General features: G+C 63.4%; 97 protein-coding genes, 2 tRNA genes and 1 pseudogene (1 of these 100 cut by a window edge). 44 read left to right on the top strand and 56 right to left on the bottom strand.

Annotation, left to right across the window (positions count from 1 at the left end; all coding sequences use genetic code 11):
• Window positions 1-52: 52 nt before the first annotated feature.
• Genes ACIGJE_RS15385 through ACIGJE_RS15375 form a run of 3 tightly spaced genes read right to left on the bottom strand, consistent with a single transcriptional unit; the run spans window position 53 to window position 2,512 of the window.
• Window positions 53-562: a SixA phosphatase family protein gene (locus ACIGJE_RS15385; protein WP_415085235.1), complete on the bottom strand. Its 510-nt coding sequence runs from the start codon at window positions 560-562 to the stop codon at window positions 53-55.
• A 7-nt stretch (window positions 563-569) separates the two neighbouring features.
• A complete protein-coding gene (locus ACIGJE_RS15380; protein WP_415085233.1) occupies window positions 570-1,358 on the bottom strand; it encodes a M15 family metallopeptidase in 789 nt (262 codons plus the stop codon).
• On the bottom strand, window positions 1,355-2,512 hold the full coding sequence (locus ACIGJE_RS15375) for a caspase family protein (protein ID WP_367622548.1): 1,158 nt from the start codon (window positions 2,510-2,512) through the stop codon (window positions 1,355-1,357). The genes ACIGJE_RS15380 and ACIGJE_RS15375 overlap by 4 nt, the downstream gene beginning before the upstream one ends.
• Before the next feature lie 296 nt (window positions 2,513-2,808).
• On the opposite strand from ACIGJE_RS15375, the gene ACIGJE_RS15370 reads away from it, so the two are divergent.
• Window positions 2,809-4,065 carry a hypothetical protein gene (locus ACIGJE_RS15370; RefSeq protein ID WP_394309313.1) on the top strand — a complete coding sequence of 419 codons (1,257 nt, stop codon included), beginning with the start codon at window positions 2,809-2,811 and terminating at the stop codon, window positions 4,063-4,065.
• Between the two features lie 100 nt (window positions 4,066-4,165).
• Here the strand turns inward: ACIGJE_RS15370 and ACIGJE_RS15365 are convergent, their stop codons facing one another.
• Complete coding sequence (locus ACIGJE_RS15365) at window positions 4,166-4,690, bottom strand: universal stress protein (RefSeq protein WP_311940318.1); 525 nt, start codon at window positions 4,688-4,690, stop codon at window positions 4,166-4,168.
• Window positions 4,691-4,849: 159 nt separating this feature from the next.
• On the bottom strand, window positions 4,850-5,881 hold the full coding sequence (locus tag ACIGJE_RS15360) for an NAD(P)/FAD-dependent oxidoreductase (RefSeq protein ID WP_311940320.1): 1,032 nt from the start codon (window positions 5,879-5,881) through the stop codon (window positions 4,850-4,852).
• A gap of 236 nt (window positions 5,882-6,117) precedes the next feature.
• Here ACIGJE_RS15360 and ACIGJE_RS15355 point away from each other — a divergent pair, with 236 nt between their 5' ends.
• Window positions 6,118-6,999, top strand: a complete 882-nt coding sequence (locus ACIGJE_RS15355; protein WP_415086594.1) for an AraC family transcriptional regulator — start codon at window positions 6,118-6,120, stop codon at window positions 6,997-6,999.
• 12 nt (window positions 7,000-7,011) lie between these two features.
• Here ACIGJE_RS15355 and ACIGJE_RS15350 read toward each other — a convergent pair whose 3' ends face one another.
• The 3 genes from ACIGJE_RS15350 to dgcN all read right to left on the bottom strand — a co-directional run bounded on the left by ACIGJE_RS15350 (window position 7,012) and on the right by dgcN (window position 9,859).
• Window positions 7,012-7,959 carry a L,D-transpeptidase family protein gene (locus ACIGJE_RS15350; RefSeq protein ID WP_415086596.1) on the bottom strand — a complete coding sequence of 316 codons (948 nt, stop codon included), beginning with the start codon at window positions 7,957-7,959 and terminating at the stop codon, window positions 7,012-7,014.
• A gap of 148 nt (window positions 7,960-8,107) precedes the next feature.
• Entirely contained in the window at window positions 8,108-8,794 is a 687-nt protein-coding gene (locus ACIGJE_RS15345) for a fumarylacetoacetate hydrolase family protein (protein ID WP_415086598.1), read from the bottom strand.
• Window positions 8,795-8,851: 57 nt separating this feature from the next.
• Window positions 8,852-9,859: an N-acetyltransferase DgcN gene (dgcN, locus tag ACIGJE_RS15340; protein ID WP_415086630.1), complete on the bottom strand. Its 1,008-nt coding sequence runs from the start codon at window positions 9,857-9,859 to the stop codon at window positions 8,852-8,854.
• Window positions 9,860-10,154: 295 nt separating this feature from the next.
• Between dgcN and ACIGJE_RS15335 the strand changes: the two genes are divergently transcribed.
• Genes ACIGJE_RS15335 through ACIGJE_RS15320 form a run of 4 tightly spaced genes read left to right on the top strand, consistent with a single transcriptional unit; the run spans window position 10,155 to window position 14,263 of the window.
• Complete coding sequence (locus tag ACIGJE_RS15335) at window positions 10,155-11,177, top strand: MlaE family ABC transporter permease (RefSeq protein WP_311940329.1); 1,023 nt, start codon at window positions 10,155-10,157, stop codon at window positions 11,175-11,177.
• Window positions 11,178-11,179: 2 nt separating this feature from the next.
• Window positions 11,180-11,986 (top strand): ABC transporter ATP-binding protein, encoded by an 807-nt coding sequence (locus ACIGJE_RS15330; protein WP_311940331.1) that lies wholly within the window; start codon window positions 11,180-11,182, stop codon window positions 11,984-11,986.
• Between the two features lie 56 nt (window positions 11,987-12,042).
• Complete coding sequence (locus tag ACIGJE_RS15325) at window positions 12,043-13,620, top strand: MlaD family protein (protein WP_367622541.1); 1,578 nt, start codon at window positions 12,043-12,045, stop codon at window positions 13,618-13,620.
• A gap of 16 nt (window positions 13,621-13,636) precedes the next feature.
• Window positions 13,637-14,263 carry an ABC-type transport auxiliary lipoprotein family protein gene (locus ACIGJE_RS15320; RefSeq protein ID WP_415086601.1) on the top strand — a complete coding sequence of 209 codons (627 nt, stop codon included), beginning with the start codon at window positions 13,637-13,639 and terminating at the stop codon, window positions 14,261-14,263.
• A 103-nt stretch (window positions 14,264-14,366) separates the two neighbouring features.
• Here ACIGJE_RS15320 and ACIGJE_RS15315 read toward each other — a convergent pair whose 3' ends face one another.
• On the bottom strand, window positions 14,367-15,812 hold the full coding sequence (locus ACIGJE_RS15315; RefSeq protein WP_367622540.1) for a hypothetical protein: 1,446 nt from the start codon (window positions 15,810-15,812) through the stop codon (window positions 14,367-14,369).
• Here ACIGJE_RS15315 and ACIGJE_RS15310 point away from each other — a divergent pair.
• Complete coding sequence (locus tag ACIGJE_RS15310; RefSeq protein WP_415086602.1) at window positions 15,793-16,995, top strand: MFS transporter; 1,203 nt, start codon at window positions 15,793-15,795, stop codon at window positions 16,993-16,995. The genes ACIGJE_RS15315 and ACIGJE_RS15310 overlap by 20 nt on opposite strands.
• On the opposite strand, the gene dgcA is transcribed toward ACIGJE_RS15310, so the two are convergent.
• Both dgcA and ACIGJE_RS15300 read right to left on the bottom strand, forming a co-directional pair.
• The gene (dgcA, locus tag ACIGJE_RS15305) at window positions 16,965-17,948 is read right to left on the bottom strand and encodes an N-acetyl-D-Glu racemase DgcA (RefSeq protein ID WP_415086603.1); all 984 of its coding nucleotides are present in this window, start codon (window positions 17,946-17,948) and stop codon (window positions 16,965-16,967) included. The genes ACIGJE_RS15310 and dgcA overlap by 31 nt on opposite strands.
• Window positions 17,949-17,956: 8 nt before the next feature.
• Window positions 17,957-18,277, bottom strand: a complete 321-nt coding sequence (locus ACIGJE_RS15300) for a 2Fe-2S iron-sulfur cluster-binding protein (protein WP_068298777.1) — start codon at window positions 18,275-18,277, stop codon at window positions 17,957-17,959.
• A gap of 399 nt (window positions 18,278-18,676) precedes the next feature.
• Here ACIGJE_RS15300 and ACIGJE_RS15295 point away from each other — a divergent pair, with 399 nt between their 5' ends.
• Window positions 18,677-25,831, top strand: a complete 7,155-nt coding sequence (locus ACIGJE_RS15295; protein WP_415086605.1) for an apolipoprotein A-IV repeat region-like domain-containing protein — start codon at window positions 18,677-18,679, stop codon at window positions 25,829-25,831.
• Window positions 25,832-26,025: 194 nt separating this feature from the next.
• Window positions 26,026-26,667 carry a LysE family translocator gene (locus ACIGJE_RS15290; protein ID WP_394309330.1) on the top strand — a complete coding sequence of 214 codons (642 nt, stop codon included), beginning with the start codon at window positions 26,026-26,028 and terminating at the stop codon, window positions 26,665-26,667.
• A 51-nt stretch (window positions 26,668-26,718) separates the two neighbouring features.
• Here the strand turns inward: ACIGJE_RS15290 and ACIGJE_RS15285 are convergent, their stop codons facing one another.
• From ACIGJE_RS15285 to ACIGJE_RS15275, 3 genes are all read right to left on the bottom strand, one after another.
• Window positions 26,719-27,783 (bottom strand): glycosyltransferase family 4 protein, encoded by a 1,065-nt coding sequence (locus ACIGJE_RS15285; RefSeq protein ID WP_415086609.1) that lies wholly within the window; start codon window positions 27,781-27,783, stop codon window positions 26,719-26,721.
• Between the two features lie 9 nt (window positions 27,784-27,792).
• Window positions 27,793-28,608, bottom strand: coding sequence for a UDP-2,3-diacylglucosamine diphosphatase (locus ACIGJE_RS15280; protein WP_367622534.1), 816 nt, complete (start codon window positions 28,606-28,608; stop codon window positions 27,793-27,795).
• Window positions 28,609-28,907: 299 nt separating this feature from the next.
• Window positions 28,908-29,768, bottom strand: a complete 861-nt coding sequence (locus tag ACIGJE_RS15275) for an undecaprenyl-diphosphate phosphatase (protein WP_415086611.1) — start codon at window positions 29,766-29,768, stop codon at window positions 28,908-28,910.
• Window positions 29,769-30,004: 236 nt separating this feature from the next.
• Here ACIGJE_RS15275 and ACIGJE_RS15270 point away from each other — a divergent pair, with 236 nt between their 5' ends.
• Window positions 30,005-30,430 carry a DUF2852 domain-containing protein gene (locus ACIGJE_RS15270; RefSeq protein ID WP_367622532.1) on the top strand — a complete coding sequence of 142 codons (426 nt, stop codon included), beginning with the start codon at window positions 30,005-30,007 and terminating at the stop codon, window positions 30,428-30,430.
• 445 nt (window positions 30,431-30,875) lie between these two features.
• Window positions 30,876-31,724, top strand: a complete 849-nt coding sequence (locus ACIGJE_RS15265) for a fumarylacetoacetate hydrolase family protein (RefSeq protein ID WP_367622531.1) — start codon at window positions 30,876-30,878, stop codon at window positions 31,722-31,724.
• A gap of 153 nt (window positions 31,725-31,877) precedes the next feature.
• Here ACIGJE_RS15265 and ACIGJE_RS15260 read toward each other — a convergent pair.
• A pseudogene (locus ACIGJE_RS15260) lies at window positions 31,878-33,178 on the bottom strand (OmpP1/FadL family transporter).
• A 482-nt stretch (window positions 33,179-33,660) separates the two neighbouring features.
• Between ACIGJE_RS15260 and ACIGJE_RS15255 the strand changes: the two are divergent.
• Window positions 33,661-34,719 (top strand): Ntn hydrolase family protein, encoded by a 1,059-nt coding sequence (locus ACIGJE_RS15255; RefSeq protein ID WP_311940355.1) that lies wholly within the window; start codon window positions 33,661-33,663, stop codon window positions 34,717-34,719.
• 96 nt (window positions 34,720-34,815) lie between these two features.
• Here the strand turns inward: ACIGJE_RS15255 and ACIGJE_RS15250 are convergent, their stop codons facing one another.
• Window positions 34,816-36,138: a dicarboxylate/amino acid:cation symporter gene (locus ACIGJE_RS15250; RefSeq protein WP_311940357.1), complete on the bottom strand. Its 1,323-nt coding sequence runs from the start codon at window positions 36,136-36,138 to the stop codon at window positions 34,816-34,818.
• Between the two features lie 243 nt (window positions 36,139-36,381).
• Between ACIGJE_RS15250 and ACIGJE_RS15245 the strand changes: the two genes are divergently transcribed.
• Together ACIGJE_RS15245 and ACIGJE_RS15240 are read left to right on the top strand one after the other, a co-directional pair.
• Entirely contained in the window at window positions 36,382-38,214 is a 1,833-nt protein-coding gene (locus ACIGJE_RS15245; RefSeq protein WP_415086615.1) for a sensor histidine kinase, read from the top strand.
• Window positions 38,215-38,299: 85 nt separating this feature from the next.
• Complete coding sequence (locus ACIGJE_RS15240) at window positions 38,300-39,673, top strand: sigma-54-dependent transcriptional regulator (RefSeq protein ID WP_483677860.1); 1,374 nt, start codon at window positions 38,300-38,302, stop codon at window positions 39,671-39,673.
• A 151-nt stretch (window positions 39,674-39,824) separates the two neighbouring features.
• Here ACIGJE_RS15240 and aceA read toward each other — a convergent pair whose 3' ends face one another.
• Together aceA and ACIGJE_RS15230 are read right to left on the bottom strand one after the other, a co-directional pair.
• Complete coding sequence (gene aceA, locus ACIGJE_RS15235) at window positions 39,825-41,123, bottom strand: isocitrate lyase (RefSeq protein WP_367622527.1); 1,299 nt, start codon at window positions 41,121-41,123, stop codon at window positions 39,825-39,827.
• A gap of 150 nt (window positions 41,124-41,273) precedes the next feature.
• A complete protein-coding gene (locus tag ACIGJE_RS15230) occupies window positions 41,274-41,507 on the bottom strand; it encodes a hypothetical protein (RefSeq protein ID WP_068298726.1) in 234 nt (77 codons plus the stop codon).
• Window positions 41,508-41,679: 172 nt separating this feature from the next.
• On the opposite strand from ACIGJE_RS15230, the gene ACIGJE_RS15225 reads away from it, so the two are divergent.
• Entirely contained in the window at window positions 41,680-43,089 is a 1,410-nt protein-coding gene (locus tag ACIGJE_RS15225; protein ID WP_311940364.1) for a helix-turn-helix domain-containing protein, read from the top strand.
• Between the two features lie 22 nt (window positions 43,090-43,111).
• Here the strand turns inward: ACIGJE_RS15225 and ACIGJE_RS15220 are convergent, their stop codons facing one another.
• Complete coding sequence (locus ACIGJE_RS15220) at window positions 43,112-44,668, bottom strand: FAD-dependent monooxygenase (protein WP_483677858.1); 1,557 nt, start codon at window positions 44,666-44,668, stop codon at window positions 43,112-43,114.
• A gap of 167 nt (window positions 44,669-44,835) precedes the next feature.
• Between ACIGJE_RS15220 and ACIGJE_RS15215 the strand changes: the two genes are divergently transcribed.
• From ACIGJE_RS15215 to ACIGJE_RS15200, 4 genes are all read left to right on the top strand, one after another.
• The gene (locus ACIGJE_RS15215) at window positions 44,836-45,432 is read left to right on the top strand and encodes a TetR/AcrR family transcriptional regulator (protein WP_483677856.1); all 597 of its coding nucleotides are present in this window, start codon (window positions 44,836-44,838) and stop codon (window positions 45,430-45,432) included.
• 149 nt (window positions 45,433-45,581) lie between these two features.
• Window positions 45,582-46,667 carry a DNA polymerase IV gene (dinB, locus tag ACIGJE_RS15210; RefSeq protein ID WP_311940370.1) on the top strand — a complete coding sequence of 362 codons (1,086 nt, stop codon included), beginning with the start codon at window positions 45,582-45,584 and terminating at the stop codon, window positions 46,665-46,667.
• Between the two features lie 103 nt (window positions 46,668-46,770).
• Entirely contained in the window at window positions 46,771-47,490 is a 720-nt protein-coding gene (locus tag ACIGJE_RS15205; RefSeq protein WP_311940372.1) for an SDR family NAD(P)-dependent oxidoreductase, read from the top strand.
• Window positions 47,487-48,593, top strand: a complete 1,107-nt coding sequence (locus ACIGJE_RS15200; RefSeq protein WP_311940374.1) for an S-adenosylmethionine:tRNA ribosyltransferase-isomerase — start codon at window positions 47,487-47,489, stop codon at window positions 48,591-48,593. Before ACIGJE_RS15205 ends, ACIGJE_RS15200 begins: the two co-directional genes overlap by 4 nt.
• Here the strand turns inward: ACIGJE_RS15200 and ACIGJE_RS15195 are convergent.
• Window positions 48,583-49,194, bottom strand: coding sequence for a helix-turn-helix domain-containing protein (locus tag ACIGJE_RS15195; protein WP_311940376.1), 612 nt, complete (start codon window positions 49,192-49,194; stop codon window positions 48,583-48,585). The two genes, ACIGJE_RS15200 and ACIGJE_RS15195, sit on opposite strands and share 11 nt — an antisense overlap.
• Window positions 49,195-49,456: 262 nt before the next feature.
• Between ACIGJE_RS15195 and ACIGJE_RS15190 the strand changes: the two genes are divergently transcribed.
• Together ACIGJE_RS15190 and ACIGJE_RS15185 are read left to right on the top strand one after the other, a co-directional pair.
• Window positions 49,457-50,269, top strand: a complete 813-nt coding sequence (locus ACIGJE_RS15190) for a helix-turn-helix domain-containing protein (RefSeq protein ID WP_311940378.1) — start codon at window positions 49,457-49,459, stop codon at window positions 50,267-50,269.
• A gap of 69 nt (window positions 50,270-50,338) precedes the next feature.
• Entirely contained in the window at window positions 50,339-50,767 is a 429-nt protein-coding gene (locus ACIGJE_RS15185; RefSeq protein WP_483677854.1) for a VOC family protein, read from the top strand.
• A 132-nt stretch (window positions 50,768-50,899) separates the two neighbouring features.
• Here ACIGJE_RS15185 and ACIGJE_RS15180 read toward each other — a convergent pair whose 3' ends face one another.
• The gene (locus ACIGJE_RS15180) at window positions 50,900-53,215 is read right to left on the bottom strand and encodes a xanthine dehydrogenase family protein molybdopterin-binding subunit (protein WP_483677852.1); all 2,316 of its coding nucleotides are present in this window, start codon (window positions 53,213-53,215) and stop codon (window positions 50,900-50,902) included.
• A gap of 178 nt (window positions 53,216-53,393) precedes the next feature.
• On the opposite strand from ACIGJE_RS15180, the gene ACIGJE_RS15175 reads away from it, so the two are divergent.
• Both ACIGJE_RS15175 and ACIGJE_RS15170 read left to right on the top strand, forming a co-directional pair.
• Window positions 53,394-53,469 (top strand) — tRNA-Lys (locus ACIGJE_RS15175).
• Window positions 53,470-54,242: 773 nt separating this feature from the next.
• Complete coding sequence (locus ACIGJE_RS15170; RefSeq protein WP_311940384.1) at window positions 54,243-55,097, top strand: cupin-like domain-containing protein; 855 nt, start codon at window positions 54,243-54,245, stop codon at window positions 55,095-55,097.
• A gap of 442 nt (window positions 55,098-55,539) precedes the next feature.
• On the opposite strand, the gene ACIGJE_RS15165 is transcribed toward ACIGJE_RS15170, so the two are convergent.
• Together ACIGJE_RS15165 and ACIGJE_RS15160 are read right to left on the bottom strand one after the other, a co-directional pair.
• Window positions 55,540-55,788, bottom strand: a complete 249-nt coding sequence (locus tag ACIGJE_RS15165) for a hypothetical protein (RefSeq protein WP_068298675.1) — start codon at window positions 55,786-55,788, stop codon at window positions 55,540-55,542.
• A 181-nt stretch (window positions 55,789-55,969) separates the two neighbouring features.
• On the bottom strand, window positions 55,970-56,473 hold the full coding sequence (locus tag ACIGJE_RS15160) for an ABZJ_00895 family protein (protein WP_367622517.1): 504 nt from the start codon (window positions 56,471-56,473) through the stop codon (window positions 55,970-55,972).
• Between the two features lie 805 nt (window positions 56,474-57,278).
• Between ACIGJE_RS15160 and ACIGJE_RS15155 the strand changes: the two genes are divergently transcribed.
• On the top strand, window positions 57,279-57,602 hold the full coding sequence (locus ACIGJE_RS15155) for a hypothetical protein (RefSeq protein ID WP_394309359.1): 324 nt from the start codon (window positions 57,279-57,281) through the stop codon (window positions 57,600-57,602).
• Between the two features lie 126 nt (window positions 57,603-57,728).
• On the opposite strand, the gene ACIGJE_RS15150 is transcribed toward ACIGJE_RS15155, so the two are convergent.
• The gene (locus ACIGJE_RS15150) at window positions 57,729-59,009 is read right to left on the bottom strand and encodes a DUF3422 family protein (RefSeq protein WP_415087172.1); all 1,281 of its coding nucleotides are present in this window, start codon (window positions 59,007-59,009) and stop codon (window positions 57,729-57,731) included.
• 237 nt (window positions 59,010-59,246) lie between these two features.
• On the opposite strand from ACIGJE_RS15150, the gene galE reads away from it, so the two are divergent.
• A complete protein-coding gene (gene galE, locus ACIGJE_RS15145; RefSeq protein WP_483677850.1) occupies window positions 59,247-60,224 on the top strand; it encodes a UDP-glucose 4-epimerase GalE in 978 nt (325 codons plus the stop codon).
• Window positions 60,225-60,411: 187 nt separating this feature from the next.
• Here the strand turns inward: galE and pip are convergent, their stop codons facing one another.
• The 7 genes from pip to ACIGJE_RS15110 all read right to left on the bottom strand — a co-directional run bounded on the left by pip (window position 60,412) and on the right by ACIGJE_RS15110 (window position 68,170).
• Window positions 60,412-61,413, bottom strand: a complete 1,002-nt coding sequence (gene pip, locus ACIGJE_RS15140) for a prolyl aminopeptidase (protein WP_483677849.1) — start codon at window positions 61,411-61,413, stop codon at window positions 60,412-60,414.
• Window positions 61,414-61,546: 133 nt separating this feature from the next.
• Window positions 61,547-62,317, bottom strand: a complete 771-nt coding sequence (locus ACIGJE_RS15135; protein WP_068295475.1) for an amino acid ABC transporter ATP-binding protein — start codon at window positions 62,315-62,317, stop codon at window positions 61,547-61,549.
• An 8-nt stretch (window positions 62,318-62,325) separates the two neighbouring features.
• Window positions 62,326-63,483 (bottom strand): amino acid ABC transporter permease, encoded by a 1,158-nt coding sequence (locus ACIGJE_RS15130; protein ID WP_415087175.1) that lies wholly within the window; start codon window positions 63,481-63,483, stop codon window positions 62,326-62,328.
• Between the two features lie 4 nt (window positions 63,484-63,487).
• On the bottom strand, window positions 63,488-64,678 hold the full coding sequence (locus ACIGJE_RS15125; protein ID WP_394309367.1) for an amino acid ABC transporter permease: 1,191 nt from the start codon (window positions 64,676-64,678) through the stop codon (window positions 63,488-63,490).
• Window positions 64,679-64,905: 227 nt separating this feature from the next.
• The gene (locus ACIGJE_RS15120; protein ID WP_415087177.1) at window positions 64,906-65,919 is read right to left on the bottom strand and encodes an amino acid ABC transporter substrate-binding protein; all 1,014 of its coding nucleotides are present in this window, start codon (window positions 65,917-65,919) and stop codon (window positions 64,906-64,908) included.
• Window positions 65,920-66,032: 113 nt separating this feature from the next.
• Entirely contained in the window at window positions 66,033-67,046 is a 1,014-nt protein-coding gene (locus tag ACIGJE_RS15115) for an amino acid ABC transporter substrate-binding protein (protein WP_311940404.1), read from the bottom strand.
• Window positions 67,047-67,156: 110 nt separating this feature from the next.
• Window positions 67,157-68,170 (bottom strand): amino acid ABC transporter substrate-binding protein, encoded by a 1,014-nt coding sequence (locus tag ACIGJE_RS15110; RefSeq protein WP_311940406.1) that lies wholly within the window; start codon window positions 68,168-68,170, stop codon window positions 67,157-67,159.
• 727 nt (window positions 68,171-68,897) lie between these two features.
• On the opposite strand from ACIGJE_RS15110, the gene metC reads away from it, so the two are divergent.
• Window positions 68,898-70,088 carry a cystathionine beta-lyase gene (metC, locus tag ACIGJE_RS15105; RefSeq protein ID WP_311940408.1) on the top strand — a complete coding sequence of 397 codons (1,191 nt, stop codon included), beginning with the start codon at window positions 68,898-68,900 and terminating at the stop codon, window positions 70,086-70,088.
• Between the two features lie 26 nt (window positions 70,089-70,114).
• Here metC and ACIGJE_RS15100 read toward each other — a convergent pair whose 3' ends face one another.
• The 5 genes from ACIGJE_RS15100 to ACIGJE_RS15080 form a co-directional block, all read right to left on the bottom strand.
• On the bottom strand, window positions 70,115-70,894 hold the full coding sequence (locus ACIGJE_RS15100) for an SIMPL domain-containing protein (protein ID WP_415087180.1): 780 nt from the start codon (window positions 70,892-70,894) through the stop codon (window positions 70,115-70,117).
• A gap of 145 nt (window positions 70,895-71,039) precedes the next feature.
• A complete protein-coding gene (locus ACIGJE_RS15095; RefSeq protein WP_149254899.1) occupies window positions 71,040-71,393 on the bottom strand; it encodes a lipid-A-disaccharide synthase N-terminal domain-containing protein in 354 nt (117 codons plus the stop codon).
• Complete coding sequence (locus ACIGJE_RS15090) at window positions 71,383-72,132, bottom strand: glycosyltransferase family 2 protein (protein ID WP_415087182.1); 750 nt, start codon at window positions 72,130-72,132, stop codon at window positions 71,383-71,385. The genes ACIGJE_RS15095 and ACIGJE_RS15090 overlap by 11 nt, the downstream gene beginning before the upstream one ends.
• Window positions 72,133-72,145: 13 nt before the next feature.
• Window positions 72,146-72,958 carry a phosphatase PAP2 family protein gene (locus ACIGJE_RS15085; RefSeq protein ID WP_415087184.1) on the bottom strand — a complete coding sequence of 271 codons (813 nt, stop codon included), beginning with the start codon at window positions 72,956-72,958 and terminating at the stop codon, window positions 72,146-72,148.
• A gap of 94 nt (window positions 72,959-73,052) precedes the next feature.
• Window positions 73,053-73,955, bottom strand: a complete 903-nt coding sequence (locus tag ACIGJE_RS15080; RefSeq protein WP_311940416.1) for a cell envelope integrity EipB family protein — start codon at window positions 73,953-73,955, stop codon at window positions 73,053-73,055.
• A gap of 343 nt (window positions 73,956-74,298) precedes the next feature.
• On the opposite strand from ACIGJE_RS15080, the gene parE reads away from it, so the two are divergent.
• Window positions 74,299-76,398 carry a DNA topoisomerase IV subunit B gene (parE, locus tag ACIGJE_RS15075; RefSeq protein WP_367622506.1) on the top strand — a complete coding sequence of 700 codons (2,100 nt, stop codon included), beginning with the start codon at window positions 74,299-74,301 and terminating at the stop codon, window positions 76,396-76,398.
• 139 nt (window positions 76,399-76,537) lie between these two features.
• On the opposite strand, the gene ACIGJE_RS15070 is transcribed toward parE, so the two are convergent.
• A complete protein-coding gene (locus ACIGJE_RS15070) occupies window positions 76,538-77,392 on the bottom strand; it encodes a MurR/RpiR family transcriptional regulator (protein WP_415087186.1) in 855 nt (284 codons plus the stop codon).
• A gap of 28 nt (window positions 77,393-77,420) precedes the next feature.
• Window positions 77,421-78,497 (bottom strand): polyamine ABC transporter substrate-binding protein, encoded by a 1,077-nt coding sequence (locus ACIGJE_RS15065; protein WP_415087188.1) that lies wholly within the window; start codon window positions 78,495-78,497, stop codon window positions 77,421-77,423.
• A gap of 168 nt (window positions 78,498-78,665) precedes the next feature.
• Between ACIGJE_RS15065 and ACIGJE_RS15060 the strand changes: the two genes are divergently transcribed.
• Genes ACIGJE_RS15060 through ACIGJE_RS15045 form a run of 4 tightly spaced genes read left to right on the top strand, consistent with a single transcriptional unit; the run spans window position 78,666 to window position 82,627 of the window.
• Entirely contained in the window at window positions 78,666-79,757 is a 1,092-nt protein-coding gene (locus ACIGJE_RS15060) for an ABC transporter ATP-binding protein (RefSeq protein ID WP_415087190.1), read from the top strand.
• A 1-nt stretch (window position 79,758) separates the two neighbouring features.
• Window positions 79,759-80,664, top strand: coding sequence for an ABC transporter permease (locus tag ACIGJE_RS15055; protein WP_415087192.1), 906 nt, complete (start codon window positions 79,759-79,761; stop codon window positions 80,662-80,664).
• Complete coding sequence (locus ACIGJE_RS15050; RefSeq protein ID WP_367622501.1) at window positions 80,661-81,491, top strand: ABC transporter permease; 831 nt, start codon at window positions 80,661-80,663, stop codon at window positions 81,489-81,491. Before ACIGJE_RS15055 ends, ACIGJE_RS15050 begins: the two co-directional genes overlap by 4 nt.
• A 5-nt stretch (window positions 81,492-81,496) precedes the next feature.
• A complete protein-coding gene (locus ACIGJE_RS15045; RefSeq protein ID WP_311938945.1) occupies window positions 81,497-82,627 on the top strand; it encodes a DmpA family aminopeptidase in 1,131 nt (376 codons plus the stop codon).
• A gap of 12 nt (window positions 82,628-82,639) precedes the next feature.
• Here the strand turns inward: ACIGJE_RS15045 and ACIGJE_RS15040 are convergent, their stop codons facing one another.
• From ACIGJE_RS15040 to ACIGJE_RS15015, 6 genes are all read right to left on the bottom strand, one after another.
• Window positions 82,640-83,821, bottom strand: coding sequence for a mandelate racemase/muconate lactonizing enzyme family protein (locus tag ACIGJE_RS15040; protein WP_415087104.1), 1,182 nt, complete (start codon window positions 83,819-83,821; stop codon window positions 82,640-82,642).
• A gap of 152 nt (window positions 83,822-83,973) precedes the next feature.
• Window positions 83,974-85,086 carry an ABC transporter permease gene (locus ACIGJE_RS15035; protein ID WP_367622498.1) on the bottom strand — a complete coding sequence of 371 codons (1,113 nt, stop codon included), beginning with the start codon at window positions 85,084-85,086 and terminating at the stop codon, window positions 83,974-83,976.
• Between the two features lies 1 nt (window position 85,087).
• The gene (locus ACIGJE_RS15030) at window positions 85,088-86,275 is read right to left on the bottom strand and encodes an ABC transporter permease (protein WP_311938939.1); all 1,188 of its coding nucleotides are present in this window, start codon (window positions 86,273-86,275) and stop codon (window positions 85,088-85,090) included.
• A complete protein-coding gene (locus ACIGJE_RS15025; protein WP_415087101.1) occupies window positions 86,272-87,999 on the bottom strand; it encodes an ATP-binding cassette domain-containing protein in 1,728 nt (575 codons plus the stop codon). The genes ACIGJE_RS15030 and ACIGJE_RS15025 overlap by 4 nt, the downstream gene beginning before the upstream one ends.
• Window positions 88,000-88,011: 12 nt before the next feature.
• Window positions 88,012-89,037 carry a secretion protein HlyD gene (hlyD, locus tag ACIGJE_RS15020; RefSeq protein ID WP_415087099.1) on the bottom strand — a complete coding sequence of 342 codons (1,026 nt, stop codon included), beginning with the start codon at window positions 89,035-89,037 and terminating at the stop codon, window positions 88,012-88,014.
• Complete coding sequence (locus tag ACIGJE_RS15015) at window positions 89,034-89,732, bottom strand: CerR family C-terminal domain-containing protein (RefSeq protein ID WP_415087097.1); 699 nt, start codon at window positions 89,730-89,732, stop codon at window positions 89,034-89,036. Before ACIGJE_RS15015 ends, hlyD begins: the two co-directional genes overlap by 4 nt.
• A 205-nt stretch (window positions 89,733-89,937) precedes the next feature.
• On the opposite strand from ACIGJE_RS15015, the gene ACIGJE_RS15010 reads away from it, so the two are divergent.
• Window positions 89,938-90,762: a DeoR/GlpR family DNA-binding transcription regulator gene (locus ACIGJE_RS15010; RefSeq protein WP_415087095.1), complete on the top strand. Its 825-nt coding sequence runs from the start codon at window positions 89,938-89,940 to the stop codon at window positions 90,760-90,762.
• 174 nt (window positions 90,763-90,936) lie between these two features.
• Here ACIGJE_RS15010 and ACIGJE_RS15005 read toward each other — a convergent pair whose 3' ends face one another.
• Both ACIGJE_RS15005 and ACIGJE_RS15000 read right to left on the bottom strand, forming a co-directional pair.
• Window positions 90,937-91,569 carry a response regulator gene (locus ACIGJE_RS15005; protein ID WP_415087093.1) on the bottom strand — a complete coding sequence of 211 codons (633 nt, stop codon included), beginning with the start codon at window positions 91,567-91,569 and terminating at the stop codon, window positions 90,937-90,939.
• Window positions 91,566-92,975: a histidine kinase gene (locus ACIGJE_RS15000; protein ID WP_415087091.1), complete on the bottom strand. Its 1,410-nt coding sequence runs from the start codon at window positions 92,973-92,975 to the stop codon at window positions 91,566-91,568. The genes ACIGJE_RS15005 and ACIGJE_RS15000 overlap by 4 nt, the downstream gene beginning before the upstream one ends.
• 238 nt (window positions 92,976-93,213) lie before the next feature.
• Between ACIGJE_RS15000 and ACIGJE_RS14995 the strand changes: the two genes are divergently transcribed.
• The 4 genes from ACIGJE_RS14995 to ACIGJE_RS14980 all read left to right on the top strand — a co-directional run bounded on the left by ACIGJE_RS14995 (window position 93,214) and on the right by ACIGJE_RS14980 (window position 95,749).
• Complete coding sequence (locus ACIGJE_RS14995) at window positions 93,214-93,963, top strand: MotA/TolQ/ExbB proton channel family protein (protein ID WP_415087089.1); 750 nt, start codon at window positions 93,214-93,216, stop codon at window positions 93,961-93,963.
• Window positions 93,960-94,592 (top strand): hypothetical protein, encoded by a 633-nt coding sequence (locus ACIGJE_RS14990; RefSeq protein WP_311938924.1) that lies wholly within the window; start codon window positions 93,960-93,962, stop codon window positions 94,590-94,592. The genes ACIGJE_RS14995 and ACIGJE_RS14990 overlap by 4 nt, the downstream gene beginning before the upstream one ends.
• A gap of 27 nt (window positions 94,593-94,619) precedes the next feature.
• A complete protein-coding gene (locus ACIGJE_RS14985; protein ID WP_415087087.1) occupies window positions 94,620-95,213 on the top strand; it encodes a hypothetical protein in 594 nt (197 codons plus the stop codon).
• 83 nt (window positions 95,214-95,296) lie between these two features.
• Window positions 95,297-95,749, top strand: coding sequence for a hypothetical protein (locus ACIGJE_RS14980; protein WP_415087085.1), 453 nt, complete (start codon window positions 95,297-95,299; stop codon window positions 95,747-95,749).
• 90 nt (window positions 95,750-95,839) lie between these two features.
• Here ACIGJE_RS14980 and clpA read toward each other — a convergent pair whose 3' ends face one another.
• Entirely contained in the window at window positions 95,840-98,260 is a 2,421-nt protein-coding gene (gene clpA, locus ACIGJE_RS14975; RefSeq protein ID WP_311938918.1) for an ATP-dependent Clp protease ATP-binding subunit ClpA, read from the bottom strand.
• A 10-nt stretch (window positions 98,261-98,270) separates the two neighbouring features.
• Window positions 98,271-98,603: an ATP-dependent Clp protease adapter ClpS gene (clpS, locus tag ACIGJE_RS14970; protein ID WP_082980075.1), complete on the bottom strand. Its 333-nt coding sequence runs from the start codon at window positions 98,601-98,603 to the stop codon at window positions 98,271-98,273.
• Window positions 98,604-99,068: 465 nt separating this feature from the next.
• On the opposite strand from clpS, the gene ACIGJE_RS14965 reads away from it, so the two are divergent.
• Window positions 99,069-100,700: an SPOR domain-containing protein gene (locus ACIGJE_RS14965; RefSeq protein WP_483677841.1), complete on the top strand. Its 1,632-nt coding sequence runs from the start codon at window positions 99,069-99,071 to the stop codon at window positions 100,698-100,700.
• A gap of 344 nt (window positions 100,701-101,044) precedes the next feature.
• Here ACIGJE_RS14965 and ACIGJE_RS14960 read toward each other — a convergent pair whose 3' ends face one another.
• Window positions 101,045-101,743, bottom strand: coding sequence for a DnaJ domain-containing protein (locus ACIGJE_RS14960; protein WP_483677840.1), 699 nt, complete (start codon window positions 101,741-101,743; stop codon window positions 101,045-101,047).
• Between the two features lie 216 nt (window positions 101,744-101,959).
• Here ACIGJE_RS14960 and panC point away from each other — a divergent pair, with 216 nt between their 5' ends.
• Both panC and ACIGJE_RS14950 read left to right on the top strand, forming a co-directional pair.
• Window positions 101,960-102,826, top strand: a complete 867-nt coding sequence (gene panC / locus ACIGJE_RS14955) for a pantoate--beta-alanine ligase (RefSeq protein ID WP_483677838.1) — start codon at window positions 101,960-101,962, stop codon at window positions 102,824-102,826.
• A gap of 321 nt (window positions 102,827-103,147) precedes the next feature.
• Entirely contained in the window at window positions 103,148-103,771 is a 624-nt protein-coding gene (locus ACIGJE_RS14950; protein WP_376717704.1) for a transglutaminase-like cysteine peptidase, read from the top strand.
• Window positions 103,772-103,879: 108 nt separating this feature from the next.
• Here ACIGJE_RS14950 and ACIGJE_RS14945 read toward each other — a convergent pair whose 3' ends face one another.
• The 3 genes from ACIGJE_RS14945 to cls form a co-directional block, all read right to left on the bottom strand.
• On the bottom strand, window positions 103,880-104,410 hold the full coding sequence (locus ACIGJE_RS14945; protein ID WP_483677836.1) for a gamma carbonic anhydrase family protein: 531 nt from the start codon (window positions 104,408-104,410) through the stop codon (window positions 103,880-103,882).
• A 220-nt stretch (window positions 104,411-104,630) separates the two neighbouring features.
• Entirely contained in the window at window positions 104,631-104,828 is a 198-nt protein-coding gene (locus tag ACIGJE_RS14940; protein ID WP_245196728.1) for a DUF3126 family protein, read from the bottom strand.
• Window positions 104,829-105,168: 340 nt separating this feature from the next.
• Window positions 105,169-106,608, bottom strand: a complete 1,440-nt coding sequence (gene cls / locus ACIGJE_RS14935) for a cardiolipin synthase (RefSeq protein WP_483677834.1) — start codon at window positions 106,606-106,608, stop codon at window positions 105,169-105,171.
• A gap of 84 nt (window positions 106,609-106,692) precedes the next feature.
• Between cls and ACIGJE_RS14930 the strand changes: the two genes are divergently transcribed.
• Complete coding sequence (locus ACIGJE_RS14930; RefSeq protein ID WP_483677832.1) at window positions 106,693-107,340, top strand: MarC family protein; 648 nt, start codon at window positions 106,693-106,695, stop codon at window positions 107,338-107,340.
• A gap of 329 nt (window positions 107,341-107,669) precedes the next feature.
• A protein-coding gene (locus ACIGJE_RS14925) for an IS5 family transposase (protein WP_440727486.1) occupies window positions 107,670-108,433 on the top strand; the annotation gives its coding sequence in 2 pieces (ribosomal slippage) (window positions 107,670-108,005 and window positions 108,008-108,433; 762 coding nt in all).
• A 13-nt stretch (window positions 108,434-108,446) separates the two neighbouring features.
• Here the strand turns inward: ACIGJE_RS14925 and cysE are convergent.
• Window positions 108,447-109,301: a serine O-acetyltransferase gene (gene cysE, locus ACIGJE_RS14920; protein ID WP_311938904.1), complete on the bottom strand. Its 855-nt coding sequence runs from the start codon at window positions 109,299-109,301 to the stop codon at window positions 108,447-108,449.
• A 71-nt stretch (window positions 109,302-109,372) separates the two neighbouring features.
• Entirely contained in the window at window positions 109,373-110,128 is a 756-nt protein-coding gene (locus ACIGJE_RS14915; protein ID WP_367622485.1) for an alpha/beta fold hydrolase, read from the bottom strand.
• A gap of 132 nt (window positions 110,129-110,260) precedes the next feature.
• Between ACIGJE_RS14915 and ACIGJE_RS14910 the strand changes: the two genes are divergently transcribed.
• The 3 genes from ACIGJE_RS14910 (at window position 110,261) to ACIGJE_RS14900 (ending at window position 111,808) form a co-directional block, all read left to right on the top strand.
• On the top strand, window positions 110,261-110,506 hold the full coding sequence (locus tag ACIGJE_RS14910) for a zinc-finger domain-containing protein (protein WP_311938901.1): 246 nt from the start codon (window positions 110,261-110,263) through the stop codon (window positions 110,504-110,506).
• A gap of 7 nt (window positions 110,507-110,513) precedes the next feature.
• Window positions 110,514-111,686 (top strand): FAD-dependent monooxygenase, encoded by a 1,173-nt coding sequence (locus ACIGJE_RS14905; RefSeq protein WP_483677828.1) that lies wholly within the window; start codon window positions 110,514-110,516, stop codon window positions 111,684-111,686.
• 36 nt (window positions 111,687-111,722) lie between these two features.
• Window positions 111,723-111,808 (top strand) — tRNA-Leu (locus ACIGJE_RS14900).
• Window positions 111,809-113,080: 1,272 nt separating this feature from the next.
• Here the strand turns inward: ACIGJE_RS14900 and ACIGJE_RS14895 are convergent.
• Complete coding sequence (locus ACIGJE_RS14895) at window positions 113,081-113,572, bottom strand: hypothetical protein (protein WP_483677826.1); 492 nt, start codon at window positions 113,570-113,572, stop codon at window positions 113,081-113,083.
• A gap of 92 nt (window positions 113,573-113,664) precedes the next feature.
• Window positions 113,665-113,848, bottom strand: partial view of a hypothetical protein gene (locus ACIGJE_RS14890; protein WP_483677825.1) — the 3' end only. 593 nt of this gene lie beyond the right edge of the window; 184 of the gene's 777 nt are visible here — the last part of the coding sequence; the start codon falls outside the window, past its right edge — the gene reads right to left on this strand; its stop codon occupies window positions 113,665-113,667.

Genomic DNA, 113,848 nt, shown 5'->3' with positions numbered 1-113,848 from the left:
GCGGCTCCTTCCAATCATCTGCATGAGCACGGCAATCAGCCCAAAACGGGTGCTAGCGGTCCAGCATCTTCGGCGAGAGGAACAAGGCCAGCGTCGCCTGATGGCCGGCGATGCCGGCCCAATCATCGAGTTCGAAGTCGAGAACGGCAAGGGCAGCGGTCGGAAATTTGCCGCTGAGCGGATCGGCTGCCGTCCCCGCCCCCCGTGTCAGGAAGGCCGCGACCTGTTCCAGGCCGGGATTGTGGCCGACGATCAGCAGGGTCTGCACCTCGGGTGCCACCGCCCGGATGACGCGCAGTATCGTTTCCGGCGGTGCCTCGTAGATCGCCCGCTCGAAATGCAGCGTGTGCGGCCCCAGGCTGCCCTCGATCAGGGCCAGCGTCTCGCGCGTGCGGCGTGCGGTCGAGGCGATCACATGGTCGGGCTGCAGACCGCGGCGGGCGATCTCCCTTCCCATGCGCGGGGCGTCCCGCTGCCCCCGCGGCGCAAGGGGACGCTCGTGATCGGAAACGCCAGCGGGATAGTCGGATTTCGCGTGCCGCAGCAATATCAGGCGCTTCATCAATCGATCACTTAGAGTTCTTCGACAAAGCAATGATTTCAGGTCGATATTCGAAATGCATGGTGTCGTAATGGTACCATTTTCCACCCCAGATGAAACCGTGCTTTTCGAAAACCTCGACAATCTCCATCGGGATACGGTTTTTGTAGGAAACCTTGTCCGTCTCCTTCTTGGCCCCGCCCCAGCGCCAATAATCGGTGAATTTCACATTGATGTCGATCGCCGCGGCATAGGCGTGCATGCTCATGCGCGACGTGCCGGCGATCACGCGGCAATTGAAGGTCCCGGCCGAAGGCTTGAGATAGACGTAGAATTTAGCCGGGAGGGCTTCGAGATCGCGCGAGACGGCCTCCAGCCGATCGGCAACGCCATTGGCGGTGGCCACGCGCAGCGTGCCGCCTCCCAAACCAGGGAGCCACTGAATGGTCTTGAGCTTGACCTGCCCCTTCGTGCAATCGCCATACATGGCATCGAACAGCGCCTGGTTGCGAGCGCGGCCAGGATCGTCCGCCGGCGTGGCCGGCTGCTTGTAATGGGCCCCGAGCGTATAGGGCATCACGAACATGTCGCGGATATCGGCCTTCTCGATACGCTGCTGCGGCGTCTTGTTGGCAGCGCCGTCGGAAAGCGCGATATGCTGGCCATTCTTCAGAATGAGATCCTTGGCGTCGTAGCCCGCGATGAAATCAGGATAGGCCGCCACCAGAGCATCCAGGGTGGGATCGGCCATCGCCGCCGATGCAAAAGCCATCGACAGAGCGAGGGCCAGCGTTCCGGTCCGAACGACATTCCTCATTGACCGGCCTCGGCGCGCTGGATCAGGGCGACATTGGCTTTTTCGACGGCGCTGAGTTCGACATTCCAGGTCCAGGGACGATACCAGGAGAATTGGGAGAAATAGGCGCGCAATTGCGTGTCCTTCATATAGCGGCCGCGGCGCGCATAGATCTCGTTGCGGGCCAGCCGCAACTGCTGCCCCGACAGGCCCGAAATATCGTTCCAGTTCAATCGCCTGCTCCCCGAATCCGGCAAGATGAATTCGACCTGGTTGTTGCGGGGTGCGGGCGTGGGTTCCGCCGGCTCGATCGCCGCCTGCTGTTGGAATTCAGGCTGCGGCTGGGGCTCCACGACGGGCTGGGGCGTCGGTTGAGGCGTGACCTGAGGTTCCACCGTTATCGCCTTGACCGGTTGCGGTGTCTCGACCTTTCCGGCCATGGCGAAGGAACCGATGATGGCCTCGTTCACCCAGGGGGTCTGGCCACCCTGGGTCGACTGGTCGACATCGGCCCTGACCTGGCCGAACATCTGGCGGATGTCGAGGCCGGGCGTCTCCATATGGGCGAGCAGCGCCGTGGTGAAGGGCGAGTTGCGCCCGCTGCCATCCTGCGCCACCGAACCCGGCGCCGTGGAGAAGGCGATCAGCGTGCCCTTGGCCGAGGAGGCGTCGAGATCGATGCGGGCCAGCCCGCGCGTCCCCGCCCCCCGCGTCAGCTGGCGCGTCAGGGGATTGTCCCGGCACGAATCCAGGATCACGATCTTCACCTTCGGCGCCGCGCTGTCGACCAGTTCCAGCAGCTTGTCCAACGACAGGGTCTGGGTGTCCAGATCGAGCTCGTCCGAGATCTTGGCCGAGACAGGCACCAGGTAGTTGCGCCCCTTCACCTGCACGCCATGGCCCGAATAGAACACCACCACGCTGTCGGCATGGTCGGCATCGCGCAGGAACGCCCTCAGCCCGTCATTCATCGCCGCCAGGTCGCCGTCCTTGACCAGGGTCACCGCATAGCCGATCCGCCCCAGCGCCGCCGCCATGTCGTTGGCGTCATTGGCCGGGTTCACCAAAGGCGTCACCGAGCGATAGGCGCTGTTGCCGATCACCAGAGCCGCCTTCTGGGCCGCCAGAGCCTCGCCCCCGACAAGCAGGCCGGCGAGCAGAAAAAGACCCCACATATAACGTCGCATCATCATGGCCCGACCGGTCTTATGCACCTTCGCAGAGTATCACCTTTTGTTAACACATCGAACGCGCGAAAAAGCACATCGAGCCCCCAGCACAATTTTGAGGAGCGATGGCTGTGGCAGGATTGTCACGCCGACCAACCGTCTCATGATTCAAGGCAATTTCGCCGATTTCACCCTTGCAACGAAGCAGCGCTTACGGCCATGAAGGCTGCCACCCAAGTGTTGTGTACGGGATCGGAGAGGCCGTGGATTTGCGCCAGGCAACCGCCATTGCGAAACAATTCATGCCACGGCCGGGCAAACCGGCCAGCCTCGCGGTTCTCGCCCTGCTCGCAGCAACCGGCACGGTCCAGGCAGGCGACGATTCGCAGCCCATGCAATTCAGCATCATTGCCTCCGGCAAATCCTGTCCGGGATGCGTGGTGATCAATGCCTCGGGCCAGATCGTCGACGAAACCTCGCGAAATTTTGCCGTCTTCCTCTCGCAGAACCGCCTGAGCGGTGTGCTGCCGGCGGAACCTGCGGACGGGCAATTCCCACCAAGCGATGCGACGAAGGTCATCATCGCTTTCGAGTCGATCGGCGGCAAGGTGCAACCTGCCCTGATCATGGGGCGCCGCATCCGCAAGGCCGGATGGACGACCGTGATCGGCCAGGCCCGCCTTCAGCGCGGCCAGCCGGTCTTCAATCAGGCCGGCTGCTTCTCGGCCTGCACCATGGTGATGCTGGGCGGTACAGCGCGTTTCGTCGTGCCGGGCTCGAAGGTCGGCGTGCACCAGTTCTCGCCGCAATTCACCGATGGCGAAAGCTTCGATGCCCGCGAAATGGGCCAGATCGTGCGTGACTATGGTCGCGAGGTCGTCAGTGTCTATGATTTCGTCAAGACTCTGGGGGTGAACGAAGCGTTCTTCACCACCACCCTGCGCACCCCCTTCAACAGCCTCGACGTACTGCCTGAAAGCCAGTGGATCCCGGTCGGGGTCGCCACGACCCTGCTGCCGGCCTCCGATGAACCCGTTACGACCTCGAGCCTGCTCACCGGCAGGGGGAACGAGCAGCCGATGGCCGCTGTCGCCAAGCCGAGCGTGGGGCTCAAGGCCTCGCCGGGCATCCCGCCGGCCGGCCACGGCCGCTGGACCCTCATCCAGGCCGCGGGCCTGCCGGCAACCGCGGAATTCGCCAGCGAGCAGTTCCGTGTCGCCCTCGCCTGCCGCGACAGCAAGACGGCGCGCCTCGAACTATCCTTCAAGGCCCTGGCGCCGCTCGATCTCGAACGTATGCGGGCTGCTGCCGTCTCGGCGCGATCGCTTAGAATTGCCGGGCGCCAGATTGCGATAGACAGCGTAGAGGCGGCCGGAAATGGCGAACAGAGTGTTGCCGCCCTGCTCGCCGCCAAGGATGTCAGGGATTTGCGCAGGAGCGGCAATCTCACCGTCGCCGTGCTCGACAAGGCCGGTGAGCCGGTCGGTCGATCGGAAGCGATCCCGACCGAAGACGCCTCGAAAACGCTCGACGACGCCATGGCGTCCTGCGGCGCCTGAGAGCCCGACGCCCCGGGACAGGCTGTGGCCTTCGCGGCCTCGCTGCGCCTTTTTTATGAGGCAGAGGCCTAATCCATCAGGAACGGCGCCGTCTCGCGCTTCAATGCAGCTTGTCGGCTTCCCAGGCTGCCCGCATGGCATCGTCGACCGAGGCGAAATGCGGCGACACATCGTCGGTGGTTTCCTCGGCGTGTGGCTTCTCCTCACGGATGACCAGCACAGAGCAGCCGGAATGGCGTACGATGGCGCTCGCATTGCAGCCAAGCAGATAGGTGGCGACACTCGGTTGGTGTGAACCGACCACCACGAGATCGGCCTGCTGTTCCTCGGCGATGGCCAGAACTTCGTGGTAGATGCCGCCGATCCGCACCACGCTCTGCACCTGGCCGCCCGGCAGCAGCACCGTGCGGGCGAGATCGGCGAGCGAGCCCTTGGCCTTTTCGGCGACTTCGCCTTCAAAGCTTACGGGCACCGTATCCAGCATCATCAGGGGCATGATCGGCACGACATGGACCAGGGTCAGCGTCGCGCCGGCGGTATCGGCAAGTTTCACTGCGCTGTCGATGGCGAGTCTGGCCAGTTTCAGATCTGCAATATCGACAGGAACGACGATCGACTTGAACATCTTGTCTACTCCCGTTGGCCGAGCTGACGCACAGAACAGAATAGACGTTATGGCGTCACGCCTCAGTTGAAAGAGCACGCCCCAGCCATCCTTGGACGGCTGTACCTAATCGATATAGGGCCCCCTGACGAATTGCAAACGCTTGGGATGCCAAAAAGTTCAGAGCACACCGAGTTTTTTTTGCAGGGAAGACGATGAGGTTGTGTACTGAAACGTCAAGCGTTTCTCTGGGTAGATATAGCGGAAAGCCTTCTGCGCCATCAGTGCGCCTTCATGGAAGCCCGACAGGATCAGCTTGAGCTTGCCGGGATACCAGTTGATGTCGCCAATGGCGAAAATGCCCGGCTGCGATGTCTCGAAGGTCTCGGTGGACACCAGCACCAATTCGTCATTGTGCAAATCGAGCCCCCAGCTCGACACCGGTCCAAGCTTCATGGTCAGGCCGAAGAAGGGCAGCATGTGCTCGACCGGCAAGGTGTAGACCGTGCCGGAATCCTCGCGGATCACCGCACCCGAGAGCTGGCCATCCGCTCCCTCCAGGCCGACGACCTGCCCGAATTTCAGGTCCATCGCCCCCTCTGCAGCCAAGGCCCGCATCTTCTCCACCGAATGGGGAGCAGCCCGGAACGCATCGCGGCGGTGCATCAGGGTCACGCGCTTGGCGATGGGCTGCAGGTTCAGCGTCCAGTCGAGGGCGGAATCGCCGCCGCCGACGATCAGCACGGAGCGGTCGCGGAAAGCCTCCATCTGCCTGACGGCATAGGAAACCGACTTGCCCTCATAGGCTTCGATGCCCTCGATCGGTGGCTTCTTGGGCTGGAAGGAGCCACCGCCGGCGGCGATCACCACGGTCTTGGTCTCGAACACGTCGCCGGCATCCGTGGTGACGCGGAACAGGGGATCACCGATGCGCTCGATCGTGGAGATCATGCGCGACAGATGGAAGACGGGCGAGAACGGTTCGATCTGCTTGAGCAGATTGTCGACGAGTTCCTGCCCCGTCACGATCGGGAAGCCGGGAATGTCGTAGATCGGCTTTTCGGGATAGAGCTCGGCGCACTGGCCGCCGATCTTGTCGAGAATGTCGACCACATGCACCCTGATATCGAGCAGACCGAGTTCGAATACGGAGAACAGGCCGACAGGCCCGGCGCCGACGATGAGCACGTCGGTCTTGATAATCTCAGTCATGATCTGTCCGATAGGTGGTTCACAGCAGCTTCTAAAGCGTTTTGCGATTTGGCGGAATCGCCAAGAATCGCAAAGACGCGTCCGATCAAAGAGTGAGAGCAATGCAGCGTTTCCGTCTAAACGCGCTTTGCTCTAGGGCAGCAAGGCTGACCAAAGTCAACGAAGCGCATGCCCTCGTCAACTCCGCAATCATGATCAAATCAGCGCAGCTAGGGTGAGGCCACCGGAGACAGATCATGACCCGACACGAAACCAGCCTTGCCTATGCAGCTCGCATCGAACGGGTGATGAGCCATATCGCCGATCATCTCGACGACAGGCTCGAACTCGACGATCTGAGCGACATTGCCTGCTTCTCGCCCTACCACTTCCACCGCGTTTTCGTCGCGGTCACGGGAGAAACCGTGGCAGAGGCTGTGCGGCGGCTGCGCCTCCATCGTGCCGCCGTCGAGCTCAATCGCTCGCAGCACGCGCTGGTACGCATCGCCACCCGGGCAGGCTACGGATCGGTGGCGGCCTTCACCCGCGCTTTTGCGGCCTCCTATGGCTCGCCGCCGGCCGCCTATCGGCGTGCGGGCCAGGATCTGCGCCCGGTCCTTCAGCCATCAGGATCTCAAGCCATGACCCGTGCCACTGCTTTGCGCTCAACCCTGCACTATGACGTCACCATCGAGACTGTGCCCAAACTCCGCCTGGTCACCCTGCCCCATCGCGGCGACTACCAGAAGATCGGCGCCAGTTTCGAGCGCCTGTTCGCCTGGGCTGGCGGCCACGGCCTGCTGCGCCCAGGCGTCCGCATGATCGGCATCTATTATGACGATCCCGACAGCAAGCCTCTCGCGGAACTGCGCTCCGAGGCAGGCCTCGCCGTGCCGGAAGATAGCCCGCTCGCCCCGGATATGGCCTGGCGCGAGGTTGGCGGCGGCCCCGTGGCCCGGCTTGTGCACAAGGGCACCTATGCCGATCTCGATATCGCCTATGCCTATCTCTACCACAGCTGGCTGCCGCATTCCGGGCGTCAGCCGGGCGAGGCGCCCTGCTTCGAGGAATATCTCAACGACCCGCGTAGCGCGCCGCCGTCCGAATGGCTGACGGCCGTGAACCTGCCGTTGAAGTGACATCCATCCGGATCAGAGGCTGGCACCCAATCGAGTCAGCCAGCGGCGCCAGCTTGGTGCGACGTCAACCGCCACCTTGGTAAAATCGGCTTCGTCTCCGGCACGGTACTTTGCAACGGCAGCGAGAGTATCCGGGGAGACAACCAGCGAAGGACACGGCTTTGCCGGCTCCAGCGGGACCGAGCTGCGGGCGTTGAAGACGTAGCGCCCGCCGCAGCTTGCCACGGTTGGTTCCCGCCGCGTGGCTTCGAAATGATCATACCCTTCCTTCAGATTCAGCCAGAAGGCCAGGTCGGGGCCACTCGCGTTGACGGCCATGTTCCGGGCATGCATGCGGAAAGGAAAAGCCTGCACCTGAATGGTTTGCTGCCCGGCGTCCAGGGCGTCGCGCACCAGCGGATAGATTTCGTTGATGCCACCATCCGTCATGGCGAAACAGCCGACAGAGCGGCACGCGCCATGCACCATCAGGGCAGACCCGGTATAGCCAAGGGAACGTTCAAGCGAGTTGGGAAAGCCGAGGTTGAAGGAAAGGTAATAGGCCGAGCGCGGATTGAGCGAGGTTTTGGTCAGGGTATAGAACCCTTCCGGCGATTGACGGTCGCCTTCGCGCCTTTTGCGCCCGAGTTCACCCGACCAGCTACAGATGGGCCATGTCTTCAGAAGAGAAAAGCGCCCGTCTGCGCCTTTCTTCCAGATTTCAAGCTCGTTTTCGGCCTTGAATATGCGGATCAACACCGGATCGGCGCTCTTCATGCCTGCTTTTGCCATCACCGTTCGAACCGACATCGGTATGGGTTGAAGGTGACGCTGTTCGAGCGGAATACCAGGCGGAAGGGCGGCAAAAACAGGCGGTTTTTCATCCTTGAACGGCAGATGGAGCCCCGAGCGATCAAGCATCGCGGGCAAAGCCGTGAACGCTCCTGTCAGCGCAAGTATCGAAACGCCAATACCGATCATGCGCCTCGTCATTCCAACTCTATCATCTACATGAATCGACCCAGCAATCGCAGGCTTTTCCGGCGGATTTGTGATTGCTGCGGCCTTGGTGGTTACGGTCCCGCCCGGATTTTCATGGGAAATGTGCGGCGAACAAGTCGTCGCCCCGTCACTCCTCGTAGCTCACGACGATCTCCCCGATCCCCTCGCAGCTGCCGCGCAGGGTGTCGCCCGGCTTCACCGAGCTGACCCCGGCCGGCGTTCCAGTCATCAGGAGATCGCCGGGCGCCAGCGCCACATAACGCGACAGATAGGCGATCGCCTCCGGTACCGACCAGATCATCTGCGACAGATCGCCGGACTGCTGCACCTTGCCGTTGACCGTCGCCTCGATCCTGCCCTTGTCGGGGTGGCCGATGCGCGCCGCCGGCACGATGGCGCCGATCGGGCAGGACTGGTCGAAGCCTTTGGCAAGCTCCCACGGCCTGGAAAGCTTCTTGGCCTCGGCCTGGATGTCCCGGCGTGTCATGTCGAGGCCGACGGCATAGCCATAGACATGGTCGAGCGCCCGTTCGACCGAAATGTCCCGTCCGCCCCGTCCGATGGCGACCACAAGCTCGATTTCGTGATGCAGATCCGAGGTCTGGCTCGGAAACGGCAACAGGCCGCCGGGATTGACGGCATCGGCAGGCTTGGCAAAGAAGAAGGGCGGCTCGCGCGTAGGATCGGCTCCCATCTCGCGGGCATGGTCGGCGTAGTTGCGGCCGACGCACCAGATGCGCCGTACCGGAAAGACGGCGGCTTCACCGGCGACCGCTACGAAGGCCTGTGGCGGCGGTTCAATGACATAGTCCATCGCAAGATCTTCCTGGTTGATTGGAACGCTCCGGCTCATCGCGCCGACAAGCGCAAGTCAGTCGAACACTTCCCTCAAGCGCCTGACGATATCGGCCACACCGAACCTCACGGGATCCGTCGTAGGCAGGCCCTCGGTCTCGCCGATCTCGGCCAGGCAGGCCCTGGCAGCCGTCTCGTCCAGGGCCTGGGTGTTGACGGCGATACCGACACATTGAATGCCCGGATTGGTCAGGCGGCCATTGGCGATGGTGGCGTCGATGACGGCTCGAATGCTCGGCAAGGCGGCCGGCACACCACGCATGGTCGTGCGGGTCGGCTCATGGCAGACGACGAAAGCATCGGGCTGGGCGCCATGCAGCAGCCCGAGGGTCACGCCGGCGAAGGAGGGATGAAACAGGCTGCCCTGCCCCTCGATCACGTCCCAATGACGGGGGTCGGCATCGGGGCTGATCCATTCGGCGGCGCCGGAAATGAAATCGGCCACCACCGCATCCACAGCCACGCCCCGCCCCGAAATCAGGATACCGGTTTGCCCAGTGGCCCGGAAATCGGCGTCGAGCCCCTGGACCCGCATCTCCCGTTCCAGGGCAAGGGCAGTATATTTCTTGCCGACCGAACAATCGGTGCCGACAGTGAGCAGACGCAGGCCGCTGCGCTTGGTGCCCTTGCCGGTGGCAAAACTCTGGCCCGGGATACGCACATTGTGGAGCTGCCGGCCATGGCGCCGGGCGGCTTCGGCAATTTGCGGAAATTCCTCCAGCCGGCGATGCAGGCCCGAGGCGACGTCGAGCCCGGCTTCCAGCGCTTCGACGATCACGCTGATCCAATGCTCCGGCAGGACGCCGCCGGCGTTGACCACCCCGATCACCAGCGTCCGCGCGCCACGTCGAACACCCTCGCCAATGCCGATGTCCTCCAGCCCCAGATCCGCCCTGCACCCCGGCAGCCGCAACTGACCGAGGCACCAGTCCCTGCGCCAGTCGACGATACCGGCCGCGGTCTTGGCGGCAAGCTGGTCGGCCACGTCGCCAACGAACATCAGATAGGGCTTTTCGATCTGCATGGGGGCGGCGACCTTCCTGAAGATATGCGCGCAGTGGTTGCCGGGTCGCGCCGTCACACGCTATCCTATTGACTGCACAGAAATATTGGCAAAATGGCACGGGGCTTTTTGCGCATCATGCCCGAAAGATTAGTATGACCTCCAGTGATTCCCCCGCAAGAGCCCGTTTCGCAACTTGAAGCCCGAGCAGGACATAGACAACAGCGATCTGACCCAGACGGGTCCCGCTCGGCTGGCGCCAACAGGCGCCTGGGTCGCACGCAATTCGCGGCATCTGGAAAAACTCTCCGCGATCATGATCAAGGCCGCCCCGGCCAATACGGTGGTGGAGTTCGACCTGTCCGGCGTCTCGCAGCTCGACACGCTCGGTGGGGTCGTCATCGAGAATATCCGGGCGGCCTTCGGCGCGCGCAACTCCACGCTCGAGATCACCAATGCTACCGAAGCGCAGGCGATCCTGCTGGCGGAGATCGCGGCGCAGAACATTACGTCGCCCCCACAGCCGCCGGAAGCGCATCATCTCATCGAACTCCTGGCCGATCTCGGCCAGTCCATGCGCCGGATCGTGCATGATGCCGTGAACATGAATGTGTTCCTCGGCGAAACCATGCGCGCGATCGGACGCCTGCTTACGGCGCGTACACGCTTTCGCTGGGCCGCAGTGGTGAACCAGATCGAATTGATCGGCCTGCGCGGCGTGCCGATCATCGCGCTGATCTCCTTCCTCGTCGGCGCCATTCTGGCCCAGCAGATGATCCTGCAGCTGAGTTATTACGGTGCCACGCTGCTGGTGGTGTACACCCTGGCCGTGCTGATGTTCCGGGAAGTCGGCCTGCTGCTTGCGGCCATCATGGTGGCCGGCCGCTCGGGTTCGGCGATCACGGCCGAACTCGGCTCGATGAAGATGCGCGAGGAGATCGATGCCATGCATGTCATGGGCATCGATCCCATGGAAGTCCTGGTCATCCCGCGCATCCTCGCCTTGATCATCGCCCTGCCGATGCTGACCTTCCTGGCCGCGATGGCGGGTATGTTCGGCGGCGCTCTGGTGGCCTGGGGCTATGGCGGCATCACGCCCACCACCTTCCTGCAGAACCTGCGCGATTCGATGACCATGCACACTTTCCTGGTCGGCCTGATCAAGGCGCCGGTCATGGCGCTGATGATCGGCATTACCGCCTGCATCGAAGGTTTCAAGGTCCAGGGATCGGCTGAATCGCTCGGGCGTCAGACCACGGCCTCGGTGGTCAAATCCATGTTCATCGTCATCGTGGTCGATGGCCTCTTCGCCATCTTCTTCGCATCCATCAGTTTCTGACCATGGCGCCCCCAGACCAATCCCGCGAAACCATCATCTCCGCCCGCGACGTCCGCGTGAACTTCGGACCCCGATTCATCCTCGACGGTCTCAGCCTGGACGTCTACCGCGGCGAGATCCTCGGGGTTGTCGGCGCTTCGGGCACCGGCAAATCGGTACTGATGCGCACCATCATCGGCCTGGCGCCGCTTCACTCCGGACAGATCGAGGTCTTCGGCCTGGACTATCTCAATTTGCGCCCGCGCGAACAGCAGCGCATCGCCCGGCGCTGGGGGGTGCTGTTCCAGCAAGGCGCCCTGTTCTCCTCCCTGACGGTGAAGCAGAACATCCAGGTTCCGATGCGCGAATATCTCAAGCTCTCGCCCAAGCTGCTGGACGAGCTCGCCATGCTGAAGATCGCGCTGGTCGGCCTCAAGCCCGATGCTGCCGACAAGCGTCCCTCGGAACTCTCCGGCGGCATGATCAAGCGCGCGGCACTGGCGCGGGCGCTGGCCCTCGATCCGGACCTGGTTTTCCTGGACGAACCGACCTCCGGCCTCGATCCGATCGGCGCCGGTGAATTCGACGAATTGATCGCCACGCTCAGGCAGACACTCGGCCTGACCGTCTATATGGTGACGCACGACCTCGACAGTCTCCACGCGATCTGCGATCGCATCGTGGCGATCGGCGAGGGACGCGTGTTGGCCCAAGGCCCGATGGAGACCATGCTCGCTTCCGAACACCCCTGGCTGCGCGCCTATTTCCATGGCCCCCGTGCCCGCGCCGCCTTGGCGACCGCCAGTAACGGCGCCAGGAAACCGGGTTGAGCATGGAGACCGAGTTGAGCATGGACATCGAGCTGAACATGGATAGTGCCTGACCCATGGAAACACGCGCTCACAATGCCCTGATCGGCCTGTTCACGCTTGCAGTCGTCGCCGCAGCGCTCGGCTTTGTGGTCTGGTTCGCCCGCATCAGCGAGAGCCAGACGGTCCGGCGTTTCCAGGTGGATTTCGCCGGTTCCGTCACGGGCCTTACCGTCGGGTCGAGTGTCACTTTCAACGGTATCCGGGTTGGCCAGGTCGAAACGCTGGAGATCAATCCCAACAATCCCTCGGGCGTGATCGCCATCATCAGCGTCCGCGACAAGACCCCGGTGAAGGTCGACACTTCGGCGAGACTGGAATTCACCGGTATCACCGGCGGCGCCAACATCCAGCTCTATGGCGGCAAGCCGAACACCGAGGACCTCAAGCCCAAGGACGACCAGCAATATGCCGTGATCCAGGCCCAGCGCTCGGAGCTGCAGAACCTGGTCGATGGCGCGCGCGACACCATCACCCAGGCGGCCTCCACCATGAACCGCCTGGATGGCTGGATCGCCCAGAACGAGGGCAATGCCACGGCGACCATCCAGAACGTCCAAGCCTTCACCAAGGCGCTCGCCGACAATTCCGCCAATGTCTCCGACTTCCTGCACAGCACCGGCGAGGCTGCCCAGAGCATCAAGCGCGTGGCCGACAACCTCAACGGCATGACATCCGACCTGCAGGCCTTGCTCAAGGCGGTTTCACCCGAGAAGATCGATCATATCGTCAGCAACGTTTCCCTGGCTTCCGACAATCTGACGTCGTTCACCAAGGCCTTCGACGCCGCCAAGGCGCAGGCTGCCGTGGACAATATCACGGCCTTCAGCAAGACCCTGGCCGACAGCCGCGAGCCGCTGCAGGCGTTCGCCACCAATGCCTCCTCGCTGACGGCGCAGCTCAATGCGATGGCGCCGAAGCTCGATGCGGGCCTCGAAAACATCAACCGCATCACAGCTGCCGTCGATAGCGGGAAGGTCAACCAGGTGGTCGACAACGTCGCCGCCTTCACCGGAGCCCTCGGCCAGAACGCCGAAGAAATCACGGCTTTCGTCAAGGATGCCCGCAGGATTTCGGGCGACCTGTCGGCAATGACGCCCAAGCTTGCCGCTGCCTTCGACAGTTTCAACAGGGTCGCGACCGCGCTCGATCCGGCCAAGATCGACGGCGTCGTCACCAATGTGAACAAGTTTGCGACCACCCTCGGCGACTCCAGCGCCCAGGTCCGCCAAGTGGTCGCCGATGCCGGCGATATCTCCAAGAAGCTCAACCGCGCAGCCGACCAGCTCGACGGCATCATGAAGAACATCACCGCCATGACCTCGGGCCAGGGCGGCCAGGGCATGTTCGCCGAGATCACCGAAGCGGCCAAAGCCATCCGCCAATTCGCCACCAATCTCGACGCCCGTACTGCGGCATTGGCCAAGAATCTCGACCAGTTCACCGGTGCCGGTCTGCGGGATTATCGGCAATTGGCCGTTGACGGACAGAAAACCCTGCAGAATCTGCAGCGGACCCTCAACGGACTTCAGCGCAATCCACAACAGCTGATCTTCGGGCCGAAATCGAATATCCCTGATTACAAGGGTAAATGATATGCGTGGTGTCGGTATGCGTTCCCTCCTCCGCCCCCTGCCCGCCCGTCCGGCAAAGGCCCTGGCGCTCGCGGCAACCCTGCTGGCCGGCGGGTGCTCCACGCTGGCCGGTTCGCCACCGCCGGCCACCTATGACCTCAGCGCCCCCCGGGACGTCGAGGCACGCGGCAACAGCCGCGCCCAGATCATGGTGGCAGAGCCGACCGCGCTGCAGGCCATCAATAGCGACCGCATCCTGGTGCATAGCGCCAACAGCCAGATTTCCTATCTGCCTGCGGCCCAATGGGCCGACCGCCTGCCCGTGCTGGTGCAGGCCCGCCTGATTCAGACCTTCGAGAATGCCCACCGCATCGGCATGGTTGGACGACCCGACGACAAGTTCACGCCCGATGCCCTGCTGGTGACGGAACTGCGTGATTTCCAGATCGATGCCGGCACTTCGCCCGTCGCCGTGGTCACGGTTGCCGCCCGGGTGGTCAGCCAGAAATCGGGGCGCATCGTCGCCGCCAATCTGTTTTCCGCCCGTGTCCCCGCCGCCGGCTTGACCGATCAGCAGGCCTCCGCCACCCTCGATCAAGCCCTGCGTAAAGTGCTGATCGAGATCGTGGCCTGGACGACGGGCAAGGCATCCCTGGCATCATGATTTCGATTAGGATTTAATCATAATAGATTGAAACAAAAGGGATATCCTTTGATTCCCTTCAACCCGCCCCGGCGATCATGCCTCCGCCGCCTGCCGGTTCGATTCAGCTGAACAGCGCAGCCTTCTTGGTGAACGGCATGATCTCGATTTCGCCGAGAGTCAGGTGAGGCGCGAGTTCGCGTGCCTTCGGCGGGGCGGGCCGGTGTGCGACGGCGACCTCAACGTCCTTGTCCACCACCGCCTCAGGCTCGAGCCTGAGGGGAGCGGTAAAGATCGAGTGCTCCTCCTCCATCGGTTCCTCATCGATGAAGGTCACCAGCCCGGGAGGAGGTGCAGGCTCGAGTGCTTCCTCCACCACCGCCACCATGTCGAGCACCTTGTCTCGCTCGCTCTCCGGTATTGAAAGACCGGCAGCGCCATCGCCCTTGCCCGAAATTGCCGCCCATTTGTCGAGGCGATGCTGAGCCGTCTCCTCGCCGGCCGCCAGTTCCCTGTGCCAGCGCTGAGTAGCGAGGTGATTGGGCGGCAGGATCAGTTCCTGGCGCGGCACGTCCAGCGTCAGCAACGCCTCGGTCGCCTCCTCATCGAGTTCCAGGATCGGAAAGAGCTCTCCGGGTTCCGCCGTGCCGCCGCCGGTCGCGGAAACAGCCTCGTCTTGCTCGATGGCAGTGGCGCCGATCTCGCCTCCAGCCTGCTCGTCGGCCAGCTGGGTGAACGGGGCATCGGGGCTGTCAGGGCTCGCCAGGTCGGGCGGCAGACCCAAGGACGCGATCTCGGTTGCCGCAAGTTCGAGCCCTGCCCATCCCCGATCGGTGCCAGTGACTTCAGCCCCGTGCCCGGCAACCGGTTCAGCCTGCTCCGGTTCGGCGGTCGACGACGCCATCATCGTGGAAGCTTCCGCCTCGATCGGCTCTGCAACTTCGTCCTTGGGCGTATCTTCCGCCAGTTCAGGAGTCATGGCGGAACCAGCATCCACGCCATCCGATCCGGCTTCGGAAACGGATCCGGTGCTGTCTGTCTGGGTTGCCGCATCGCTCCTTCCGAAAACCGACGTCTGCTCTTCCACGCGGCGCTCGACAAGGGAGGGCGGAGCATTCCCCGGCGACGAAGCCACGCTGGCAGCAACCTCCACGGTTACCGGAGCCGATTGGGCAGCGGCGATCGCCTGCGCGATATCGGCCATACCGCGCGTGACCTCGTCACGGGCATCCAGCGCCCCGGCACTATGGACGAGACGCTCGAGACGGCGGATCGCCGCCAAGACCACTTCGGTGTCGGCATTGCGGTTTCGGCGGGCATATTCGGCCAGGAACCAGCGCCCCCGCGCCGTCTCCATCACGGCCGCTTCGATGGCGCCGTAATCCTCTTCGCTGAGCAGCGTTTCGGGCGAAAGCGATTGCATGAAATGGCCCTCGTCAACTGGCACAGGCGGGCGTAAGAGAATCAACGAATCGTCGTTGTCCTGATTCTCACCCCATATAATCCAAAGCGCCCGCCCGGAGCCAATCCTGTGCGGTTGTTTTCCCCCGATGTCGCTGATTTCCTTCAAGGATTGGAGCGTCTCACGCAAATCTGCGATCGCAGCCAGCGTGACCTACGCCCTGTTGCTCTCCGGCCCCGGCGTCTACACGCCCTTCTTTCCCCTTTGGCTGGTCGAGCGGGGCTTCGATGCCAGCGATATGGGCCTGCTGCTCGCCATCCCCATGCTGATGCGCGTGACTTCGGCCCCCTTCGCCTGGGTCGGCGACGGTCCGCTCGGCCCACGCCGCACCTTTCTGTTCATGGTGTGCTGCGCGGCCTTCGGTTATGCCGGCCTCACTTTTGCCGAGAGTTTCACCGCGGTCGCCATCAATCTGGCCATCGCCTTTGCCTTCGTGGCCGCAACCACGCCCTTGCTCGACACCATCGTTCTGGGCGGTGTCAGCCTGCATGGCCATAAATACGGCCAGATCCGGCAATGGGGCTCGCTCGCCTGGCTCGTTTCAGGACTCACCGCCGGTCTGGTGCTGAAGCATCTGCCGATCACGACGGTGCCGCCGATTCTGGCGATCCTGGCGGCACTCACGGTTTTCGCCGGCCTGTCCCTGCCGGACGATCGCAGCCGCGGCCGGCGGCTGGTCATGCGGCCGGCATCGGAAGGCACCTCGCCCCCGCTCAAGCTGATGATCGTCTTCGTTGCCGGCATTGCCTGCCTGCAGGGGGCCCACGCCTTCCTCTATAGTTTCGGCACGCTGATCTGGCAGGATCAGGGCTTTTCTTCCCTGCAGATCGGCGTGCTCTGGGCCATCGGCGTGGTGCTGGAAACCAGCGTCTTCCTGTTCGGCAGCAATATTGCCGGGCGGCTCGGTCCCTACCGCCTGATCCTGTTCGGCGGAGCTGTCGGCATCACACGCTGGATCCTGCTGGGCCTTGCTCCCGCCAATGGCTTCGCCGTGGCCGGGCTCCAGGCCCTGCACGGCTTTTCCTTTGCCTGCGTGCATCTGGCCACCATGGGATGGGTCGCCCGCTTCACGCGCAATCCCTCGGCGCGCCAGGGCGTGGTCGCCTCGGTCATCGGCATCGGCCTCACCCTCGGCACCGTGATGTCCGGCGAACTCTACGGTCTGTTTTCAGCCCATGGCTATTTCGCCATGGCCCTGATCGCCATGATCGGCACCGGCCTGGTGGTCGTCGCCGGTACGATCGAGCGCAGGAGTGGCGCTCAGCCCCAGAGCCCGGCTTCGGGTGGATAGACGGTGCTGCCGTCATAGCGCAGGCCGGGTTCCCGGTCGCGGGCGAGCAGCAGCGGCCCGTCGAGATCGACGACGACGGCCTGGCCGGCAAGCAGCAATGCCGGGGCCATGGCTAGGGACGTGCCAACCATGCAGCCGATCATCAGGTCGAGCCCCAGCGAACGCGCCTGCCCGGCCAGCGCGATGGCTTCGGTAAGGCCGCCCGCCTTGTCGAGTTTGATGTTGATGGCGTCATAGCGTCCCTTGAGGCTCGGCAGCGACGCGCGGTCATGCAGGGATTCATCGGCACAGACCGGCACGATCCGCTCCACCTGCGCAAGGGCGCCATCATCCCCGGCCGGCAGCGGCTGCTCGATCAGCGTGACGCCGGCCTCCGCGCAGGCGCGCAGATTGGCCGCGAGATTGTCGGCCCGCCAGCCCTCGTTGGCATCGATGATCAATTGCGACTGAGGGGCATGGCGGCGGACGGCGGCGATGCGCGCGGCATCATCGGGCGTGCCGAGCTTGATCTTGAGCAGTGGCCGATGCGCGGCCGCTGCCGCTGCCTCTGCCATGGCCTCCGGCTCGCCCAGTGAAATCGTATAAGCGGTGGTCAGCGGGCCGGGTTCGGCCAGGCCCGCCATGGCCCAGGCCGGCTTGCCGGCAAGCTTGGCCTCCAGATCCCACAGGGCGCAATCGATGGCGTTGCGGGCGGCACCGGCTGGGACGAGGTCCTGGAGAGCGGCACGCGACAGCCCGGCCTCGATCGCCCCACGCCGTGCCTCGATCGCCTCGACCACGCCTTCTACCGTCTCGCCATAGCGCGCATAAGGCACGCATTCGCCGCGTCCCCTCAGGCCATCGCGCGAGATCTCGACGACGACCACAACGGCCTCCGTCTTGGATCCGCGGGCAATGGTGAAAACGTTGGCGAGCGGCCAGCGCTCCACGGCGACGGAAAGATGCGCGGCCATGGCGAAGATCAGGCCTGCTTTTCGGGCGTGTTGACGATCAATCCGTCGAGATTGTCGCGAACGCGGATCTGGCAGGAGAGCCTGGAGGTCGGGCGCACGTCGAAGGCGAAGTCCAGCATGTCCTCCTCCATCGGCTCGGGCTCACCGACCAGAGGCATGAAGGCCTCGTCGACATAGACATGGCAGGTGGCACAAGCGCAGGCGCCGCCGCACTCGGCCACGATACCCGGAATGCCGTTGCGGATCGCCGCCTCCATCACCGTCGAGCCCGGCTCGGCCTCCACCTCCCGGCTTTCGCCGGTGTGATCTCGGAATATGATTTTGACCATCGTCCATCTCAGCTTTCTGACAAGCGTTCTATATAGAGCGCATTGGCAAGGTTCCAGTCCGGCCCCGTCGAGATTGCACGCGAGGCGGGCTTTCCGGACGCTCCACTTTTCACCAACGCGGTCCCAATCCCGGGAAAACCTCGAATTTGCCTCATTTTCGCGCGATTTCGACGTGGTAAAAAAGTCGTTAACGATGCTGCTGGAAAGCGTGCCGAAGCGGTTTCCATTCCCAGCCGTGCAGGATAGGATTTCAAGCTGGCAGCATTGTCCTTCGCATAGGCGGACCGATGCGAACCCCATTTCGCCTGGGATGGGGGCCGAAACAGGTGCAGCGATTTCAGCCTGGGGTCGTCCGGATCCCAGGCGGGCGGCGTTGAATTGAGTAGCGTGAGGCAGATTATGGCGAACAAGTCGAAGATGCAGGATCCGGCGGATGCCGCCCTGTCTGCGATCGAGGAAGCACTCAATCTGAGCACGGCTGCTTCACAGACGCCTGACAAGGAGCCCGCGCAGCTGCCCAAGGCCGACGAGGGCTTCAACTTCGAAGTGGAACCCGAGCCACAGGAACCACCGGCCGCCGCACCTCGCGTCGAAGACAAGCCTGCTGCCGACCGCCCGCTCGCCCGTGAACCCCGCTCGCCCGCCAATGACGATCGCGCCAGCGTTGGCCAATTGCTGCAGGCCCTCCAGCGCCGCCCCTCGCGCACGCCCTATTGGACCGCCCTCGCCCTTTCCGTCGTCTGGCTCGCCGGCGGCGCCCTGCTTCTCAGCATCCTCGGCAACCTCAACCTCGCCAACCTGTTCCAGGCTTCGACCTACCAGGCCAATCCGGGCCTGGCGCTCGGCATTCTCGCCGTGGTGCTGCCGCCCTTCTTCTTCTTTGCCGTGGCCGGCCTGATCTGGCGCTCTCAGGAAATGCGCTTCGTCACCCGTTCGATGACGCAGGTCGCCCTGCGTCTGGCGGAGCCTGAAGGAGCCGCGGCCGAGGCTGTCACCTCCGTCGGCCAGGCCATCCGCCGGGAAGTCGCCGCCATGGGCGACGGCATCGACCGCGCCCTCGCCCGCGCCAGCGAACTCGAGATCATGGTGCATAACGAGGTTTCGATGCTCGAGCGCTCCTATACGGAGAGCGAGCAGCGCATCCGCTCGTTGGTGGACGATCTTTCGACCCAGCGCGAAGCCATCGTCGGCAATGCCGACCGCGTACGCTCGGCCATCGTGGTCGCTCATGACGACCTGACCCTGGCGCTCGGCTCCGTCGCCGGCCGCATTTCCTCGGAAGTCTCCGAAGCCGGCCTGCAGGTGATGCGCTCCTTCGGCGAGCGCGGCAGCCAGCTCACATCGGAACTCGCCAAGGTCGGCGACCACATGGTCGGCGCCATGGCCGATCGTGGCAATTCGCTGATCGACCGCATGACGACGACGGCCCAAGACGTCAACAAATCGCTGTCGAGCTCGTCCGAGCAGGTGACCGAGCAGCTCAACCGTCGCGTCTCCGAGATCACCGAACACCTGACCTCGACCTCCAACCAGGTCAACGAGAACTTCGCGACCCGCGCCAACGAGATCAGCAACACGCTGTCCTCGCGCGCCCTCGAGCTCAACGAGACCCTGACCACCAGCAGCCAGCGCATCGTCGACGACATCGTCGAACGCGGCACCGCGGTCAACGACACGCTGGTGCGCACCGGTTCGGGCCTGACCAATGCCTTCGCCGAGGGCACCGACGTGGTGGTCAGCTCCATTCGCGATACCGGCGCCAAGATGGTCGAGCAGATCATCGGCTCCGTGGCCGACGTTAACAGCACGCTGCGCTCGACGGGCGATGCCATTCTCGGCGACTTGCAGAACCGCGGCATGGACGTCGCCGGCAAGCTCGAGAGCACGGCCACCCAGATCGCAGAGATCATCACCACCCGCGGCGGCGACCTTGCCGATCGCCTCACCCAGACCGGCGAGCGCATTCACGAATCCATCGTGGTCGGCGGCGGCGACATCGATCGCAGGCTGGCAGCGACCGGCCAGACCATCGTGGCCAACATCGAAAAGCGCAGCACCGAAGCCGAGTCTGCTGTCACGGCATCGGCACAGCGCCTGCAGGCCGTGCTGGAAGAGGAAGGCACACAGCTTTCAGCCCGTATCAACACGGCCGCCCGCGACGCTTCCGGCATTCTCGCCATTGGTGGCGACACGCTGACCCGCGTCATCGGCGAGCGCAGCGCTGCCGCCGTCTCGCAGATCAATTTCGGCGTGTCGCGGCTCGAGAACACCGTCGAAACCCAGACCAATGCCTTCGGCAAGGCCCTCGCCGAACGGCTGGACAGCCACGAGAAGCGCAGCCAGGAGATCGCGGACAATCTGCATACGCGTCTCGACGAGCGCCTGTCGGGCCTGGAATCCCGCAGCCTCGACCATGCCCAGAAAGTGCATTCGGCCCTGGACGACACGCTCAAGGGCTTCGATACGCGCTTTGCCGAAAGCGCCGGCACCATCCATGCCGGGCTCGACACCCGCATGTCCGAATTCGAGCATCGCTTCAAGTCGCTCTCCACCCTCGCCCATGCCGATCTCGACCGGCGCCTGGGCGAATTCGAGGTGCGCTTCGCCACCAATATCCAGAACAACCGTTCGGGCCTCGACGATACGCTCAAGGGCTTCGAGCAGCGTTTCAACGCCAATGCCGAGCAGGCGCATGGTGCTCTCAGCCAGCGCCTCGGTGACTTCGAGCAGCGCTTCGGCACCAATGCCGAGGATATCCACGCCTCGCTCAGCCAGCGCCTCGGCGACTTCGAGAAGCGCTTCGGCTCGGGCGCCGACAGCATCCATGCTTCGCTCAGCCAGCGCCTCGGCGAATTCGAAGAGCGTTTCGGCGCCGGCGCCGAGACTATCCACACCACGCTCAATCAGCGTCTGGGCGACTTCGAGAAGCGCTTCGGCTCGGGCGCCGACAGCATCCATGCCTCGCTCAGCCAGCGCCTCGGCGAGTTCGAGCAGCGCTTCAGCGCCGGTGCTGAGGATATTCACACCACGCTCAATCAGCGTCTGGGCGACTTCGAACAGCGCTTCGGTGCGGGTGCCGATGACATCCACGCCGCCCTCAGCCAGCGTCTGGGTGACTTCGAGCAGCGCTTCATGTCGGGCGCCGGCGACATCCAGACCGCCCTTTCGCAGCGCCTCGGCGAGTTCGAGCACCGCTTCATGTCGGGAGCGGGCGGCATCCAGACTGCCCTCGCCGACCGCATGAGCGAATTCGAACAGCGCTTCATGTCGGGAGCGGGCGACATCCAGACCGCCCTCGCCCAGCGCATGAGCGAGTTCGAACAGCGCTTCGGCTCCGGTGCTCAGGGGATCGAGACCACGCTCAACCAGCATCTGGGCGAGTTCGAGAAGCGTTTCGGTTCCAACGCCCGCGACATCCAGACCACGCTCAGCCGCGAGCTGGGTGGTTTCGAACAACGCTTCGGCGCCAGCGCCGATCAGGCCCAGGCCGCGATCGAGCAGCGCATCAGCGATTTCGAGCAACGCTTCGGCGCCAGCGCGGACCAGGTTCAGGCCTCGGTCGACAAGCGCCTGGGCGAGTTCGAACTGCGCTTCGGCTCCAGTGCCAACGGCGCTCAATCGGCTCTCGACCAGCGCCTGGGCGAATTTGAACAGCGCTTCGGTGCCAGTGCCGAGGATGCGCATGGCCGGATCGACACGCGCCTCAACCAGTTCGAGCAGTATTTCGCCGGCAGCGCCAATGACGCCCATACCCTGCTCGATACCCGCCTCAATGATTTCGAGCGCCGCTTCCAGCTGATGGCCTCGACGGCCGCCTCGAATTTCGAGAACCGCATCAGCGACTTCCAGGCCAGCTTCAGCGACACGCTGCAAGCCAACCAGGCCGATCTCGCCGCCCGTCTCGGCGATTTCCAGAGCCGCTTCAACGGAGATGTGCAGAACACCCAGGCCGCGCTCGACGACAGCCTGGCCGCCTTCGAGATGCGCTTCGCCAGCAACACCGCTCTGGTGCGCTCCTCGCTCGACCAGCGCTTCGGCGCCTTCGAGACGCATTTCCTCAACAACTCCTCCGTCTTGCAGGACGCACTCGACGAACGTCTGGTTACGCTGCAGGCGCAGGTCGCGGCCAATACCGACGTCATCCATGGCGCGATTGCCGATAAGCTCAACGCCTTCGAGACCAAGTTCCAGTCGAACGCGACCACCATCCACGCCACGCTGGACAATCAGCTCAAGGCCTTCGAGGATGGCATGAGCCAGCGTATCGGCGAGGTGAACCAGTCGCTGGGGCGCCAGATCTCCGAGCTCGACGACATCGTCAGCAACCGCGGCCAGGCCCTTGCCGCCCGCATCGGCGACGATTCCCGGGCCCTCAGCGACGACCTCGCCCAGAAGCTGCTCGGCTTCGAGAGCTCAATCCGCCTGCACGGTACCCGCCTCACCGACCAGGTGCAGGGTCACACCGCCCAGGCAGCCGAACTGCTGGGCGGCAAGCTCGAAGCCTTCGATGCCCGTTTCGGGACCCACACGGCCTCCGTTGCCCAGACGCTGGAAGAAAAGCTGGCGGCACTGGACGGACAGTTGTCGGATCTCGATGACCGCCTGACCACCAAGGCGAGCGACGTCGCCCAGGCCATCGAGGGCCGCCTCGCCCGGATCGATCAGGGCCTGGACAGCCGCGCCCGCTTGCTCAACGAGACCCTGGCGACCCGCACGCTCGAACTCGCCAAGCTCCTCGGCGAAGGCGGCAAGGAAGTCGGCGCCACGCTGGAAGCCAAGGCCCGCGAGGCCAGCGACCTGCTCGACGGCCGCGCCGCTGCCATCGGCAGCGTGCTCGACAACCGCGCTTCCCAGATCAGCGACCTCCTGGATGGCCGCAGCAGTGCCATCGACGAATTGCTGGGCGGCCGCGCCACGCAGATCAGCACCCTCATCGACGAGCGTACCCAGGCGATCGGCACCCTGCTCGACGGGCGGGCCCGCGAGATCACCTCGCTCATCGACGGCCGCAGCGCGGCGCTCACCGAGACCCTGTCGCGCCGCGCCGACGACATCGTCGTGGCGCTCGGCAACAAGGGTGCCGACCTGACCGAAACGCTCGGCGCCCGCGCCGAGGACCTGACCTCGCATCTCGACAGCCGCTCCTCGCTGATGAGCAACGACCTGACGGTCAAGGCGGCCGAAATCGCAGCGCAGTTCGACAGCAAGACCACGGCCATTGCGGACGCGCTGTCCAGCAAGGTCGGCGAAATCGATCGCGCCCTCAGCACGCGTGCCGACGACATCGCGCACACGCTCGACTCGCGGATCACCCGCTTCGAGCAGGACGTTCTCGGCCGCCTTGCCGATCTTTCGGACTCGCTCGACTCGCGCGGCCTGCATATTGCCGACACCCTCAGCGAGAAGGTGCAGAACGTCTCGGTCGACCTCCTGCAGAGCGTCGCTTCGGTCGATGCCACCCTGAGCCGCCTGTCCGGCGACGTCAGCGTCAAGCTCGGCGAGCGTGCAGAGGAGATCAATGCCCTGCTCGACACCCGCGCCAACGCCATGGCCGGCCTGCTCAGCGAACGCGGTCAGCAGTTGATCGACACGCTGAACCAGATCTCGGGCGATGTCAGCACGCAGTTGCGCGACAAGACCAGCGCCCTCGCCAGCCTCCTGGGCGCCCGCTCCGGCGAGATCGCCCGGATTCTCGACGAGCGCGGCCAGTTCCTGGCGGAGACGCTGTCCACGCGCAGCACCAGCATGTCCGGCGAACTCGGCGATATCGCCGAGGCGATGGCCAAGACTCTCGACGAACGCAGCCGGTTCCTGGTCGACGCCCTGTCGACCCGCAGCACCAGCATGTCGAGCGAGCTCGGCGACATCGCCGAGACGGTGGCCAAGGCGCTCGACGAGCGCGCCGGCCAGCTCGCCGAGTTGATCGGCCAGAAGGGTGGCAACCTGGTCGAGGCTCTCTCGACCAAGCGTTTCGAACTCAGCCAGGCGCTGGAGGCTTCGTCGCAGGCCCTCTCCTCGTCCATCGAGACCAAGGCCAGCCAGGCGATCGGCGATCTCGGTTCGCTGCAGGCTCGCCTGCGCGAGGAAATCACCGCGCTGCTGGATCGGGTTGCCGGCACCAACACCGCCCTGCAGGAATCGCTCGACAACTCCACCAAGGCCCTCGATGCCATCGAGGGTGGCCTGGCCGGCCGCCTGCGCGACTTCCAGTCGACCATGCTGAGCCTGGCGGACCAGACCAGCGGCGCGACCGATCGCGTCGGCGACCAGGTCTCGACGTTGCGCGACCTTGCTGCCCACGTCATCAGCGATGTCGGCACCATGGCCAATCGCCTGGAGGAGCAGAGCGGCCACCTCAGCAGCGCCGCCGCGGTCCTCAGCGATACGCAGGCCCGTGTCGACCATGCCCTCGATGAACGCCGCGCCACCCTGGAGGCCCTGGTCTCCACCGTTGGCGGCAAGGTCGAGGCGATGGAAGCGATGATGAAGTCCTTCGCCGAGGTGATCGAGGAAAAGCTCGCCAATGCCGAAAGCAAGGCGCGCCAGACCAGCGGCCTGCTCGCCGACAACGCCAACACCACGGCCCAGGCCATCGCCGACCAGTTCGAGCTCATCCGCGCCACCACCGGCAAGGAGCGCGACCGCACCTCCACGGCCCTCAAATCGACCTATGAGCAGGCAGTGCAGGAAATCTCCGGCCTGTTCGGCAGCGCCACCGAGCGTTTCGCCGAAGTGGCCCAAGAGATGCGCGGCATGACCCAGACCGTGAAGCAGGAGCTGGAAGCCACCCGCTCCGAGCTCAAGCGCGGCCTCCTGGAGATCCCGAAGGAAACCTCGGACTCCACCGCGACCATGCGCCGTGTCGTGGCCGAGCAGATCCAGGCCCTCAACGACCTCGCCGATATCGTCAGCCGCTCCAGCCGCTCGCTCGATATCGCCGAGCCGACCGACCGGCCGATCCCTGCCCCGCTCCGGCTGCGCGAGCGCGCCGACGTGACGGCCGACGCCCCTGCCCGCCGGGCGGAAATGCCGCGCGCCGGCACGCTGCCTCCGGTGCCCGAACTGAAGCCCGCCGCTCCGGCCCGCAGCACCGCTGTGGCAGCACCCGCCTCGCGAGGGGAACGTCGCGGTACCGGCTGGCTCTCGGAAGTGCTGGCCCGCGCCTCGCGCGAAGAGCCCGAACCGGCTCCCCAGGCCAACACGCCCGCCGTGATGGCCTCCTCCCTCGATACTTTGTCGGTCGACATCGCCAAGATGGTCGAGCATGACGCCGTCGCCGAGGTTTGGGACCGTTACCGTCGTGGCGAGCGCAACGCCTTCTCGCGCCGGCTCTACACGCTGCAGGGCCAGCAGGCCTTCGAGGAAATCCGCCGGCGCTATCGGCGCGACGCGGACTTCCAGGCGACGGTGGACCGCTACGTCCAGGAGTTCGAACAGCTCATCACCGAAGTGGACCGCGAGGATCGCAGCGGCAACATGGCCCGGACCTATCTCACCGCCGATTCCGGCAAGGTCTATACGATCCTGGCGCACGCAGCCGGCAAGCTCACCTGAGCCCGGCTGGAAACGACCTTTCTCAACTGCCTGGTTGAGCATGGAAAAGGCCCCGAAATCCCGGGGCCTTTTTTCGTTGTGTCGGCAGGATGGCTGCCATGCCGAAGCCGGGCTTGCGCTGAAGCTAGGCGCCGCTATTGTCCGTCAATCCTCAGCCAACATGCCGACGCCCGGCTTGCAGTGAGACGTTTGCGATGGGTGACGCCCTGCTCCATCAGTTCCATGCCTTGCTGGCGGTCTATGCGCTCTACACCGTCGCCGTCGCCAGCCCCGGCCCGAGCAACATGGCCATCATGGGCGTGGCCATGGGACAGGGGCGCCTGCCGGCGCTGGTACTGGCTTCCGGCATCATGACGGGCTCGATGATCTGGGCAATGCTGGCGGCCACCGGGGTTTCCACCTTGCTGGCTGCCTATGCCAACGCCATCACCGCCATCAAGATCGGCGGTGGGCTCTATCTCCTCTATCTGGCCGTCAAATCGGCGCGTTCGGCCTTCAAGGCCGGCCAGGACGAAACCAGGCAAGAACGGGGTCCGATCGACTACCGCCGGCTCTACTGGCGTGGCCTGATGCTGCATCTGACCAATCCGAAGTCGATCCTGGCCTGGATCGCCATCATGTCGCTCGGCCTGAAATCGGACGCTCCCGGCTATACGGCCCTGGCCATCATCGTCGGCTGCGCCATGATCGGACTGACGACCTTCGGCGGTTACGCCCTGGTCTTTTCCGCCCGCCCCATGGTTCGCCTCTATCAGAAGGCGCGGCGCTGGATCGAAGCCACGCTGGCATTGTTCTTCGGCCTGGCCGGTATCCGCCTGCTGCTGTCGCGGATGTGAGTCCGGACATCGCCTGGTCATAGGCCGCGCGCCGGGCTCCAACCTTGATAGTCAAACCGGCAGGCTGGCACGGCCCTGCTTGACCGCACTGGCTGGCGCAGGCGTGGTCTTTGCCCGGCTGCAGGCATCCACCACATTGGCGACGAACTGGTGGGCGCAGGCGTCCCAGGAATATTTCAAGGCCTCCGCCCGGGCGTCCGCGGGTTTGAGGTCGAGGCAGGCGCGCGCCGCGACGGCAAGGTCGTTGTCGAGGATGCCGGTCCTGCCGGAGCTGATCACGTCGATCGGCCCCGTCACCGGAAAGGCTGCCACCGGCAGGCCGCTGGCCATCGCTTCGAGCAGGACGATGCCGAATGTATCGGTCAGGCTCGGGAAGACGAAGACATCCGCCGAGGCATAGGCCCTCGCCAGGTCCTCTCCCTCCAGCATGCCGGCAAAATGGACGGCCGGATAGCGCAAGCGCAGCATCTCCAGGGCCGGCCCACCGCCAACCACCACTTTCGAGCCGGGCAGGTCGAGATCGAGGAAGGCCTCGATGTTCTTCTCGACCGCAACCCGGCCGACATAGAGGAAGATCGGTCCCGGCAGGTCGAAGATGCGCACCGGTCTTGGCTGGTACAGTTCGGCATCGACCCCGCGAGACCAGCGCATCAGCCGCTTGAAGCCGCGGGCCGCCAGTTCACGCTCGAGGGCCGGCGTAGAGACCATCGTCCCTGCCCCGGCATTGTGGAAACGCCGGATCCAGCGATAGCTCCAGTCGAGCGGTACCGGAACGCGCGCGGCGAGATATTCGGGAAAGCGCGTGTGATAGCTGGTGGTGAAAGGGCGTCCCTTCTTCAAGCAGGCCCGGCGGGTCAGCAGGCCGATCGGCCCTTCGGTGGCGATATGGACATAATCCGGCTTCTCGGCCTCGATATGCCGCTCGATAGCACCGAGCGGCGGCATGGCAAGGCGGATTTCCGGATAGGATGGCATCGGCACCGACCAGAAGCGATCCGGCGCCAGGAAGTCGATTTCGACGCCCTGTCGCGATGCAGCCGCAGCCGTCTGCTCCAGGGACCGGACGACGCCGTTCACCTGCGGGCGCCAGGCATCGGTGGCGATCAGGATCTTCATGGGACCGGCTCAGGCGGCGCGCTGAGGAACCAGCGTCTCGTCCTGGAGGGCCGGAGGCTTGTCGGCCTGCCGGACCAGTTCGCTCCAGCGCACCAGTTCGAAACGGCCGTCGAAATGCTCGACGATCGCGGTGCAGCTTTCGACCCAGTCGCCGGAATTGATGTAGGTGACGCCATCGAGGTCGCGCAGCGTGGCGTGGTGGATGTGGCCGCAGATGACCCCGTCGCAATTCAAACGCTTGGCTTCCTTGGCCAGGGTTTCCTCGAAATGGCCGATGAAGCTGACGGCGTTCTTCACCTTGAGCTTGGCCCAGGCGGACAGCGACCAGTAGGACATGCCGAGGCGCCGGCGAATGGCGTTCAGCCAGGTATTCACACCCAGGGCCGTGACATAGGCCCAGTCGCCGAGCAGGGCCAGCCACTTGGCGTGGCGCACCACCACGTCGAAGGCATCGCCATGCATTACCAGGTAGCGCTTGCCATCCGCTGCGACATGCACGGTCTGCTCGATGACCTCGATGCCCCCGAAGTGATGTCCGGGGAAATCGCGCAGGAACTCGTCGTGATTGCCCGGAATATAGACCATGCGCGCGCCCTTGCGGGCCTTGCGCAGCAGCTTCTGCACCACGTCGTTGTGGGCCTGCGGCCAGTACCAGCCGCTTTTCAACTGCCAGGCATCGACGATGTCGCCGACGAGGTAGATCGTCTCGGCGTCATAGGCGCGCAGGAAGTCCAGCAGCATGCCGGCCTGGCAGCCACGCGTCCCCAGATGCACATCCGAGATAAAGAGCGCTCGGTAGCGCGTGCCTTCGCTGTCGCTGTTCATGGCACCATCCTCGCCTGGCCCAAAAAACCTGTCGTCGAAACGAAGCATGAGAACGCGGCGCTTGCTTTGATGCGCTTTGCTGCAGACATCAGCGAAATCGACGACGCATCCTGATTGTCACAAACACGATTCAGTTCATGGTTTTATGACAGGCGACATGTCCGAGGGGGATCGCTGCCCATTCGCCCGCTTTTTCTCTGATGGCGTCTTGAGCCGAGACGAAAACAGCTCGATTTGCAAAGACACGCCGAAACAAAGACTTCCAGCAAACAGGCATTCACTCATGAGGGCCTTTCGCTCTAGTGATAGGCAACCCAGAGCACGATGGCACCAAGCACAATGCGGTAGATGATGAAGGGCCAGGTCGAAAAGCGCTCGAGGATGCGCATCAGTCCCCAAAGGGCGGCAAAAGAGGAAATCGCCCCGACCACCAGGCCCACCAGGAGGATCAGCCAGCCTTCAACGGAGAGATGGGCACGCAGAAGCGTGGCGATTTCGTGCAGGCCGGCCAGGGCAATCGCGGGAATGCCCAGAAGGAAGGAAAAGCGTGCCGCCTCCTCGCGCGAGAAACCGCAGAACAGCGACGCCGTCAGGGTCGAGCCGGACCGCGACACGCCGGGGATCAGGGCGCCCACCTGAGCGAGCCCGACGATCAGGGCATCGCGCAATCGCATGTCCTCGACCCGGCGCCGATGGCGAGCCAGGAGTTCGGCAGCAGCGAGCAGGCCGCCCATGACAAGGCAGGCAAGGCCGATCACAGGCAGGGCCCGCAGGGGACTGTGGCAACGATTGAGCGTTGGCGCGAGCAGCAGGCCGGCCAGCACGATCGGCACCGTACCCAGCACCACGCCGACCGCCAGGCGAAATTTCGGGGACATCCAATCCCCCGTGCGTACGGCCGCCAGCGACCCAAGGGTGATCGAGCGGATATCCGTCCAGAAATAGCAGACCACCGCGCACAGGGCCGCAAGCTGCATAGCCGCGGAGAAGGCCGAGCCGGGGTCCTGCCAGCCGAGCAGGGCCGGCACCAATCGCATATGGGCCGTGGAGGAGATCGGCATCAACTCGGTGATCCCCTGGACCACGCCGAGGAAAGCGACCTTTGCCACCCCCAAAGTCATAAAGCCGGTGTCGACGCCGTCGGTGCAAGCGCCACTCATTCCACACCTCAAGGATTGCGCCCGACCCAGCACGCGCACCCACAAAACTTTCGATCGCGGCAACTTTACGGCAGGCCAGCGTCGCCGATGAAATTGCGGTGCGCTTCATGTGACGGCGTGTTGCCGCTGCGGCGAGCGGCAAGATTAAATCGGACACAACTTCGGCTTGTACCCTTGAAGCTGCCCCCAGCCACCCCCAATTGCTCGGGTGCTGGGTTGCAACATGGGAGAGGATAATGACCTCTTGTTCTACGCGTGGCCGCTGGCATCCGCTTCATGTCGTGGCGGTCATCGCCGGCTTTCTGATCTGGTGGCCGCTTGGCCTGGCGGCGCTGGCCTATTTCATCTGGGGCGACCGCTTTCCCCGGGAAAAGGTGCGTGAAGGCTTCGAGCGGGCCAAGGCGGAATTCGCCGGCTTCTCGCGTGATCAGCGCAGCTATGCCGGCCATGGCTGGTCGGCCACCGGCAATGCCGCTTTCGACGACTATCGCCGCGAGACGCTGCGCCGCCTGGAAGAGGAACGCCGGCGCCTCGAGGAAGAAGGCCGCGCCTTCGCCGAATTCGTCACCAATCTGCGTCGTGCCCGCGACAAGGAAGAGTTCGATCGCTTCATGGCCGAGCGCAATGCCGCTCGCAATGGTGGCGAGGGACACTCCGCCTGATCCCGAGAGCAAGGTGCGTTTGGGCGGGAGCGATGTAGACCGAGCGGGTCGCACCTTGCTCAGGCCACCAATGTTTCCAAACCGATCACGAGGCCCGCACAGCCCGGCTGTGCGGGCTTTGTCATGTGCGGGGCTTGGGGACGACAGGCTTGGGCGCAACCTTCGCGAAACCCGCGAAGGACTATCCGTTCTTTTTGCGCAAAGCGCGCTTCCACCACATTTTGCCCGCAGATTGAGGGGTGTCTTCCCTCTTCTCGACATGATTCCAACCATTCATCTGACAAATATTGGTGTGGCATCCCACACAGTGCTTGCGACCGCCCCCCCGATCGGGCATGGTCCGCACCGGCCGGCTGATGGCATTTGCCTCGCGAGGACCGGCTTTCAGGATCGATAATTTCAACGACAGCCGAAGGGCTGCAACTTTCGTCTAAAGGACCCCACAATGAAGCTGGTACGGTTTGGCGTGCCGGGCTCTGAAAAGCCCGGTTTGATCGATGCGGATGGCAAGATCAGGGACTTGTCGGCCCATGTCGCCGATTGGAAGGGCGACGCCCTCTCGCCGCAGTCTTTGGCCCGGATCGCCGCCCTCGCGCCAGCCTCGCTGCCGGAAGTGACCGGCAATCCGCGCCTGGGCTCCTGCGTCGCCCAGCCCGGCAACTTCATCGCGGTCGGCCTCAATTATGCCGACCACGCCGCCGAGAGCAACATGCCGATCCCCCAGGAACCGGTGCTGTTCAACAAGGCACCGTCCTGCGTGGTCGGCCCCAATGACGACGTCGTCATTCCGCGCGGTTCGGAGAAGACGGATTGGGAAGTGGAGCTGGCCATCGTCATCGGCAGCCGCGCTTCCTATGTCGAGGAGAAGGACGCCCTCTCCTACGTCGCCGGCTATGCCGTCTGCAACGACGTCTCCGAGCGCGCCTACCAGATCGAGCGCTCCGGCCAGTGGATGAAGGGCAAGGGCTGCCCGACCTTCGGTCCGCTCGGCCCCTGGCTGGTTACCCCCGACGAAGTCGGCGACGTCCAGAACCTTTCCATGTGGCTCGATGTCGACGGCGAGCGCGTGCAGACCGGCTCGACCAAGACCATGATCTTCGGTGTCGCCCACATCGTGCACTACATCTCGCAGTTCCTGATCCTGGAACCGGGCGACGTCATCACCACCGGTACGCCTCCCGGCGTCGGCATGGGCATGAAGCCGCCGCGCTATCTCAAGCCCGGCAATGTGATGACGCTCGGCATCGAGAAGCTCGGCGACCAGCGCCAGACCACGGTTGCCTGGAGCGCCTGAGCCGTCCGCCAGCCCTGACGGCATGACCGGCGCCCTTCCCCGCTCGACGGGAGGAAGGGTGCCAGGTGTCGCAAGGCTGGACAGCACAACATGAAAAAGCCTTCGCGCCGGCATGAACCTGCGCGAAGGCTTTTTTATTGGAAATTCAGCGTCTTACTTGAAGATACCAGGCTGGTTGGGTTCGCCCGGATCATCCCAGCGATAGGTCAGGCCCGCCGAGACGATGTCGACCGAAGCATCGACTTTGCCGAAATAGGGCAATCCTGAATAATGGGGATTGCGAGAATCGAGCTTGATATCGCCATTCAAAGCAAACAGGTGCGAATAGGCAAGATCGACCGAAAGCTTGTTGTTGAACTTGTAGCCCAAGCCGATCGAGGCATGAATGCGATCGCTGTCAGGCAGGCGCAGGTCGCGATTGGTGTCGGAAATCGGCGACCATTCATAGCCGAGACCAGCCCGCAGTGTCAGCTCCGGGCTCCAGGCATACTCTCCGCCGATCGAGGCATAGTAGCCATCATCATACTTGAATGGCAGGGTCGTGACCTCGCGGCCGGCCGCGGCTCCTACGTCGCAACGACGGGAATCACGCCGAAGCGGCTCCAATTCGTCCATTCGAAACCAGCGGAGAGCGTGAGTTCGGGCGTCACCCTTTGTGTGATACCGATGGTGAGCTGATCGGGCAAAGTCAGATCGGCCTTGACGCGCATCTGGCGCAAAATCGGCAACGCAGCGCCCGGATTTCTAAGGGTCCCCTCAAGATCCTGTTTAACAGCCGAACGGTAACCGATGCCAATCTGGGTGCCGTCGACCGGCGTGATCGTGAGACCGGCAGTCAGACCATAGCCCCAACTATCGCCCTCGATTGAGGCGGTCGGCGCGCCAGGAAGAGTTGCGCTGCCCGGCGGAAGTCCTGGGAACGGAGCAGCCTGTGTCAGGCGGGTCTTGAAATACATGGCCTGAAAGCCGAGGCCGACCGAGAGCCAATCCGTCACCTTGTAGGCGATGGTCGGATTAACATCGAAGGAGATCACCCTCGAGGTGCGGGCATAGACCTGTCCCGGCGAATTGAAGGGATTCTTGGTGACCAAGCCGAAGGGCGTGTTGGTGGCAAGGCCGATCCAGAGCCTGTCATTGACCTGATAAGACGTATAGCCCGCCGCCAGGATGCCGTCCTGCGCGATGTCGCCGGTGCTGGTCCCCTGCCACAAAGGCGCCGGCAAACCGACGAAAGTCGGCGTGATTTCAGCCTGCGGGAAGATGCCGCTCACAGACCACTGGGACTGCCAGCCAGGAATGGCGGTCATCGTCGCCGGGTTCCAATACATGGAGCTGAGGCCACCCGATCCGGCCGCAACACCGGCAAAGCCCTGGCCAAGACCAATTGTGCTCTGCTCGCGCAGCGCGAAAGAGCCGGCATAGGCTTGGCTCGCAACCAGCGAAACGCCGGCCATCAGCAGGAATGCGAGTTGGGTGTTTCTTGCCATTCGTTCCCCCATATCATGACCCGCCGCTACGGCAGGTCCGGCTGAGTAATCTCAGCTGCCTATTGCTTTTGTCTGACCACAAGCAAGTAAGTGTTGCTTGCGGACGGTTCATTCGAACTCATGATTCTTCGTACCAGAATATTCGACGCTTCGTAACGGCCGGGGTCGCCGTTTCATCGTGTTTCCGTCACACCTGTGTCTCAATTCAGCGGGGTTGTTGCGTTCCTGTAACACTCGGTTTTTACGTCAACTTGGGGCGAGAAACATGCTTTACCGAGTGAAAAACCATCCCAAAGCTCGTTTGCTCGCGACCACGCGGGTCGGGGGCACTCCGACGGCTCGATGAAAGAGGAGTGAAACACAAACGTCTCCATCATCATCTTGTTGGATGACAATACATCGCAAAGCTTAGATAATTCCCGAGAACTTCTTCAGGCGGGAGCTCGGCAATGAGCGTCATCCCTTTTCCTCGCGTCGGCCTGCAGAAAGGCCCTGCAGCCCTGTTGCCGCCCATTCCCATCTTCGATGCACGCGACAGCGGCCTGGCCCTGCACGCCCAGGCCCGCCTGGATACGGTGCGGGCGCTGCTGCGCTCCTGCCTGATCTCGATGCCGGCGGAGGCCCATGGCAAGGTGGCCGAACTCGACGCCGGCGCGCATGCCTGGCTGCTCGCCAGCCCCTCCCCCTATGTCGGCGAGATCGAGGCGATCGCCGCGCTCCTGCCGATGCCTGGCGCCTTCCTGATCAACGCAGCCTATGAGTGGGGCTGTACAACCCTGGCGGCGGCCGCTCCGGACGGACGCGGTGCCCGGCTGCTGCGGACGCTCGATTGGGATTTCGACGGTCTCGGCCGCTTCGTCGAGGTGGTCCGCCAGCGCGGCCCTGCAGGAGAATTCCTCAACGTGACCTGGCCTGGTGCGGTGGGGGTGCTGACGGCTCTGGCGCCCGGCCGCTTTGCCGCCACGATCAACAAGGGTCCGGCACCAGCCGGCGCGGCCAGCGCCAGCGGTGCGATCGTGCCGGATCTGTCCGGCTTGCGGCGCGGGCTGATGCCCGCCATGCACCTGCTTCGCCGCGTCTTCGAGGAGGCTCCCGATTTCGCCACCGCGCGGGACCTGATGGAACGTATACCGATCGCCGCCGAGACGATCTTCACGCTGACGGGCCTCTCGCCTGCCGAGACCTGCGTGATCGAGCGCAGGCCTGAGGCTTTCGTCACGCAGCCCGGCCCGGTCGCCGCCGCCAATGACTGGGCCAATGCGCCGAGCTGGAACAATGGGATGCTGTGCGAAAGCGACAGTCCCAGCCGCCGGTTGGCGATCGCCTCCCATGCCGGCCGGGCCATGGCGCCCTTCGCCTGGGTGGAGCCCCCCTTGCGCAATGCCATCACCCGGCTTGCCGTCGAGGCCGACGCCCGCCAGGGCAGCCTGCGTGTCCGCGGCTATGAGGCAACCCCGGACCGCAGCGATGCCATGCCCGTCACTGCCGACCTTGAGCTGCAGGTCTGACGACAGCGCTGGCGGGAAACTCGCGCACTCGCGTCACCATAGAAGAAGGGGCGGACCGTTGGCCCGCCCCTCTCCGGTGTTACCTGTCGTTGGACTTCAGGCCGCCGCAGCGACCGTTTGCGGCGCGTCGTCGCCGCTCAGCGCCGCTGCGAGCTGGGCCTTGTCGAGTTCGCCCTCCCAGCGAGCTACCACGATGGTGGCGACGGCATTGCCGACCAGATTGGTGAGGGCGCGGCATTCGGACATGAAGCGATCGATGCCGAGAATGAGCGCCATGCCGGCAACCGGAACGGCGGGCACCACGGCCAGCGTCGCCGCCAGGGTGATGAAGCCGGCTCCGGTGATGCCGGCTGCGCCCTTCGAGCTCAGCATGGCGACGAGGAGCAGCAGGATCTGGTCACCCCAGCTCAGCTGGATGCCGGTGGCCTGCGCGATGAACAGCGCCGCCAGGGTCATGTAGATGTTGGTGCCGTCGAGGTTGAAGGAATAGCCGGTCGGAATGACGATGCCCACCACCGACTTGCGGCAGCCGGCCCGCTCCATCTTGTCCATCAGGCTGGGAAGCGCCGCCTCGGAAGAAGAAGTGCCGAGCACCAGCAAGAGCTCTTCCTTGATATAGCGGATCAAGGCAAGGATCGAGAAGCCGTTATACCAGGCGACCGCCCCTAACACGACCAGCACGAAAAGCAGCGAGGTCAGGTAGAAGGTGCCGATCAGCATCAGGAGATTGGCCACCGAGCCGATGCCATAAGCGCCGATGGTGAAGGCCATGGCACCGAAGGCGCCGATGGGGGCGGCCTTCATCAGGATGGCGACCAGCCGGAACATGCCGCGCGAGATCGAGTTCAGCACGATCATCAGCGGTTCGGCCGCGCTGCCGATCTGGGCCAGCGCGATACCGAACACCACCGAGAAGAACAGCACCTGCAACACGTCCCCGCCCGCAAGCGCGCTGATCGGGTTGTTGGGGATGATGTTCATCAGGAAGCCGGTGATGGTCTGGTCATGCGCCTTGGCGGCATAATCGGCCACTGCCTTGGGATCCAGCGTGGCCGGATTGATGTTCAGTCCTGCGCCCGGCTGCACGACATTGCCGACCAGAAGCCCAATGATCAGGGCCAGTGTGGAGAAGGTCAGGAAGTAGATGAAGGCCTTGCCTACGACACGGCCGAGCTTCTTGAGATCGCTCATGCCGGCAATGCCGGTGATCACGGTCAGCGCGATCACCGGGGTGATCACCATCTTCACCAGCTTGATGAAGGCGTCGCCCAGCGGCTTCAGGGACTTGCCGATATCGGGATAGAAATGACCGAGCAAAATCCCCAGCGCGATCGCGACAAGGACCTGGAAATAGAGGTTTGCATAGAAGGGGCGCTTGCGCGGAGCTTCTGCCTTGGGCGTCTCGCTGAGGGCGATCATCTGTTCCTCCGTGGGGCCTTGGCAGGCAGCCTGGCCCATGGGTTTCCTCGACGCCGCTTTCTGCTAGCGGCTCCCCTGTGAACAGCAAGTCTCGTGCCAACCTTCCAAGATATTGATATTGCTTACCTTCACGATTCTTACCCGATGACGGCGCCGGCAGCATTGAGCGAAGTCCCGCACATCGACCTTGCTCTTGTGCGGATTTCCGCACATGCTCGATATGAAGGATGACAGCGGAAACCGATGAGCGGAGCGGCACAAAGACGGCGAAGGCGACGGATCGAATGGCTGATTTTTGCTGCCCTCAGCCTGGCAAGCCTGGCACTCTCCGTCTGGCTCGCCGGCAATTACGGCACGCGCCAGGCCGCCGACGCCCTCAGGGCCCAGGCTGCCGGCAGCGCGACGCTGGATATCGCGGTCCTGCGCAGCGAGCTGGAAAAACAGCGCACGCTTTCCCTGGTCCTGTCGCGCGATCCCGATGTGCTCACTACCTTGAGCACGCCGGATACGGCCCATATCGGCGCCATGAACGCCAAGCTCGAAAGCCTGAACGCCGGCGCGCGCTCGGCCGTGATCTATCTGATCGACCGCACGGGCCTGGCGATCGCCTCCTCCAACTGGAAGGAGGACATCAGCTTCGTCGGCACCAACTATGCCTTCCGCCCCTATTTCACCGAAGCCGTGGCCAAGGGTGATACCGAGCATTTCGCCCTCGGTACCGTCAGCCAGCGGCCCGGCCTCTACATCGCCCGACGCATCGACGGCCCAGGCGGCATGCAGGGCGTCATCGTGGTCAAGGTGGAGTTCTTCTCGGTCGAGGAAGACTGGCATCGCTCGGGCGCCATCGTCTACGTCACCGACCCTCGCGGCATCGTGCTGCTGACCAGCCAGCCGGAATGGCGTTTCATGGCGCAGGCCCCGATCACCGCCGAGGAGGCAGCCAAGATCCGCGCCTCTCTGCAATTCGGCGACTCGCCACTGGCCGTCTTGCCGATCCGACGCAGCCAGGCGGCGACGCCGGGCGCGGACTTCGTCTCGCTGCGCGGCAGCGGACTGCATCTTGCCAGCGCAAGCGAGGTCCCTTCCACGAATTGGCAGCTGCATCTGCTCGAGCCCGCCGCACGAGCGCTTGCGGCCGGCGCCGCGACCTTGCGCTCCATCACCTTTGCCGTGGTCGGCGCCATTCTGGTCCTGCTCGGCATTCTGCTGCACAGGCGCCAGCGGGCGATCGCGCGCACCGCCGAACTCACCGAGGCGCAGATCGAACTCGAGCATCGCGTCGAGGCACGCACGCTCGACCTCAGCCAGAGCAACGCCCTCCTCTCGGCCGAGATCGACGAGCGCCGCAAGGTCGAGGCCAAGCTGCAGACCGCGCGGGACGAACTCACCCAGGCCAACCGCCTTGCGATCCTCGGCCAGATCACGGCGGGCCTTGCGCATGAGGTCAATCAGCCGGTCGCCGCCATCCGCAGTTTCGCCGACAACGCCGCCATTTTCCTCGATCGCAGCGAGCCGCAGCCAGCACGCCAGAACCTGGCGACCATTGCCGGGCTGACCGAGAAGATCGCCGACATCATCGCGCAACTGCGCCGCTTTGCCCGCAAGGCCAGTGGCGATGTCGGTCCAGTTGCCTTGCAGGACGTGCTCGACGGCGCACTGCTGCTCGTAGGCATCAGGGCACGGCGCCAAGGGGCCGAGATCGAGGTCGAGCCGGTCGCCGAGGATCTCCAGGTGGCTGCCAATCGCGTTCGGCTCGAGCAGGTGCTCGTCAATCTCCTGCAGAATGCCCTGGAAGCGTTGGAGGGACGGTCCGAGCAAACAATCCAGATCGGCGTCGCCTGCGAGGGCGAATTGGTCCGGCTCGTCGTCGCCGACAACGGCCCCGGCCTCGCGCCGGAGGTGACGGCCAACCTCTTCACGCCCTTCACCACCACGAAAGCCGGCGGGCTCGGCCTCGGGCTGGTGATTTCCAAGGACATCGTAGAGGAATTCGGTGGCCGTCTCGAGGTCGAAAGCCAGCCGGGACAGGGCTGCCGCTTCCTGGTGACATTGAAGCGAGCCGAGAAAGAAGGATGAACGGAATGGGCAACACTTTGGTATTCCACTTCATTCGGTCTTCGCCTCCCGTCATTGCGAGCCTTTTCCCGGCGAGGCGCGCATTATGACTGCCAGCCCCTCCTTCCCTGTCGCTTTCGTCGATGACGATGCCGTCCTGCGCGAAGCCAACGCGCAGACTCTGCGGCTTGCCGGCTTCGAGCCCTTCCTGTTCGAATCCGCCGTCGAAGCCCTCAAGGCTATCGACGAGCGCTTTCCAGGCGTGGTGATCACCGATCTGCGCATGCCGCGCATCGACGGCATGGAACTGTTCCGCACGCTGCGCGCCCGCGATCCAGACCTGCCGGTGATCATGATCACCGGCCATGGAGACATCGCCACCGCAGTCGAGGCGATGCGCGAAGGGGCCTATGATTTCCTGCCCAAGCCCTTCGCCTCCGACAGGTTGATCCAGAGCGTCAGGCGCGCCACCGAAAAGCGGGCGCTGGTGATGGAGAACCGGCGCCTGCGCCAGGCGGCGGAGGAGGCCCATGCCCCCTCGCCCCTGCTCGGCGATGCTCCCGCAATGGAGCGTCTGCGCGAGACGCTGAAGGCGGTGGCCGATGCCGATGTCGACGTGATGATCGTGGGCGAAACCGGCACCGGCAAGGAATTGGTGGCCGACCAGCTCCACCATCTTGGCCGCCGGCGCAGCGGGCGTTTCGTCGCCCTCAATTGCGGCGCATTGCCCGAGACGGTGCTGGAAAGCGAGCTGTTCGGGCATGAGAGCGGCGCCTTCACCGGCGCGTTGAAGAAAAGGGTTGGCCTGATCGAGCATTCCAGCGGCGGTACGCTGTTCCTGGACGAGATCGAGAGCATGCCGCTCAGCGCACAGGCCCGCCTGCTGCGCGTGCTCGAACAGCGCGAAATCACGCCGCTCGGTTCCAATACGGCCCGGCAGGTCGATCTGCGCGTGGTCGCCGCCGCCAAGAGCGATCTCGGTTCCTCCGCGCACAAAGCGAGCTTCCGCGAAGACCTGTTTCACCGGCTCAATGTGGTGACGCTGCGCATTCCGCCCCTGCGCGAACGGCAAGAGGATGTGCCCTTGCTGTTCGCCGTCTATCTCGACCGGGCCTGCCGGCGCTTCCAACGAGAGGTACAGATGCTGACTCCGGCCGTGCGCCATCACCTCGCCAGCCACGACTGGCCCGGCAATGTGCGCGAGATCGTGCATTTCGCCGAGCGCGTAGCGCTGGGCCTCGCCGAGATCGACCTCGCCGCGACGGGGAAAGCCTCCCCTCCTTCGGCCGGGCCGCAAGGCGCCTCCCTGCCCGAACGCCTGGAGCGCTACGAGGCCGACCTCATCCGCGAGGTTCTCACCCAGCACAAGGGGGATGTCCGGGCCAGCCTCGAAGCCCTCGGCATCCCGCGCAAGACCTTCTACGACAAGCTGACGAAATACGGCATCAACCGCGCGAGCTTCGAAGCGGGAGAACCATAATCTGCGGGTGCACGCGCATCTTGGCCGTTCTCCCCTTCCAGAATGCGTCGCATTTCCAAGAGCGGGCAAGATGTCCGCGCAGCCCGAAACACAACGGCCCTCCCCACTGTCGCGGGAAGGGCCTCCATGACTTCAGGACCTGGCTATCGCCTTAGAACTGAGCCGTCTCGGTCGAATGTTCCATCGCCGTGGTCGAGCTCTGGCCTTCGCCGAGAATGGTGGCGACCGCATCGAAATAGCTGGTGCCGACTTCGCGCTGGTGGCGGGTTGCAGTGAAGCCGTCGGCTTCCGCGGCGAACTCGGCCTGCTGCAGCTGCGAATAGGCGGCCATGCCATCCTGCTTGTAGCGGCGGGCGAGATCGAAGGTGGTGTAGCTGGTGTTGTGGAAGCCAGCCAGCGTAATGAACTGGTACTTGTAGCCCATCGCACCCAACTCACGCTGGAACGCCTTCATCGCCGCCGGATCCATATGCTTGGCCCAGTTGAACGAGGGCGAGCAATTATAGGCCAGCATCTGGTCGGGATGGACCTTGCGCACCGCTTCGGCGAAACGCTTGGCATCCGGCAGGCTGGGCGTCGAGGTCTCGCACCAGATCAGGTCGGCATAGGGCGCATAGGCAATGCCGCGGGCGATCGCCGCCTCGAAGCCGCCCTTGAGCACATAGAAGCCTTCCGGCGTGCGCTCACCGGTGATGAAGGGCCGATCGGCCTCGTCGACATCGGAGGTGATCAGGCGGGCCGCCTCGGCATCGGTTCGGGCCATGATCAAGGTGGGCACGCCCATCACGTCAGCCGCAAGGCGCGCCGCATTCAACGTCTTGATGAAGGTGCGCGTCGGCACCAGCACCTTGCCGCCGAGATGGCCGCACTTCTTCTCCGAAGCGAGCTGGTCCTCGAAATGCACCGCGGCGGCGCCGGCCTCGATCATCGCCTTCATCAATTCATAGGCGTTGAGCTGGCCGCCGAAGCCGGCCTCGGCATCGGCGATGACGGGCACGAAATAATCGAGCTGCTCGCCGCCCTTGCCGTCGACGCGCTCCATGGTCTGGATCTGGTCGGCACGCTGCAGGGCCTTGTTGATGCGGCGCACCACCGAGGGCACGCTGTCGACGGGATAGAGGCTCTGGTCGGGATACATGTTGCCCGAGGTGTTGGCATCCGCCGCCACCTGCCAGCCGGACAGGTAGATCGCCTCGAGACCGGCCTTGACCTGCTGCACCGCCTGGTTGCCGGTGAAGGTACCGAGCGTCGGCACATAGTCGCGCTTGTGCAGCAGCTCCCACAGGCGCTTGGCACCATTCTCGGCCAGCGTATGGCGGATCGGCAGCGACCCGGCGAGCCGCTCCACGTCACGCGGCGTGTAGTTGCGGCGGACGTTGCGCCAGCGATCCGGCGCCCATTCCGGGGCGGGGAAGGTCTCGGCGGGGCGGTTCTTCTGGGTATCGAGCATCACAAAGTTCCTAACGTGGAGACGTGTAAAGAGATTGACGGTGACAGCATCCCTGCCTGCCTTGGTGCTGCGCCACCTGCTGGCAAGGAAAGGCCGGCTGTCGCCACGACCATCCTGCGGTCGTGGCCGAGATACCGGCGGTCCTACGGCTCAATTGCGCCGGGTGCGGGTGAAGGTGGCGGCGATCATCGACTGCCCGTCGAACATGTGTTCGGAAGCGCCGCCGCCGACGCGGGTGAAGCGATGCCGGCCGATCTTGTGGACGATCGAGAAGTCCCGATCCGCCAGTCCCTGGGCGTGATACTCGGCGTTGATCTCGGCCATGCTGGCACCGATGATGGTGATGAATTCGTCGTGTTCGTTGCTCTGGCGCATTTGGTCCATAACACGTTCCTCCGTGCCGCGTTTCGTGTTAAGTCAATGATTGACACCGCGGCGCAATAAAGCAAGACGTATCGCAATTCCGGGGCGTCAACCGGAAAAGCGCTGTAAAGAAAATTTTGTAATGTTGTAAATCATGTAAATATTTACAACGTGTCGGAACCAGAGACGAGCCATGACAAGCGCCATGCAAGAAGCCGATCCGCGCATCGGCGGCAAGATTCAGAGACTGCGCCGGCAGAGCCGGATTTCGCAGGCGCAGCTCGCCAGCTCGCTCGGTATTTCGGCGAGCTATCTCAATCTGATCGAACACAATCGCCGGCGCATGACGGTGCCGCTTCTCTTGAAAACCGCGAGCTATTTCGGTGTCGATGCCACCGAGCTCGCCGAGAACGACGATTCGCGCCTGGCCGGTGACCTGATGGAACTGTTCGGCGACGATCTCTTCGCCGACAGCGACGTCACCAACCAGGATGTGCGCGATCTCGCCAGCTCCAACCCGCAGATCGGCCGGGCCATCGTCCATCTGTTCGATCGCTTCCGCTCGCTGCGCAATGCCAATCAGGGCGCCACCTCGGCGCAGGAGGCTGGCTATCACGTCGCCACCGATGCGGTTTCGGACTTCCTGCAGGCCAACGCCAACTATTTCCCGGGTCTGGAGGCCCAGGCCGAACGCATTCGCGGCGAGATCGACAATCTCTCCGATTCCTTCGAGCCCGGCCTCAAGCTCTACCTCTCCAACGTATTCGGCGTGCAGTGGCGGCTGGCCCCCCTGCCCCAGGGCCTGGCCGGTCGCCTCGGCCGCGACGAGGAAACCTTCGAGACGGCCGACGTGCTTTCACCCGAAAGCGCCACCTTCACGGCTGCCCACCGCCTAGGCCTGCTCGCCGCCTCGCGCGAGATCGAGCATCTCATCACCGAAAGCGCCTTGCCGGCCGATGCCCCCGCCCTGGCACGCCATGCCCTGGCCGCCTATTTCGCCGGCGCCGTGATCATGCCCTATCAGCCCTTCCTCGCCGCCTGCCGCGAGACGCGCTACGATATCGACAGGATCGCCCGGCGCTTCAAGACCAGCTTCGAGCAGGTCTGCCATCGCATGACCACGCTGCAGCGCCCCGGCGCCAGCGGTATTCCGCTGCATCTGATCCGTACCGACATCGCCGGCAACATTTCCAAGCGTTTCTCGCTCTCCGGCATTCACATCCCGCGCCATTCCGGCGCCTGCCCGCGCTGGAACGTCTATGCCGCCTTCCTGCTGCCCGGGCAGATCAACATCCAGATCAGCCAGATGCCGGAAGGCACACGCTATTTCTGCATTGCAAAGTCATTGACAAAGGGGGGGCATCGCCACAACGCTCCCCGGCGCCATCTCTCGATAGGCCTGGGCTGTCACATCTCCCATGCCGCCGAGATGGTCTATTCCGACGGCATGGACGTCTCCAATGCCGCCCAGGCGGTGGCGATTGGGGTGGGCTGCCGCATCTGTCCGCGTCTCGATTGCGGGCAACGGGCCCATCCTCCGGCCGAGCACAAGCTGGTGCTGAACGAGCACGAGCATGCCGAAAGTCTCTATTCGCGTATCTGAAAACCGGCTGCGGGAAGAAATACTACGCCTCACCAGGCTTGCCGAACCATCGTGCTAGGGCCTGAGAAGCTTCCTCCGGGTCGGCGGCAGTGCCATCGCTGGCCCAGGCGACGACACCATCGGGGCGAACCAGAACGGCGCTCAGGTCGAGCCGATCATGGACGCCAGCGGCGACATAGCCGACCCGGTCGCTCCACTGCGAGGCAAGGGCGCGACGATGGGGCTGGGCCTCGAAGTCCAGGAAGACGCCTTTGCCTGTCCTGAGGAGTTCGGCCAACCTGGTACCGTCGTTCAACGCGAAGTCGGGGGCACTGCGGCCCACCAGCGGATGGCTGTCACCGAGATCATAGCGCAGCGACACCCCCCAGACGCGCTCGGCGAAATAGGTCGCGCCATCGCGCGTCTCGACGAGGTCGCGGATGATGGCTTCGAGCGCGCGTGTACTGGCGGTCGGCCGCATGACCGCGACCTGAGCGCGGGACCAGTCGAGGATTTGTGCACCCACCGGATGACGCTCCTCGAAATAGCTGTCGAGCAAGCCGGCCGAAGCATCGCCCCGGATGGTGGCGACTAGTTTCCAGCCGAGATTCATCGCATCGCCAACGCCGAGATTGAGGCCCTGCCCGCCCAGCGGAGAATGAATATGCGCGGCATCGCCGGCCAGCAGCACTCGCCCCTTCCGATATGCCGTGGCCTGATAGGCGCGATCCGTCCAAGTCGCGGCCATCTTCAGGGCGGTCAGGGTGACATCGGTGCCGGAAATACGGCGCAGCACCGCTTGGACATGGTCGAGCGTGATCGCCTGGCTTCGATGGCAGGCGCCGCCGTCGAAATCGACCATCGCGATCGTCCCGGGCTGTGAATAGGTGTACACGCCTGTCGGGGTATAGTGACGGCCCGGGCTGAGCCTGTCCGGATCCGCCATGTCGACGTCGACGGAATAGCCGGTAAACTCGGGATCGGTGCCGACGAACTCAAAGCCGCCGGCCTTGCGCACCGTGCTGCGGCCGCCGTCGCACCCGACGAGCCAGCGCCCGCGAACGGTCGAGGCGCCGGCACGAATGGTCACGTCTTCCTCCGATTGATCGAAGCTCTCGACACCAACACCGCACCGGATCTCCGCCCCCAGGGCATGGGCACGCGCGGCCAGGACGGTTTCGAGATGCTCCATCGTGACTGCGATGCCGGAGTCGGCCGGGCTCGGCAGGCGATAGAGCCACCTGGAAGCATCGATATTGTCATAAAAGAACTGGATGCCAGCGAAATGCCCGCCGGGACGGCGGGCCTGCTGCATCCAATGCGCGCTGGCCTGGGCACCACGGCCCGGACCGTCTTTCGCGGGCTGCGAGGACGCGATCTCCTCCAGCAAACCGCGACGATAGAGAGCTTCGACGCTGGGCACCGACAGGCCCCGCAGGCCGAAGGGAAGCTGTTTCAGAGGGGACCGTGTATCCTCGTTCTGCTCCAGCACCAGCACGGACAGGTCGGCAAGGCGCAGTTCACAGGCAAGGAACAGCCCGACCGGCCCGGCGCCGGCAATCACGACATCATACAGCAAGGAACCGATCCTCCATCGCATCGGTACACGCCGGCATGCCAGGCGGCATTACCTCGCTCGAAGGCGTCGCCATAGGCCCAATCATCCCTTGAGGCATGTCACCAATATCATTATAAAAATTACACTGAGTGCGATTTTTTATTACACTCAGTGTAATTTTGCAAGGGATCGCGATGGAACCGGTTCGCATGAAAAACGCCTCGGAAAGGCCTGATGGCCTCAGGGAACGCAAGCGGCGTGAAACCTCCGGGCGCATCGTCGAACAGGGCCTTAAACTGTTCGTGAAGCACGGCTACGAAGGCACGACGCTGGAAGCGATCGCGCAGGCCGCCGGCATTTCACGCCGGACCTTCTTCTATTATTTCAAGTCGAAGGAGGATGTGCTGCTGGCCGCGCATGACGGCGGCTTCCGTGAGGAACTCAAGCCGGCCATGCTGGCGGAATCTCCCGAGCAGCGTCCGCTCGCTGCCGTCCAGAACTGCCTGGTCAAGCTGGCCTCACGGCGTGAGACCAAAGAGTCCGTCATTTTCGACCGCCTGATGCAATCGACTGAGGCCCTGCGTGCGCGCAAGGAGGCCGGCTTCGTCGAGACCGAGCGAATCCTGCTCGAAGCGATGTGCGAACTATGGCCATCGCCGGAACGGCGGGACGGGCTTCGGCTGGTGGCGATGGTGGCGCTCGGTACACTGCGACTGGCCCTGGAGAGATGGAAGCAGGACGAGGCGGCCCTTCCTCTCGCCCATTATGTCGAACAAAGTTTCGGCCTGCTGGCGAAAGAGTTCTGAAGCGGCCATTGTTCCGAAGCGAGGCGTCAGAACGCAGGCTGGGCCTCACAGCCAACCTCTCCTCATCGCTGCAGCTTTGCTGGTGCCGACGGTATTGCTGCTTGCCCGATGAGGCACCGTCATCGCGACCATTGGTATAGACTGTCTCCATGTCCGCCCTCATCCGCAAGATCATCCATATCGACATGGATGCCTTCTACGCCTCCGTCGAACAGCGTGACGATCCCTCACTGCGCGGACGGCCGCTGGCGGTGGGCTATTCGGAACGCCGCGGCGTGGTAGCGGCGGCAAGCTATGAAGCGCGAGCCTTCGGCGTGCGGTCCGCCATGCCCTCCTCGACCGCGCTGCGCAACTGCCCCGATCTCGTCTTCGTCAGGCCGCGCTTCGAGGTCTATCGAGCCGTCTCGCGTCAGATCCACGCTGTCTTCGCCGAGTTCACGCCGCTGATCGAGCCTCTATCACTTGACGAGGCCTATCTCGACGTCACCGCGAATTTACAGGGCCTGCCCAGCGCTGCGGCAACGGCGCAGGCCATCCGCGCCCGCATTCTCGAAGAGACCGGCCTAACCGCCTCTGCCGGCATCTCCTACAACAAGTTCCTGGCCAAGCTCGCCTCCGATCATCGCAAACCCAATGGCCAGTTCGTCATCACACCTGCGATGGGACCGGCTTTCGTGGAGACATTGCCGGTGGCCAAGTTCCACGGCGTCGGCCCGGTCACGGCCGAGAAGATGAACCGGCTCGGCATCATGACCGGCGGCGACCTCAAGGCGCAGCCCCTGGAGGATCTCGTCCGCCATTTCGGCAAGGCCGGCGCCTGGTACCATGCAATTGCGCGGGGCGAGGACGACAGGCCGGTGGAACCGGACCGCCCGCGCAAATCCTCCGGTTCGGAGACGACGTTCGCCGACGACCTGACGAAACCCGAGGATATCGAGGCTGGCGTCCTCGCCATGGCCGACGAAGTCTGGGCCTGGTGCGAGAAAACCCAGGCCTTCGGCCGCACCGTGACAGTGAAGATCAAATATGCCGATTTCCAGCAGGCCACCCGCAGCCGCACCCTGGCCGCACCGGTGCACACCCATGAAAGTCTGCGATCCGTCAGCCTGGACCTCATCCGCAGCGTGTTTCCGTCGACGAAGGGCATCCGCCTGCTCGGCGTCACCATGTCCGGTTTTGCCTCTGAGGACGCGTCGGACAGCGAACAGCTCGAACTCGGCTTCGGGGAGCCATGACCGCCGAAGAAGCGTGCCCAGCCGCCCGTCGAATTGCCACTTGACTTAAAGTTCACTTGAACTTTTATCAATATGCCCTGAGTGATTCAGGGAGTCTCGATCGATGAGCGTTCATAGCGATCTCAAGGGCCTGCGCGCCGCCGTTACCGGCGGCACCTCCGGGTTCGGGCTGGCCCTCGTGCGGGCGCTGGCCAAAAGGGGCGCGCAGGTGGCCTTCGTCGCCCGCACCAGGGAGGCCGTCGAGCGCGTGTCCGTGGAAACCGGTGCGCTCGGCATTGTCGGCGATGTCGGACGCAAGACCGATATCCATGCCATCGCCCTGCAGATCACCGGCAAGCTCGGCGGCCTCGATCTCCTCGTCAACAATGCCTCAAGCCTGGGGCCGGTTCCCCTCGCCTTGCTGGCCGATACCCAATGCGAGGAACTGGAGGAGGCCCTCGCCACCAATCTGGTCGGCCCTTTTCGCCTGACCAAGGCCTTGTTCGGTGCCCTCACGGCCTCGGCTCGGCAGGGGCGCGACGCGGTCGTGGTCAACATCACCAGCGATGCGGCCGTCAACGCCTATGCGGGCTGGGGCGCCTATGGCGCCAGCAAGGCTGCGCTGCAGCATCTCACCGCCATCTGGGCCGAGGAAGCCCGCGAAGAGGGTGTGCGCTTCCTCGCCATCGACCCCGGCGACATGGACACGCCCCTGCACGCGCAAGCCATTCCGGAGGCCGACAGATCCGCGCTCAAGCGCCCGGAGGAAGCGGCTGCCGACATCATCGGTGTCTTGGGCCTGGACCAACCGCGTCTCGCCTTGACCCTGGAGACCCGGCCATGATCGCCGTCGGCAACCCTGAACCAGGCTCTGCGCGGCTGCTCGCCGTCTCCAACTCCGGCAAGATCCGCCATTTGCCGCGCAGCGCCCTGTCGCTGTTGTTCAATCCTGGCGACCTTGTCGTCGCCAATGATGCGGCCACGCTTCCCGCCAGCCTTGCCGGCAGCCATGCCGACAGCGGCAGGCCTCTCGAGGTCCGGCTTGCCGCCTGGGTTGTGGCCGGCGACCCCACCCGTTTCATCGCCGTCGTCTTCGGGGCGGGCGACCACCGTATGCGCACTGAGGACCGCCCCGCGCCACCCCAGTTGTTCGCCGGCGACAAGCTCGAGCTTGGCCCGCTGACGGCCGAGGTCGAACGCCTGCACGGTTATCCCCGTCTGGTAACGCTGCGTTTCTCTGGTCCCTCGGAGCGTATCCTCGCCGGGCTGGCACTGCATGGGCGACCGATCCAATATGCCCATGTGCCCGAGCCTCTGGCGCTTTGGGACATGTGGACGGCGATCGCAGCCGAACCCTTGGCGTTTGAACCGCCCTCGGCCGGTTTTGCGCTCGATTGGCGCACGATCGCTGCCTGGCGACGGCGCGGCGTCGGCTTTGCCAGCCTGACCCACGCCGCCGGCATTTCCTCGACGGGCGATGCGGTGATGGATCTGCGCCTGCCCTTCGACGAGCCCTATCGCATCCCGGCGGCGACAGCGGCAGCGATCACGCGCACGAAAGCCACCGGGGGACGTGTGATCGCCATCGGGACCAGCGTGGTGCGAGCCCTCGAACATGCCGCCTCGGCTCCTGGCGGCCTCAGGGCCGGCGACGGCCTGGCGCAGGGCCGAATCGGGCCGAAGTCGAGGCTTCGCCTCGTCGATGCCGTGCTCAGCGGCGTCCATCAGCCAGGCGAGAGCCATTTCGAACTGCTGCGCGCCTTCGCCGACGACCTAACGCTCGACCGCGTCTCGCTGATGCTGGAAGCCTGGAACTATCGCGCCCACGAATTCGGCGACTCCGTGCTGATCGAGCGCCGGGCGTCGAAGCGGAAAGAACAGGGCGCAGATCGGCCGGGGCGCCTGACGGCAACCTCCTTATGGGCGGGCACGGCCCCTACTCCATGAGGGCCGCCTTCATGAAGCAGACCATGGTGGCGTGGACGGGCTCGTCGCCGACCACGCGGATGGCGTGCTGCCGGTCGCAGCGATAGCGCAGCGTCTCGCCGGGCTCCGCCCGTTCGCGCACGCCGGCCACGTCGACCTCGACCATGCCGGCCAGGATCGAGAGGCATTCGACCGAGCCACGCTGGTGGGCGTCGCTTTCGAGCACCCCGCCCGGCTCGGCCCGGAAATCATACCATTGCAGCCATTCCACCGTCTTAAGCCAACCGACCACCGCCAGACGGCACTTGCCGTCGTCGGAAATGATCACGGGCGTATCGACACGGGTGGTCTTCTCGATGAAGGGCTCGTCGTCGCTCGAACCCAGCACTCTTTCGATCGAAACGTCGAGAGCCTGGGACAGGCGCCAGATCGTCGCCAAGGTGGGGTTGGTCTCGTTGCGCTCGATCTGGCTGATGATCGACTTGGCCACGCCCGACTGCTCGGCCAGTTCCGACAGCGAGAGATTATAGGCCTTGCGCAGGCGCTGGACCGTCTTGCCGAGCTGTCCCGATAGCGCAACCGCGCCCGCATCGAGCTCACCCCGCCTGTCCAACCCACTCATTGCCAGCCTTTCGTTTGTTATGACGAACGATTGTTTGTTCTGGCGGACAATACGGCCAAGCCGCGCAGGAGAAAAGCCCTTTGATGGGAAACAGGGACAGTCCAGTGCCCTGTCTATCCTGTATGAACCTTGCATGGTGCCGACGCTGTCAAAGCTGCGGAAGGCGAACTTTGGCGCGAGACTCCCTCAGCGAAGCAGATCGTCTTAAGATCGGCCTCTCGATTGCATGCAAGCGGGCTGCAGGATCGACAATGGGACGACGATGGGACGTGGGCAAAACAGTTCGGGCGAGCCTGTCTTTTGGTACCGGCCTCCGGCCGTCAGCCTGAACGCGCTGGTCAGCGGAATCTACGGCTATCGGGAGAACGGCACTGCCATGCAGGGCCTCACCGAAGCGGCCTCGCTGACCGTGCCGCTGATCGTCAATTTCGGCAGCCCGTTCCGCATCGGCCTCGGCCAGCCACCGACCTGCACGGACACTTATGGCAGCTTTGCCGCTGGCCTGTTTGCCGGCCCCATCGTCATGGATTCGGACGGTGCGGCCGAATGCATCCAGATCAATTTCACGCCACTCGGCGGCCGGCTGTTCTTCGGGCTGCCGATGAGCGAGCTGGCCGACAGCATGATCGCACTGGATGATCTGGCCGATGCCGGCATCAGCCGATTCGCCCGACGGCTCGCTGACCTGAACTGCTGGGAAGCGCGCCTCGATCTCGCCCAACATTTCGTGGCAACCCGCCTCGGACGGGCCTCGCAGGCCAATCCCGCCATTGGCTGGGCGTTCTGCCAGCTCATGCGAAGAGGCGGCGACGTGCGCATCGGCGCGCTAGCGGAAAAACTCGACTGGAGCCGCCGGCGCCTGGTCGCAAGTTTTCGCGAAGAGATCGGCCTCCCTCCGAAATCCGTCTCCCGCATCATCCGCTTCAATGCCGCGCAGGATCTCGCCACCAAGGGCACGGCAACGGGTTGGGCCGATATCGCAGCGGCTTGCGGTTATGCCGATCAGGCGCATCTCACCCGCGAATTCACCGCGCTGGCCGGCTGTTCGCCGACGGCGTGGCGCACGGGCGGGTAACATTTCTTCAAGACGGCCCATGGCCATGGGAACAAGGATCGCTCCGGTTCACAAACGGAGACAGCCCCCATGCCGCTATCATCGACCGAAGCCCCATGCCTCTACCCGGCCCTGCGCTACGCCAATGCCCGCGCCATGATCGACTGGCTGCAGCAGGCCTTCGGCTTCACCCTGCACGCCTGTTACGCCAAGGGCGACATCGTCGAGCACGCCCAGCTTGCTCTCGGCTCCTCGATGATCATGCTCGGCACGGCGCGCGATGACAATTTCTGCAAGATCGTCGGCTCGCCAGGATCAGGCGGTGGCAAGTCGATCTATATCGCCGTCGACGACGCCGATGCCGCCTATGAGCGCGCCAAGGCCGCTGGAGCAAAGATCGAGGAAGAACCTGTCGATCGCGACTATGGCAGCCGCGAATTCATCTGCCGTGATCCGGAAGGCAATATCTGGGCTTTCGGCACCTATTGGCCTAAGGCATCCGAGCCGGCCGCCCCCTGAAAAGCAAGGGCGGCAGTCACGAAAGCCACCGGAAAGCAGATAGAGGTTTTCGACACGAACGCCGCGGCAGAGACAATCCGCGGCGTCGGACCTTCTTCCGGAATCGGGGCCGGCGCCGCGGCTGCCTTCACGCTATTCCGCCGCCAGCTTCCTGGCCTGTGCATCCTGGATCGTGCGCCACACCACCTCCGGCGTCGCCGGCATGTCGAGCCTGGTGACGCCGGCTCCGCGCCTGAGCGCATCGATCACTGCGTTCATCACCGCCGGGGCGGCGCCGATGGTGCCGGCCTCGCCGGCGCCCTTGACGCCGAGCGGATTGTTCTTGCAGGGAATGTTGCGCGTCTCGAAATGGATGAAGGGCAGATCGTCAGCCCGCGGCAGGGCATAGTCGGTGAGCGAAGCCGTGAGCAACTGACCGTCTTCCGAATAGACCGTGCGCTCCAGCAAGGCCTGGCCGATGCCCTGTACCACGCCGCCATGCACCTGTCCCTCAAGCAGCAGCGGGTTCACCACCATGCCGAAATCGTCGACGATGGTATAGCCGAGGATATCGGTGACGCCGGTCTGCGGGTCGATCTCCAGCTCGCAGATATGCGTGCCGTTGGGATAGGTCGCCTCGCCGGGCTGATAGTCGGTCTCGGCACTGAGCAGATCCGGCGTCGCCTTGGGCAGGCGGGCGAGCGCTGCAAAGTCGATCGCCTTGTCGGTGCCGACCACCCGCACCCGGCCGTCGACGATTTCGAGATCGGCGATACCGGCCTCGAGCTCGTCGGAGGCGAGCGTTTTCAGCTTCTCCGCCAGGGTCTGGCTGGCCCGAGCCACGGACGCGCCGCCCACCGGAATCGAGCGCGAGCCGCCGGTGCCGCCCCCTGTCTTGATCAGGTCGGAATCGCCCTGGATCACGTTGATACGCTCCAGCGGCAGGTCGAGATATTGCGAGACGAACTGGGCGTAGGCCGTCAGGTGGCCCTGCCCGTTGGTCTGCGTGCCGATCAGCACGGTGGCGGTACCGTCCTTTTCCAGCGTGACGCTGGCGGCTTCCTTGGGCCCGTCGGCGCAGGCCTCGATATAGGTGGACATGCCGATGCCACGGAACTTGCCCGCCTTCTTCGAGGTCTGCCAGCGGCCCTTGAAGTCGCCCCAGCCAGCGACCTCCATAGCCTTGCGCATGTGGCCCTCGAACTCGCCCGAATCATAGGTACGGCCGGTGGGCGCCTTGAACGGCATCTGCTCCGGCTTGACGAAATTGCGCGAGCGCACCGTATCGACCGAAAGCCCGGTCTCGAAGGCGATGGCGTCCATCAGCCGCTCGATGAGATAGGCGGCCTCCGGCCGGCCGGCACCGCGATAGGCATCGACCGGCAGCGTGTTGGTGAAGACGCCGCGCACCCGCACATCCATGGCGTCGATTGCATAGGCTCCGGTCGCCATCAGGGCGCCGAGCCAGGGAATGAAGGGCCCGAACTGCGAAAGATAGGCGCCGAGGTCGCCGATAATGTCGATCTTGACCGCCAGGATGCGCGAACGCCGGTCCAGCGCTGCCTCGATGCGGCTGATATTGTCGCGGCCCTGGGTGTCGGCGAGGAAATGCTCGGCGCGGTCAGCGAACCACTTCACGGGTTTGCCCAGACGCCGCGCCGCCTCCAGCGAGAGCGGATATTCGCGATACATGAAGGCCTTGGTGCCGAAGCCGCCGCCGACATCGCCGGTCTTCACATGCACCTTGTCGGGCTCGACCTTGAAGACATGGTTGGCGAGCGTATCGCGGATGGAGTGCACGCCCTGACTGCCGACCGTCAGGGTGAAGCGCTTGCCGTCCCATTCGGCGAGGCAGCCGCGAGTTTCCATGTAATTGGCGACCAGGCGGTTGTTGACCACATCCAGGGAGACCACGCGGGCCGCCTTGTCGAAGGCCTTGGCCACCTTCTTGGTGTTGCCGATCTGAGCATCGAAAGCCAGATTCGAGCCGTGCTCCGGCCAGACCAGGGGAGCCCCGGGTTCCAGGGCCGCGACGGATCCGACGATGGCGTCGAGCGAATCATAGTCGACCGGGATCGCCTCGGCGGCATCGCGGGCCTCGGTGAGCGAATCGGCGACCACGAAAGCCACCGCATCGCCGACATGGCGCACCACGTCACGCGCCAAAAGCGGATAGGGTTGCGGGCGCTGCGGCGAGCCGTCGGCGTTCTTCATCAAGGCCAGGCATGGCAGGTCCCCGAGCCCATCCAGATCGGCGGCCGTGAGAATCAGCCTGACACCCGGCATCGCCGCGGCGTCGGAGAGATCACCGATGCTGAAGCGGGCATGGGCATAGGGAGAGCGCAGGACATAGGCCCTGAGCACGCCGGAACGCGATTCGTCGTCGACATAACGGCCGGCGCCCGTGATGAAGGACTGATCCTCCTTGCGGCGCACGGCTTGGCCAACGCCAAATTTGGTGGGCGGCATAGGGGACCTCCGGCGATTTAATGAATGGCGCTTTTGAATAGAGCTTTCGAATAGCACGCCGAAGCGCAATTTCAAAAAAGCTGAAGAATTTTTCCGTCACACGCTAGACACACACAAAGAGCTTTGCTACATCGCGGCCATCGAACGCGGCACCGCGTCGCGCTTCGGTGGTTTCGATGGGCGCATAGCTCAGTTGGTAGAGCAGCTGACTCTTAATCAGCGGGTCCTAGGTTCGAGCCCTAGTGCGCCCACCATCGAAACTCCTGATATTGCTAAAGAAAAGCAAGGCGCCCTTCGGGGCGCCTTCTTTCGTTTCAAACCGAACCGCTCCGCGTAAGGCCCCTCCACTTTCCTTCCCGTCATGCGCAAGGCGCAGAGATTTGCGCAATGATGCTCGCCGGTCTGTGGCTCGGACAAGCCTCCTGGAGGCAGAAGATGCCGGTAAATCATGCCGCCATCGAGCCCGGATGATGTCGGCGTTGCCCAATAAAAAGTCGGCGCGCTGTCCCGGAAGCTTACTTGAGAAAAAGCCGGACCCGCGGCAGGCGCTTACGGCATCCATAGTTCTGGCTGGTCCATTCGCGATGAATATTGCTTTCGTCGGCAATAACTACAGGGTGCCGCATCGTAATGTATATTGGCCAGAATTCGGGTGTTATCACGACCTGAATTCCCAACTATCCTTCACATCCGAAACGAATTTTCCTCAACGAGACAATCTTCGAAACTAATCATCTCAGATGATGACATGGTTTCGGCATTCACCCTCCTAAAGAGTTAATATTTGTACCGTCTCTACTCCTTATAAAATTTCACCCAAGTGATATCATCAGTGTTACTGGACTGGGGGCATTCCAGAAAGAGCGAGTTACTGACCATGAACATCGCCTTTGAAAGCAAAATAGAGAGAGGACCGCCATCAAATTCCGTTGAAATAGATCACATACTCGAGACCAGCGAACGAACATTCAAAGAAAATTACAACATTCGACCTTTCAAAGTTCATCACACACTTTGCCGGAGCGGCTTGTTCGAGATCCCCGAGATCGTCAAAACTGCTCGCAGCATCATCGAGAGTGGCAATGCCGCCGACTTTCTCGCACTCGATTTGAGAAAGGAATCGATCAGCAGCAAATTCACCGAAGCTGCGCAGCATGATCGCCTGACAGAGGTGATCGAGCGCCTCGGCGAGGGCGGTTCCTGGATCAGGCTTTCGCGTACGCAGGACTACAATGGCGACTACGCCCGGGTTCTGGCCAAGCTCATCGACGAAATCGGGATCTATGCCGATCGTCCGTTCCGCCAGGAGGTGACCTGGGCAACCCTGACCGTGATTCTGACTTCGCCGGGGATTTCCACCCCCTTCCATATCGACCACGAATCAAACTTCCTGTTCCAGATTCAGGGCGAGAAGGATGTCTGCCTGTTCGATCCCGGGGATCGCGAAGTCCTGCCGGAAATCGAGCTCGAACGCTTCTATGCCAGCAGCTACAACACCCCGCGCTACAAGCCCGAACTGCAGAGCCACGGCCAGATCTTCAAGCTGACGCCTGGAGAAGCCGTGCACCATCCGCCGGTGGCGCCCCACTGGGTCAAGAACGGCAGCAATATCTCGGTCAGCCTGAGCATTTCCTTCTGCATGCGCCCGTTGGAGCAGCGAGCCAGGATCTATCAGGCCAATTTCATGCTGCGTCAGCTCCGGCTGAAGCCCAGACCGCCCGGCCTCTCCCCGAGACGGGATGCCCTCAAGGCCAAGCTGGTCTCAGCCCTGGAAATGCCCAATCCCAAGACCTTCCAGGACATCGTCTATTCCCCGATGACCCGGCTGAAATCGCCCATGCAATTCCTGAAGAAAGTTTCCGGCCATCGAGGGCGCGCCTGAAAGTCGAGGTGCCTTCCGGTCGCGCGCCATTCGAGCGATCGATGGGGCTGCCAAAAAGAAAAACCCGGCGCTGTCGGAACGCCGGGCCAAGGTGGTTGCTGTCTCGCTGAATCGCGAGGCAACGGTGATAAATTTCATATCACGTGATACGTGCGTGACGCGAAAGCTGGGACGCAAAAGCTGGACGGACCCGCTGCCCCTGATCCCGGCGTTCCCCACCAAAGAAAAAGCCCGGCGATACGCTACCTGCCGGGCCAAGATCGGATGCGACGTATCGGGCCGGTATTGGGACGGCCGACAACGCGCGATGATTAGACCAAATGGTGTGACGGGAGCGTGATAGAGCTCGGCCCGCTATGCCTCCGCCATTCATTGCAGCCAATTTCTTGATGAAGAGACCGCTTGCTACCCCATCTCTGCGCCCTGCTGCCATCGCCGGCCGTCACGGCTTGGATAGCCGCTTCACATTGGACCGAACCTTGCGTCGATAGTCTCGAACCACGGCACCAGGCGCCGCGCCCGTCATCAGCTTGCCAGCGGCGTTCTGTGCGGCAGCGACTTTCTCGCTGATCATCAGCTTGGCCTCGCGCTCGGCACGGCTGCCACCCTGTGCCAGCCGAAGCGTACGCAGCCAGATGGCCTGCTGCGATTCAAAAGCAAGCATCGACATGTCGTAAAACAGTTTGAACATCAGGTCTCCTATGCCCTTGCGTAACATAGTCCGATGTTTGCGACGCAGCTATGTCGATCACGCAAGTCCGGCATTCACACCCGCCGTTCCTCCGCGACGACAGCACTCCTTCGCCGCTCCTGCTGAAGAGGACGACCTGCCCCTCCGGCCTTCGGGCTGGAGGAGCTTCCTGCGTTTTGCTTCAGAACGCGTTGGTGGCGTCCTTGCGCATCTTCTTCACGACGGGATTGGCTCCCATCCACAGGAACAGGCGCGTCAGGGCCACAAAGAGCAGGAACAACCCACCGAGCACCAAGGGTACCAACCATTGCTCTTCGCCGCGCAGGCGGAAAGAGCCGAGACTGCCCAGCTCCTGCCAACTGTCGGTCAAGGCAACGAAGCCGAGGACCACTGCCAGATTGAAAGCCAGCGATATGACGAGCCCGACAAGCGCTATCAGCCACGCTTTGCCGCCCCTGGGTTTCGTGCCGGTGCGGGTGGCATAGTATTTTCCGGTTCCTGAGCCCGCCGTCATCAAGGGCAGCACGCCCAGGAAGGAATTCTTGCTCATGTCGATATGCAAGAAGGCCTCCAGCAAGAAGGCAATGACCACGACGGCGACCGCCGCAAGAACATATATCCATGAAAAGCGAAAGACCGCTGCTCCGAATGAAACGGTATTGGTCGCCGGAACGTAACTATCCACTTACAAGCCCCCCAAGGCTCAAACGAAACTCAGCAGGCTGTACTCAACCAGCATTCGAGCGTCCCTCTAGCTGATTCTCCTTGCTGTTATGAGTTGTACGTTCGAACTAGGCAGTTCCAAGCGAAACGCATCGTCACCTCTGCTTCCATAGGAACGCCGGATCGAAGCGTATGGGAGCATGATGCATATAGCCAAAGAAAAGCCCGACGTGACAAGGCATTCCGGGCCGGGATCGTCAGGTGCTATGATGTCACCGAGGTCGGAGCGCGGTAAGCAACAATCGATCAATAGATCGAAGAGCATGACAGGGATGCGATGCAGCTAAACTGGCCATTGCCCCGTCGGATCATATCCTTGGACCTCGACTGTATTCCAAATGTTCTTCACCATATACCAAGATCGGGAATTTCGTTTATATCAAGGTATGCAACGCCAATACCTATGTATGGCCCGACTGCGCCTGACGTCTAATTCTCATCTAAGTTTCAGCAGTCTAACTCGCGGGCGTTCCCACCCCGGGAACCCGGAGGCCCGGATGACAACCTCAGCAAGGCGTCCTCCCCGGGCCTCCCCCCTTTTTGGGCGATCCATCCTTTGCATATGCAACCGCGATTGACCTTTTTCTCGCGGAGGACGCGAGCCCATCTGTCCTGATCCTCGGTCGGGAAGAAGTGAGCGAGGCAATGTGCGCCCTGTGCGAAAACGCACAACCATGTGCCGCGGCACAGGCTAAGCCGCGCATGGATCATCTCGATGGTCCACGCAGTGCATCTCGACACATCTCCATCAGACCCGAGCCCGCTCCATGATCGCCAGAGCCCCTATCCTGCTGCCCGCCGCGTTGATGTGCCTGGTCGCGCTTGCGCCCACCGGGCTTGCCGCTCAGGAGGCCGCCATGGCGAACGCTCCCGCAACGGCCTCCGCTTGCGCTCCAGGCTTCCATTTCAATCAGTGGCGCAGATGCGTACCCAACCGCTCCATCAATGACGCCAGTCGCGATGCCTTCGATCCCCGACGCATGGTGTCGAGTGCTTCGGTCGGCCAGACATCGGAGCATCGCAAGAATATCGACGTGTGTCCGCCATCGCAGCGTCCCAATCACGCCGGCCAATGCATTCCCAACGGTTGACGGGAGCCGACACACAGCCTCGAAAACGACCGATACTGCCGAATTGCCCCCTCATCGGCCGGCAGCAGAGGGACCCAAGGGCCCGTGAGCCCTTCGTTACCCTTCTGCGTAGTTCGAATAGGCCCTTCAGGCAGCGCGCTTGCGCAGGCTCTTGATGCCGCGCCAGACCAGGAACAGCACCACCGGCGCCGCGCACAGCATGGCAATGGCCTTGTCGACATGCCAGATATGGCTGACGCCCTCGATCATGTAGCCGATGATGGCAAGGGCATAGTAGGAGATCGCGATGATGGAGAGCCCCTCCACCGTCTCCTGCAGACGATATTGGCTTTCCGATGTGCGCGAAATGGTATCGAGAATCGTCTGGTTCTGGGTTTCCAGGCTCAGGCTGATATGGGCGTTCAAGAGTTCCGCCGAACGTTCCAGCTTCATCGCTACCGCCTGCAGGCGCTTTTCCGTCGCCAGGCAGGTGGCTACCGCCGGTGTGGTCCGATTGGTCAGATAGCGGTCGATGGTGGTGAACTCGCCGATCGGTCGCTCGACGAGTTGCCGCAGACGGGTGTCGAGCACGGCCGCATAGGCCTGGCTCGCCGCGAAACGGAAGCTGGTTTCCTCGATGCTGCGGCCGACCTCGGCCGACAACGCGTGGATGCTCTCCAGTGCCTCCCGGTTCTCCCCGGTCGAGTGGGCATGGCCGACGCGTCCCATCACCTGACTCACAGCCCCCTCGAACTGGCGGATCGTCGAGCCGAGCGCCCGAGCCACCGGCAGGCCGAGCAGGACGAAATTGCTGTAGGTCTCGATCTCAAGGAGCCGGCGCACCAGCACGCCGCGGCGCAAGACGTTGCACTGGCCGGCCGCGAGTTCGTAGCGGGTGAAGCCGTCGCGATCACGATTGAAGTCGGTCGCGACCTGGGCCCTGCCGTCATAGAGCTCGGAATAGCACAGGCTGACCGGGTTGAAGCCGACCAGCGCCGCTTCCGCGATCGTGTGGGTTTCTGTCAGGTCGACACGCGTGGCGCTGACCCGCTGCAGCCCCGCAAAGCAATCCAGGCCGATATCCTCCGGCCAGGGCTCGCGGTCGGTGAGATCGGACTGCCAGGTCAGGGTCGCAAATTCGTTGTGGAGTTCGAAGGTGGCCTTGCGCCCTCCCCGTTCCACCTTGATATGGCGTGTACGGGCGTCATCGAAGGGCAGCACGGACTGGCCGGCGAAAAGGGCGAAGCGCCGTGCCACCTCCTCCAGCGAAGGTCCGGCGCCCGTTGGCATGAAGGCGATCCTGCGGATCCGAGCCGAGGTTGCGATCGGCTCCGTCGGCCGGGCATGCAATTCGGCATAGATGGCCGCTCGCTCCGGATGGTCGACAAACGGGGGCTCGCTCGCTTCCGAGACGCCGATCGCCGTCATCGTGATTTCTCCAATTCCATTGCGCCGAGCCTTTCGAAGCAATTTCCGGGCCATGGCCTGCTGGTTCACCCACCCGTACCCGCAGGAAATACACGCCAGCGTTGCAGTGCGAAAGGCTGAACAAGCGCTCTCGCCCGCCTCCATTTGACGCGGCACGCCCATTCTTTGCTTCTCATCGACGGTTGCGGCCCTTACACCGGCATGTCGCAATCGCCCGTCAGGAGCACGAGAGCCATCGTGAGTATCATCTTGGTCACCGGGGGCGCCGGCTATATCGGCAGCCATGTCTGCAAGACCCTGGCCTCATCCGGGTACAGCCCCGTCGCCTGCGACGACCTCTCGAACGGCAGAGAAGCCCATGTACGCTGGGGGCCCCTCGAACGGGGCGACATCACCGATGCGGACTGGCTGGCCGGCGTTTTCGCTCGCCATCGACCCGAGGCGGTCATGCATCTTGCCGCCTATGCCGACGTGGGGTCGTCGGTCACCGATCCCTCGCCCTGCTATGAGGCCAATGTTGCAGGCACGCTCGCCGTGACCGAGGCAGCCCGGCACAACGGCAATTGCCCGATCGTTTTCTCCTCGACCTGCGCCGTCTATGGTAACGCTCCGGCTCTTCCGGTGACCGAAACCTCTGCCACGGCGCCCGTCAGCCCCTATGGCACCACCAAACTCATCGGCGAGCAGGCGCTCCGGCACTATGACGCGGCCTATGGCCTGCCGAGCGTGGTGCTACGCTATTTCAACGCGGCCGGCGCCGACCCCGACGGCGAGATCGGCGAGCGGCATGCGACGAGCAGCCTCGCCATACCCAAGGCCATCCGAGCTGCCCTGGGCCTCGGCCCCGCCTTCAAGCTATTCGGCACGGACTACGGCACTGCCGACGGCACCGCCATGCGCGACTATGTCCATGTCGCCGATATTGCCGATGCACATCTGCGGGCCCTCGATCACCTGCAGGCAGGACGCGGCAGCCTCACGCTCAATCTCGGCAGTGGCCGTGGCGTCACTGTACGAGAACTGCTGAAGGCGATCGAAGCCGTCACCGGACGCCCGGTACCGATCGAGCCCCGCCCCCGTCGCAGCGGTGACCCGGCCGCCCTCTATGCGAATATCGACAGGGCAACCGATGTGCTGGGCTGGACCCCGGCCAACAGCGACCTCCATGGCATCGTCGCCAGTGCCGCGGCCTGGATCGAGAAGTCGCCGGGCTGAGCGATGCCAATGGGCTCCAAACTGTAGTCGCGGCTTCCATTTGAGTAAGATTTGGCGTGTCGGCCTCCGGCTGGCATCTTGAAACAAACCGCTTGCCGGCAGGCCAAATGCCAGCCCCGCTCCATCACCTGATGGAGTTGTGAGGCTGACATCCCGAAATCGCCGAACCACAAATGCAGTTGTTGTATTAAGCTCCGTCTGTTCCCAGCAGGCGTGCATATTTGTCTGTGGCCTCGACCAGACGATGCAGCGTGCCCGGCTCGGAGAAGGAATGGCCGGAATCCTCCACCATCTGCAATTCCGCCTTGGGCCAGCGCTTGGCCAGTTCCCAGGCCGTGACCGGCGGACAGACCACGTCATAGCGCCCCTGTACGATGGTGCCGGGAATTTCGGCGAGCTTGCCCGCGTCGCGCAGCAACTGCCCCTCCTCCATCCAGCCGCCATGCACGAAATAATGGTTCTCGATGCGGGCGAAGGCCAGGGCGAACTGTTCCTGGGCATGGCCGGTGGCGGGGCCTTCCGGCATCAAGGTCGAGGTCTCGCCTTCCCACACGCTCCAGGCCCGGGCCGCTGCCAGGCGAACCGCAGCATCGTCGCCTGTCAGGCGCCGGTGATAGGTCAGGATCGGATCGGCCCAGGCATCCTGCGGCAGGTCCTTGCGGAAGGCTTCCCATTTGTCCGGGAAGAAATAGGAAGCGCCCTCCCGATAATACCAGTCGAGTTCCATGCGGCGCAGCGTGAAGATGCCCCGCAGCATGAGTGCCTGCACCGTCTGGGGATGGGTCTGCGCATAGGCGAGCGCCAGGGTCGAGCCCCAGGAACCACCGAACAGGCTCCAGCGCTCGACCTTCAGCACCTCCTTGCGCAGGCGCTCCATGTCAGCGACGAGATGCCAGGTGGTATTGGCGTCGAGATTGGCATGCGGGCGGGAACGGCCGCATCCGCGCTGGTCGAACAGCAGGATGTTCCAGTGGCGCGGATCGAACAGGCGCCGATGCTTGGCCGAACAGCCGGCGCCCGGGCCGCCATGCAGAAAGGCCACCGGCAGGCCGTCGGGATTGCCGGCCAATTCCCAATAGATGGAATGGCCGTCGCCGACATCGAGCATGCCGGAGCGATAAGCCTCGATTTCGGGATAGAGCCCGCGCCTCGGCGTGCCGTCGGGCTCGCTCGAGCGATCAAACGCCATGATGAAATTCCTGCGTACTGAAGTGATCCCTGCCGATGGACGCAGGGAAGCCCTGACAATGCGAATGGCTGGCTTCGGGGGAGGCCAGCCACGGAAGTGGCTGCGGCCGACGAGGCCGGCCGCGCTGTAATCCTCAGTGCAGAATCTGGCTGAGGAAGAGCTTGGTGCGCTCGTGCTGGGGATTGGAGAAGAAGGCGTTGGGCTCGTTGCTCTCGACGATCTGGCCGGCATCCATGAAGATCACCCGGTCCGCAACTTGGCGGGCAAAGCCCATTTCATGGGTGACGCACAGCATGGTCATGCCGTCATTGGCAAGGCCGACCATGGTATCGAGCACTTCCTTCACCATTTCCGGATCGAGAGCCGAAGTCGGCTCGTCGAACAGCATGATCTTGGGATTCATGCACAGGGCCCGGGCAATCGCCACGCGCTGCTGCTGGCCGCCCGAAAGCTGGCCCGGATATTTGTTGGCCTGCTCGGGAATCTTCACGCGCTTGAGGAAGTGCATCGCCTTTTCGGTGGCATCGGCCTTCGACATCTTGCGCACCCAGATCGGGGCGAGCGTGCAGTTCTCCAGCACGGTCAGGTGCGGGAACAGGTTGAAGTGCTGGAACACCATGCCGACTTCGCGCCGCACCTCGTCGATGCGCTTGAGGTCGTTGGTGAGCTCGATGCCATCGACGACGATCGAGCCCTTCTGGTGTTCCTCGAGGCGATTGATGCAGCGGATCATCGTCGATTTGCCCGAGCCCGACGGCCCGCAGATCACGATGCGCTCGCCCCGCTTCACGGTGAGGTTGATGTTCTTGAGAACGTTGAACTCGCCATACCACTTGTTCATATCGGTGATCTGAACGGCGATCGGGCTGAGTTCTCCAGCAGTGTTTTGAGCGGCGTTAGCCATTTTTCCCCTCAACGTTTGTAACCGGTATCGAGACGACGCTCCAAGCCCTGCGAGTAGCGCGACATCGAGAAACAGCAGATCCAGAAGAAGATAGCGGCGAATGCATAGCCCGTATAGTAGGTCACGGGCGTCGCCCAGTTCGGATCGGGAATGGACGCCTCGATCGTCTTCAGGAAGTCGAAAATGCCCACGATGGCCACCAGCGTGGTGTCCTTGAACAGGGCGATGAAGGTGTTGACGATGCTGGGAATCACCAGGCGCAGTGCCTGCGGCAGGATGATGAAGATCAGCATGTAGGAGTAGTTCAGGCCCAGGGCCTGGGCCCCCTCATACTGGCCCTTGGGAATGGCCTGTAGGCCGCCGCGCACCACCTCCGCCATATAGGCCGACCAGAACAGCGCCACGCCGACGAGCACGCGCAGCAGCGAATCCGGGCGCCAGCCCTCGGGCAGGAACAGCGGCAGCATGACGTTGGCCATGAACAGCACGGTGATCAGCGGCACGCCGCGCCAGAACTCGATATACATGACCGAGATGGTGCGGGCGATGGGCATGCGCGAGCGCCGCCCGAGAGCGAGGAGCACACCGAGCGGCAGGGACGCCACGATGCCGACCACGGCGATCACCAGCGTCACGAGAATGCCGCCCCACAGATTGGTGGGGACATGCACCAGCCCGAAGAAGCCCCCCACCAGCAGCCAGAAGGCCAGCAGCGGGAAGACGACGAAGAAATAGAGAACGCCCCAGCCCTTCGCCCCGATCCGCGGCCAGAGCAGCCAAAGGACTCCGATGGCGGCCAGCAGGCCCGTGACGTTGACGCGCCAGCGCTCGTCGACCGGATATTGGCCATAGATGAAATATTGCAGACGCGTCTCGACGAACGGCCAGCAGGCACCGACATGCCGCCCGACATTGGCCTCGAGGCAGGCATTGCGGTCAGTGCCGGTCCAGACGGCATCGAAGATCATGAAGCGCAGGACGCCCGGCAGCACCCAGAGCACCAGCAGCACCGCCAGAACGGTGAGGATGGAGTTGGTGACGGACGAGAACAGGTTCTTTTTCAGCCAGCCGAGCACGCCGGTGGTCGCAGCCGGCGGCGGCTGCGGCTCGAAGGTCTTGGTCGAGACGAAGGCCGGGCTGCCGGCGGCGGAAGTTGCGTCGCTCATGGCCCTACCTCTCCACCAGCGCAACGCGCTTGTTGAACCAATTCATGAAGCCGGCAATCGACAGGCTGATGATCAGATAGACCGCCATGGTGATGCCGATGCATTCGATCGCCTGGTTGGTGTTGTTGAGCACCGTGCCGGAAAACACCTGCACCAGATCCGGATAGCCGATGGCCACTGCCAGCGACGAGTTCTTGGTCAGGTTGAGATACTGACTGGCGAGCGGCGGCACGATGATGCGCATCGCCTGCGGGATCACCACCAGGCGCAGATTGTGGCTCGAGCGCAGGCCGAGGGCGCCGGAAGCTTCCGTCTGGCCATGCGGCACGCCGCGGATGCCTGAGCGCACCGTCTCGGCGATGAAGGCCGCGGTGTAGATGGTCAGGCCCAGGAGCAGCGCCACGAATTCGGGCTGCAGCCGGAAACCGCCGGTGACGTTGAAGCCGCCGACCTTGGGGTAATCCATGGTGAAAGGCATGCCGGAAGCGAAGAAGGCCAGCAGCGGCAGGCCGATGACCAGCGCCAGATTGACCAGCAGCACCGGTGGCCGCTTGCCAGTCTCCATCTGCTTGCGTTTGCCCCAGATGGAGAAGCCGATGGCACCGAGAACACCGACCAGAAAGGCACCACCGACCAGACCGGCACCCGCCTGCGGCATGGCCGCCGGAAAGAAGATGCCGCGATTGTTGAGAAAGATGCTCTCGCCGAAGGTGATCGACTGGCGCACGCCCGGCAGGGGCTTGAGCACGGCGCCATACCAGAACAGCAACTGCAGCAGCAGCGGGATGTTGCGCACGACCTCGATATAGACCATGGCGATCTTGGCCACGATCCAGTTGTTGGACAGGCGGGCCACGCCGATGATGAAACCCAGGATCGTCGCAAGGATGATGCCGAGAGCGGCGACGATCAGTGTGTTGGTGATGCCGACCAGCAGCGCGCGGCCATTAGTGGACAGCGAGGTATATTCGATCGGCGTCTGGCCGATGTCGAAGCTCGCCGTGCGTCCCAGGAAGTCAAAGCCAAGCGAACGGCCCTGCCTGGCCAGGTTTTCGACGGCATTCCAAGCGCCCGTCAAGATGATGAGCAAGACGATTGCCAGCAGCACGATCTGGAAGACAACAGCCCGTAACTTCGGATTGTTGAACCAGTGGGTACGCCCGCCGCCGTCTCCCCGGTCGACTGCCAACGTCATTGTCTCATTCTCCCCAACACGCAGATAGTCCTCACCCTTTTTTACGGATTCCTCTGGAGCAAGATGCGCTCACGGCTGAGCCTCCTGCCCCAACACCTTGTTTCCAGGCCAATCCGACGGATTGGCTGGAGCGTCCCTGCGATTTTGACTGCCCCCGCCCCCATCGCACGACGCTTTGAAAAACCACCCGGCAAATACGGAATGCATCTTGCCGGGGCCGTGCGCCCTCAACGAATGGGCGGTGAATATTGCAGGCCCTTGTCGGTCCATAGGGCATTGAGCCCGCGCTCGATCTTGAGCGGTGACTTCGAGCCGAGATTGCGGTCGAACACCTCGCCATAATTGCCGACCTGCTTGATGATGCGATAGGCCCATTGATTGTCGAGGCCGAGTTGCTTGCCGAAATCACCCTCGCTACCGAGCAGGCGCTTGATGTCCGGCTTGTCGGACTTCAGCATGTCGTCGACATTGGCCTGGGTCACGCCGGCTTCCTCGGCCTGGACCAGGGCAAAATAGACCCATTTGACCACGTTGAACCACTGGTCGTCGCCCTGGCGCACGGCGATGCCGAGCGGTTCCTTCGAAATGATCTCGGGCAGCACGACATGCTCTTCCGGATTCTTGAGGGCCAGGCGCACGCCATAAAGCCCGGAGGCATCGGTGGTGAAGGTGTCGCAGCGGCCAGACTCATAGGCATTCTGCGCCTCGCCGATCGTGGCCAGCGTCAGGATCTGGTAGGGCTTGCCGATGCTGCGGAAATAGTCGGAGAGGTTGAGCTCGTGCGAGGTGCCCTGCTGGACGCAGACGGTCGCGCCATCCAGTTCCTTCGTCGATTTCACGCCCAGCGACTTCTTCACCATGAAGCCCTGGCCATCATAGTAATTGGTGGCGGCGAATAGGAAGCCACCGGTCTCACGCGTCAAGGTCCAGGTGGTGTTGCGCGGCAGGACATCGATCTCCGAGGCTTGCAGCGCGGTGAAACGATCCTTGGCGGAGAGAGGCACGAATTTGGTCTTGTCGGCATCGTCTAGCACGGCCGCAGCGAGGGCCCGGCAGTAATCGACGTCGAAGCCTGCCCATTTGCCCTGTTCATTGGGGATGCTGAAGCCCGCTAGCCCCTGATGGGCGCCGCAGATCAACTGGCCGCGCTGCTTGATGGTATCGAGCGTTGCCGCATCTGCCATGGAAACACTCAAGGCAGCGAAGAAGCCAACGGTCGCCGCGCAGAGTTGTTGCCTCATCAATGTCCCCCTTCGATCTCGGCCCGGCTCGACAGCGCCCCCGCCGAAGTGCCCTGCCGCCCTGTCTGCGTGCCAGCCCCGGAGGCAAACCTCCGGGGCTGGTCTTGGCGATCTCAACGGATCGGCGGGGCGTATTGCAGGCCCTTGTTGGTCCACAAGGCGTTGAGGCCGCGCTCAATCTTCAGCTTGGATTGGGAGCCGAGATTGCGATCGAAGATCTCGCCGTAATTGCCGACCTGCTTGATCGCGCGATAGGCCCACTGATTGTCGAGGCCGAGCTGCTTGCCGAAATCACCCTCGGTGCCGAGCAGGCGCTTGATGTCCGGCTTGTCCGACTTGAGCATCTCGTCGACATTGGCCTGGGTCACGCCGGATTCCTCGGCCTGGACCAGCGCATAATAGACCCATTTGGCGATGTTGAACCACTGGTCGTCGCCCTGGCGCACCGCGATCGCCAGCGGCTCCTTGGAGATGATTTCGGGCAGCACGACATGCTCGTCCGGATTCTTGAGGGCGAGGCGCACGCCGTAGAGCTGAGACGAATCCGACGTGAAGGCATCGCAACGACCGCCTTCATAGGCGTTCTGCGCCTCACCGATCGTGGCAACCGTCAGGATCTGGTACTTCTTGCCGAGGCTCCGGAAATAGTCGGAGAGATTCAGCTCCTGGGTCGTGCCCTGCTGCACGCAGATCGTGGCTCCGTCGAGGTCCTTGGCCGACGCCACGCCCAGCGACTTCTTCACCATGAAGGCCTGGCCGTCATAGTAATTGGTGGCGGCGAACAGAAAACCGCCGGTCTCGCGCGACAGGGTCCAGGTCGTGTTGCGCGGCAGCACGTCGATTTCGGAGGACTGCAGCGCCGTGAAGCGGTCCTTTGCCGAGAGCGGCACATATTTGGTCTTCTCGGCGTCTCCCAACACGGCGGCCGCGAGAGCGCGGCAATAGTCGACGTCGAAGCCCGCCCATTTGCCTTGCTCGTTGGGGATGCCGAAGCCGGCAAGGCCCGCATTCGAACCGCAGACGAGCTGGCCGCGCTGCTTGACAGTATCGAGCGTCCCGGCATTCGCGGCCGCGACACCCAGGGCGACAAACGCACCTGCAATCGCCAGAGAAAATTGCTTCTTCATGAATGAAATCCCTTCGTCAGTGGCTGGTTTGGAGCGGGGCCGGAGCAGCGCAGTCAGTCGCCACCCGAATTCCGCTCCGCAACGGTCCCTCAGAACTTATTCCGCAATTCTCAACGGATCGGCGGGGCGTATTGCAGGCCCCCCTTGGTCCACAGATTGTTGAGGCCGCGATCGATCTTCAGCACGGTCTTGGGGCCGAGATTGCGGTCGAAGCTTTCACCGTAATTGCCGACCTGCTTGACGATCCGGTAGGCCCACTGATTGTCGAGGCCGAGCTGCTTGCCGAAGTCACCCTCGGTGCCGAGCAGGCGTTTGATGTCCGGCTTGTCGGACTTGACCATCTCGTCGACATTGGCCTGGGTCACGCCGGCCTCTTCAGCCGAAAGCATGGCGTAGTGCACCCATTTGACCACATTGTACCATTTATCGTCGCCCTGGCGCACGGCCGCGGCCAGGGGTTCCTTCGAGATGATTTCGGGAAGCACGACATGGTCGTCGGGATTGGCCATCTTGACGCGCACCGCATAGAGGCCGGAGGCGTCGTCGGTGTTGACGTCGCAGCGCCCGCCCTCATAGGCCCTTGCCGCTTCTTCCGGCGTATCGAAGCTGACGATGTTGTAGGGCAGATTGTGGGTCCGCATGTAGTCGGAGATCGTGAGCTGGCCGGTCGAACCCTGCTGGGCGCAGATCGAGGCTCCCGAGAGTTCGGTCGCCGATTTGACGCCGAGTGACTTCTTCACCAGGAAGCCTTGGCCGTCATAGAAATTCACGCCGGCGAAGAGCATGCCGGCGGTGTCGCGGCCGAGCGTCCAGGTCGAGTTGCGGTTGAGCACGTCGATCTCGCCGGACTGCAGCGCGGTGAAGCGGTCCTTGGTGGAGACCGGCACGAATTTGGCCTTGGTCGCGTCGCCCAGCACGGCTGCGGCGATCGCGCGGCAATAGTCGACGTCGAGGCCGGTCCATTCGCCCTTCTCATTGGGCGCGGCGAAGCCCGGCAGTCCGGTGTTGACGCCGCAGATCACCTGGCCGCGCTGCTTGATGGTATCGAGCGTATCGGCGTGTGCGCCGACCCCACTCAACGCCAGCGCCGCACCGGCTACCGCGGTAAGAAGTGTCTTTCTCATGGATGGAGGCCCCTGTTCGCTTCGTTGTCAGTGTAACGAGAAGGCCCTTGGACGGCTGGCCGCGGCGTCAGAACCGGGCCGCCCCACCGGGCATGTTTGACGTTTCCAAAGCTCAAAGCGCGTTCTGTCGCGAGCGCCCTCTGACTCTGGTTTCTTGTTTCGACGCGTCGTGGCGATCTTCGGCGTATCCGCCAAATCCCTCAACGCTTTAGGACAAAACACGCTTAGACGGAACGCATTTTGAACCACATCTTTGTTATCGACGACAGGGCGAGGCCTGAAACCATCGCCAGACTGTTGAACGTCGTGATTTTTTTGAACTGCCGCCACCTCTTCCTGCGTTCGCGAATGGATGTTTCGAGCGTTCCCGGTCAATGGCCGGGAGGAACGGGCGTTCCGTCGAGGAGGTATGATGACGAGCTCAACGATCCGGACATGCCTCGCCGGAGATGAGGAGCGACCTGCCGGCCGTGCGTGCTGAAGCGGTCATTGCAAGGTCCCCCGTATCGATCTGTCCCGCGGCAAAAGCGCCCAGCTTGTTCTCGCCGGTTACGACCCGTGCCTTGCCGCCGATTGCAAGCGCTTTGGCCGCCCACGTCAAGCGGAATTCGCGAAAAGCGGGCGAATATTCACAAAACTGGCCTGTGGAAGATGTCGCGGCCTTCGAGATTGACGCAGGGGCGGTCGGGGACGAATGTAACCGTTTCAGGACCCAATCGAATCTATCATGAAGAAGATCAGCAAGGACGAGATCGCGACCTTCGGTGAAAATACGCGTCTGGTCATCGGCGGGCGTGAACCATCCGAATATCACGGCTTCGTCAACCCGCCCGTCTACCATGGCTCCACCGTTCTCGCTCCGACGACGAAGGATCTCATCAACCACACGCCGCGCTACAGCTATGGCCGCCGCGGCAATCCGACCAGTGACGCCCTTGAAGAAGCGCTGAAGACGCTCGACGGCAGCGCCGGTGTGGTGTTGTGTCCCTCGGGGCTATCAGCTGTCTCGACCGCCCTTCTCTCCTGCCTTTCGGCCGGCGACCATTTGCTGATGGTCGATTCCACCTATCAGCCCACCCGCCAGTTCTGCGACAAGGTGCTCGGCCGCTTCGGCATCGAGACGACCTATTACGATCCGCTGATCGGCGCCGGCATCGAAACGCTCATTCGTCCGAATACCAAGGCAGTCTATCTGGAAGCCCCCGGCTCGCAGAGCTTCGAGATGCAGGACGTGCCTGCGATCGCCGAGGTCGCACACCGGCACGGCGCCACCGTGCTGCTCGACAATACCTGGGCCACCCCCTTGTTCTTCGACGCATTCGGCCATGGCGTCGATCTTTCGATCCAGGCCGGAACCAAATATATCGTCGGCCATTCCGATGCGATGTTCGGCGTGGTCTCGGCCTCACGCAAGGCCTGGCCGGCGCTGAAGAGCTTCCACGGCGATTCAGGTCAATGCGTCGCGCCCGACGACATCTATCTGGCGATGCGGGGGCTGCGCACCATGGGCGTGCGCCTGCGCCAGCATCAGGACAGCGCGCTGCGGGTAGCGAAATGGCTGGCCAAGCGCCCCGAGGTCCAGCGTGTGCTGCATCCCGCGCTGGAGGGCGATCCGGGCCACGCCATCTGGAAGCGCGATTTCAAGGGCTCGTCCGGCCTGTTCTCCATCGTGCTGCAGCCGGCGCCGATGGAGGCGATCGGCGCCTTCCTGGACGATCTGAAATTCTTCGGGCTCGGCTATTCCTGGGGCGGCTATGAGAGTCTCGCCCTCCCCTTCGACTGCAAGACCTATCGCAGTGCCACGAACTGGGAGCCGGGCGGCCCCTGCGTGCGCATCCATGTCGGCCTGGAGGACGTCGCCGACCTGATCGGCGATCTCGACGCGGGCCTGGCCCGCTTCAGGGCTGCGCGGGGGTAGCATCGGGCGCCCCTGCCGCCCTCTTGCTATTTCGGTAGCAACTCCCAGGTCATACCGACATTTACTTCGATGGTCTGAATGCCTGGTTTAAGGGGAACTGCAGAGGCATCGTCCTTTCCAAAGACACGGTAGTCCGCACGAAGAGCCAAGGGAAGGATCTCCGTCTGCGGCATGACTCTCAGAACACGACCGAGGCGGACGCCGGCAGCATCCGCGTAGATCTTCGCCTGTCGCTGGGCCGCCTCCAGTGCTCTTGCGCGAAGCCGATCCGTAATCTCTTCACGTTTTTCGACGCCGAACGTCACACCCAAGACATTGTTGGCACCTGCGCGGATAAGCGCACTGGCGAGGGCACCTGCCCTGGCCGGATCGCGAACCGCAATCTTGAGAACATGGTCGGTGCGATAGCCCTTCTGCTTGCCGTGAACCACGTTGCCCGCCCCTGCCTTCTCTTCCTCGAAGACGGGCCTGAGGGTGAGATCCTCGGTCTTGATGTCGGAACTCGCAATTCCTGCAGATGCCGCCTGATCAAACACCGCCTTGGTCGCGCGCGCATTGTCATCGGTCGCTTGATCGGAATCCTGTGCTTCGGTGCGGATCATTAGGCGGATCACAGCAAAATCGGGCACTGCGTCTTCTCGCGCCTGAGCCTGAACGGTCATGCTCGGTGCGTTGTCCACACCGGTCACATAGGCCATCGCTTCGGCACGGTTCATGGGAAGATCGGCCGCCAGTCCCGCCGAGGGCATCGGCCAGGCCGCGCAAACAAACCCCAGGAAGAGCAGTCTCCAGTTGGCAGGCTTCATCGCGCAGTATCCCCTGGTTGCGAACCGTCCGGATCCTTGACCGCCATGCGGAGCGAAAGGGCCGGCATCTTGCTTTCTTCGGCCGGAAGTTTCGTCATCACAATGACCGGTCGCGAAGGCCGTCGGCGCTGATGTAGTTATGGCGCTAGCTTGAGGCGCCCTGCCCCTCCGCGGCTTCCTTCGCCTCGCGCTTCTCCTTGAGCACCAGCGAGACGTTGCGGATATAGATCGCCAGGCCCGAGCCCTGGCCGATGATATAGACGAGGTCGGCCCGGACCAGGGCGTAGAGGAACAGGAGGCCGCCGCCGCCGATCGACAGGATCCAGAAACTGAAGGGAATGACGCTCTTGCCAGCCCGCTCGCTCACCCACCACTGGATGACGAAGCGGGCGGTGAACAGCGCCTGGGCGAACAGGCCGAGGATCAGCCAGAAGTCGAAATTGGTGTAGAAGACATTGTGGAGATAGCCGCCGAGGGCATTCGACAACTCAATCAGCATTCTGTCCCCCTCCGCTGACATCAGGCACGCGCTTGCGCCGGCGGATGAGCCACCATACGCCGACGAGATCGAGAATGCCGACCCACAGCCTGTCGAAGAAACCGTAGTTGGAAACGCCGGTCAGCCGGGGCCGGTCGACCACATCGACATGGCCGACCTCGAAGCCCTCGCGCTTGACCAGGGCCGGCATGAAGCGATGCAGCGCATCGAAATAAGGCAGGGCCAGATAGACGTCGCGGCGGATGGCCTTGAGGCCACAGCCGGTGTCGCGCGTGCCGTCCTTGAGGACAGAAGCGCGAACCTTGTTGGCGGTACGCGACTGCCAGCGCTTGAAGCCGGTGTCCTTGCGCCCGAGCCGTTGCCCCGCAACCATGCCGGTCGCGGCGCCGCCGGCGATCAGGGCGTCGACGAGGGCGGGGATATAGGCCGGGTTGTTCTGGCCGTCGCCATCGATGGTGACCATCAGGCGGCCGCGCGCATGGCGAATACCCGTGCGCACGGCGCAGGACTGGCCGCAGGATGCCTCGTGGCGCAGACTGCGCAGGTAGGGCAGTTCGCCCTTCAGCCTCTCCAGCTCCGTCGGCGTCGCATCGCTCGAGCCATCGTCGACATAGACGATCTCGAAACTGCGCCCGGCCAGGGCCGCGGCGATTTCCCGGATCAGCGGCTCGACATTGCCGGCTTCGTTGCGGACCGGAACGATGACGCTGATCTCAGGCGCATTGTCTTGTGATGACATGAAGAGTCGAACCTCAGCGGCGCGCTCGCCACGCCTCGATCAGCGTCTTTGCCGCGTCTTGCCCCCGCAACGCAAGAGCACCATCGCGGTTTTGCCGGAAAACAAGCCCCCGACGACCCAGAAAGTCGGCGAACCAGAAGGTGGCGAACCAGCCGAACAGGGCGCCGGCGACCACATCGGCGGGATAATGGGCACCGAGGATCACCCGGCTGAGGCAGACCAGCCCGCCCAGCACGAACAGCCAGGGACGCCAGCGCGCCCCGCAGAGCAGGATGATCACCGCAGCCACCGTCCAGGCCGTGGTGGCATGGCCGGAGGGGAAGCTGGCATTGGCGGCGCGCCAGGAAAAGGGCTCGAAACTCCAGCTTGCGCCCGCCTCGACATGCAGCGGCCTGACACGGCCGATCGCGCGCTTGATGACATTGACGGCAAGCCCTGTTCCCGCGATGGCGACGAAGGCAAAGGCAAGCTGCAGCCAGAGCTGGCGCAGGGCGGCATCGAGCCGTGGCGGCAACTCCGGATCGACGACGCCGAGCAGGACAAGTGCCACGCCGAGCGGAATGAGATAAAGGCCGGAATCACCGAGATAAGTGACGAAACGCGCCAGCCGCACCACAAGATGTGGCCATTCGGGCAGGATGTGCAGGGAAGCCGGATCGGCGAGCACCATCAAGGCGATGACAAGCACGCCGCCAAAGGCGATGGCGGCGGGCGTCGCCACCCGTCCGAACAGCGGCCGTGCCGGCAGGCGCGCCGGTGCCCGCAGCCGCTGGCCGAGCGCGCGCCAATTCTGCGTATGCGACCATTGACGAATGGCATTTCTCATGACGCGTGGCCGGTCTCTACAGCGCCATCGGGCGAAGGCACGAGCTTGGCGCGGCCGGCGCCGTCCCGAAGGCCAGCCCACCGCATCATGCCACTCACTTGCATTCCGTCTGCGGCAGGAAATCGAGCGACACCATCGTTCCCTTCAGGCGGAAATCGCCATAATCCAGGGTCAGGCTGCCTGAAATGCCATCGGCATAGAGCTCGAAGGACATGGTATAGACGGGGGTCTCCTCGCCGACGGCTTTCTTGGTCGGGTCGAAATAGGAAATCGTCACGGGCCAGCGATCGACGCCATCGAGTTGCTTGGCCTTGGCCTCGACGCCTTCGCGCGGCTTGTCGGGGCCGATCTTGGCACCGATCACCGCGAGGGTGTTGTAGATCTTCTGGCCGCCATCCGATCCATCATAGACCTGGCTCTCGAACACATGCTCGCCGGCCCGCGCCGCCAAGACGATCGCCTTCATCTGGCCCGTGGGGAAGAGAACCCGGTCGGACAGATCGAATTTGGTGGATTTGGGCTTCTTCAGCGCGACGCCGACCGTGCCGCTCTCGGCCCGATTGGCCTGGCCGTCGACGCTGCCATCCAGCTTCTGGTTGGTGAAATTCTGGGAATTGAAGCGGAAATTGCGCCCCTTCTCATCCTCGAACGTGGTGGAGCGCAGATCCGAGGTGTTGACGCCGCCGCCGCTCAGGCCGATTTCGGTGACCTGCCGGAAATTGAGCGCATAGCCGCTGCAGGCATTGCCCGAAAAATCATACACGATGCGCCCGCGCATGCTGTCGACGCTCGACTGGTCCTTGCGGCGGTCGAGATTGAGGTCGTAGACGGCCCGGTGCGCGACGAAGGGAACGGTCGCCGCCGCGGGGATCGCAGCGCTTGCCGCCACCTTCTGGGGCGCTGCGCCATCCTGCGCCAAGGCCATCCCCGGCACAGCCAGGAAGAGCACGGCCGGAAGAAGCACGATCCTTGGATGGACCGGAAGTGTCATCCGCATGAAGCAAATTTCCGTTTCAAAAATCGGCATTACCATAAGTGGCATGCCCTGATGCCACAATGCTCAAAGAGCCTGCCAATCATGACGGAATTAGGCCCAAAGATTGTGCCATTCCACATTCATCAACAACACCGTTTACGATCCGTTCGCGGCCGCGATACGAACATGCCATAATGAGCCGAACTGCGAATCGCCAAGCAGAGTTGGTGCGCTTCACTCACTCGTGAGTGAAGCGCACCAACTCTGCAAATGTCCGAAATCTTGCGGGTTATCCCTGATCGAACCTGCGATTCGATCAGGGATAACCCGCTCAGCGAAACGCATTGTGCGAGATACCGACTGCATGAGTGATACCTCCGATCTGTTCGGGAGCGACAAGCCCGCCCAATCCAAGACGAGCACCGACAAGGCTGAGAATACGAAGCGCCCCTCGACCCAGTCGATCGCGGCCGCCTTGAAAGCGGGCCTTGCCCCCAAGCCCGCCGCGGCGAAAGGCGGCGAGGACGGCTATGGCGCCTCCTCCATCCGCGTGCTCGAGGGCATCGAAGCCATTCGCATGCGCCCCGGCATGTATATCGGCTCGACCGGGCCGGAAGGCGACGGCCTGCACCATCTCTTCGCCGAGGTGATCGACAACTCGATGGACGAGGCGGTGGCCGGCCACGCCACCTTTATCGATGTCGAGCTCACCGCCGATGGCTTCGTCTCGATCACCGACAATGGGCGCGGTATCCCGGTCGAGCCCCATCCCCAATTTCCGGACGAGTCGACCCTGCAGGTCGTGATGACCAGGCCGCATTCGGGCGGCAAGTTCAACTCCGACGCCTACCAGACCTCCGGCGGCCTGCACGGCATCGGCGTCACCGCGGTGACCGCCCTGTCGGAGCTCATGGAGGTGGAAGTGGCGCGCGGGCGCGAACTCCACCGCCAGCGTTTTGCCCGCGGCGTGCCGCTCGGCCCGGTCGAGCACATCGGTGCTGCCCCCAATCGCCGCGGCACCCGCGTGCGCTTCAAGCCGGACATCGAGATCTTCAAGCACGGCATCGCCTTCGATCCCATGCGCCTGTTCAAGATGGCGCGCTCCAAGGCCTATCTCTTTCGCGGCGTCGAGATCCGCTGGAAATGCGCGCCGGAACTGCTGGCCGGCCACAGCGACGTACCGGCCGAGGAGAGCTTCAAATTCCCGCGAGGCCTGGAAGACTATCTGCGCTCGGCCAGCGAGGGCCTCGAACTCGTCACCGAGCAGATGTTCTCCGGCCGCGTGCCCAAGCCGGAGGGACACGGTTCGGTGGAATGGGCCATCGGCTGGTTCGCCGAGGACGAAGGCTATGTCTCCTCCTATTGCAACACCGTGCCCACCCGCGAAGGCGGTACCCATGAGGCGGGCCTGCGCATCGCCCTCTTGCGCGGCCTGAAGGATCATGCCGAGCGGATCGGCAACAAGCGCGCCAACCAGCTCACCACCGAAGACGTGATGGCCTGCACGGCCGCCATGCTCTCGGTGTTCATCCGCGAGCCGGAATTCTCGTCCCAGACCAAGGCCAAGCTGGTGACCACGGAAGCCAGCCGCATCGTCGAGCAGGCCTTGAAGGATGCCTTCGACCATTGGCTGGCCTCGATGCCCTCCCAGGCCGCCAAGCTGCTCGACTTCGTGGTCGAAAGGGCCGAGGAGCGCCTGCGCCGCCGGGCCGAGAAGGACGTGGCCCGCAAGACCGCCACGCGCAAGCTGCGCCTGCCCGGCAAACTCGCGGATTGCTCGAACAATGCCGCGCAAGGCTCTGAATTGTTTATCGTCGAAGGTGATTCCGCCGGCGGCTCCGCCAAGCAGGCGCGTGACCGCGCCAACCAGGCGGTGCTCCCCTTGCGCGGCAAGATCCTCAACGTCGCCAATGCCGGCAAGGACAAGCTCGCCCAGAACCAGCAATTGCAGGATCTGGGGCAGGCGCTCGGCTGCGGCATGGGTACGCAATATCGCGACGATGATCTGCGCTACGAGAAGATCATCATCATGACGGATGCCGACGTCGACGGCGCCCATATCGCTTCGCTCCTGATCACCTTCTTCTGGCGCCAGATGCCGCGCCTGATCGAGCGCGGGCACCTTTATCTCGCCGCCCCGCCCCTCTATCGCCTGACCCAAGGCACCAAATCGCTCTATGCGCGTGACGATGCCCACAAGGATGAATTGGTGAAATCGGCCTTCAAGCCCAATCAGAAGATCGAGATCGGCCGCTTCAAGGGCCTGGGCGAGATGATGCCGGCTCAGCTGAAGGAAACCACCATGGACCCCAAGAAGCGCACACTTCTCAAGGTCACGGTGATCGACGAGGAACGCGCGGAGACCTCGATTTCCGTCGAACGGCTGATGGGCAACAAGCCTGAAGCCCGTTTTGCCTTCATCCAGGAACAGGCCGCCTTCGCCGGCGAACTGGTGGATATCTGAGACCGAGTAGCACTGGAGTGCCCGGCAGGGGAGCACTTCTCCGGGTGCGCGGACGTCCCGTCCGCCTTTTCTCTGCAAACGAGGCGTTTCCAGGAGCGGACGAGAGGTCCGCGCACCGGGACATTCGCCGCGGCGAAGCTCAGGTCTCGAAATCGCCGAAGACGTCCTGGAGGCGGGTCAGCGCCTCGACGCGTTCGCTGACCTCCTCGCCCAGCACGACGATGACATTGCTCAGCATCAGGTCGAGCACGGCCGTGATCGTCGCCGCCCCGTCCCAGAGCGGGCCGTGGGACCCCGGCACCACCAGGCAGATGTCGGAAACCTCCGCGCCCCACGGACAGAACTCGTCGGTGATCAGGACAACCTTCACGCCGGCGCGGCGCGCCTCGACCGCCAAGGGCCGTGCCTTGGAGGCGAAGCGGCGGACGTCGTGCAGGAAGAGCAGCCTGCCGCTCACCGAGCCGTCGAGCAGTTCGGCATAGGTGCCGTTCAGCCCGTCAACGAATTGCACGCGCGGCCGCGTGTAGGAGAGCTGGCTGGCGAAATATTGGGCGATGCCCCGCACATTCTGGTAGGCGGCGACATAGACCTCGCTTGCGCCGACCAGGGCCTCGATGGTCTGTTGCCATTCGGCCGAGGTCGTCAGCCCGTAGATCTGGCCGAGATTGTCGATCTGCTGCTGGATCAGGCCGGCCAGCAGCTTGCCGCCGCTGATATCTTCGCGCAGCCGGTCGACCGGCCCCTTCACCTGCCAGGCCGGATTAGAGCTGCCGCGCCGCAATTCGCGCTTGAGCTGGTCGAGGCCGTCGAAGCCCATGCGCCGGAGAAAGCGCCCCACCGTCATCGGCGAGAGCTCGAGGCGTTCGGCGATCGACTTGGCGGTCTCGAACGGAAGATCGGCGATGTTCCGTTCGAGATAATTGGCGATCAGCTTGTCGGACTTCGACCGCCGCAATGCCTCGTCTTGCAGGAGCTTCAGGATACGCTGCGCCACATCACCTCCCCAGGGCGTGCCGTCGGCCTCACTGGGCCGTCTTGACCTTGGTCCAGACGCGGTCCAGCTGGCGAATGCCGGGGCCGAGATCCTGAAAGATCTGCAACCTCTGCATGGTTTCCTGCGGCGGATTGATCTCCTTGCTATTCTTGATGTTGTCGGGGGTCAATTGCCGGGCCGGCAGATTGGGCGTGCCGTTGGTCTGCTGCGAGACGTTCAGGGCCGCAATCTCGGGCCGGGTGTAGAATTGCAGGAACTTGATGGCGTTCTGCTTGTTCGGCGCCGATTTGAGGACGCAGATATCCTCCTGATACATGGTGGCCCCCTCCTCCGGGATGACGAAGCCGAGATCCTTGGGGTTGCCGAAGACGTCGATCATCGCGCCGATGAAGAAATGCGCCGCAGCGACATCGCCCGCCCCCACCATCGGGCGTGCGTCATAGGTGAAGGCGGCAACCTGCGGCTTCATGGCGATCATGGTCTCGGCCGCCTGCTGCAGTTCGGCCGGATCGGTCGAGTTGACTTTGTGGCCGTTGAGGATCAGTCCGACCGCGAGCACCTCGCGCATGTCGTCGAGCAGGGTGAATTTCAGGCCCTTCGCCTTCACCGTGGCAAGCAGATCCTTCCAGCCGGTGATGTCCTTGCCCAGCACCTTGCGGTTATAGAGTATGCCGACCGAACCGAAGGCATAGGGCAGGCAATATTCGCCCTTCGGATCACTCTTGGCCCTGAGGAAGCTGGGTTCGATGTTCTTGAAACCCTCATAGGTGTCGATATCGGTCTTCTCGAGGAGACCGAGCTTGTCCATGATGTCCTGCATGTGGACCGACGGAAAGACGATGTCGTAGCCCGTCGCCCCGCCCTGGATCTTGGCGAGCATCTCTTCGTTGGAGGAATAGGTCGAGAGATTGACCTTGATCTTGGTCTCCTCCTCGAACTTCTTCAGCACCGCCGGATTGATGTATTCGCCCCAATTATAAACGTTGAGCTCCTCCGCTCGGGCGCCGCTCACCGTCAGCAGCGCCGCCAGCGACAGGGCCAGGCCTGCGCACCAGGCGCGCCGCTTCGTCCGGCCTCGACCGGCCGCATCAATGGTCTTGGTCATCGAAATTCTCCTCTGGTGACTTGCGCCCGGCACGAACCACCAGGGTCCGATTTTCCTTCGCGCTTTGCAGGCCACGGCTTCTGTCGGCCGTTGACTTCACCCGATAAATGGTATCCAAATATCTTAGCATAACAAGAGTTATTTTGATAACATTCCGAGGGAAGACAGATGCAGGACCAGATCGTCCGGCTGGTGGGAGCGGCCAAGGCCTTCCCCACCCCGGAAGGGCGCAGCGTGACGGCACTGGACGCGATCGATCTCGATGTGCGCCGCAATGAGTTCCTGACGCTGCTTGGCCCCTCCGGCTGCGGCAAGACCACCTTGCTCCATGCCATCAGCGGTTTCGTCGAGCTCGATTCGGGACGGATCCTCATCGACGGGGAGGACATGACCGAGCGCCCGCCCTATCGCCGCCCCGTCAATACCGTGTTCCAGAACTACGCCCTCTTCCCGCATATGACCGTGGGCGAAAACACCGGCTATGCCCTCGAAATCGCCGGCGTCGGCAAGGCCGAGCGCCTGCAGCGCGTCACCGCCGCATTGCGCATGGTCGGCCTGGAAGGTACCGAAAGCCGGCGGCCGCGCCAGCTATCCGGCGGCCAGCAGCAGCGCGTCGCCCTCGCCCGGGCCATCATCGCCCGGCCCAAGCTCGTCCTTCTGGACGAACCCTTGTCGGCGCTCGACAAGAATCTGCGCCAGGCCATGCAGATCGAGCTCAAGACGCTGCAGCACGAGCTCGGCATCTCCTTCATCTTCGTGACCCACGACCAGCAGGAAGCCCTGACCATGTCCGATCGCGTGGCCGTGCTTTCAGGCGGCCGCATCCAGCAGCTCGACACGCCGCGCAACGTCTACGACCACCCCGCCAATATTTTCGTCGCTACCTTCGTGGGCGCCAGCAACCTGTTCGAAGGCGAGGTCCGGGGTGATGAACTGGTGACGGAAGAGGGCACGACGATCCGCCATCGTACGGCACGAACATCGGCATCCGGCAGCGCCACCGCCCTCATCCGCCCCGAGCAGTTCCTCCTGGCAGACGATGACGCCAGTCTTCCCGGCCTCGATATCGAGCTCAGGCAGATCGTCTTCGTGGGTTCGTCCTTCGAATTGTTCGGGCATACGGGCCAGGGCCGGCCGATCGTGGTCGAAGTGCCCGCCACGCGCCGCGAGGCCGTCGGAGCCATCGAACAAAGCCGCCGGGCGCGGATCTCCTACGATCCCGGCGCCGTCCATCTCATCGAGCCGAGCGCGAGCGCCTGACATGTCCATCGCCAGCCGCCGCCGTATCGAACTTTCCCTGCTGCTCGGTCCTGTCAGCGTTTTCCTCGCGCTCTTCTTCCTGGTGCCGCTTGCCATCATGATGGTCACCAGTTTCCTCGCCCCGGGCCTCTATGGCGGGGTGGAATGGAGCTTCTATCCGCATAATTTCGGGCGCATCCTCGGCTTTGCCGATCCGGCCTTCGAGGAATTTGATCCGATCTACATCGCGATCTTCCTGCGCTCCCTGAAGATCGCCGCCTTCACGGTGCTGACCGCCTTGATCGTGTGCTATCCGGCTGCCTTCTGCATCGCCGGCCTGCCGGCGCGCTGGAAGAATTTCTGCCTGTTCCTGATCACCCTGCCCTTCTTCACCAGCCTGATCGTGCGCCTGTTCGTCTGGGTGCTGATCCTGCGCCAGACCGGCCTGGTCAACGAGGCGCTGCTGTCGAGTGGACTGATCGCCCGTCCGCTCGATCTGATCTACACCGACGGCGCCATTATCTTAGGCATGGTCTATGTCTACATCCCCTTCATGTTCATGCCCGTCTATGCCAGCGTGGAGAAGCTCGACTGGACGCTGGTACGCGCCTCGCTCGATCTCGGCGCCGGACCGGTCCGCACATTCCTGCGCATCATCCTGCCTCTGACCGCTCCCGGCATCGCCGGCGGTGCGGTGATCGTCTTCATCCCGGCGCTCGGCAATTTCGTGGTGCCGGCCATTCTCGGCGGCGCCAAGGTGATGATGCTCGGCAACCTGATCGAGCAGCAATTCCTCTCCGCCCGCAACTGGCCCTTCGGCTCGGCGCTCGCCATGATGGTGATGAGCGTGATGCTCGTCCTGCTGATGGTCTATGTCTTCGCCTCCAGCCGCCGCCCCGCGGCGGCGAGCCAGGGAGGCGGCGCATGAAAGCCGTTCGCTTCCTCGCCCGTGGCGGCCTCGTCGCCTATACGGCCCTGTTCTTCGCCTTCATCTATGTGCCTCTCGCGGTCATCGCGGTCTATTCGTTCAACGCCAATCCGGTGAACATGATGACCTGGAGCGGCTTCACCACCGAGTGGTATGCCCAGGTCCTCGGTTTCAAGACCGCGATCTCGGAGAGCGCCCTTTATATCGAATCGACCGACCAGCTCCTGCGCGCCGTCAGGAACAGCCTCGTCATCGCCGGGGCGACCACGGCAATCGCCACCATCTTCGGCACGGCACTCGCCATCGCCTTGCACCGCTATGCCTTCTTCGGTGCCCGCTTCTATCGAGCCTCGCTGTTCATGCCCATGCTGATGCCGGACATCGTGCTCGGCATCGCCCTCTTGATCTTCTTCGTCAATGCCGGCATCGAACTCGGGCTGAAAACGATCATCATCGGCCAGTGCACCTTCCTGATCTCCTATGTCTTCATCGTCGTCTCGGCCCGGCTCGCCGGCATGGATCGCACGCTGGAGCATGCTTCGGCCGATCTCGGCGCCAATGAATGGACGACCTTCCGCAAGGTGGTGTTTCCGCAGCTTCTGCCCGGCATCGTCGGGGGGGCGTTGCTCGCCTTCATCATCTCGATGGACGATCTGGTGATCACCTATTTCATCGCCGGCGTCGACGTCACCACCTTGCCGATGTTCATCTTCGCCATGCTTCGCCGCGGCATCAAGCCGGAGATCAACGCGATCGCCGTGATGATGCTCGCCTTCTCCTTCGTGGTCGCCTCGCTCGGCCTCTACCTCCGTTCCCGCCAGAATTGACCAGCATGACACAAGCCAATCCTCCCGGGCGCAAGCCCCGCGCCCGCGACCTTGGCCTGCCTTTCTCCGGCAGGACAGGGCCACACAATGCCATCACCGATGTCGAAGGCGTGGCCGTCGGCTTCACCACGATCCTGGAAGACAGTCCCCGCCCTGGTCGCAAGCGGCCTTTGCGCACCGGCGTCACCGCCATCCTGCCGCATGCCTCCTCGCCGACGCCGATGCCTGTTTACGCCGGCGTGCACCGCTTCAACGGCAATGGCGAGATGACCGGCACGCATTGGATCGAGGATGGCGGCAGCTTCATCGGGCCAGTCGTGATCAGCAACACCCACGCCATCGGCATGGCGCATCACGCCACGGTGAAATGGATGCTCGAGCGCTATGCCTCGACCTATGACACCGACGATTTCCTCTGGATCATGCCCGTCATCGCCGAGACCTATGACGGGGTGTTGAACGATATCAACGCCCTTGCCGTGTCCGAAGCCGATGTCCGCGCCGCCCTGGACAGCGCCGCCGGCGGCCCGGTCCGCGAAGGCAATTGCGGCGGCGGCACCGGCATGATCACCTATGGCTTCAAGGGCGGCACCGGCACGGCCTCACGCATCGTCGACTATGACGGCACCGCCTACACCATCGGCACGCTGGTGCAGGCCAATCACGGCCAGCGCGATTGGCTGACCATTCGCGGTGTGCCGGTGGGCGAGCATCTTCGCGACGGCACGCCGCAGAGCCAGATGCAGGAGCGCGGCTCGATCATCGTCATCATCGCCACCGACCTGCCGCTTGCCCCGCACCAGCTCCAGCGCCTGGCACGCCGGGCTGCCATCGGGATCGGCCGTAACGGCACGCCCGGCGGCAACAATTCCGGCGACATCTTCCTGGCTTTCTCCACCGCCAACGCCAGACCCATGCTGCACCGTGCCCCGTCTCGTTTCGGCATCGAGATCCTCAACGACGAACGGCTCGATCCGGCCTATCTCGCCGTGGTCGACAGCGTCGAGGAGGCCGTGGTCAACGCCATGCTCGCCGCCGAGGATGCCGGCGGCACGCCCTATGATCGTTTCCTGATCAAGGCCCTGCCGCACCCGCCCCTGATGGAGCTGATGCGGCGCTATGGTCGGGTGGCGTGAGGGCTTGCACTTTCAGCGCAAGGGCAACCGCTTGTAGCGACCCGGCTCCTCCGGGTCGTGATGCTGGCTGTAAGGCCCCTCCTCCAGGAACAGCCTGTGACAGAAGGCGAGCTTGTCCTTCGACAGGGTGACGCCGAGACCGGGCCCCTCCGGCACGGCGACGAGATTGTCGACCGGCGCGAAGACGCCTTCCTCCACCACATCGTAAGGCTGCATGCGGAACAGCGACTGGCTGGGCTCGCGCAGATGGGAGAAGGCCGCGCTCAGATGCAGATAGACGGCACTGCCGATGCCGGTATTGGCGCTGTAGCACCAGAAATCGATGCCCATCGCCTCGCAGGCGCCGATGAAGCGCACCGTGCGGCCGATGCCGCCATGCACGTTGACGTCGGTGACGATGGCATCGGGCACGCCGAGCGCCACTGCCTTCTGGATATCGACATTGTGCCCCGAGAAGGGAATGGCGGTGTGCCGGCGCAGGCTCGCCATCTCCTCGAAGGTGGCGCAGGGCTCCTCCCAGTTGCGGATGTCGAGATCCTCGATGCGGCTGGCGATGCGTTTGGCCTCGGTCACCGAATAGGCCATGTTGGAATCGATGCGGATGATCGCATCCGGCCCGAGCTGCCGGCGCATCAGCCTGAGCGCCTCGATGCTCGGCTCGGGATCGCGGGTGCAGAGCTTGCCCTCGAAGATGGTGGTGCCGAACCGCTCCTTCAGGCCAACGCAATAGTCCGCCACGGCCTCCGGCGTGAGTTCGCCGCCCTTGCCGTTCCTGGCCTGGCGAAAGCCGAAATAGTCGGCGAAGGCGATCTTATTGCGCACGGCCCCGCCGAGCAGGTCGTAGAGCGGGCGGCCCGCCGCCTTGCCCTTGATGTCCCACAGCGCCGTCTCGATAGCGGCGAAGGCCCGGATCGAGGCGAAGTCGACATTGGAGGTCACGCCGCGCCAGCTCGGCAGGCTGGCGAGTTCGGCGCCGGCGACGTCATGGGCATCGCGCCCGATCAAGGCCGGCGTCATCCGCTCGACGATGGCGCAGGCCTGCCAGGAGGCGGCTTCGCCGAGCCCGGTGATGCCTTCGTCCGTCTCCACCTCGACGACGCAGCGCGAGGATCCCGGCAGCCAGCCGAAGGACCACCAATACGGCGCCTCGATCGGCAGGTTGATCGGCGTGGCACGGATGGCGGTGATCTTCATGGGATGGGGGGGTCCTGGCGGGGTGGGAGAGGTAAGCTGTGGCGGGGATGAGGAGGATTGGCAAGTACCCTGGGAGCGCGGACCTCCAGTCCGCTCTTGGAAACGCCGCCTTATCAGAAGAAAGAGGCGGACAGGATGTCCGCGCTCCAATCTCACTCCAATCGGCGCCGGAACAGCCAGCTGGCCGCCGCCAGCGAAACGGCCGCGATGACTGCCATCGGCCAAGTGTTGGCGAGCACGGCGTCGAAAGGCAGGTCGCGCAGAAACACGCCCTTCACGATCACCAGGAAATAGCGCAGCGGGTTGATCACCGTGATCGGCTGCAACCAGGCCGGCATGTTCTCGATCGGCGTGGCGAAGCCCGAGAGCAGCATGGCCGGTACGAGGAAGAGGAAGGCCCCGAGAATGGCCTGCTGCTGGGTGGTCGACAGGGCCGAGATGAACAGGCCGATGCCGGCCACGGCGAGGAGATAGAAGACCGCGCTGCCGTAGAGCAGCAGCAGGGAGCCGCGCAGCGGCACCCCGAAGATCAGGACGGCGGCCACGATGTAGACGGTCAGATGGAAGGTGCCGATCAGCATGGGCGGCAGCACCTTGCCCAACAGGATTTCATGCGTGCGCAGAGGCGAGACCATGAGCTGGTCGAAAGTGCCGAGTTCCCGCTCGCGCGCGATCGACAAGGCCGTGACGATCAGCCCGATCAGGAGCGCGATGGCCGCCACCAGATTGGGCACCATGAACCATTGGAAGATCAGGTTCGAGTTGAACCAGTTGCGCGCGACCACGTCGATGGCCCGCCCTCCGGCCGCTTTGCCGAGGGCGGTATCGGCGCCGAGGCCGGCGGCGATCTGGTTGAGATAGCCCGCCACGATCTGCGATGCATTGGACTTGCGGCCATCGAGGACAAGGCCGAGATCGGCCGGCCGGCGCGCCTCGATGTCGCGCGAGAAGGTCGGGCCGATCTCGATGGCGGCGATGACCTCCTGCCTGTCGATGGCGGTGCGCAGTTCTCCCGGATCCTGCGTGCGGCGGACGGAACGGAAGGTGGGCGAGCCTTCGACGCGCCGGATGAGCTCCTGGCTCCAGGCGCCATTGTCGCGGTTGAGCACGAGAACATCGACATTCTTCACCTCCAGCGTGGCGGCGAAGGAAAACACCAGGAGCTGGAGGATGGGCGGCACCACCAGAATGATGCGGCTCTTGGGATCGCGCAGGATCCCCAGCAACTCCTTGATGATCAGGGCCTTGAGGCGAATCCAGGCCATCTCAGCCGATCCTCTTGCGGGTGCTGCGGGCCGCTGCCAGGAAGAAGACGAAGCCGATGAACAGCATCACCGCGATGGCCTTGAGGAACATCGGCCAGATGTCGCCGGCGAGGAACACCGATTGCAGGCTGGGAATCAGATAGCGCACGGGCAGGATCAAGGTGATCCACTGGATTACCTGAGGCATCGAATTGATCTCGAACAGGAAGCCCGACAGCAGGAAGGCCGGCAGGAAGGCCGAGATCAAGGCGAGTTGCGAAGCCAGGAACTGGTTCTTGGTGGCGGCCGAGATCAGGAGTCCCTGCCCCAGTGCCGGGATGAGGAAACTGGCCGACAAGGCATAGAGCGCCAGCAGCGAGCCCCGGAACGGCACGCCGAACAGGAGGACCGCCACCAGCACGCACAGGGTCATCGAAGTCAGGCCGAGCAGGAAATAAGGTATGAGCTTGCCGGCCAGCAATTCGGCAGCGCTGACCGGCGTCGCCATCATCGCCTCCATGGTGCCGCGCTCCCATTCACGGGCCACCACCAGCGAGGTCAGCAGCGTGCCGATCAGCGCCATGACGATGGCGATGGAGCCGGGAACCAGGAAGTTTCGGCTGGTCAGCTCGGGGTTGAACCAGAAGCGCTGTTCCACCTCGATCGCCGGCCGGCCGACGCCGCGCTCTCCGCCCCGGATCGCTGCCCAGCTGGCGATGACGCCGCGGGCATAGTTCTGCACGAAATTCGCATTGTTCGGATCGGAGCCGTCGACGAGGACCTGGATCGCCGGCCCGGTGGCGGAGGCGAAATCGGCGGCAAAAGTCGAGGGAATGACGATGATGCCCTTGATCCGGCCGAGGATCAGCGCCTCCTCGAAGTCGCGCCGGTCATGCCCCTGCTCGACCTCGAAATAGCCGGAGGCCTGGAAACTCGCGGCAATGTCACGGGTCAAAGGCGACGGATCCTCGACAACCAGTCCCACCCGGGTGCGGGTGGCGTCGAGCGACACGCCATAGCCGAAGAGGAAAAGCAGAATCAGGGGCAACACGAAGGCGATCAGGATGGAGCTGGGATCGCGGACGATCTGATAGCTTTCCTTGCGAACCAGGGCGGCGAAGCGCAGCAGCCGGGCGGAGCGGTCCGCCGCGACGGATGGCTGCGCGGTTTCCCCCGCCGCTGTAGAGCGCCCTGGTCCGTGCTCGCTCATGCCGCCTTGGCCTCCGAACCCTGCACGAGCGCGACGAAGGCATCCTCCATGGTCGGATCGGGATTGCCGGCATCGGCCACCCGTGCCTTGAGTTCGTCAGGCGAACCCAGCGCGATCGAACGCCCGCGATAGATCAGCGAAATCCGGTCGCAATATTCGGCCTCATCCATGAAATGGGTGGTGACCAGCACGGTCACGCCCTTTTCGACCAGCGCATTGATATGGGTCCAGAATTCGCGCCGCGTGATCGGATCGACACCCGATGTCGGCTCGTCGAGGAAAAGCGCTTCGGGCTCATGCATGACGGCGCAGGCGAGCGCCAGGCGCTGTTTGAGGCCGAGCGGCAGATCCTTGGCGGACATGCTCCGGCGCCCTCCGAAATCGAAGATCTCGGTCATCAGTTCGATGCGCTCGCGCTTGCGCGCGCCGGTCAGGCCATAGACGCCGGCAAAGAAGGCGAGATTCTGCGCCACGCTGAGATCGCCATAGAGCGAGAATTTCTGGGCCATGTAGCCCAGGCGATTGCGGGCCTCGGCCGAGTCGCGCCTGAGGTCGAAGCCGGCGACCCGCCCCTCGCCGCCGGTGGGCTTGAGCAAGCCGCACAGCATCTTGAAGGTGGTGGACTTGCCGGCGCCGTTCGGCCCCAAGAGCCCGAAGATCTGCCCGCGCGGGATCTCGAAGGAAATATCCTGCGCCGCGGCGAAATCGCCGAAATGCTTGGTCAGGCCGCGCGCCTCGATCACGGGCCTGCCCTCCTCGGTAGGAAGTGCCTGGGTCGCCTCGGCCAGCCGCGAGCGCCCGCCGGGGCCGCCACCGAGCAGATCGACGAAGGCATCCTCGAAGCGCGGCTGGATCGGTTGGGGCTTTGCACGGGCGCCCGCGGCGCGCGCCGCCTCCTCGGCAAGCCCTGCCCCCTCCCCGGTCACCAGCCGGATGGCCTGGCCCTGAATGACACCGTCGACGATCCCCGGCACGGCAAGCGCCCGCGACAGGGCCGGACGGCGGCGGCCCTCGATATCGCCGAGCCGGAACACCCGGCCTTCGACCTTGCCGGTGAGTTCGGAGGGCACGCCGGCAAACAGCAGCTTGCCCCGGTTCAGCAACAAGACGCGGTCGCAAGCCTGGGCCTCGTCGAGATAGGCGGTGGACCAGACCACGCCGATGCCCTCGCGGGTGAGGTCCTCCACCATCTTCCACAGATCGCGCCGCGAGATCGGATCGACGCCGACACCCGGCTCATCCAGCAGCAGCAGGCGCGGCTTCTTGAGAAGCGCACAGGCCAGGCCCAGCTTCTGCTTCATGCCGCCGGACAGCCGCCCTGCCAGGCGGGTGGTGAAGGCGGCCAGATCGGTGAAGGTGAGAAGTTCGTCGAAGATGGCGGCGCGTTCGCTTTTCGGCAGCCCGCGCAGATCGGCGTAGAGATCGAGGTTTTCCTGAACCGAAAGGTCCTCGTAGAGGCCGAAGCGCTGGGGCATGTAGCCGATCGCCGCCTGGATCGAAGCCGCGTCGCGGGCGGTGTCGAAGCCGAGCACCGTCAGGCTGCCTTCATCGGGCAGCATCAGGCCGGTCATCAGGCGGATCAGCGTGGTCTTGCCCGCGCCGTCGGGGCCGACCAGCCCGGTGATCTCACCCGGCCGGATCGTGGCCTCGATGCCGTCGAGAGCCTGGATCGCCTCGCCGAAATGCTTGCTGACACCGGAAATCTGGACGACCGCATCGGTCATGCGCGTTGCCTTTCAGGGCTTGCCGCCATCCACCGCTGCTCCATCGGACAGGCGTACCGTCACCGGCATGCCCTGCAGGAGCGCGCTGTCGGGCTCGTCGACCACGATGCGCAGGCGATAGACCAGATCGGTGCGCAGTTCCGGCGTCTCCACCGTCTTCGGCGTGAACTCGGCAACCGGCGAGATGAAGCCGACGCGGCCCCTGTAGCGCTTGGCCGGATCGGTATCCGAGCGCACCTCCACCATTGTGCCGGTATGGACACGTCCAAGATCGGTTTCAGCGATGAAGGCCCGGACCCAGACCGGCTTGGTGAGCGACAGCACGAAAGCGATGTCGTTGGGGGCAAGGATCGCGCCCTTCTCGTGGACGCGCGAAAGGATGACACCATCGGCTGGAGCGACCAGGGTGGCATCGCCAACGGTCGTCCGGGCCGAAGCGAGATTGGCCTCGGCCGCCTCCAGGCTGGCCTTGGCGGCGGCGATGTCCTCCGAGCGCGTGCCCTGCTCCAGCAGGGTCAGGGCTTCCCTGGCCGCGTTGACCCGGGCTTGTGCCGCATCGCGCGCGGCGACCGCCTGGTCGAGACCGCCCTGGGAAACGGTGCCGCTCGGCCGAAGCTGGAAGGACCGGGTGTAGCTTTGTTCGGCATTGATGAGATCGGCCTGGCGTTCGGCGAGTACGGCCTTGGCCTGCGCGATCTCGGCGGCGCGGGGACCGGCCTCCAGCTTGGCGAGCGTGGCGCGCTGGCTGGCCGCCTGGGCCTGCGCCACCTCGACCAAGTCCTGATACGGCCTGACGTCCAGGCGAGCGAGCGTATCGCCGGCCTTCACGCTATCGCCCTCGTCCACCAGCGTCTCGGCAAGCCTGCCGCTGACGCGAAAACCGAGCTGCACCTGGCGGATGTCAACATTGCCATAGAGCACCAGTTCCTTCCCGGTGCGTTCGACCCAGCCCATGCGCTGGGGCAGATCGAACCACCAGCCGGCGAACCCGGCACCGGCGATTGCGAGCAGGACGACGGGAATGGCAGCTTTCTTCATGAGCGGCCTCCTTCCGCAACCAGCGCGGCAACGAGTTCGCCGGCATGGCGCCGTACGGTTTCGACCTCGTCGGCGCCGATGGTGTCCCAGGCGAGATGACGTTTCACGGCCGCATGCGCGACGCGGAAGACCATCAGGCCGCCAAGCAGGGACAGGGTGCGCAACCTGACATGGCGGGACGTTCCGTCCTCACCGAGCACGATGCCCACCAGCATGGTTGCCGCCTCGAGCATGGGCTTCATCACCTGCGCGAAGATACGCTCGAAAGCCTCCGTCGGTTCCATCTGCTCGCGAATGAGGAAACGCGCCAGCGGCTCGGATATCGGTCCGATGAACAGGGTCGCCATGGTTTGGGTCAACTCGGTCAGGAAGGCCTGGGCTTCCTGCCGGTCGATGGCGCCTCCCCCGCTCGCGGCTTCGGCAAGGCGAGCCCGGATACGCCCGCCCAAACCGCCGACATGAGATGAAATCAGGTTGGCAATATGGTCCGCGGTGGCGACGTAGAGCCCTTCCTTGGAGCCGAAATAATAGGTGATCGCCTGCAGATTGACGCCGGCGGCATCCGCCAGCATGCGGGTCGAAGCACCGTCGAAGCCATAACGGCCGAACACGCCGATCGACGCATCGAGCAGCTTCTCACGGGTTGCATCGCCGCGGCCGTTCGAGGCCGGAGGAGGAGATTGTTTCTTGACCATGACGCAACCCATAGACGAAATTTGCATTTCAGTCAATCGATTGAATTATAAAATCGGAACATAACACCCCGAATGACGGGCTGGCGAGGTCAAGTCTGGCGTAGGCCAGCCACACCGAGGTCCCAGGGTATTGCTGGCGACATTTTCCTTGAAACATTTCCACGGGGATGGACATTGGCAGCCAAGGCGACACGAAGCAGGCCAGATGACGCAACTCGACGAATATGCGCTGGGCGACGGCACCAAGAAATCGAACCGGCAGGCCGAACTGCTGCGGTTGCTCGAGCGCAGCCATTACCTCTCGATCGAGGAAATCGCCGAACGTTTTGCCGTGACGACACAAACCGCCCGTCGCGACATCGTCGCGCTGGAAGCCACCGGCCAGGTGCGCCGCCTGCATGGCGGGGCCACGATCGCCACACCGGTGGATGCCGTCGCCCGTCGCCAGCGGCGCATCGAAAACGCCTCGCAGAAGGCCCGGGTGGCAGCTCTCGTCGCCCAGGTCATTCCGGACGGGGCCGCCGTCTTCATGGACACCGGAACGACCTGCGAAGCGGTCGCCTATGCGCTGCTGCAGCGGCGAGACCTGCGGATCGTCACCTATAGCCTGCGGGTGGCCACCATCTTCAGCGAGAATTCCAGTTTCGCCCTGGCGATTCCCGGCGGCTCCGTGCGGCCGGTGGATGGTGGCGTCTTCCGGGAGGATACGGCCGACTATATCCGCCGCTTCAAGTTCGACTTTGCCGTGATCTCGGTCAGCGGCATCGACCAGGCCGGCGACATCTGCGACGACGACCTGGCCGAGGTCTCGGCCGTTACCGCCGCCCTGGCGCAGACCGAGCGCACCATCCTGGCCGTGGACAGCACGAAATTCGGCAAGCGTGCGCTGGTCAGGCTCGGCTCGCTCGAAGATGTCGACATCCTGGTCAGCGACGACATTCCCGCCCCCTTTCGCGACAGGGTGCACCGAAGCGGCGTGGAAACCCGTGTCGCCGTCGCGGACGCGCAGGAAGCCCCTCTCGAATGGTAGCGGTCAGCGTCGCCTCGCAGCCCATGACCGCGACGTGACGGCGGCGCTGATGCCGTGGCTTTGAACATCGACACGGCGGCGCCGGAAGAGGCATCACCCGTCTCGGCGATGCCAAGCTGCCGTACCGAGCGCATGAGCACCACCAATTCTGGTTGTTTTGGTCCGAGACTTGCATCAGACCAGCTTGGCATCGATGGCCAGCCACACGAGATGGGCATCGTTGCGGGCACCGAGCTTGGTCTTGATCTGATAATGGTAATTGCGAACCGTCTTGAGGCTGAGATGCATGGACGTGCTGATCGCCTCGGCCGACCAGCCCGATGCGACCAGGCGCAGAATCTCGGTCTCGCGCGGGCTGAGCTCGGCCAGCGGCGATGAGGCATGGGTGAGGCGTTCGGCCGCGATCTCGCGCGCCACGTCATTGCTCATCGCCCGTTCGCCCTTGGCCACCAGGGCAACGGAATTGACGAGCTCGGCGGCATCGCTGCCCTTGGTGACATAGCCGGCGGCCCCCGCCTCGAACGCCTTGAGGGCGAAAGCGGCCCCGCTGTGCATGGTAAAGATGAGAACCCGGGCGGCATGATCCCATTGGCGGATATGGCGCAAGGCTTCGATGCCGCTGAGGCCCGGCAGGGAAAGATCCATCACCACCACGTCGGGCTTGGCTTTCCGGTAGACCTCATAGGCCGAAACGGCATCGCTGGCTTCGGCCACCACGCGATAGCCGGGCACCTTTTCGAGCAGCCGCCGATACCCCTCCCTGACGACGGGATGGTCATCCACCAGCAGGATGCTGAGATCGCTCATGCCGGGACAGGCTGGGCCGGGCCGCGCATCCGATTGGCGCGATCCGCAAGCAACGGAATGATTGCAGCGATGCGAACGCCGTGTCGCGCCTGGCCGATGGAAAGGCTTCCGCCCAGTGCCGTCACCCGTTCCCGCATGCCGAGAATTCCATGCCCGGCCTCCATGGTCAGCCGTAGCGGATTGCCGCCGCCGTCATCCTCGACGCTGAGCTCGACAGCGCCCCCCTCCTGCAGGCCTGTTCGCTTGACGAACAGGCGGATATCGCGCGGCTTGCCGTGGCGCGCGGCATTGGTCAGGCATTCCTGTGCAATGCGATAGATGCTGAGGGCGATGGCGTGCGGAAGGCCGGTGAGATTGCCGGCGATATCAAGGTGGAATCGGGCGCGCGTGGTGTTGCCGACATTCCAGCCAGCCACGAGTTGGGCCAGACTGGCCTCCAGGCCCAGTTCCTCGAGCTCCTGCGAACGCAACCGTTGCAGGGTGCCGCGCAAGGTCGCATTCATCCGCCGGGTCACTTCGGCGATGGATCGAGCGTCCTTGGCAATCTCCGGCCGGTCCTCGGCCTCCAATTCGATGGCGCCGGCAAGGGCATTGACGGCCGCCAGACACTGGCCGAATTCGTCGTGGAGATCGCGCGCCAGCGTGCGTCGTTCCTCCTCCTGCACCTGGAACAGGCGGTTGGTGAGGGCGACGCGCTGGGCCGTGGTCTCGGCCAAACGGCAGGTGAGATCGTTCAAGGCGCCGGCGATGCGATCGAATTCCGCCGTCCGGTAGCCGGGCAGACGATAGCCGTAATCCCCGCGTTCGAGGCGGCGCAGGCCGGCGACGATGGCACGCGCCGGCAGAAGGGACTGGCCGATAAAAAGCCCGGCGAGTACGCCGATGGCGACCGCCAGCAGGCCCGCCACGCTGAGCACGATGGTGATGCGGTCCCAGGCCAGCCGCACGGCGGCACCGTGGTCGGGCACGGCCTCGATCGTGCCGGCCTGAGGCTGGCGGTCACTGAGGGGGCGCTCGACGGCCTGGTTGGGCCCGAACAGCCAATCATAGGACGTTTCGAACCAGGCCGGCGCGGGACGGCCGATCGTCTCGAGCTGGCTGCACAGGCGCCGGGGCGCTTCCTGGCCGAGCGTGACGGTTATGCATATGCCCGGCGAAATCACCTTCATCGTCACGATGGTGTTCCAATCGGGCAAGGGCAGGATGAGGTTGCGCGAAAGTCCGCCGCGCCAGAGCAGCTCGCGCCAATAGAGAGCTTCCAGCGCTTTGGAGACCCGCTCGGCCGAGGCGCGTGTCTCCGTTTCGGTGGCATGGCGCGTATCGTGCAAGACCCAGCCGATGGCACAGGCGAGGCAGAGAACGATGGCGGCTGCGAGCCGCAAAACCAGATGACCGAAGAGGTTCATGGCCCACTCTTGCTGGATCGACCCCCTCGAATAGTGAGCATGGCCCACAGGGCTGGCAAGCACAAAGGCTGCGAGACGACGCCCGGAAGCCAATGTCGGGCAAAATGCCCAAATGAGATCGGGACCTCTACCCAGGCTGCCGGCTTTCACCGTTGCTAGCCTGGAACATGATCCATCGATCCATAGCAACCGTCAGCAAGTCCCCTGAGTCCAAACGTCCAATGAGTCCGACCGTCCCATGAGCGAGCGTCAACCGCGCCTTTCCGGTGCAGATCCCCTGCTGTCCTGGCTCATCTTTACCGGCGTCAGCATCTTCGCCTTCCTCGTACTCTGGTATTTTGGCTTCATCGCCAAGATGATCGACGAGGACAGGACCTATATCTCCGTTGTCATCGTCCTCCTCTATGTCGCAAGCAGTCTACATTGCCTGTGGCGTATCGTTTTCATCGGGCGCGAGGGGGAGGCTGCCCGCCGCACGGCCCAGTGGGTCATTCGAGGTGGCAAGTCCGCCCTGGCGACCATGGGTTCGGTGCCCGACGGAAAGCTTGGGCAAGGCCTGGTCGCCGGCCACATACGCGACCTCGTCACCAAGGCCGACCTGCAAGGCTCGGCCCGCCTCGACCAAACCTTGCTGTTGCGTGTCCTCGCCGACCGGCTGCGGGGTTCCAACCGCTATGGTGCCTTTGCCAGCGATACGTTGATGAAGCTCGGGCTGCTCGGCACCATCGTCGGCTTCATCATGATGCTGGCTCCGATCGCCGGGCTCGACACCGACAGCAAGGAAGCCGTGCGCAGTTCGATGTCGCTGATGAGCGGGGGCATGGCGGTCGCCATGTACACCACGCTGGTAGGCCTGATCGGTTCGATCATGATCAAGGTGCAATATCATTTCCTCGACGGCGCCACCTCGCGCATCTTCTCCTTCGCGGTCGATCTCACCGAAGTCCATGTGATTTCGGCGCTGGAAGCGCAAAGGGCGCCGGGATGATCGATGACTTCGATCTCCACGGACGGGAAGAAGCCTTCGACCCGTTCAGCGTGGTGCTGTTCAAGGCCCTGCAGGTCATCGCCTTCCTGTTCTTCGTGGTGTTCATCATCATTTCCCCCAAGGCCAATGAGGGCAAGGTCGACAGCAAGGCCGAGTTCATCATCACCATGGATTGGCCGGATAATCATCCCGACGACATGGACATCTTCGTCCAGGATCCGCTCGGCAACATCGCCTGGTACCGCCGGCGCGAAGCGGGTTTCCTGGTGCTCGACCGCGACGATCGCGGCGGCCTCAACGATTTCGTCATGGTCAACGGGCGCAAGCAACAGACCAAGGTGCGCGAGGAGCTCGTCAGCATTCGCGGTTTCGTCGCCGGCGAATACACCGTGAACGTCTATCACTTCACCGCCCTGACCAAGCAGCCGGTGCCGGTGACGGTAACGGTGCAAAAGCTCAATCCGGTCGCCAAGATCGTCGCCCGGGAGACGATTGAAACGGCTGACGGGGGAAGCGAGCAGACCGCCATACGCTTCACCATGGACGCGCAGGGCGAGGTCACCGGCACCAGCCGGGAGGCCAAGTCGATCTTGCGCGGCATGCACAATGCCTGGAGCAAGAATCTATGACCGCGGCAATGACGGTGGGCGGCGATCATGCTTGAGACCAACCTGCTCTGCCTGGTGCTCGCCTATGTCTTCCTCAGCCTCCTGATGCTCACCGTGCTGATCGGGCTGGCATTGCCGCGTCTGGTCAAGATCGGCGCGATCGTCGTGGCGAGCCTGTTCTATGTCGTCGTGTTCTTCTCGATGCAAGGCTTGCTGGGCTGGTCGGCACCCGTCGGCGTGCCGGCCCGCTTTCAGGTGCTGTGGACGAGGATCGTCGAACCCAATGTCGTCCAGGGCGAAACCGGTGCCATCCATCTCTGGCTCGAGGAGCTGGATGCGGCCAACCTGCCGACCGGCGAGCCGCGCGCCTATCGCCTGCCTTATACGACGAACCTCGCCGGCCGGGTGGCCAAGGCGCAAAAGGAGATCGAGAAGGGCAATCTGCAGGGGGGACGCGCGGAATTTTTCGGAACGGGAGCATCGCAAAGCGTCCCCACCGGCCCGCTGCAAACCGGAGCACCGCCCGGAGGGGATCCTTCCGGCGGCGGCCTGTTCGACCCGGCTTTTCTCGGCGGGCAATCGCGCAACGTCGATCTCGTGCCGCTACCGAAACCGGCGTTGCCGCCGAAGAACATACCCTGACACTGCCTTGCCGTTCATCGCGGCAGCGACGCTGCCTTCCATGATCTGAACCATGCGGTCTTCAACAGAATTGGAAATGGGACATGCCGGACACGAAGGACGACAATGTCCAGGGCAAACTTCTTCTGAGGGGCGGAGCCCTTTGGCTCATCGTTGCCCTTGTCCTTGCCTGGTGCCTGGTGGGACTGGCCTTGCAACTCCCGGGATTCGGTGCTGTCTTCCCCGGAAAATATCAGCGTATCCTGCAGGCGCATATCGACTTTCTCTTGATGAGCGCGCTGCTTTTGGGCTTCTACGGCACCAGGATCGCGCTGCCATGGCATGTCCGCTGGGCCATGGTCATCGGTGCGTTCACAAATTCGATGCTCTTCCTGCTGATGGCCATCTTTCCTGCCCTGGACCCGACCGGCCCGTCGCCCGTCACGGGATTTGCCCGCACGATTTTCATCGGCCTCAATCTGTTGAGCTTCTTGATCACCAGCTATGGCTTTGGGCGTGGAGCTGTCCTGGCCTTGCGATCGACCTTCACACGCTGATCGCTCTTTCAACCGGCCAAACGACGAGGGGGTGAAACGCCGGTGCGTTTCACCCCCTCGGATGTTCGGTAGCCGTCCTTGCGAGGCAGGCTATTCCGCGCCGGCTGGTGCGTCGGGCTCGCGCTGCGGCGGTCCTTTCGGCTTGGCCTTCGGTTTCTTGGCCGAGGCCTGGCTGTTGTCGGCCACCACCGGTTCGGGCTTGGGCTTGGCCGGGCCTGCCGGATATTCGAAGCCCAGTTCCTGCCTGCCCTCTTCGTTGGTGACGACCGTCACCCGCACGGCTCCGCCCGACTTCAGCCGGCCGAACAGCACCTCGTCCGCCAGCGGCGTCTTGATCGCCTGCTGGATCAGGCGAGCCATCGGCCGGGCGCCCATGAACTCGTCATAGCCATTGGCCACCAGCCAGGTGCGGGCATCGTTGGAGAGTTCCACCGCAACATGCCGATCGGCAAGCTGCACTTCGAGCTGCGCGATGAACTTGTCGACGACCTGGCTGACGATCTCCTGCGACAGGTGGTCGAAGGCAATGGTCGCATCCAGGCGGTTGCGGAACTCCGGCGTGAACAGGCGGTTGATCGCCTCGGTATCGTCGCCCTCACGCTTGTTCTTGGTGAAGCCGAAGGCCGCCTTGGCCAGATCCGCCGCGCCGGCATTGGTGGTCATGATCAGGATCACATTGCGGAAGTCGACGCTCTTGCCGTTGTGATCGGTGAGCTTGCCGTGATCCATCACCTGCAACAGGATGTTGAACAGGTCCGGATGGGCCTTCTCGATCTCGTCCAGCAGCAGCACGCAATGCGGGTTCTGGTCGATGCCGTCGGTGAGCAGACCGCCCTGGTCGAAGCCGACATAGCCGGGAGGCGCACCGATCAGGCGCGACACCGTATGGCGCTCCATATATTCGGACATGTCGAAGCGCAGCAGGTTGATGCCGAGCACGGAGGCAAGCTGGCGGGCGACTTCGGTCTTGCCGACGCCTGTCGGCCCCGAGAACAGATAATTGCCGATCGGCTTTTCGGGATCGCGCAGGCCGGCACGGGCCAGCTTGATGGCAGCCGAAAGCTGCTTGATCGCCTTGTCCTGCCCGTAGACCACCCGCTTGAGGTTGGTCTCCAGATTCCTCAGCGTCTCCGTATCGTCCTTCGACACGGTCTTGGGCGGGATGCGCGCCATGGTGGCGATGGTCGCCTCGATCTCCTTGACGCCGATCGTCTTCTTGCGCCGGCTTTCGGTCACCAGCATCTGCGAAGCGCCGGTCTCGTCGATGACGTCGATCGCCTTGTCCGGCAACTTGCGGTCATTGATGTATTTGGCCGACAGCTCCACCGCCGCCTTGATGGCGTCGTTGGTGTAGCGCAGCTTGTGATATTCCTCGTAATAAGGCTTGAGGCCCTTGAGGATCTCGATGGTGTCGGGGATGGAGGGCTCCGCCACGTCGATCTTCTGGAACCGGCGCACCAAGGCGCGGTCCTTTTCGAAATACTGGCGGTACTCCTTGTAGGTGGTCGAGCCGATGCAGCGCAGCAGGCCGGCGGCCAGGGCGGGCTTGAGCAGATTGGAGGCATCCATGGCCCCGCCCGAGGTAGCGCCGGCGCCGATCACCGTATGGATCTCGTCGATGAACAGGATCGCGCCCGGATAGGCCTCGATCTCCTTCACCACCTGCTTGAGGCGCTCCTCGAAATCGCCGCGGTAGCGCGTGCCGGCGAGCAGCGTGCCCATGTCGAGCGCGAACACGGTGGCGCCGCGCAGCACTTCCGGCACGTCGCCTTCGATGATGCGGCGCGCGAGGCCCTCGGCGATCGCCGTCTTGCCGACGCCGGGATCGCCGACGAAGAGCGGATTGTTCTTCTGCCGGCGGCAGAGCACCTGGATGGTGCGCGTGATCTCGCTGTCGCGCCCGATCAACGGGTCGATCTTGCCGTCCCGGGCCTTCTTGTTGAGATTGACGCAATAGGCGTCGATGGCGTCCTGCTTCTTCTTGGACGCATCCTCGCCATTGGCCGTCGCCTTCGGGCTGTCGCCATCGGTCTCGTCGACGCCGCGCGGTGCCTTGGCTTCCGACAGGCCAGGACGCTTGGCGATGCCGTGCGAGATGTAGTTCACGGCGTCATAGCGCGTCATGTCCTGCTCCTGCAGGAAATAGGCGGCATGGCTCTCGCGCTCGGCGAAGATCGCCACCAGCACGTTGGCGCCGGTGACTTCCTCGCGGCCCGAGGACTGCACGTGAATGACCGCGCGCTGGATGACGCGCTGGAACCCTGCCGTCGGCTTGGCGTCGTCGCGGCCGTCGGAGACCAGATTCTCCAGTTCGGTGTCGATATATTCGACCAGGTTGCGGCGCAGAATGTCGAGATCGACATTGCAGGCCCGCATCACAGCCGCCGCGTCCTGATCCTCGATCAGGGAGAGCAGCAGATGTTCGAGAGTCGCATATTCGTGATGGCGCTGATTGGCAGCGGCCAGAGCGCGATGGAGGGACTGTTCGAGGTGTCTTGAAAAGGATGGCACGATCAGTTCCTCACTTTTCTTCCATGACGCATTGCAGCGGATGCTGATGCTTACGGGCAAAATCCATGACTTGAGTCACCTTGGTCTCCGCGACCTCATAGGTGTAGATGCCACACTCTCCCACGCCATTGTGGTGAACATGCAGCATGATGTGGGTGGCACCGTCACGATCCTTGTTGAAGAAGCGCTCCAGCACCTCGATGACGAATTCCATCGGGGTATAATCGTCATTCAGCAACAGGACCCGGTAGAGTTTGGGGCGTTTGGTCGCCGGCCGCGTCTTGGTGATCACGGCCGCGTTAGTGCCCTCACCGCCACCTGGAGCTCGGGGTTCGCGGGCCATGCCGATCAGGGGAAACGGCTTGTGCGCGGCGCTCACTGCAATATCCAGAATCGTTGAATCTTCCATTTCGACAACTGCAATCGCCTGCAGCCTAACATGATCTCGACGAGGAAAAAGGCTTCCACGAACTGAATTTATGATCGCCCCCGACTTTCCGCTAGTGCGACAACGCGCAATAATGGGTTCCACGTTCTGAACAGCGGGTGAAGTGCCTCTTTTTCATTCATTCTCAACCAATCGGACAATCATGCGACCAAAATGCCGCGCTGGCTGGGCACTTAACCGATCCGTAACCGCGTCCGCCTAGGTTCATTGACTGTGTCGTCCCTGCAGCGGCACGGTGAGACGGCCTCCCTCCGGCAACGGGGTGGGGTGAGCCCCGGACGAAGGGCGAATGAGACCACCGGTCTCGCAGGGACATGTAATGGACGGTGCCGTCGCGCCGGTGAGTATTGGGGACTTTGCATGCTATCGCGTTGGATCGGGGGCGGACTGGCCCGGACCACCACAATGGTTGCAGCCGGCTTGGTAGTGTTCACGACAACCCTAGCCTTTCATCCGGATGAAGCGGATGCGCGCCGCCGCGGCCATCATGCCGCCCCGGCGCAGAAATCGATGAAGCATGCGCGCAGCAAGCGCGTGCGCTCGGAATCGGCCGCCTCGGCCATTCCCGCCGACATGCGCAACAATCCGCGCTATGCCGCCATCGTGGTCGACGTAAAGACCGGGCGCACGCTTTATGAGGCCTCCCCCGAAGCCTTGAGGCATCCCGCCTCCATCACCAAGGTGATGACGCTCTATCTCCTGTTCGAACAGTTGCAGGCCGGCCGGCTCTCGATGGCGACCGAGCTTCCCGTTTCCGCCCACGCCGCCTCCCAGTCCCCCACCAAGCTCGGCCTGCGCGCCGGCCAGACCATCCGCGTCGACGACGCCATCAAGGGCATGGTGACGCGCTCGGCCAATGACGCCGCCGTGGTGGTGGCCGAAGCCCTCGGCGGCTCGGAAGGCAATTTCGCCAACTACATGACGCGCAAGGCCCGTGCGCTGGGCATGTCGCGCACCACCTTCGTCAACGCCTCCGGCCTGCCCGACAACCGCCAGATCACCAGCGCCCATGACCTCGCCATCCTCGGCATGGCCATCCAGAAGCGCTTCCCGAACTATTATCGCCTGTTCTCGACCCGCAGCTTCGTCTACCGCGGACGCCCGATCCCGGGGCACAACCGCTTGCTGGGTTCGGTGGAAGGCGTCGACGGCATCAAGACCGGCTACACCAATGCCAGCGGCTTCAATCTGCTGACCTCGGTCAAGCGCAACGACAGGCAGTTGGTCGCCGTGGTGATGGGCGGCCGCAGCGCCGCCTCACGCGACGTCGTGATGCGCCGCCTGATCGATGCCTATCTGCCCGTCGCCTATGCCGGCAACGCGGTCGACCGCTCCGCCACCCAGGTCGCCCGGGCCGAACTCCCAAACGATGCCGAGCCCATGGCCGCACCGCCCCGCCCGCCGGTTGTCCGGCCGGCCGTGGTCGCTGAAGCGCCGAAGGCCCGCCAGGCCGCTCCGGTGGCGGCGCCGATGCCGCCCGAAATCGTCGGGGACGCGGCGCCCGCTTCCGCTCCGCAGGCCCGGCCCCAGCCTGTTCCCGCCAAGCCGGTCATGGCCTTCGCGGCGCCCAGCACCCCGAGCATGCGTTGGGTCCAGGGTCTCCAGCCGGTCACGACCGCGCCCGCTACGCCGCCTGTTCGCGCCGGCCAGAGCAGCGAGGCCAGCCCCGACACCACCGCCACGGTGCAGAATGTCCGCACCGTTGCCATCACCCGTGATTCCGTCGCCTTGGCCGCGCCGCAGCGCAGCGGCTGGATCATCCAGATCGGCGCAACCGACAGCGAAGGAGCCGCCCGGCAGTTGCTGTCCAGCGCCAAGGCAGCCGGCAACAAGGCGCTCTCCTCCGCCCGCCCCTTCACCGAGACGGTCAGCCGCAACGGTTCGACCCTGTGGCGTGCACGCTTTGCCGGCTTCAGCGATCAGAACCAGGCCCAGTCGGCCTGCAGCTCCCTCAAGGCGGCCTCCTTCGCCTGCGTTGCCGTGAAGCTCTGATCCTTCGGCCAGAACAAGTATTCCCGTTCAGGCGCGGCCTTCTTCGGACAGGCCGCGCCTTTGTTTTGCGGGAATTGCGCTTTCACACAGAAGGCGCAAAGCAAGGGGGCGATAAACAAGACACCCTGCGATTTCGCTTAGTCGCAGGGAACGCAAAGACACTTCCAGCCCACGGCTTGGAGCCAGCAAGCGCTCAGTCTTGAACGCCGTTGGCCCCAGGATAAAAGCGGCTTTCGCCGGAACACACTTTGCGCTGGGAAAAGGTCGCGAGCTTAATCGTTGCGTAACCATGTTCTGCGACGCTCAAGCATCGTCGGAACCGAGCAAGTTCGGTGGAGTTAGCGTCAATGGCCTTCAAGAAGCATGTCCCTGGCCCGGTTGACACGAGCAGCCATCTGCGTCGTGCCCCCCTTGTCGGGATGGATTTTCTTCATGAGCGCCCGGTGCGCTCGACGAATTTCCTGGGCGCTCGCCCCCGGCTGCACCCCAAGGATCTGGTAAGCTTCCTGCTTCGTCATCGCGTCGGACGCCGCCGCTCCGAAGCCCCGCGCGTGCGCATCATCCTTGAAGTGTTCGCGCCATCCGGCAAGCCTGCGGTCCAGATAAGCTTCAAGGATTGAACGACCGACAAAGTCGGCGGCGATCTCCGCCCGCAGTTGCATCAGTTCCCCTGCCTGCATGGCCGAAAGGCGCCGGCCCGAAAAACGCCCGCGAATGACCTGCCCGTCCACCGGCTGCCTGCTGGCGTCGAGCATGATCACCAGATCCGCGGTGCGTACCGAGCTGGGTCTCGTCGTCGAACCCGGAATGACGCCATCCGGCAATTGCGGCAGCCAGCCTCGCATGCCCGCAGCCAGGACCAGCAGAGGCAGCCCCATGCCCCAGACGCCGCGTGTCAGCAGATAGAGGCCGAAGGCAAAGGCAAGGAAACTGCCGCCGCGCCGCAGCAGGCTGTCCAGGACCGGCGTCTTCGACAGCATGCCTGGCTTGAGAAACGGCCACAGGCAGAACAGCACCACGCATGCGAAAATAAGCTGGCCCACTTCTATCCGATCTGCGAAACAGCCATCGATTCGAATCTTGGAATCCGAGTCTTGCCAGTTGAGCGTTCCCCGAGCAAAGCGCGTTTAAACGCAAACGCGGCCTTGCTCAAACTCTTTGGTTCGACGCGTCCTGGGATTTGGAGTGACCGCCAAGTCACAAGACGCTCCAGAACCCTGGTCAAGCGAATACGACACTATGCACCTGCGGAGTAAGGGATGGCACGCCAAACCCTGGTGGTTCGAACCGTGGCGGAGTTGCGCCAGGCCGTGAAACGCTTTCGCGAGGTGCAGGAGACGGTCGCCCTGGTGCCGACCATGGGCGCCCTGCATGACGGTCATATCACCCTGGTGCGGCAGGCCCGCCAGCGGGCAAGCCGGGTGGTGGCCACGATCTTCGTCAATCCGACCCAGTTCGCGCCGACCGAAGATCTCGCCAAATATCCCCGCACGGAAGCGGCGGATCTTGCCAGGCTGCGGGATGTCGGCTGCGATCTCCTGTTCGCTCCCGACGCCAGCCAGATCTATCCGCACGGCTTCGCCACCACCGTCTCGGTTGCCGGGCCGGCGCAAGCCGGGCTGGAGGACCGCTTCCGCCCCGGCCATTTCGCCGGCGTGGCGACGGTGGTGGCCAAGCTGTTCTGCCAAAGCGGCGCCGATTTCGCCCTGTTCGGCGAGAAGGACTATCAGCAGCTTTGCGTCGTCACCCAGATGGCGCGCGACCTCGATTTGCCGATCACGGTCGTCGGCATCCCGACCGTGCGTGAAGCCGACGGATTGGCGATGTCGTCGCGCAACCGCTATCTCGCACCGGAACAGAGGGCCAAGGCCCCTCTCCTCCATCGCACCCTCCGGCAGGTCGCCGATGCCCTGATCAAGGGCGCCGACATCGAAGCCGCCCTGGCATCCGGGCGCAGCGCCATCACGGCCGGAGGCTTCGAGCTCGACTATCTGGAAGCACGGCAGGCGGTGAGCCTCGCCCCGGTTACCGGACTTGCGGAGGGGCCGGTGCGATTGCTGGTGGCTGCCCGGCTGGGTGCGACCCGCCTCATCGACAATATCGGCGTCGAGACGCCCCGGCATTAACCAAATTGCCGTCGGGAAAGGTGACGAAACCGTGGCAATCATGCCACGCATCCCTTCGTTGCCCGCGCGTGTTTGAAAACGGGAAATCGTGGTTAATCCACCGTTAACATGAGATTTTTCAAAGAGTTACGACACTTCATACCCCGTGCGGATCTTGTTTTTTCTGCGGCAAGAGCGTTGTGCGGCCCCTGCCCTTGTGCGAAGTTGGCTTCGGGAACGGGTAATTGGCCCTGCTCTCTGGGTAAACATCCGGTGGCGGGCAAAACGGGTCTGAAGATTGTGATGCGCTTCGGGATCAGGATCAGGTCGAATTTGAGCCGAATGGCCCCTAAAGCCGCCTTGGCCGCCGTGGCGCTCGCAACGGCATTTCTGCCGCATTCGCAGGCTGCCGCCGCCGGCCACAGCGCCATGCCGATCTATGCTCCCGTGGGCGATGTCACCACCCCGCCCTCTGGCTATCTGCAGTTCTGCAAGGACAATCCGGCCGACTGCAAGTCGGGCTCGCAGGAAGCACGCGATATCGTGCTCTCGCGCCAGGCCTGGAAGGATCTGATCGCCCTGAACGATCAGGTCAACAAATCGGTCAAGCCCGTCACCGATCTCGACAATTACGGCAAGGTCGAATGGTGGGCCTACCCCACCAATGGCAAGGGCGACTGCGAGGACTATGTCCTGCTCAAACGCAAATTGCTGATCGACGCCGGCTGGCCGCGCTCGGCCCTGCTGATCACCGTGGTGCGCGACAAGAAGAACGAAGGCCACGCCGTCTTGATGGTGAAGACCGACCGCGGCGAGTTCGTGCTCGATAATCAGGAAACCAAGATCCTGTCCTGGCGCGCCACCGGCTATCGCTACGTCAAGCGCCAGTCGCAATCCGACCAGAATGCCTGGGTCTCGCTCGGCGACACGCAGACCACCTCGATCGTGTCGGCCAAGGGCAACTGAGTTTTTTCCGGGTGCGCGGACGTCTCGTCCGCCTCTTCCCCACGGCGCGTGTCATGTTTCCAAGAACGGACGAGACGTCCGTGCACCCGGAAATACGCTCCCCGCGACTCAATCCACCCTCTTCACCCCCTTGGCAAAGCGCTTGGCGTTGGCGACATAATGCGCCGACGACTGCCTGAGCTTGGCGACGGCTTCCGCGTCGAGGGGACGGAGCACTCGGGCCGGCGAGCCGACGATCAGCGAATGATCCGGAAATTCCTTGCCTTCGGTGATCAGCGCATTGGCGCCGACCAGACAGCCCTTGCCGATGCGTGCGCCGTTCAGGATGGTGGCCCCCATGCCGATAAGGCTGCCGGCACCGATGGTGCAGCCATGCAGGATGGCGGAATGGCCGATCGTGCAATCCTCCCCGATGGTGAGGGGAAAGCCGGGATCGGAATGCAGCACGGCACCATCCTGGATATTGGAGCGCGCACCGACGGTCATCGGCTCATTGTCGCCGCGCAGCACCGCACCGAACCAGATATTGGCGTCCTCTGCCAAAATCACGCGACCGACCACCTGCGCATCGGGCGCAAGCCAGTAGCGGCCGTCGGCCGGCACCGACGGCGCAATATCGTCGAGCGCATAGAGGGGCATGGCAGAGCTCCGTTCCTGGGATCGCAGGCGTCCTCGCCTATGAGCGCTAACGCTGTGGTCGTGGCGTAGCATGGGATGGTCGATCTCCAGATCGACCATCCTGAAAACATCACGCGTGATTATGGACGAAGATGGCCGATCTGGAGATCGACCCTCCGTGTTTCATGCGCTCCGACCAGTAAAGCCAGCGCCCAATACCCGCGATCCCGCAAATAGCCGATCAGTCCTCGAGGTCGATGTCGAGGATCGCCATGTGGAAGTCGTAGGAGGTCTCTCCGTCTTCCTTGTCCTCGGAGACCACGCCGATCGACTCCTCGCCGATATAGACTTCCGCGCTGTCAGTCTTGCGGGCACGAGGCACGACGCGAATGGTGGCATTGCCGAAGGTGCGACGAAGATAGGCTTCGACGCGCTGCATGTCTTTCTTGTCCACTAGACTTCCTCGGTTGAATGCGCCGGGCGACTTTGCCGCCCCGCCATCCCCGGGCTTTGCCATGCCGAAGCCTGCTTCGCAAGAGAATGCGGGCCGACACCCTGTGCAATCGAGCAAGTTAGGGCATGCCGAAGGCGGGAAACGCGCAATCTCCGCAGATCATCGGATTGATCGAAAGCTGATGCGATGGCGAACGATCGCGGGACGGGATCATCGCATCGAAAGACGGTTGCCAGTTTCCGGTGGAAACGATGCGGCGATTGGCTCTTGCGGCATCCGTTCCGTTTCCGACGCTGTTTGCGATGCCACGGTCACCTCACGCTCATTAGAACACCGGCCCGACGATGGTGAGCAGATTGTCGTATATTCGACGCAGCCTCGGACGCTTCTTGACGTCTTGTTCATCGACCTGCGTCGACGAAGAAATATAGATTTCCTGCCGGGCCCGAACATCGCCGGAGTTCTTGTCCGAATAGAAAAGGATGTTGTTTTCGAAATTGAGATAGAGACTGCGGAAATCCATGTTTGCCGAGCCCACCAGCGTTAGCTGGCCGTCCACGACCACGGTTTTCGCATGGAGGAGGCCGCCATGATATTCGTAGATCTTCACGCCCGATGCGAGAAGCCGCGCATAATGCGCCTTGCTGATCGCACTCACGACATGTGAATCGTTCCGGGCAGGAAGAATGAGGATGGTTGTCACCTTACGGCGCGCCGATGCCATCAGGCTGGCGAGAAGCTGCAGATCCGGGACAAAATAGGGTGTCGAGATCACCACCTCCTGCTGGGCGCTCTGGAGCAACGAGACGAACACGTCCGACATCGACCCTTTCGGAGACATCGGCCCCGTCCCGAAGGCCGCCGCCGCGCAGTCTCCCTCCAACTCTCCCGGGAAGGGTTCGCCGAGCAGGCTGGGCAGGTCTTCGCCATATTCGACGGCCCAATCATTGGCGAAGACGAGTTGGTTCTGGCGAGCCACCGGACCTTCAAACCGAAGCATGATGTCGATCCAGGGCGCGAACCGCGGCTTGATACGGAACTCCGGGTCCGCACAGTTCTGGCTGCCGCAATAGGTGACGCTGTTGTCGACGACGACGATCTTGCGATGGTTGCGCAGATCCGGGCGACTGATCGATGCCAGCGACACACCGAGAGAGGACACCAGCGAGACGCAGAGCTTGATGCCCGATTGCTTCATCGCGGCCCAATAGGCGGAGCGGATGAGATCGCGCGATCCGAAGGCGTCCACCACCACGCGGCAGGTGACGCCGCGCGCTGCCGCCCGCCGCAGTGCCTCGACGACGAGCCTGCCATTATTGTCCGTCAGCCAAATGTAGAACGAAACGTGGATGGTCTCTCGGGCGAGGTCGAAATCGCGGACCATGTCGCGGATCGCGGCGTCGGAGTCGGCGGCCAGGCTCGCCACGTTCCCGATTGCGGCCCCGCATCCGTTCAAGGACGCGCAGGTCTCGAATACCGGCCTGTACCGATCGGGAATGAGGCCCGAGGACATGCCGCCCGACATGGCGGATATGTTCGCTATGGGCTGTTCCCAGACCGTAGCGGCCCGCCGGCGGAAGCTGCGCGCCATCCAGGGCTCGCCCAGAAAAAGATAAACCACAATTCCGATGATCGGAAAGCCGATGAGCACGAAGAACCACGCGGCGCGCGCGTCTGAACTCATGTCATCGTTGAGCAGCACCCGGCAGAGAACCGCTACGTGCACGGCAAGGACGAGCACCAGGGCTAGGAGGTGATGCCACATGATATATCCTGCTCGGGAAGCGACCGGGCGAAGCGCGATATAGGCTTAAAGAACGTGCCTGAAACCCTGAAGGATTGCGATCAAATGGACGTCACTTTCGCTGCGAAGTTCCTGGGCGCGCTGTTCGCCATCATGAATCCCTTTATCAACCTGCCGATCTTTCTCAGCATGGTGAGCACCAAACCCGTCGCTCAACAGCGCGGCATGGCGGTGACGATACTGTTCTATACGGCAGCGATGTGCATCGTCATTTCATTGTTTGGCGGGTACATCATCGCTTTTTTTGGCGTCACCATTGCCTCTTTCCGCGTCGCCGGCGGCCTGGTGCTTCTTGGCATCGCCTTGTCCATGCTGAACGGCAAGCCGGTCACCTCGCACGAAAGGGGCGAGCAGGAAAAACAAGCCGACAGGACGGCTGAAAGCGATACCGATGGTGATCTGGCGTTCTATCCGATGACATTTCCGATGGTCGTGGGACCGGGCACCATGGCCACGCTGATCGTCTACGCAGCGCAAACCCATAATGCCGCGCAATATGTATCGTTTGCCCTCGTGCTTGCGAGCGTCCTGCTCGCCCTGTTCATCGTCTTGTTCTTCGCCGCCGAGATTGGCGAACTCCTCTCCGCCAAGGTGCGGGTCATCATGACCCGGATCATGGGCATGATACTTGCTGCGATCGCGGTCGAAATGGTCATCGAGGGAACCAAGGTGATGTTGCCGGGCCTGGCTTGAGAGGCACGGAAATGCTACAGATCTCGGCGACGATGAAATGACGGCTCGGCTTTACGAGCCGAAGGGCACGAAACAGGGGGAACCGTCATCCTCAACTCCTTCGAGAAATGGAGCGGGATCGGCCATCTTAGCCTGTTGTCGCAAATGACCTGCCCTATAGTACCAGACCCGATTTCGGAATCGGATCTGGTACTATAGGTTATTGTTGTCGCATCGTTTTTGCCAAAAACCAGCATCCACTTTTCGGCACGATGCTCTAGGAGTTGTGGACTCTTGGGATTCCCAAGAGTGGGGGGTATGTGATTCAAAGCTGTCTTTTGGAGGCAGCGATGGGTGTTTTGGACCGTCTGATTCTACGCGACGATCAATGGGAGCGTATTTCGGCGCATATTATCGGTGACGAACGGACGCGCGGTTCGTCTGGTCACGATAACCGGATGTTTGTGGAAGCGGTGTTGTGGATCGTGCGCACCGGTTCGCCCTGGCGTGACCTGCCCGAGGTCTTCGGTGAGTGGAACAGTGTCTTCCGTCGCTTCAGCCGTTGGAGCCATAAGGGTGTATGGTGGCGCATCTTCACGGCGATGTCGGACGATCCGGACTTCGAGTATCTGATCGTTGATTCCACCATCATCCGTGCCCATCAGCATGCTTCGGGCGCCAAAAAAGGGGGTCTGAAGATCAGGCCCTTGGCCGTTCTCGCGGCGGCCTGAGCACCAAGATCCATATGGCTGTCAGAGGTCTTGGCTGCCCGGTGCGCTTCACCCTGACCGCCGGCCACAGAGGCGATTGCCCTCAGGCCTATGCCTTGATCGACGGCTTACCCGCCAAGGTCGTGATGGCCGACGCCGCTTACGACGCCGATCGCCTGCGCCAGGCAATTGCAGACAAAGATGCTGTGGCTGTCATCCCAAGCAACCCGTCGCGGGCTCGAAAATACCCTGTCGACAAGCACCTCTACGCCCAGCGCCACCTCATCGAGTGTTGCTTCTCAAAGCTCAAGCAGTTCCGACGGGTCGCTACTCGTTTCGAGAAAACCGCTAGAAATTATCTCGCCGTCATAACCCTTGCCGCTACAGTTCTATGGATCAGATAAGTGTCCACAACTCCTAGAGCCCGACGTCATGCCAGAAGATGTCGTCCGGCAGCGGACCATGCAGGATCTGGTCCATGCTGCGCGACGGCTCGGCGCAGCCCGCCTCCCCGACCACGCGGGCCGGAACGCCCGCCACGGTCGTATTGCGCGGCACCGCCTTGAGCACGACGGAGCCCGCCGCCACGCGGGCGCATTGGCCGATCTCGATATTGCCGAGGATCTTGGCACCCGCCCCGATCATCACGCCGCGGGCGATCTTGGGATGGCGGTCGCCGGACTCCTTGCCGGTGCCGCCCAACGTCACGTCCTGCAGGATGGAGACGTCATCGCCGATCACCGCCGTTTCGCCCACCACCAGGCCGGTGGCATGGTCGAGGAAGACACCGCGCCCGATCGGTACGTTCGGATTGATGTCGCACTGGAACACGGCCGAGGAACGGCTCTGCAGGTAGAGGGCGAAATCCCTGCGCCCCGACTTCCAGAGCCAATGGGCCAGGCGATGGGTCTGCAGGGCGTGGAATCCCTTGAAATAGAGGATCGGCTCGATATAGCGATTGGCGGCCGGGTCGCGATCGATCACTGCCGCAATATCGGCGCGGATGGCCGAGGCGATGCTCGGATCAGCCTCGAGCGCCTTGCCATAGGCCTGGGCGATCAGGGTCGCCGGCATGTCCGAATGATCCAGGCGCGAAGCGATGCGCTGCACCACGGCGCTTTCCAGCGAATTGAGCTGCAGGATATTGGCGAAGATGAAGCTGGAAAGCTGCGGCTCGGCATGGGTGACCGCTTCAGCCTCGGCCCGCACGCGGCTCCAGACCGGGTCGACGATTTCAAGCCCATGGGAAACCAGGCGCTTCGACTGATTCATCTGCCTATCCGCTGAATGGAAGGTATCTCCTTCCTTTTTAGCGCAGTGATGCCGGCAGTGCCAATGTTCATTTAGACGCCCTGCTCTGCGAGGAATGCCAAAACGCCTTGCTTGTAGACCTTGTCGCCGACGGCGGGGTTGTGATCGCGGTTGGGAATGTCGAGCACGGCGGCATTGGGCATCATCGCGGCCAGTTCCTGCGCGGAGCCGGCGATCGGGTCGCGCGTGCCGACGGCGATCAGGGTCGGTTGCAGGATCCTGGCGACCTCGGCCGGATTGAGCTGGACCCGCGAGCCACGGATGCAGGCGGCCAGGGCCCGCCGGTCCGCACCGCTCTTGTCGGCAAAGGCACGGAACATCCGCCCGATCGCATCCGGCACGTCGTCGAGCGAGGGCGCCTCCATGGCTGCCGCGATGGTGGGCGGCAGGGCCTCACCCTGCACGAGCCGCACACCCAGGCCGCCGAATATAACCGCATCCACGCGCTGGGGATGCTCGAGCGCGAGGAAGGCTGTGATGCGGGCGCCCATGGAATAACCCATCACCGCCGCCGAGCCGATGCGCAGATGATCGAGCAGCGCGACGGCATCACCTGCCATCGCAGCAGGATGGTAGGCGGCCGGATCGTAGAGCTTTGAGGAAGCGCCATGGCCGCGATTGTCGAAGGCGATCACCCGCCGGCCCTGCCTGGTGAGCAGGTCGACCCAGCCGGTGCCGACCCAGTTCACCTGATGATTCGAACCGAAGCCGTGGATGAGAAGGATGGGCTCGCCTTCTCCTTCGTCGATATAGGCGATTTCGACGCCGTCATGATCAAAACGCTGCATCGGCGCGGTTTTCCTTTGCTCTTGCTCCCAATAGCCCCTATCGCATCCCGTGCGGCACCGCTATGGTCCGCGCGAGAGAAAATGACGGAGCCCAAGTCCCCGCGCGGGCTCCAAATCGCGGACTGAAGATCGATGGCAGGCCATTCCATTCCCCATTTCCAAAATGACCTCGGCTTGAAGGTCATTCGCGTCGGCTCGAAGGAATTCATGTGCCAGGGCGCGAGCGTGCCGTTCGACCACCCCCACATCTTCATCGATCTCGGTTCGGATGACGAGGCGGTGTGCTCCTATTGCTCCACGCTCTTCAAATATGATCCCAAGCTGCCCGAAGGCATGTCGGAGCCGGCGGCCTGCACGGTGAACGCCCACGCCGCTTGAACCGGCCATGGATATCGCGATCGCCGGCGCCGGCATCGGCGGGCTGACGGCCGCCCTGGCCCTGGCCCGGCGCGGCTTTGCCGTCGAGATCTACGAGCGCGCCGCGGCGCTCGAGGAAGCCGGAGCCGGCATCCAGCTCACGCCCAATGCACTCAACGTCCTGTTCGGCCTTAGTCTCGGCCCCGCGCTCGAGGCGCATATGGTGGTGATGGATACGGTGCGTATCCGCAAGGGCGCCAGCGGCGGCCTGATCCAGCAAATCCCGCTCGGCCAATGCCGCCAACGCTGGGGTGCGCCCTATGGCGTCATCCATCGCGCCGACCTGCAAGCGGTACTGGTGGCGGCGGTGCGCCAGCGCGGCATCCCGCTGCATCTGAGCCGAGAGCTGCATTCGGTCCGCCAGGACCAGAAGCGGGTTATCCTCTCCTTTGCGGCTGGCGCCCCGGATGTCTTCGCCCGTATGCTGATCGGTGCGGACGGCGTGTGGTCGAAATTGCGGCCCCTGCTCGGCCTCGAACAGCCGCGTTTCGCCGGCCGACGGGCCTGGCGGGCAGTGATCCCGATGCAGGACGTCCCTGCCCTGTTCCAGGGCCTGGCGACGGGGCTCTGGCTCGGCGACAATGCGCATTTCGTGCACTACCCCGTGCGTTCGGGGCAAGCCCTCAATCTCGTGGCGGTGACATCGGCCGAGGATGCCGGCCCCGGCTGGTCGACGCCGCAGCCCCTGCAGACGCTGCTGCCGCATTACGCCGGCTGGGACGGACGCCTGCGCGCTCTGCTCGCCATGGTGCCACAATGGCGGACCTGGCCGCTGTTCGAAGGCCGCGCCGACGGCCGGATCGCCACCGGCCGCATCGCCCTGATTGGTGACGCCGCCCATCCCATGCTGCCCTTCATCGCCCAGGGCGGTGCGGCGGCCATCGAGGACGCGGCCGAACTGGCTGCCCAACTCAGTGGCGCCGACGACAATGATGTTCCCGCCCGCCTACAGGACTGGTCCCGCCTGCGCCTGCCGCGTGTCGGCCGGATCCAGGCCGAGGCACGCAGCAATGGCGAGCGCTATCACTGGCGCTGGCCCCTCGCCGCCGCCCGGGACCTCGGGCTGTCGGCCCTCGGCGGCCAGCGCCTGCTGGAACGCTATGACTGGCTCTATGGCTGGAAGCCGACAGAAACGGCTTGAGCCGATACGATTCCGGCCCTAAGCAAGGCCGGCGCTGCGGACGTGGCGAAATGGTAGACGCAGCAGACTTAAAATCTGCTTCGGGAAACCGGGTGCGGGTTCGAGTCCCGCCGTCCGCACCAGAGATAACTAGTGGACTGTGACCGTAATCACGGGAACGATTGGCGCTGGCTGTGGAGAGGTGACCGTGGCGGCCAAGGCGAAGGTCTTTGAGAATCTCCCTAGGTTCGCAGTCTGAGAAAAGGCTGTCGATCAAACACGCTGGCTTGTCCGACAGGCATGTGCCGGATGCCGGCTCACTAACCAGGACTGGCGCTCATCCTCATGAATGGGAACTACGACGACATTCTATCCCGTATCCCAACCCCGCCACTCTGGTATGATGAATACGGGGTCCCGCGCTATGAGCCCTTCACCCCGCGCCGCACCGGGAACATATATTGCAACGAAGCGGTACTTGTAGAGGTCGTGTGTCAGGCGTGCCTACGCACCTTTACCGTTTGCTGCTCTTTTAACAGGCCGGTGTTCCCGAGCATGGAAGACCATTCGCAGGCTGACCTTATTCGCCACAACTATGAGTTCCTCTATGGCGACCCACCTCGTCACAGCGAAGGGACCTATTTGCACGAGAGCGCCAAGATAACCTGTGTCGCGGGGGACAGCATGAACACACTGGCGGTTCGCGTTCTCGAATACTGGAAGCGAGATCGATGGGAATGGGTCCGGGACCCCTCACTCGAAGTCACCATTGAGAGTGATGAGCGGGACCGGATCGAAAAGGGGCAATGGCACGCTCCCCCCATTTCAGGGCCCAGCGATACCCCTCCGGCGTCTCATCGCCGTTCCTTCCGACCACATGCTTCAGGACGCAATATCCTCGGCACCCTGGCACGATGGATTTCGCGCTCCTAAGGTGACACCTTAACGGTGCCCCTCAAGCTCCTCATCGCGAATCCTTCAGGCCTCATACATCGCCACACACCGCTCCCAAGATCCGATGCTGTGGTCCACGCAATAGGCCATGAGACCCCATTTGGCCTCGAGCGCGGCCACCCGCCTGCCTGTCTGCAACTAAATTTGGTCCAAAGGAAACACCCCGGGGTGTTTCTTTCGGTGACACGATGGCGATGAATTTTAGCCGGGTCCTCTTGTGCTCCCGCTCGAATCGGCCCCTCATACTCCCTGCCTGCATCGCATGTTTTCTTTTGGTGAGAGCTGCGGGCAGAGATGGACCCCACAATCAACGTGAAGATCGGCCTAGTGGGCTTTGAGGCATCTGCCTCCGGCTGGCTCGGTGTTGTCGCAGTGGCCCTACTGGCGGCCCTCGTCGTGCTGGTTTGGCGAAGGGACAGGGTCTAATGGACGAACTCCCACGGGTGTACCTATCAGCGCTTCTAAGAAGAAGGCGCGGCATCGGGTGGCAGTTCATCGAACCAGAAATGAGCCCTCAGGTGGCCCATTTCGCCCGCTACTCTCCCCGCTTCTTTGATCATGCTGCGTAGTTCGCTGGCAGGAATCCATCGAGAGCCTCTTTTGCCGTCAATCGTGTAGGAACCATCAAAAGGGTTCTGGTTGAAATTGCCGTGGGCCACCATGTTTCTCTTTCCACCTATGGCAGCGAGCTTGGCAAACAGTCCCTGCCAGCCGGGCCCTAAGGTGCCAATGATCAGAAGATCTAGATACTTTACCCTCGCCTCATAGCTTTCATCGGTAAGTTTGTAGAGGTCGGGACGGCTTAACTTATCGGCGGCCATCCGAATCAATTCAGAGAGATCTGCCTCAATATAGTTGAAGACAAGCAGGAACTCTCCCAGCGCAGCCTCGTACTCCATGCGGATCGCGGGGTCAGCAGACGGCTCTAAGTTCCAATCGTCAAAGCCCTGCATTGTCGCTGCCTCCCCAATCCCCCCAACCCGGCACGGGGGGGAAGTGCCTCGCCGCTGCCACGTGATGGTGTCTCACATGAGTGACCCAAATTTTAAGCCGGAGAGCGGGGTCCGATCCCCACAAAGAACGGCAATGAGACATCATCGATATGAGGAACCTCGTATGCCCCAACAATGGCACCTTCAAACTCGACGAAATGCTTACCGGCTATCCCCCGCGACAGTTCATCTAGAACGAGTATGAGGTCGCTATGGGTAGCCATGAGTTCTGCCAAA

The organism is Labrys sp. E2SS-1L, assembly GCF_057073705.1.
The sequence above is the reverse complement of the archived record's forward strand: the minus strand, read 5'-3'. Positions and strand labels throughout refer to the sequence as shown.

Excerpts from the sequence above, each read along its gene's own strand:
- ACIGJE_RS15385 (WP_415085235.1), bottom strand. The coding sequence starts at position 562 with ATGAAGCGCCTGATATTGCTGCGGCACGCGAAATCCGACTATCCCGCT.
- ACIGJE_RS15380 (WP_415085233.1), bottom strand. The coding sequence starts at position 1,358 with ATGAGGAATGTCGTTCGGACCGGAACGCTGGCCCTCGCTCTGTCGATG.
- ACIGJE_RS15375 (WP_367622548.1), bottom strand. The coding sequence starts at position 2,512 with ATGTGGGGTCTTTTTCTGCTCGCCGGCCTGCTTGTCGGGGGCGAGGCT.
- ACIGJE_RS15370 (WP_394309313.1), top strand. The coding sequence starts at position 2,809 with ATGCCACGGCCGGGCAAACCGGCCAGCCTCGCGGTTCTCGCCCTGCTC.
- ACIGJE_RS15365 (WP_311940318.1), bottom strand. The coding sequence starts at position 4,690 with ATGTTCAAGTCGATCGTCGTTCCTGTCGATATTGCAGATCTGAAACTG.
- ACIGJE_RS15360 (WP_311940320.1), bottom strand. The coding sequence starts at position 5,881 with ATGACTGAGATTATCAAGACCGACGTGCTCATCGTCGGCGCCGGGCCT.
- ACIGJE_RS15355 (WP_415086594.1), top strand. The coding sequence starts at position 6,118 with ATGACCCGACACGAAACCAGCCTTGCCTATGCAGCTCGCATCGAACGG.
- ACIGJE_RS15350 (WP_415086596.1), bottom strand. The coding sequence starts at position 7,959 with ATGATCGGTATTGGCGTTTCGATACTTGCGCTGACAGGAGCGTTCACG.
- ACIGJE_RS15345 (WP_415086598.1), bottom strand. The coding sequence starts at position 8,794 with ATGGACTATGTCATTGAACCGCCGCCACAGGCCTTCGTAGCGGTCGCC.
- dgcN (WP_415086630.1), bottom strand. The coding sequence starts at position 9,859 with ATGCAGATCGAAAAGCCCTATCTGATGTTCGTTGGCGACGTGGCCGAC.
- ACIGJE_RS15335 (WP_311940329.1), top strand. The coding sequence starts at position 10,155 with ATGATCAAGGCCGCCCCGGCCAATACGGTGGTGGAGTTCGACCTGTCC.
- ACIGJE_RS15330 (WP_311940331.1), top strand. The coding sequence starts at position 11,180 with ATGGCGCCCCCAGACCAATCCCGCGAAACCATCATCTCCGCCCGCGAC.
- ACIGJE_RS15325 (WP_367622541.1), top strand. The coding sequence starts at position 12,043 with ATGGAAACACGCGCTCACAATGCCCTGATCGGCCTGTTCACGCTTGCA.
- ACIGJE_RS15320 (WP_415086601.1), top strand. The coding sequence starts at position 13,637 with ATGCGTTCCCTCCTCCGCCCCCTGCCCGCCCGTCCGGCAAAGGCCCTG.
- ACIGJE_RS15310 (WP_415086602.1), top strand. The coding sequence starts at position 15,793 with ATGTCGCTGATTTCCTTCAAGGATTGGAGCGTCTCACGCAAATCTGCG.
- dgcA (WP_415086603.1), bottom strand. The coding sequence starts at position 17,948 with ATGGCCGCGCATCTTTCCGTCGCCGTGGAGCGCTGGCCGCTCGCCAAC.
- ACIGJE_RS15300 (WP_068298777.1), bottom strand. The coding sequence starts at position 18,277 with ATGGTCAAAATCATATTCCGAGATCACACCGGCGAAAGCCGGGAGGTG.
- ACIGJE_RS15295 (WP_415086605.1), top strand. The coding sequence starts at position 18,677 with ATGGCGAACAAGTCGAAGATGCAGGATCCGGCGGATGCCGCCCTGTCT.
- ACIGJE_RS15290 (WP_394309330.1), top strand. The coding sequence starts at position 26,026 with ATGGGTGACGCCCTGCTCCATCAGTTCCATGCCTTGCTGGCGGTCTAT.
- ACIGJE_RS15285 (WP_415086609.1), bottom strand. The coding sequence starts at position 27,783 with ATGAAGATCCTGATCGCCACCGATGCCTGGCGCCCGCAGGTGAACGGC.
- ACIGJE_RS15280 (WP_367622534.1), bottom strand. The coding sequence starts at position 28,608 with ATGAACAGCGACAGCGAAGGCACGCGCTACCGAGCGCTCTTTATCTCG.
- ACIGJE_RS15275 (WP_415086611.1), bottom strand. The coding sequence starts at position 29,768 with ATGAGTGGCGCTTGCACCGACGGCGTCGACACCGGCTTTATGACTTTG.
- ACIGJE_RS15270 (WP_367622532.1), top strand. The coding sequence starts at position 30,005 with ATGACCTCTTGTTCTACGCGTGGCCGCTGGCATCCGCTTCATGTCGTG.
- ACIGJE_RS15265 (WP_367622531.1), top strand. The coding sequence starts at position 30,876 with ATGAAGCTGGTACGGTTTGGCGTGCCGGGCTCTGAAAAGCCCGGTTTG.
- ACIGJE_RS15255 (WP_311940355.1), top strand. The coding sequence starts at position 33,661 with ATGAGCGTCATCCCTTTTCCTCGCGTCGGCCTGCAGAAAGGCCCTGCA.
- ACIGJE_RS15250 (WP_311940357.1), bottom strand. The coding sequence starts at position 36,138 with ATGATCGCCCTCAGCGAGACGCCCAAGGCAGAAGCTCCGCGCAAGCGC.
- ACIGJE_RS15245 (WP_415086615.1), top strand. The coding sequence starts at position 36,382 with ATGAGCGGAGCGGCACAAAGACGGCGAAGGCGACGGATCGAATGGCTG.
- ACIGJE_RS15240 (WP_483677860.1), top strand. The coding sequence starts at position 38,300 with ATGACTGCCAGCCCCTCCTTCCCTGTCGCTTTCGTCGATGACGATGCC.
- aceA (WP_367622527.1), bottom strand. The coding sequence starts at position 41,123 with ATGCTCGATACCCAGAAGAACCGCCCCGCCGAGACCTTCCCCGCCCCG.
- ACIGJE_RS15230 (WP_068298726.1), bottom strand. The coding sequence starts at position 41,507 with ATGGACCAAATGCGCCAGAGCAACGAACACGACGAATTCATCACCATC.
- ACIGJE_RS15225 (WP_311940364.1), top strand. The coding sequence starts at position 41,680 with ATGACAAGCGCCATGCAAGAAGCCGATCCGCGCATCGGCGGCAAGATT.
- ACIGJE_RS15220 (WP_483677858.1), bottom strand. The coding sequence starts at position 44,668 with ATGCGATGGAGGATCGGTTCCTTGCTGTATGATGTCGTGATTGCCGGC.
- ACIGJE_RS15215 (WP_483677856.1), top strand. The coding sequence starts at position 44,836 with ATGAAAAACGCCTCGGAAAGGCCTGATGGCCTCAGGGAACGCAAGCGG.
- dinB (WP_311940370.1), top strand. The coding sequence starts at position 45,582 with ATGTCCGCCCTCATCCGCAAGATCATCCATATCGACATGGATGCCTTC.
- ACIGJE_RS15205 (WP_311940372.1), top strand. The coding sequence starts at position 46,771 with ATGAGCGTTCATAGCGATCTCAAGGGCCTGCGCGCCGCCGTTACCGGC.
- ACIGJE_RS15200 (WP_311940374.1), top strand. The coding sequence starts at position 47,487 with ATGATCGCCGTCGGCAACCCTGAACCAGGCTCTGCGCGGCTGCTCGCC.
- ACIGJE_RS15195 (WP_311940376.1), bottom strand. The coding sequence starts at position 49,194 with ATGAGTGGGTTGGACAGGCGGGGTGAGCTCGATGCGGGCGCGGTTGCG.
- ACIGJE_RS15190 (WP_311940378.1), top strand. The coding sequence starts at position 49,457 with ATGGGACGTGGGCAAAACAGTTCGGGCGAGCCTGTCTTTTGGTACCGG.
- ACIGJE_RS15185 (WP_483677854.1), top strand. The coding sequence starts at position 50,339 with ATGCCGCTATCATCGACCGAAGCCCCATGCCTCTACCCGGCCCTGCGC.
- ACIGJE_RS15180 (WP_483677852.1), bottom strand. The coding sequence starts at position 53,215 with ATGCCGCCCACCAAATTTGGCGTTGGCCAAGCCGTGCGCCGCAAGGAG.
- ACIGJE_RS15165 (WP_068298675.1), bottom strand. The coding sequence starts at position 55,788 with ATGTTCAAACTGTTTTACGACATGTCGATGCTTGCTTTTGAATCGCAG.
- ACIGJE_RS15155 (WP_394309359.1), top strand. The coding sequence starts at position 57,279 with ATGATCGCCAGAGCCCCTATCCTGCTGCCCGCCGCGTTGATGTGCCTG.
- ACIGJE_RS15150 (WP_415087172.1), bottom strand. The coding sequence starts at position 59,009 with ATGACGGCGATCGGCGTCTCGGAAGCGAGCGAGCCCCCGTTTGTCGAC.
- pip (WP_483677849.1), bottom strand. The coding sequence starts at position 61,413 with ATGGCGTTTGATCGCTCGAGCGAGCCCGACGGCACGCCGAGGCGCGGG.
- ACIGJE_RS15135 (WP_068295475.1), bottom strand. The coding sequence starts at position 62,317 with ATGGCTAACGCCGCTCAAAACACTGCTGGAGAACTCAGCCCGATCGCC.
- ACIGJE_RS15130 (WP_415087175.1), bottom strand. The coding sequence starts at position 63,483 with ATGAGCGACGCAACTTCCGCCGCCGGCAGCCCGGCCTTCGTCTCGACC.
- ACIGJE_RS15125 (WP_394309367.1), bottom strand. The coding sequence starts at position 64,678 with ATGACGTTGGCAGTCGACCGGGGAGACGGCGGCGGGCGTACCCACTGG.
- ACIGJE_RS15120 (WP_415087177.1), bottom strand. The coding sequence starts at position 65,919 with ATGAGGCAACAACTCTGCGCGGCGACCGTTGGCTTCTTCGCTGCCTTG.
- ACIGJE_RS15115 (WP_311940404.1), bottom strand. The coding sequence starts at position 67,046 with ATGAAGAAGCAATTTTCTCTGGCGATTGCAGGTGCGTTTGTCGCCCTG.
- ACIGJE_RS15110 (WP_311940406.1), bottom strand. The coding sequence starts at position 68,170 with ATGAGAAAGACACTTCTTACCGCGGTAGCCGGTGCGGCGCTGGCGTTG.
- metC (WP_311940408.1), top strand. The coding sequence starts at position 68,898 with ATGAAGAAGATCAGCAAGGACGAGATCGCGACCTTCGGTGAAAATACG.
- ACIGJE_RS15100 (WP_415087180.1), bottom strand. The coding sequence starts at position 70,894 with ATGAAGCCTGCCAACTGGAGACTGCTCTTCCTGGGGTTTGTTTGCGCG.
- ACIGJE_RS15095 (WP_149254899.1), bottom strand. The coding sequence starts at position 71,393 with ATGCTGATTGAGTTGTCGAATGCCCTCGGCGGCTATCTCCACAATGTC.
- ACIGJE_RS15090 (WP_415087182.1), bottom strand. The coding sequence starts at position 72,132 with ATGTCATCACAAGACAATGCGCCTGAGATCAGCGTCATCGTTCCGGTC.
- ACIGJE_RS15085 (WP_415087184.1), bottom strand. The coding sequence starts at position 72,958 with ATGAGAAATGCCATTCGTCAATGGTCGCATACGCAGAATTGGCGCGCG.
- ACIGJE_RS15080 (WP_311940416.1), bottom strand. The coding sequence starts at position 73,955 with ATGCGGATGACACTTCCGGTCCATCCAAGGATCGTGCTTCTTCCGGCC.
- parE (WP_367622506.1), top strand. The coding sequence starts at position 74,299 with ATGAGTGATACCTCCGATCTGTTCGGGAGCGACAAGCCCGCCCAATCC.
- ACIGJE_RS15065 (WP_415087188.1), bottom strand. The coding sequence starts at position 78,497 with ATGACCAAGACCATTGATGCGGCCGGTCGAGGCCGGACGAAGCGGCGC.
- ACIGJE_RS15060 (WP_415087190.1), top strand. The coding sequence starts at position 78,666 with ATGCAGGACCAGATCGTCCGGCTGGTGGGAGCGGCCAAGGCCTTCCCC.
- ACIGJE_RS15055 (WP_415087192.1), top strand. The coding sequence starts at position 79,759 with ATGTCCATCGCCAGCCGCCGCCGTATCGAACTTTCCCTGCTGCTCGGT.
- ACIGJE_RS15050 (WP_367622501.1), top strand. The coding sequence starts at position 80,661 with ATGAAAGCCGTTCGCTTCCTCGCCCGTGGCGGCCTCGTCGCCTATACG.
- ACIGJE_RS15045 (WP_311938945.1), top strand. The coding sequence starts at position 81,497 with ATGACACAAGCCAATCCTCCCGGGCGCAAGCCCCGCGCCCGCGACCTT.
- ACIGJE_RS15040 (WP_415087104.1), bottom strand. The coding sequence starts at position 83,821 with ATGAAGATCACCGCCATCCGTGCCACGCCGATCAACCTGCCGATCGAG.
- ACIGJE_RS15035 (WP_367622498.1), bottom strand. The coding sequence starts at position 85,086 with ATGGCCTGGATTCGCCTCAAGGCCCTGATCATCAAGGAGTTGCTGGGG.
- ACIGJE_RS15030 (WP_311938939.1), bottom strand. The coding sequence starts at position 86,275 with ATGAGCGAGCACGGACCAGGGCGCTCTACAGCGGCGGGGGAAACCGCG.
- ACIGJE_RS15025 (WP_415087101.1), bottom strand. The coding sequence starts at position 87,999 with ATGACCGATGCGGTCGTCCAGATTTCCGGTGTCAGCAAGCATTTCGGC.
- hlyD (WP_415087099.1), bottom strand. The coding sequence starts at position 89,037 with ATGAAGAAAGCTGCCATTCCCGTCGTCCTGCTCGCAATCGCCGGTGCC.
- ACIGJE_RS15015 (WP_415087097.1), bottom strand. The coding sequence starts at position 89,732 with ATGGTCAAGAAACAATCTCCTCCTCCGGCCTCGAACGGCCGCGGCGAT.
- ACIGJE_RS15010 (WP_415087095.1), top strand. The coding sequence starts at position 89,938 with ATGACGCAACTCGACGAATATGCGCTGGGCGACGGCACCAAGAAATCG.
- ACIGJE_RS15005 (WP_415087093.1), bottom strand. The coding sequence starts at position 91,569 with ATGAGCGATCTCAGCATCCTGCTGGTGGATGACCATCCCGTCGTCAGG.
- ACIGJE_RS15000 (WP_415087091.1), bottom strand. The coding sequence starts at position 92,975 with ATGAACCTCTTCGGTCATCTGGTTTTGCGGCTCGCAGCCGCCATCGTT.
- ACIGJE_RS14995 (WP_415087089.1), top strand. The coding sequence starts at position 93,214 with ATGAGCGAGCGTCAACCGCGCCTTTCCGGTGCAGATCCCCTGCTGTCC.
- ACIGJE_RS14990 (WP_311938924.1), top strand. The coding sequence starts at position 93,960 with ATGATCGATGACTTCGATCTCCACGGACGGGAAGAAGCCTTCGACCCG.
- ACIGJE_RS14985 (WP_415087087.1), top strand. The coding sequence starts at position 94,620 with ATGCTTGAGACCAACCTGCTCTGCCTGGTGCTCGCCTATGTCTTCCTC.
- ACIGJE_RS14980 (WP_415087085.1), top strand. The coding sequence starts at position 95,297 with ATGCCGGACACGAAGGACGACAATGTCCAGGGCAAACTTCTTCTGAGG.
- clpS (WP_082980075.1), bottom strand. The coding sequence starts at position 98,603 with ATGGCCCGCGAACCCCGAGCTCCAGGTGGCGGTGAGGGCACTAACGCG.
- ACIGJE_RS14965 (WP_483677841.1), top strand. The coding sequence starts at position 99,069 with ATGCTATCGCGTTGGATCGGGGGCGGACTGGCCCGGACCACCACAATG.
- panC (WP_483677838.1), top strand. The coding sequence starts at position 101,960 with ATGGCACGCCAAACCCTGGTGGTTCGAACCGTGGCGGAGTTGCGCCAG.
- ACIGJE_RS14950 (WP_376717704.1), top strand. The coding sequence starts at position 103,148 with ATGGCCCCTAAAGCCGCCTTGGCCGCCGTGGCGCTCGCAACGGCATTT.
- ACIGJE_RS14945 (WP_483677836.1), bottom strand. The coding sequence starts at position 104,410 with ATGCCCCTCTATGCGCTCGACGATATTGCGCCGTCGGTGCCGGCCGAC.
- ACIGJE_RS14940 (WP_245196728.1), bottom strand. The coding sequence starts at position 104,828 with ATGCAGCGCGTCGAAGCCTATCTTCGTCGCACCTTCGGCAATGCCACC.
- cls (WP_483677834.1), bottom strand. The coding sequence starts at position 106,608 with ATGTGGCATCACCTCCTAGCCCTGGTGCTCGTCCTTGCCGTGCACGTA.
- ACIGJE_RS14930 (WP_483677832.1), top strand. The coding sequence starts at position 106,693 with ATGGACGTCACTTTCGCTGCGAAGTTCCTGGGCGCGCTGTTCGCCATC.
- cysE (WP_311938904.1), bottom strand. The coding sequence starts at position 109,301 with ATGAATCAGTCGAAGCGCCTGGTTTCCCATGGGCTTGAAATCGTCGAC.
- ACIGJE_RS14915 (WP_367622485.1), bottom strand. The coding sequence starts at position 110,128 with ATGCAGCGTTTTGATCATGACGGCGTCGAAATCGCCTATATCGACGAA.
- ACIGJE_RS14910 (WP_311938901.1), top strand. The coding sequence starts at position 110,261 with ATGGCAGGCCATTCCATTCCCCATTTCCAAAATGACCTCGGCTTGAAG.
- ACIGJE_RS14905 (WP_483677828.1), top strand. The coding sequence starts at position 110,514 with ATGGATATCGCGATCGCCGGCGCCGGCATCGGCGGGCTGACGGCCGCC.
- ACIGJE_RS14895 (WP_483677826.1), bottom strand. The coding sequence starts at position 113,572 with ATGCAGGGCTTTGACGATTGGAACTTAGAGCCGTCTGCTGACCCCGCG.